The following is a 115,343-nucleotide window of genomic DNA, read 5'->3' as shown; positions in this document are numbered from 1 at the left end:
AAGAATACGAATATGGATGCAAACTTCCAGCCTGATGCTGTAATGGAAATGGGCGGCGGCGGACTGTTGTCCACGCTCGGCGATTACAGCCGGTTTGCGCAAATGCTGGCCAGCGGGGGCGAATGGGGTGGAGTCCGCATCCTGAGTGCGAACACGATCCGCCTCATGGCATCCAATCATCTTGGACCTGCGCAAATGGCCGACTTCGATATCCCGATCTTTGCAGGATACGGCTATGGGCTCGGCGTCAGAGTGATGCTCGATCCGGCGGCCGGGGGAAGCAACGGCTCCGTCGGGGAATTCGGCTGGAGCGGAGCAGCGGGAACTTACGTACTGATTGATCCAAAAGAGCAGCTTTCGGCCGTGTATATGCAGCAAATGTTTCCGAATTTCGAAACGGTTCACCACCCGCGGTTGCGGGCGGTCATTTACGGGGCGCTGTAGGCTCCCGCGCTGGTCTGCATGCTTACACAGAATGGCTGTCACCGGAAAGTAGATTTATCTACTGTCGGGGGGCGGCCTTCGGTCATTTGTACCTCGGCCTATTGTTTTCCGAGGGCATCCTTCTCACCTCTCCGCCGCCCCGATCTTGACGGAGCGGGAAGAGGAAGTCGCTCACCTGCTGCAGCAAGGGCTGACGAACGCTCAGATCGGTGCCAGATTGTTCTTGTCTGAAGTGACGGTGAAGAAATACTTGCGTTCGCTGTTTGATAAGTTTGGAGTGAAAAACCGTACCCAGCTGTTAGTGACCATGATGGAGAAGCGGCAAACGATAAGGGATAACGGGGGCTGAGCCCTCGTCAAATTCCCAAAAACTTCTTCACAGCGCTCAAAAATGGTTGAGGATTTGCCTCATGCACAAAATGCCCGCTTCCCTCGATAGTCACAAGTTCGCAGTCGGGGATGAGATCTGCGGCTTCCTTTAATTTATTTTGCGGAATGGGGCTAGTAGATCCGCCGCCGATAATAAGTGCAGGTGCAAGGATTTCAGGCATGCGTGCCCACCAAATCGGATTAGGCGCATTAAGCTGCTGGATAATGGAAGGAATGACCAGCCAGTCGAAGGGCAGCGGCTCAGAAGGCGGTTCTGAAGGAATTTCGGCAGGCAAACTTTCAAACGGAGGAGGCGTATCCTCAATAATTAAACGCTCGATTCTGTCGGGGTACGACTCGGCAAATAGAAAAGATACCGTTCCCCCCATCGAATGTCCCAGCAGTGTAAATTTCTCCAAGCCCAACGTATTCGCAAAACAGAGCAGGTCCTCACACATGAGTTCAAAAGTATAGACGCCCGGTCTTGCACTTCCGCCATGTCCTCGCTGATCCAAGGCTAACACACGATACTGATGCCCTAACTCGGCTGCAATATGGTCCCAGGACGCCGCATTCTGCCCTAACGCATGAAGTGCAAGAAGTGGAGGTGCCGTTACCTCGCCCGTTTCACGATATTGGAACAAGAGTCCGTTTAATTCTATTTGCCTGATCCGTGTTTCCATGCCTGCTCATCTCCCTTAGTCTCTTTAACCCCAAATAAAGGCTTCGTCTCGATGGTTTCCTCGAAATGGAAATCAAATTGATGTCTCCATTATATTTATGACTGAACGTACAGTCAACCGAAATCAAATTTCCGCTCATGTGGACATTCTATGGTAGAATCGTTCGCCATTGGGCACTGGGGTATTTAGGTATCCGGGCACTTGCACACGAATCGGATGAGAGCATATTGTGTAGAGATCCAATCTATCTTTTGAGGTGATGGATATGACACACAAGGTGGCCTACTTTTGCGCCGAATTCGGTATCGACGAAGCTTTGCCGATTTATTCGGGCGGACTTGGCGTATTAGCGGGAGATCACATCAAGGCAGCTAACGACTTAGATCTTCCCTTGATCGGGGTAGGGATTTTTTATAGCAGAGGGTATTTTCAGCAGCGCATTCGCGAGGACGGGGTTCAGGAGCACATGCATCCGGCGCTCGACACCTCCAAGCTTCCGATTGAATTGGTCACGGGCCTGGACGGACTTCCTTTAATCATTGAGGTGCCGATTGCCGGACGGCGCGTCTGCTTGAAAGCATGGCGTACCGATGTCGGAAAAATTCCCGTCTATCTGTTGAATTCGGACGTCGAACCTAACAGCGAGTATGACCGGAGATTGACCGACACGCTTTATGCCAGCGATCCGGATATCCGCATTAGCCAGGAAATGATTCTCGGTATCGGCGGCGTACGATTGCTGAACGCGCTCGGAATCGTTCCCGATGTATGGCATATGAATGAGGGGCATTCGGCGTTTTTGACGCTGGAACGCATTCGCGGTTACTCGGCTGAAGGCGTGCCATTCGATACGGCGCTTGAAGCCGTCAGGGCCTGTACGATATTCACGACTCATACGCCTGTGCCCGCTGGACACGATACGTTCCCAATCGCAATGATGGATCGTTTTTTCGGGGATTATTATTGGCAGTTGGGAGCCGATCGAGAGAAGATTTTGGCCTTGGGACGGATCGGGGACCGGTTTAACATGACACGTCTTGCCGTAAGCGCTTCCTCCAAGGTCAACGGGGTCAGCAAGCTCCACGCAGAAGTGACGAAGGGGCTGTTCCACCAATGGATGCCCCATATTCCTCAAGCCGACATCGCCGTCGACGCCGTCACGAACGGCATTCATATCGGAACCTGGCTGTCGTCCGGCATGAAGGAGCTGTTCGACCGGCATTTGCGATCGGATTGGGACACGAATACGTCGGAGCCGGGCACATGGGCGCCGGTTCGGGATATTCCGGAAGAACAAGTGTGGAATACTCATCTCCAGGCGAAGGAAAGCATGCTGCAGGAATTGGGGCTCCCTTCCAACCTGAAAAACATGCTGACGATCGGCTTTGCGAGACGTTTCGCGACCTACAAGAGGGCGCTGCTGGCGTTTCAGGATTTGGACCGTCTGGACAAAATCGTCAACGATCCCCATCAGCCCGTCTGCTTCGTCTTTTCGGGCAAGGCGCATCCCGCCGACGGTCCGGGCCAGTCGCTGATTCGAAGCATCGTGGAAATCGCTAAGCAGGAGCGGTTTCGGAACCGAATTTTCGTCGTGGAAAACTATGATATCGGCCGTGCGAAGAAGCTCGTGCAAGGGGTGGACGTCTGGCTGAACACGCCGGAGAAGCCGATGGAAGCGAGCGGAACGAGCGGGCAAAAAGCAGCCGTCAACGGCGTCATCAATCTCAGCGTGCGGGACGGATGGTGGGATGAAGGGTACAACGGCCGCAATGGGTGGGCGATCGACGGAGCGCAGAGCGGGGACAGCGAAGAGAGGTTTCGTTCGGACAGTTCGACGTTGTACCGGCTGCTTGAGAAGGAAATCGTCCCCCTGTTCTATCGGCGCGATGATCGAGCGGTACCGGCAGGATGGGTGGGCAGGATGAAGGAGTCGATTTGCTCGCTGGCTCCCGTTTACAATACCCATCGGATGGTGTCGGAGTATTGGAACCGTTTGTACGTCCCCATCATGGAGCGCGGGCAGCGTTTTACCGCGGCGGGGCTCGAAATAGCGGGCAAAGTCGCGGCTTATAAGGCGTTTATTCGAAACCATTGGCAGCAGGTGACAGTCCAAGACCTGCAAATGTCTTCATTCCAAGCGACCAAGATCGGATTGACGAAGACGCTGATCCAAGCGAAAGTCCACCTCGGCCCGATTTGGGTCAAGGACGTCTGTGTGGAGGCGGTAGGCTCCGACGGCAAAGGCGGCATTCGGAAGGTAGAGCTGGCTAAGAAGAAGGAGCTGGACAAGGGGCTGTACGTTTACGAAGGAGAGCTCTTGGAATCGATTGATGCGCTTTGGAAGTCGACTGCGAATGTGAGAGTGACGCCGATCAGCCGCGATTTCAGTCACGACTTCGAGATGGAGCTGGCCGCTTGGGGATGAAGATTGGACTGTATATGAACGCAATGGAGCCGTCTCCCTAGTGGGATGACGGCTCTTTGGGTGGCGGGCGCCATGTGTAGGAGCGAATGTTAGATACAAATAAAGGAAAATCATTTCCTTTGTCGTATATAGAGGAAGTACCGGCTAATCTATGTTCAAACAAAGGGGACACCTGCTTTGAGCAAAAAGGTAGATAATAAAAAAGACTATAAGCAACTCTATATGCCATAAGCAGTGCCGGAAATTGAAATTTATTTGTCGGATCCCCGTATGACCGAGCCTTCAAAGTTGAAGACAGTGTTAAAATTTCCTGTCAGCAAATTGTAGGAGGGGACTATCATAGAAAATATGTATATCATCCGTCATTGTAAAGCTATAGGACAGGCTCCTGAAGCAGAGCTAACGAGAGAAGGATTTGAACAGGCTCATGAGCTTGCTGATTTTCTGATTGATAGTGGAATCGACATAATCGTTTGCAGTCCCTACTTGAGAGCCATTCAATCCATCCAGCCTCTAGCCGAACGGCTGAATTTGGAAATCACCGTAGAAGAACGCTTGTCCGAAAGGATTCTAAGCAGGGAAAATCTCCCCGACTGGCTGGATCAGCTACGCGCTAGTTTTACTGATTTGGACCGATGTCTTCCAGGCGGCGAATCAAGCCGCGATGCTATGAAACGGATAACATCAGTTTTTGATGAGCTCAGTGCCACAAGACATAAGAATATCGCTTTAGTCACTCACGGGAATTTGATGGCTCTTCTTTTGAAGAATTTTGATAGCCATTTCGGCTTTGAACAATGGCAGGGTCTTTCGAATCCTGACGTATATCGGATTTCTGGACTAGACTATATACCAATTATTCAAAGGGTTTGGACTTTGTCTTCCTAAAAGCGATAGAAAGAATCGTAAATAAGAAGCCATATAAGGTAGAATTGTTTTGGAGCTGTATTCTTTTTTCTCTCATCATGTGGAGCATTAGCGTATCTGCATTACTTAAATAGTGTGCACCTCTCCTCAATTCCGGAAAGTCTCACTTACCGGCTGCAGGTCACTCAGACAAGATAACGAGTTAGGAGATCATAAAGAGTGGAAAAAAGTGCAGGCATGCCCAACAAAATTTACGCCATGCAGCTGGCAACCATCTTTATCGGATTTGTCATCTTCGGATTCTCGGAAAATATCAAAGGACCGGCAATACCCCGCATTCAATTTGACTTTATGTTGAATGAATCCCAGCTGGGCACTTTATTATCTTTGAATGCCCTTGGTTATTTGATAGCTTGTTCCTTTACTGCTCATTTGACCAAAATATGGGGGATCAAATCGGTCACCATTGCCGCATTCACCTCTATGGCCGTATCCGGCATCCTCATCTATTTCTCCCATTATTACTCTATGTTCTCGGGATCGTATTTTTTGATGTATATCGGCAATGGGATGCTGGAGATTGGTCTGGCTATTCTAAGCGCCCGGATTTTCGTGAGCAACACGGGGATGATGATGAATATGACGCATGGCTTTTACGGCCTCAGCTCAACTGTCGCTCCGCTTATTGCTACAGGACTGATGAAGGTAACGATTAGTGGCCACACGCTGGATTGGCGCGGGATGTACCTGGTGATGCTGCTATTGTCAGTCATTCCGATTGTGATTGCTTTGTTCAGTACGTTCCCGGGAGATGACATCTCGCATGGAGACCGTATTCCGTTAAAAGTCTTGCTGAGAGATCGGGCATTATGGCTAATAGTGCTGGTGCTGACGTTTGGAGTTGTATCTGAAATGGCCGTCGGCGGCTGGCTCGTTAACTTTCTGGAGAAAGCTTATAGCTGGGATAACGTTAATGCTTCCGGCATGTTGTCTATCTTTTTCTTATGCTTCGCACTGGCCCGGCTATTGCTGGGTCCATTAACAGATCGGATGGGGTTTGTATTTTCCCTCATTATTTTCTCGGGGTTTTCAGCTTTATGTACCATAGCTGCAATATTAGGTGGAGAAAGTGTCGCTTTCCTGTTTGCTGCTTCCGGTATAGGCATTGCGATGATTTATCCGACAGTGATGGCTTTTATCGCGAAGAGATATCCGAAGGGGAGTGATACGGCTATCACCTTCACGGTAACGTTAATGGGGCTGGGCAGTGTGATAGGCAATTACCTCATCGGGGGAGTCACGGAGCTCGTCAAACATATGGTTGGTGAGAGTTCGCCAACAAGCCTGCTTCGCGGACTTCAAGCCGGCTACGGCTTCATTGGATTATGTGCAGCATTATGCGCCATAACCGGACTGATTTTATACGTGTATTTATATAAGAGAAAGGAAGTCATCTAAATCATAATAACCTGATTAAAGCTGCATTTGAATTGGCTTTTCCTTGTGCCTCAGCTGAGGAGGTAAAAAGGCCATTCAGGAAGGGAATATCCATGAAATTTTCGCAGAGCGAGTACCCTATTAACGGAGACGATATTGAGATTTCCAGGGCAACGGCAGATGACTTAAACGCGATATTGGAGCTATGGCTGGAAGCGGCGATTGGTTGGAAGCTAAAGGAATTCGCCAATGGAGACCCAATTCCTTTACTCTAGAAGCAGTCCGGGATCATTATTCCAAGACGGAGTTGTTTGTCGGGAAACGAAAAACGCTATACATGAGGAGGAGAAGAATGTGAGCAAAATTGAACGATTTCAAAGGCTGCACAAATCGGATGAACTGTTGGTGCTTGGAAACGCATGGGATTTACCCTCCGCACGCGTTCTTGAAAAGGCGGGCTTTCAAGCGATCGGTACGACGAGCTGGGGGATAGCCGCCAGCTTAGGGTATACGGACGGGGAGGAAATCGATTTCGAGCTGCAGCTTTCCGTGATTAAACGAATTGTCGATCATGTACAGGTTCCCGTAACGGCTGACATAGAGTCGGGCTATGGACATAACGATGAGATGATTGTCAGTAACGTATTGAAGGTTGCCAATCTAGGGGCGGCCGGCATTAACATTGAAGATTCGATGAAGGGTGCAACGGGGCTTAAGCAGCTCTCGGATCAATGCCGTCTTCTCACAAAAATAAGAGAGGCCTTAGAGAATCACGGTTTCAGTGACTTTTTTATCAACGCTCGGATCGACGCTTATCTGTTAAACGTAGATCCGCTGAACGAGACGCAAACACGGACCAAGGAGTATGTGGAGAGCGGTGCCTCGGGGATCTTCGTGCCCGGACTAAAGCATGACGAAGAGATCAAAACGATTGCATCCTGCACATCGGCCGCACTCAATGTAATGGCGCTTCCCGGCCTTGCCAGCTTTGAAAGGTTGCAGGAGCTGGGAGTCCGACGTTTGAGTTTGGGCGGTACCTTGTATCGGAAAATGGCTTCATTACTGCAGCAATGTGCGGAAGAGATGCTTGGTTCTCGCGATAGCTCCATCTTATTCGAATAACGGGGTACCATCCTATTCCCGACGGAACAAGGATGTCACCGATTCATCAAAAGTTAACTTTCAATTACACAATTCACGTAGTACCATAATATCGAAAACCGATATCAGTAAGATGGAGGGAATAATCATGCAACATATTTACTTCCTCTGTTATCATAATCGTTGCCGAAGTCAAATGGCTGAAGCCTTTGCAAAACATTATACAAATGAGATTTTGGCGGTTGATAGTGCCGGTATTGAACCTCTTAGCATTCATCCCTTTACAGTCGAAGTCATGAAAGAAATAGGCATCAATATTTCCAACAACTCGTCTAAAAAACTCGATTTCAAAACCTTCACTCGCTCAAATTGTATTATTAATATTGGGAACAGAATTATAGAGAAAAGCAATGTGATATCCCTTGGACAATCATTCGGAATATATAGCGATCATTGGGATATCCACAATCCAATACCTAAGGACGGAAAAGAGGCTGACATTACAGATTTTCGAAAAGTCAGAGATTCCATTCATCGGGAAGTTCTTTCTTTGTTTCATTTATTTGGTGTGCCTTATCACAAAGATAAGGTAGTAAACGACCTTCAACTTTCATGAAACGGATAGAACGACGATGAATGACACCTTTGATATCGGAAGCCGATATCGATTTTAGTTAGGTGATGCCCAATGGAGGATCAAGTTTATCGAAGGTTATTTTTGGGTTTTATTCAGATTCATATTTTACATCATGCCCAGGAAGAACCCCTATACGGATCGCGGATGTTGGAGGAATTAAAAGAACACGGCTATTCACTAAGCGCAGGTACATTGTATCCTTTATTGCGCACGATGGAAGTAAACGGTCTGCTTGAAAGGGAGGATCGCAACATAGAGGGTAAAATACGAAAGTATTATCGGACAACGGAAAAAGGATCGGCCGTACTTTCGGAAGCAAAAAAGAAAGCGCACGAGTTGTTCAAAGAAATTAAGGATTAGACGAATAGGACATCGGAAATATGAAATGAGGTTGTGAAAACATATGCAAGAAAATGATTCAGCCATAAAAGAAGCTCCAAAAGGAACCGTTCCGGAAGTACTTGGAGCCTCATTAATGCTTGGGCTCACTTCGTTTGGCGGCCCCATTGCGCACTTAGGATACTTTCGCGAAGAATACGTAAACCGGAGAAAATGGCTTGATGAGAAAAGCTATGCTGACCTGGTTGCACTTTGCCAGTTCCTTCCCGGGCCAGCAAGCAGCCAGGTGGGCATTTCAATTGGAATCATGCGTGCTGGATTACTCGGAGGAATCGCATCTTGGATCGGATTTACTCTCCCCTCCGCGATAGCCCTGATGCTTTTCGCCTTAGTTTTGCGTGGTTATGACTTGGGGAATGCCGGTTGGCTTCATGGGCTGATGATCGTAGCGGTTGCAGTAGTCACGCAGGCTGTTTGGGGCATGGCTAGAAGTCTTGCACCTGATCGGATTCGAGGAACAGTTGCAATAGTAACGGCCATAATTACCTTATTGTGGCCTTCTGCATATGGCCAACTCTTCATTATTGTGCTTGCCGGTCTGTTTGGAGGGTTATTTTTACCCAAAGATAACGTTCCTGAGAGACCCAAAATAGCTTTTGGCATAAGCAAACGCACAGCCATAGTTTCGTGGTGTTTGTTCTTGGGCCTTTTAATTGGTTTGCCGCTATTGAGGCAAGTCAGCCAATCTGACTGGCTCGCCATATTCGACAGCTTTTATCGTGTCGGTTCGCTTGTATTTGGCGGCGGTCATGTCGTTCTTCCGATGATTCAAGCCGAAGTAGTCCCTCCTGGTTGGGTTACTGATTCACAATTCCTGGCAGGATATGGCGCCGTTCAGGCCGTACCCGGTCCATTATTTACTTTTTCTGCGTACTTAGGGGCGGTAATGAACGGTTGGTCAGGTGCTCTTGTTGCTTTACTTGCTATGTTTTTGCCATCGTTTTTGCTTGTTATTGGCTCATTGCCCTTCTGGGATGTAATTCGTAACCGGCCCAATTTTCAGTCTATACTTAAAGGGATCAACGCTGCAGTGGTCGGTATCTTACTTGCTGCCTTGTATAATCCGGTATGGACGAGTGCCATTCATAATCCATATGACTTTAGTCTCGCCATCGCTGCCTTTGGTTTGTTGATGCTATGGAAACTGCCCCCATGGGTAGTTGTATTATTTTCCGCTGTTGCGGGAGAAATCGTTTCTATGTTCAACTAAACCTGATGGGACTGGAATTCCGAAAAGCTTGAATTACATTAGTATGAATGAAGCGGCCGATAATGCAGCCGGTATGAGTATCAGCGATAAAATGAGAGAGGAGCTCGAGAGCAAAGGTCAAGGTAACTCGCTCGTGCAATCGGCGGAAGAATCCTTGAACCAATCCAAAGAATTGCTGAAGCGCCTGAGCGATCAATATCAACGGACAATCGTTCAAGCTCAAGATCAAAATCAATAATTCGGGAAAAAAGCGGCATTCCGGACGACGTCCGGGTGCCGCTTTTTTGTTGATGGTGCACTAACTTGATGATTCTCTCCAGGATCGTTTGGTTGGCCCATGCATGGTATTTATACATTTCTGCAGGATGGTTCGTCATTCGTATCGACTCTCTCATCATATGCGGATTTGAGACAGTTCTTTGACGTCGATTTATTGGCATGTGGGGACACAATCGCTTTCAGTATGAGTCATTTACAGATAATAAACCGATTTAGACACATTCCAACAAATGTCGCTATTTCAAATTAATGGGTTACATGATAGAATCCAAATTGTGAAAGGTAGGTTCAAAGATTAGCCAAAGTAGGTGTAACTTACCAGTTTTCAAGAGTTAAAAATGGGAGAGTGAAATCATGCGTTTCGGTAAAAAAATGTGGATCACAACAGCTCTTTCGGGCACAGCGGCGATCATGATTACATCCAGCGCGATGGCGGCAGCGGGTCATTCGAATGTCGCTGCGGTCGGTACGTCGAGCTCCAACAGCTTCTATGGCGTGAGCTACCAATCCACGTATTCGTTTGGCCAAACTCATACCCAAATCGGCATTCTTAAGAACAATCTGAAGGCTTGGAGAGCGTACGGCTCAAATGAAAGCTATTTTACCGGCGTTGCCCAAATTACTAGCACTACGAATTACTTCGATCAGGCGACAGTGGATAACCTGAAGGTATTTCAAAGAGTGAAGGGCTTGACGGCTGACGGCATCTACGGAGCGGCCAGCCGCAATGCGATGCATGCCGCTATCGGCTCGTCGCCGAAAGGGTATGTTCGCGTCGGCAATAGTTCCTACTATATTAACTACAACGACACAGCTACCGGACTTTCCGGAGATAGCACTTATAAGCTCGATCATAGCTATGTGACGCCTTCGACGCTGACGACAATCGGCCAGGTCGCCCAGAGCTTCTATTCCAGCTATGCCAAGAAGCTGGAAATCAATGACGCCAGCTTAATCGACGGCGCCGATACGCCGGAGCACAGCTCGCACCAGGACGGCAAGTCCGTCGATATCCGCAATGCCGGCATGACGGCGGCGCAAGAGAAGAAGTTCCTTGAAATTGCCGTAGCCAATGCCAACGTGTCCAAGGTTTTATTCTACACCAATCATGGATTGACAAGCACGAAGATTGAGGTGCGGGCGGATCACGCGGATCACTTCCATTTGTCGACTGTTCAATAATCAACATATACGATATCGCGGTACTGTCGGGGAGAAACCCCGACTTTTTTTTGAACAGGCGGTGAAAAAATTTCAAGTCGGCATATCCGACGGCGGCGGCAAGCTCCCTTGTGCTGCGGCGGCTGCCGGTCAGCAGTCTGTTAGCGGCATCCATGCGGATGCTCTGCATTTTTGATACTTTGAGATAAGCGCCAAAACAAATGGCCGGAGGGCGAATGCCTCCGGTTCTTTATTTGACCTTGAACTTGGCGGTCAGATTCAGCAGCTCCTCCGACATCGCGGACAACGCTTCGGCGGAGCCGGTGATCTCTTCCATCGTAGCCAGCTGCTCTTCAGCGGAGGCCGACAATCCTTGCGAGCCTTCCGCAGCGGCTGACGTCACCTCGGATATATCCTCGAATGCCGAGACAAGCGATTGCGTGCCGTCCGCCATCATGTTGGCCGCGGTCGATACATGCTTGATTTTCGCCTCGACGGCTTGGATCACTTGTTGAATGTGGGTGAACGAATCGCCGGCCAGTTGTACCGTCTGAATTCCGGATTGCACTTCCTGCTCGCCTCTTGCGACAATGTCGACGGTGTTGGCTGTTTCGGCTTGAATCGTGCCGATGACCTCGGCAACCTTCTTGCCGGATTGCGCGGTTTGCTCGGCCAATTTCCGCACTTCCGAAGCAACGACGGCAAACCCGCGGCCCGCTTCTCCGGCGCGTGAGGCTTCGATGGCGGCATTCAATGACAGGAGGTTGGTTTGTCTGGCGATCCCCGTAATGAAGCTGATGATCGTATCGATCTCTTTCGATTTCTCCCCCAAACTGCGGACGACACCGGAAATTTCCGAGACGTTGTACTGAATGGAAGCCATTTGCTGAATGGCCGTGTTTACCGCATCGGTACCCGCCGTCACCGTTTGAGAAGCAATCTCTGCAGCTGCCGATACGTCGGCCGCGCTTTCGGCAATAAGCCGGGATTGTTCGTTGATGCTGCCGAGCATTTGGAAGCTTTGATGAATGCTGCCGACTTGCGTTTGCGCGCCAAGCGCGAGCTGCTCGGTGATCTGGGCAATATGCTCCGACGCCTTGCTTGTCTGCGCCGCCCCGGCCGTAAGCTCCTCCGAGGACGCCGCTACTTGTTCGGCGTGCAAACCGACCTCGAAAATCAGCTTGCGCAGGTTATGGACCATCGTGTCAAACGCTTTGGCCAATTCCCCGACTTCATCCCGGTTGCGAATATCGGAACGGGTGACTGTCAGATCGCCCTCGGCGATTCTGACAGCCATGCCATGCAGCTTCATGACCGGTACGGAGATCATGCGGGAAATGAAGTATGAAGCAAGTACGCCGATCACGGCTCCGATGACGACAATGAGAATGAGCAGATTTCGTGTAGCATCGGACTGTTGAACGGTTTTGGCCACAGTATCGTTGAGCCGGTTCTGCTCGTCATTCACGAACTTTTGCGAGATTTGGCTGAACTTGGTGAAAATAATCGCTTGATCCTTCATGATCTTCGAATAGCCGGCTGTGTCGTTATTCCTTTTGGCATTGATCATTTGGTCAGCCGCGATAACGAATTGGTCCTGCATCAAATCGAGTCCTTGCAGGATTTGCCACCGGTCCGGGTCGGTCGCAAGCTGATCGAGCTTTCTTTTGTTTACGGCAAACTCCCTGCGCGCCTGATTGTAGGCTTCCAGATGCTCGGGGGCTCCGGAGATGAGAAAATCCCCTACGCTGGAGTGCTCCTTCTCGACGCTGATCGTCATGTCTTTAATCAAATTGACGATAACGGCATCCCGATTGATGACATCTACATAAGACCGGTTCAGTTTCACAATGCAGTAATAGCCGATTCCCGATATCAGCAGCATAACAGCCAGGATCGTGCCAAAACCTATATAAAGTTTGCTGCGAAGCGTCATGTTCATGGTTCGTTACTCACTTTCTCATCCGCAAAAATTTGGTTCGCCGATTCTCTGTACGTTTGGGCGGCTTGCTCCGGGGTCAGAGCATTGCTGCCGACAGCGAGAAATTGAATGTTAAAGACGTTCGAGATCGTCGTGGCGGCTCTTGGTGCCGGAGGATCGATCGGTTTCGAGCGCGTCTTGATGTAATCGACGAATGTAAACGCCTCTTTGCGGCCGTCGTCAGCTTTTTTCAGCAGCTCGTCGTAAACCTTCTTGGAGATCGGCACCCCGCGTTCGGCGTTTAAGATCGAGTTGGCTTCCAGGTCGTTGGTGATGAAATCGATAAACTTGACGGCCTCTTCCTTGTGCTTGGAGTAGGACGAGACGGAAATGAACATGGACGGCTTGATGTAATGCCCTTCCTGATTCGAATCGATCTTCGGCAAGGCGAGCATTTTCAGTTTGGCGATACCGAAGTCGTTCAGAGGCCCGACCATGTTCGAATATAAGGTCAGGAAAGCATGTTTCCCGGTCAATAGCGGATGATTCTTATCGTTGGCAACCGGTGTGCTGATCAAGAGGTCGCCGACCAAGCCTTCGCTCCGCCACTTCTGGTACGTTGCAAAATAATCGGTCATGATCCGGTCATTATCATAACCTAATGAAGTTCCGTCGGTGCTGTAAAGGGACTTTCCTTTAGCTCTCATATAATAAACCGGATCGATCATCGAGCCCAACGGGACGAATCCCGGTGTCTTGACCTTGGTTTTAAGCTCCTTCAAAGTGGCATATAAGTCATCGATCGTATAGCCTTCCTTGGGTACCTGGACTTTGTATTTCGCGAGCAGATCGGCGTTGTACATAAAGGCTTGAACATTGTTGCCGAGATTGACGGCGTAAAGCTGGCCGTCCTTGTCTTTGCCTGGAGCGAGGTACAGCGGTTCGACATCGGACAAATTCAACGTTTTGGCTTCGACATACGGGTTCAGCGGTTCTAACAGCTTTCTGTTAATGTAGTTGAAAATAAAAGAGTAATCGCCCTGGATCAGGTCGGGCATTTGCTGCTCCGCGGTGCTGATGGTCAGGTCTCGAGCCAAATCCAGATAGGACGTGTAAGCTTGAGGTTCGATTTTCACGTTAGGGTATTTCTTCTGGTACAAGTCGATCGCTTTCAACGTTGCTTCTTTGCGCTGTTCTCCGCCCCACCATACAAATCTCAAAGTTACCTGCTTGGACTCCGCATTCGGTCTCGAAGCCGGTTGGGGGCCTGCTCCCGGGCTGCAGCCCAAGACGCCTACTAGCAAAGCGGATAAAATGATGATGGATGCTGCTAACCGTACGTTCTTAATCACAAGTCTCACCTTTCTATTATTTTTGATGGAGCCGGCGGCGATTGCAGGAATACTCACCCGTCTGAATTCCCACAATATGCCACCATAATTGCGCTATTGTAATATACGACAGAAATCGAGCTATTCCTTCAAAAAACAACACATAGATGTATATCATTTACAGTGAATGGAATATGATAGGGGATCGGATACCTATTCAGGATTGCTAGCTGGAAAATATAGTATTACACTGAGAGGAAATATCACAGCAACCATGTCTGGCGAAAGCTTGTCAAGGAGGGACGCTTTCGAACGGTTTACCAAATGGTGGTCGGGAGCTACAATGGAGGAGATAAGTAAGGGGCTCCCCTAAAGGATTCGGAATACGCCCGGGAAGTTAACGTCACTTTCGGGGACTAAGTGAGTCGAGGTGCGTACATGTGAATGCGGTACAGCTCGGCCCGTTCGTGCTTCCCTTTACTTTGCTGCTATGGGCGGGAACGGCCCTGGGAGGCTTCGGGGTGCAGTGGATTCGAACCAGGGGGCATGATGACGCCGCAAACATAAGGCAGCTGCTCTGGAATGCGCTGCTTGTTTGGTTTGCAGGCTGGAAGCTGAGCCAGCTTATCTTCGATGCTTCGGTGTTTCGGGGCAGCTGGGCGGCGCTGTTGTATTTTCACGGCGGTATTCGCGGGGCCTTACTGGCGGCAGCCGGAGCTGCCCTGTATGTGTGGCTGGCGGGCAAGAAGCATGCCGTCGCTATTGAGCGTTTGGCCGACTCGCTATTGATCGCGCTGCTGGGAGGCTATACGTCGTACATCTTGCTTCTGGCCATTTGGGGAGAAGGAAACCGGATGACGCTTACGCTGCTCGTTGTGCTCGGCGCGGTTATGCTCGCGCTTTGGCTGTACCGCGGCCGCACACCCGTGAATGGAAAGGCGGGCATACAACTTGTGCTGACGTTCGTGATCGGGCATATGCTCGTATCGGCTGCAGCCGGCCAGCTGTGGGAGCGTTCGATGAGCGGTGCGGCTGGGGCGGATGTCGGCTTGCGCGTCGGGCAGAGGGCTCCGGATTTTACATTAACCGATACTGCAGGCAATCCGGTTCAGCTGTCCAAGCTGCAGGGGCAGACGGTCGTGCTGAACTTCTGGGCGACGTGGTGCCCGCCCTGCCGGGTGGAGATGCCGGCGCTGCAGCAATTTCACGACAGCCGTAAAGAGTCGGGCGTGATCGTTATCGGCGTTAACGCAACCAACACGGAAGCGGGAGCCGGCGAAGTCGGAAGGTGGCTCGAGCAGAACGGCTACACGTTTCCGGTCGTTTACGACCCGAACGGGGACGTTGTCCGGCTGTACCGCGTTTACGCTTACCCTTCTACATATATCATTGGTCCGGACGGCGTCGTGCGGGAAAAGCATCAAGGCCCGATGAACGAAGTGATGCTGGGCGATGCGGTTCGATAGGATCACATAGGAGCGGATAAGATCATGATGGAACACGGACCGGCGCAGGGCCATGAGCTGCTTCGCGAAATCGCCGAAACGATCAACGGCGCCTATGAGATGGAGCCGATGCTGGACAGCGTCCTGCAGGCGCTGCTGAAGCTGACGGAGCTGGAGGCGGGTTGGATTTTCCTGACGAAGCCGGGAGTGAAGGGGTACCGGTGTGCGGCGGATGCGCAGCTGCCTCCGGCGCTTGAGCATGACGGCAAGCGGCCGATGCGCGAAGGCTGCTGCTGGTGCCTGGACCGGTTTCAAGACGGCCGGCTGCATCATGCGGTTAATATATTGAATTGCAAGAGGCTGGAGGATGCGGTTCGATTCCGCTGGGGAGATACGCGGGGCATCAGCCATCATGCGTCGATTCCGCTTCGTTCCGGCGAGGAGCTGTTCGGAATCTTGAACGTCGCTTCGCCGGGGAAGACGCATTTTACCGCGGAGGAGCTGGCGCTGCTGCAGTCGATTGCGTACCAGATCGGTACGGCGGCGCACCGGATTCGGCTGTATCGGATGGAGCGCAAGCGCGCCGAGCTGTTCGCCCGGCTCGGTCAGGCGGCCCGGCAGATCGGGACGCTGCAGGAGAGCCGGGAGCTGGACGCGGGCATTGTGCGCAGCGTTCGGGAGCACTTGAGCTGGCCGTTCCTTTTGCTGCTGCGCAAGGAGTCTCTGGAGATTGCCGGGGTGCTGCAAGCGGCGTTGTCGGAAAATCGGACGCAGCTGTGGCGCGAAGGCTGCGCCGTCCTGGAGCGATCCGGAGAGCAGTGGCGCAGCGGTGCGGCCGTGCCGGTCGTGCTTCACGGAAAGCCGCTCGGCGTGCTGGCAGCAGGGAGCCCCGATTCCGAGGAGCTGGATGCAATCGATGCGGAGGTGCTGGAAGCGCTGGCGGCCCATGTGGCGCTTGTGTACGACAGCGTGCGGCTGAACGAGAAGAGCCGGGAGCTGGCCCGCTGGGAGGAACGCAACCGGATCGCGCGCGACCTGCATGACTCCGTCTCGCAGATGCTGTTCTCGCTAAGTTTGCATGCGAAGGGGCTTGCTCATGCGCTGCCGGATGCGCCGGAGCAGGCGAAGGAAGCGCTCGCCCAAGTGCAGCGGCTGTCGCAGGCGGCGACCGGCGAAATGCGGGCGATGATCCGGCAGCTGCGGCCGACGGGGCTCGAGGAAGGGCTCTTGACCGGGCTGAAACGCTATGGCGAGCAGATCGGGCTGCGTGTCGCCTTCCGCGCCGAAGAGCTGCGCGGCTTGCCGGAGCGGCTGGAGGACGTGCTGTGGCGCATCGGGCAGGAAGCGCTGAACAACGTTCGCAAGCATGCCGGAACGAATGCGGCGGAAATTGAACTGTCGTATACGGAATGGGAAGTGTGCATGACGGTGACGGACAGCGGCGGGGGACTTCCGCCGGCCGGCAGCGGCGATATGCCGGGGCCGGCTTCCGGCTTAGGCATGACGACGATGCGGGAGCGGGCTGAAGCCGTCGGAGGCACGCTTTCCGTAAAGAGCGGTGCGGAGTTCGGCACGCAGGTAACGGTACGGCTGCCGCTATAGCTGCATCGGATATAAGGGGGACATGGATGATGACCGTACGACCACTGCGTCTGCTGCTTGTCGACGACCATGCGATCGTGAGGCAGGGACTGCATTATTTTCTCGGCTTGCAGGCGGATTTGGAGGTGGCGGGGGAAGCGGCAAACGGGCGCGAGGCGATCGAACAGGCGCGCGAGCTGCAGCCGGACGTCGTGCTGATGGATCTGATCATGCCGGAGCTGAACGGGATTGAGGCGACGAGCATTCTGCGGCAGGAGCATCCGAATATGAAAATTATCGTCCTGACGACGTTCTCCGACCAGGACTATGTGCTGTCGGCAATCAAGGCCGGCGCGAACGGGTACTTGCTGAAGGATATGGAGCCTGAGCAGATCGCCGAGGCGATCCGCCAAGCGCAGCAGGGCTTGCCACAGCTTGACCCGAGAGTCGCGGGACAGCTCATGTCGCATATCGCGGCGCCGCCGCACGTTTCCGCTGCTTCGCCGGAGCGGCTCACCGAGCGGGAGATGGAGGTGCTCCGCCTGATAGCGCAAGGCAGGTCGAACAAAGAAATCGCCGCCGACTGCGGCATATCGGAGAAGACGGTGAAGACACACGTCAGCTCCGTGCTGGCGAAGCTTAACTTGGCCGATCGTACGCAGGCTGCACTGTTTGCGGTCAAGCACGGCTGGGCTTGAAACGGCGGCCGTTTGCGAGGGGCCGGCGGTTATACGACTAAAGTCGTACGACCGGGGGAGTTCGGATGACGGAGCGAAAGAAGGAGACCGGGCCGGACGATTCGCCGACGTCGGAGCCGCACGCAGGTGATATGCTAATAGAAGAAATCACTTAATGAAAGGAACGATGGGAAAATGAAAATCGCTTTGATCGCAGGAAGCAACCGGAGAAACGCAACATCCACGAAGCTGCTGCAGTATATGGAGGGCGTGCTGCGCGGGCGCGGCATCGCGACGACGCTGATCGATCTGTTCGAAACGCCGCTGCCGATGTATTCGCCTGACGCCGAAGTGCTGGACGGCCACACCTCCGCTATGAAACGGGCGGTTGCCGAAGCTGACGCCGTCATTCTGGGAACGCCGGAGTATCACGGCTCGATCTCCGGTGCGCTGAAAAATGCGCTGGACTTCATGGGAGCGGGGGAGTTTTCGGGTAAGCCGGTATTGTCGGTCAGCTCGTCCGGCGGCGCCGTCGGTGTCAGCTCGCTGACACAGCTTCAGGCGATGGTCCGCAATATGCACGGCATTAACAGCCCCGAATGGCTGTCCCTCGGCGGCGACGCCCGCCAGTTCGAGACGGACGGGGCACCGGCGGACGCTGCGATCCGGCAGCGGGTCGAGCGTACGCTCGATAGTCTCGTCGGGCTGGCAGCGCTGCTGCGTCCGCATGCGGGTGCGGTGAGCAAGTAAAGCTGTTATGCGTCACGGCATCATAGCCGTTGTACTCATCATCCGGGCAGACCGTTCTCCGACAAATCCGGAGGCGGTCTGCCTGCGTTTGCGCCGATACTTACCACACGACAAGGAGAACTGCGATGCTGACCTATTTGGACTCGATACTGAGCTTGGAAACCGTCATCTGGCTGCTGCCGGTGACGTTCATGCTGCATGATTTTGAAGAAATCATTTTCGTGGAAGCGTGGTTTCGCCGGAAATATGAACGAGCCGCGCCGCTGGTGCCCGCACGGTTTAGGCGAACCTTCGACGAGATGTCGCGGACGACGGCGGCCCAATTCTCGATTCCGGTGCTCATGCAGTTCATCCTGTATGCGTTAGCGTGCTGGCTGGCTGTCGATCATGAGTGGTACGGCTTGTTTGTCGGGTTCAATGCGCTGTTGCTGCTGCATGTGTTCATGCATGTCGGACAATCGGTCGTCCTTCGCACGTATGCGCTAGGCGTCGGAACGGCGCTTTGCATCACGCTGCCGTATTCGTTGTATGTCTTCTATCGGCTGCTTGACGAAGGGGCGATCCGGTACGGCGACATTGCTGCAAGCCTTCCTTACGGGCTGATCACCGTTGCGGTCGTGCTGCTCGGCCACAAGCTGGCGGCAAAAGTTGTATAATCGTCCGAGCAGCCGCTGAGGTGTGATGGACGGCCGGGCGGGTCCAATGGAGGTCGAGGGGATGGCAGGATGACAAGATCAGACAAACCAAGGTAAGCTTAGCCGGGTTATGCCAAGCTAAGCCTGCCGTATGTCAATGCCACAGCTTCGCCAGCAGACGGAGGACGCCTCTGAAGATGGGCTCCACTGCAATCTCCAGCCATACATCTGCGATTATCTATTCCTTCGTTCGGGGCTAGCGGCCGCAGCCATTGCGTTCGTTCGCTTTCATGTGCATCCACCTCTTCAAACAGGTTACGATTTCGTACGCTCTTGTGCGTGAGCGGTTGCGGATATCTCCTGAAAGACAAAATTAAAGTGAGGCCCGCATGAATAAAAACCATGAAAGCCCCACTAAGACTATTTAACCGGTTCACATCAAGACATGAACGTTTTTGGCTTCACTCACTTATCCCTATTTAATAATGATGCCGTTAAACAAGTGCACGCTGCCGAGCATCAAATTCACGACAAAGTAGCAGACCGGCGAAGCCGCCGCCGTCATGATGACGGCAAGCGGAAGCAGACCTTTAAACCGTTTTTGACTATTCATAAATAAGCACCTCACGATAGTTTAATTTACCAGGTTTTGTAGCCTGGGGAATTGACGCCGTTGTTGATGATGTCGACGACCGGAATCGTATAAGCGATAAATACGAGCACAACGGTAATGCCGATCCAGAGGCTCCAGCGCTCGAACAGCTTCGGAGGCTCTTCCGCTCCGTCCTGCTCTTCGCCGATTGGGAATTCCTCGATCTCGGCGCCCTTCGGCGACCGCAAAATCTCAATAATGATGTACATGAGCAGCAGTATGCCGACGAACAGGATCGAACCGCCAATCGCCATCGCAACATGATACGGAATCCAGCCGGCCGCTTCGACGGCGCCGCCGTAAGTCGTATAGGCTGTACGGCGCGGCGAACCGACCAAGCCGACCGTATGCATCGAGCCGGACATCAGGAACATGCCGATGATCCAGATCCATGTCTGCCATAGGCCGAGCTTGTTGATGCGCGGCGTCATCCTGCGATTCGTGACCGCCGGGATAAGCCAGTAGGCGATACCGAAGAACGTCAGCGCTACGGAGCTTGCGACCGTCAAGTGGAAGTGACCGGTGACCCAAAGCGTGTTGTGCACGACTTGGTCAAGCTGATACGAGGCGTTGATAATGCCGCCCGCGCCGGCCGGGATGAAAATGACCATGCCCATGAACGGAGCGAAGAAGCGGACGTCGCGGAACGGTAACGTCTTGACCCATCCGAACAGTCCTTTCGCCCCCTTCGTCCGTCCGGCCAGTTCAAACGTGGCGAACAGCGAGAACGCGGTCATCAGCGACGGAACGACGACCATCAGCGTCAGCACGACCTGCAGGAACTTCCAGAAGTCCGAAATGCCGGGCTCCATCAGCTGATGGTGGAAGCCGACCGGGATCGAGAAGATGAATAGGAGCAGGAACGACAGGCGGGCGAGGGAATCGCTGTAGATGCGTCCGCCGATAATTTTCGGAATGATGACATACCAGCAGATGTACGCCGGCAGCAGCCAGAAATAGACGAGCGGGTGACCGAAGTACCAGAACAGCGTGCGGCTCAGCAGGACGTTGATCGTATCCACCCAGCCGAACGACCACGGAATGAGCTGAATGAGCACTTCCGCGGCGACGCCGAGCGTGGCGACTTGCCACAGCACCATCGTGACGACGGACATGAACGAGAAGAGCGGTGATTTCCGGCCGGGATTCATTTTGCGCCACACATAATATTGATAGAAAATCCCGTATCCGCTCAGCCACGAGCCGACGACAACGAGCGCCAAAGCGACGTAAAACCACGGAGATGCTTTCATCGGCGCGTAGAACGTGTACAGCACCGTCGCTTTATTGAGCAAAATAAATACGACAGCGATCAGCGTGCCGAAGCCCATGAGCAGGAATCCGGTCCAGCCCAGAGCGAGAGTGCGCGGCAGCAGCTTGCCGGTAGACTTGGAAACCCCGGAGTACAGGAAGCCGATGATGAAGAAGGTCGTGAACACGAGCGCCATAAGCACCCCGTGGGCGGTAAGCAGCTGGTAATAGCCGATGCCGTGCGGCAGCTTCATCGTTCCCCCGCGGACGAGCCCTTGCAGCAGCCCTGCAATGCCGCCCAGCAGCAGCGCGCCGAAGGCGAATAATAGGTGAGTCAGGACGAGCTGGCCGTCATTTTCGTTAAACGGCTGTTCCTTAAGCGGTCGCAGTGATGATTGCATAGCCGGGATTCCCCTTTCTATACGACTTTGATAGTCATTTTCATAGCTTCGTGACCGGTACCGCAGTACTCGTTGCAGAGCACGAGATAGTCGCCGGCCTCGCTGAAGGTGTGAGTCATTCGCGTCACTTCGCCGGGCACCGCCATAAAGTTAACGTTCGTACCCGGAATTTCGAAGCCGTGCACGACGTCTTGGCTCGTTACGGTGAAATGAACCTTCGCCCCCCGCGGAACCTCAATCGGGTCTGGGTTGTAGCCGAATGCGAGCGCAATGACTACCGCTTCGTATTCGCCCTCCCCGATCTGCCGCAAACCCGGCATATCGAACGGCGCCGTCGTCTTCAATTGCGTCGGGACGACCTTCGTTACTTGATGCTCGCCATGTTCGTGCGAGGAATGCGAATTCGCCGGATTGACGCCGAAGGCGAACGCCGCGACACCGGTAAGGAGCAAGAAGACGAGCAGCATGGCGAGGCCGAATCCGATCCAAATTTTTTCCAGACGATGTACATGCATGTGTGTATCCCCCTTGTGAATCGTTCACGATGGTTTTATTGGCGGGCCCAAAACAGCAGGAAGACCAGGACCCAGCTCACGATAATAAATCCGCCCAGCCCCATGACGGCTGCGAACGTACCTTTCAGGGAAGGCTCTTTGTTCGGTTTCGACATCAGGTTCATCCTCCTTCTCGATTTGATCTCATTGTAGTCGCTGGACGGCCGGGTCACTGTGACGAATCTCACACAGAGGCGCGAGTAATTGTGAACCGTTTGTGTACGGCGGCGAGATAGGCCGGCAACTCATTTCGATTCCAAGCGGTTGGAAAACCCACCCGCCTAACAGGGGAAATTCATACGGTAAAAGAGTAAGGCCGATACAACAGAGAAAGGTGGCACATGCGAATGGACAATTTGGACCAATGCGTACAAATGCTCAAAAGAATCGCGTGGAGACTACAGTATCAGGAGAAGAAGCGGCGCAAGAGAGAACGCGTCACGTCTCCCGAGCATTTTCTGTTTTACGGCAATCGCACTTGTTCATTTCAGGATCCGTTATCGGATATCCGCGTGCAGGAATTATTACATCTCGTTACTTCCGACACAGCTAAAGAAATTTTGCGTAAATCGTATCTGGAGGACAAGACCGAGAAGGATATCGCGATCGAAATGCAGATCAGCCAACAGGCGGTGAACAAATGGAAAAAGAAAGGGTTAATGAGCATCCGGCGAACGCTGGCTTCGCAAAGCTCCTAATGCGGTCGAGAAACGGGGATATGGATAGTATGAAGCAGCTGCTGGACATTCTGGATGATGAGATCCGCCGCTTGGCCGACGGGATTCCGATGCCCAAGGAAGATGCGTTGCAGTCGCTCAAATTAACCTTCATGGAAGAGTTGCTCGGTAAAGCACGGAAAGAGGTTCGACAGGAACAACCGGGAAAGAGCAGGTGAGTTAAGCCCGGCGGTCATGGATCGTTATGGAAAATAAAAGTGGTGCCGGCTCTCGGCCGGCACCACTTTTATTATTCAAACCAGTCGATTCCGTATACCCGAACCATGTTGCCGATATAGCGATCGTGAGTAGGGGAACCGTACCAATAGACTTGATTGTCTCTTACGACGCGCATGGCCGTAGAGCCTGATCCGTCGAGTACAATGGAGTTTACGGGGTCCAAGCCGATATTTGTCATGTAGCTTTTGAGCTGAGGGATCGTGACAGAGTTACCATGAGTGACGATCATATACCCATAGCTGCTGTCCCATGCCAGGACCGTGCGCCAAGCCGCCAAGTCGTATGCGGTAACGAGAGTTCCCGAGCCCCAGCTATCCCGGTTATAGTCCATTCCACCGATGACAGCTTTTGCGGTCGGGTAAAGATTCAATACTTGATTCAAATTCGATGCATACATATAGGTGGCTCGAACGACGTTAGATGAATCGGTGTACGAGACAAATGTTTTCCGGGATACGGGATTTGAGCTGGTGCCATTATAAGCGTAGTACGTGGTGTCGTCTTTCCAATAGCTGATAGCCCTCAGTCCGGTAGGGGGATTGTCATAGCCATTATCCGCTGCGAAGAATCCGCCATTGATGCCGATATGCGGCTTCTGGAGCATTTGGGTGTTAATGATTTCGGGCTTTACTCTGGACAGCGCCGTCTTGATAACCGCAAAGACAGGCTTGCCGGCGGGCTGAACGGACCGGAATTCAAACGAATACGGTAATGCCATAGCAATCTCTCCTTTTCTCGTAGCAGTGGTTGTGAGAAGCCAGCGCGCTGAATGTCTTCTCATAAATAAAGGAAGTCATAAAGCGCTTCTTACAACCTGATCATGCCTATTTGCCAAATAAAGAAGATCCGTCCCCGGGAGGCACGGATCTTCTTCTATGTGAGGATTAATTCGGGAGCATCGGCGTATTCATTGCGGTAATAAACCACCACAGAAAGGCGAATGGGAGAAGGCAAGCGATAACGATGAGGAAGAGCGGCACCTTGCTGCTTCGTTTTTTTATCATAATAGGACACCTCGTTTCAATAGGATCTCTACACTATAAAGACGCAGATAAGGTGAGCAATGTTTCGTCAGCATGACCTGGGAAATGATGGAAATGGTCTGCGCCAGGGTGTAGAGAGCTGCGCATATTCCGGAGGATGAACCCGTATTCGAGTACAAGTGCGACTGGACCGTTAGAGTCCGGGAAAACAAGCTCTTGTTCGACCTCTCTGTCATCCGTGAGCTTATCGCGGGACAGAGCGAGTCTATGGAAGGCATCGATAAGCTGTTTGATTTGGAGCGCAACGCCGCCAAGTTCGCGGAACCTCCCCATGGTCTTCAGCGAAAATATAATGGATCAGCGTCCCAGGGTTGAAGGCGATGAGACCGGCGTGCGGATCGAAAGCCGGACCTTTCACCACAAAGCTTACCCAGCTTCTGTTTTCCGGATACACATATCCGTCCAGCCCGGCGTCCTGCAGCAGGGTAATGACGTCTTTCCTATTCGTTTCCGTAAATGATAGCTTGTACTAAACTCGCTCATACGGCTGTTCCTTTCGAAGGATGGATCCCAAATCTATGAATTCATCATAACATAACTCCTGTAAAAAAGAGCCCGGACACCCATCCAAGGAAGAGTGTCCGGTTCTTCGGCTTATTTCACCACGCGTCGATCCCGGCCGAACCCGATAAGTGATTGCAGGAACGGCGGCTCCAGAAGTGGGTGCGCAAGCCCGGCGAAGTGTCTGTGGGACAGTATCAGGAGAAGGCCTGCTCCGAGCAGGAAGGCCAAGCTCATGCGCAGCGGCGCGGTCCAGGATTCATAGATCCCCAAGGCAATGATAGTCTTCAGGAGCAGGCCATGAAAGAGGAACACGTACACAGTTCTTTTTCCCGCATCCGTCCAGCTTCTTGCCGCCCATGGGATGAAGCTCAGGAACGCGATGGAAACGCTCCCCTGCACGGCGTAAAGGACGATCCGTTCCAGGCAGCCCGGCCAGACCGCTGTGCCAAGCTCGCCGTAACCGGCATTTCCATACAAGTAAGCCAGCGGCATGCTGCCGCCGTACATGGCCAACACCGTGAACCATACCAGCGCAAAGCATGCTGCCGATAGTCTTTACCTGCGCAGTGATTGCTGGAAGGTCCGGTCCAAACGAATAGAATAACCGGCCAGAAAGAACGGCAGAAAGACGAAAGTTCGGGATAGGCTAAGCCATGCACCCGAAACCGGTAAGAAGCCTGCGGCGATGCCGAGTCCGACAGCGACGATAATTGGATGCTTCATGCGGATGAACAGAGGCAGCATAGCCCGCCAGCACAGATGGCTGAACAGAAACCACAGCAGCGAGTAGGGCATGAAGAACGAGTGCACGACGCCGTCCGCATGGAACAAGGCGGCATCCATCAGCGAATAGACGGTCTGGAACAGTACGTATTGCCAAGCGATTTCGACCAGGCTGTGCAGGCCGCGGTGGTCGAGGCGAAAATCCTTGGCGAGCAGTCCCATGGCAAACACAAACATCGGGATATGAAAGGTGAAGATAGCCTGATACAGCCATCTAAGGATTCCGCTTCGGTCGATGAGCGGTTCGATGACGTTCGCGATGACGACGAAGGCGATTAAGACGAATTTTACGTTTAATATGAAAGCTTCCGAAGGTTTGCTCACTTTCCCTCACTCCTTGGGACGATTCTGCATGGTTACTTTACGCTTTGCAGTTGCAGCAGGCCGTGACGAAGGTCACAATAGTGCTTATTTTGGCGTGTGATGATTTTCACAGCTGCGGCTGAAGCGCCGGTTTACAATAAGCACATGGAAGGAGGAAGGGACAATGATTTATCGACACATACTGGTCGCTTTCGACGGTTCCGAGCGTGCCAAGCTCGCGCTGGAACAGGCAGTGCACATGATAAATGAACGCCCGGTCACCCGATTGACGGTACTGCACGTTCTACACTTCCCTAAATTGTTGATCGGCGGTACGCTGTACCTGACACCGTCCGCAGCCGAGGCGGAGCAGCAAGAATTTGCCGAACATATGCTTTATGAAGCTCGGAAGATGATCGAACATTTGCCTTATGCCCGAATAGAGCTTCGTGAAGGATTTCCCGTGGACACGATTCTCGGGTTCGCCGAGGAGCGGGGCTGCGATTTCATTCTCATGGGCAGCCGCGGATTGAAAGGAATCAAGAAGCTTCTGCTGGGCAGCGTCAGCGGAGGGGTTTTAGAGAAAGCGCACATTCCCGTCCAAGTCGTTCAACATAAACAAGTTCCTGCCATTAGGGAGATGATCTTATGAAAGACCATGCGAAGAGAATAAAGGAAGAAGAAGAGCTTGAAACGTTCGCCGTTCACGTATGCCAGCGTTGCGGCGAGGAGCTACCGGTGCTTGCCGAGTGTTATCCGACAGAGTGCGGAGCATGCGGCGGCAAAACTTTTTACCCCATTGCACCGAAGCCTGAGAAGCCTCAGAAAGCGGAATTCCTTCCAAAAGTAGGAATCATCGACGATTATACCTTGTAAGTAGGGAGGGGAGCAAAAATGACGACGACCAAGGAAAAGCACGCGCTGGATCCTGAAAGTGTGGCGAGAGTGTCTCCATGGATGGAAGCGGCCGTTCGGCTGAAGGAAGAGCACCAGCTGCTCAGAGACCGCATTGTGCGGATTCAGACTTGCGCGCGTTCCATCTATGCCGAACTTGATCCGGAGCGGTCAAGAATAATTCTGGAGGTTCTTCAGCTGCGGATGGAAGACTTTATGAGCCAGCTTCATAAGCACTCCGAATGGGAGGAGAAGGAAGTGTTTCCGGTCATCGAGATTTACAATCGCCGGATGTTCAAGCCTTCCATTACACCGTCCATTTGGGTGATGGAAAAAGATCACGAGCTGGCAGATCTGTTTGTCGCCTCGTTTAATGAAACGGTCGACGCTTTGCCGATGGTTTGCTCTGTGGAGCTGGCCCGGAAGGCGGCTGCAAATCTCGACCAAGCTTGTCTGATTCTGCTCGAGCATCTTGAGTTGGAGGAGGAGCTGATCTTTCCGCTGGCGGATGAGCTGTTGACCGATATCGATTACTTTTATTCTTAACCCGGGGAGATGGAACCTATGCAAATCATCATACACGGTAAACATATTGCGGTAACGGAAGCGCTCAAGCAGTACGTGGAGCACAAGCTGCGGCGTCTCGATACGTTGGCGGCTGCTTCGGAAGCCGTCGTAACAATTGCGGTCGGCGGGCATAAGCACGAGCATAAGGTAGAAGTGACGCTTCGGTTGGACGGCGCCGTCATTAGAGCGGAAGAGCGTACCGACGATATGTACACTTCGATCGATAAGGTGGCGGATAAGCTCGAGCGGAAGCTTCGCAAGCTGAAGGAAAAGCTGCGGAGGCGTCTGCGGCGGGGGACAGGTCGGGCTGAAGAAGGCATGATGGCTGCGGATGCCGAGCTGGGGGAGGAGCAGGCTCCGTTCGAGATCGGACGGGTCAAGCGGCTCGAGCTGAAGCCCGTCGACGTGGAGGATGCCATTCTGGAGATGAATCTTCTCGATCATCAATTTCATGTGTTTATCAACCGGAAGACGCAGGCGACCGAGGTCGTGTACCGGCGTCTCGACGGAACGTATGGGCTGATTACGGCTTGAAGCGGCTGATGCAATAGATGGGTCAACTAAGGTCGTCTTCCTTGGGACGGATTTTTTGCTTTCGTAATGGGAATATACCTAAGTTTAATTCGGGTACCGGCTTCTCTACGGAGCTTTTGAAGAAGGGCTACATCGTAAATCGCTGGCAAGCGGAGGGAAATGTCTAATATTATCGTCAATTTGGAAGTACATCGTTGAGCTCTACCAACATGGCTTCATGCTGACACTGTTCGGATGGGTGTGCCATACCTGAAGGCAGAAGCCCGTAAGAGGGAACGTATAATTGGATCAAACGAATGATTCAAGCCGTTGGGTATACGATGTGTCCGCCTACGGATAAATCAAGTATACGAAGGTATGGCCGAATATTGACGTGATTGTCCGGGAGTCGAGTTCGGGAAAAATGAAGTTTCACATTGACGTAAATCCCGGTGGTAATCCGGCAGAAGCGCTGCTCAGAGTATACGGCTTAGAAAGTGCGGCTATTGATGACGTAACGAATGATCTGGTCATGAAAACGGCGGCGGGGACGATAACCGATGAGAAGCCGTTTCTTATCATGTCATAAACGGAGAAAGGAAAAGCTTGGAGACAGCCTTTCGAATTTGGCGCGATACATAAGGAAGGTGGACGTACGGCTTCGAGCTATTAAATCCGTAAAACCCCCGGTTGCCGCTAATAATCGATCCAGTGTTACGGCTGCACCTAACGTTTTTGTCACGAAGCTTAACAATATAGGTACTGGACTCATCTATTCAAGGCTGCTTGGTGGCGGATTTGACGGTGAGTGGGTATTGATGTCGATCCGCTCGGCAATGCCTATGTGTCGGCCGTACGAGCTCAACCGCTCTCAACACCATGAACGCCAATCAGCCTAAGTACGTTGGAGGAGTTCGGATGCATTCGCCGCAAAGATCGATGCGTCAGGTACCTCCCTAATCTATTCAACTTATTTAGGGGGGGCGATATTGATGCGGGCACGGGAATCGCTGCGGATTAAGATTACCTGTCCGGCTTAGGCGGAGTCACCCGCTTAAAGTTGCAGCAAATTTGATTCACAGACACTACCAGCTCTGCAGAATCACTGCCCGCCGATTGAAACGTCATGATCACACAAGCAAAGCGGCACATGTTCAAACTCCGCCAATGCCTATAATAAGCAGATTAATCACTGCCTCCCGTATGACGATAACGCTCGTCTTGGGGGCAGTTTGCGTGACGGGAATTCTATCCCTTGTCCCGAATGATATACCCCTGCTCCAGCTCCACCTGTACAAATCCTGCCATAGAGTGCGGGTCGTATAAGATCTCCCGGTTCCCTGCGACGAGCAGCAGGTTGCGCTCCTCCCGCCGGTCCGCATCCCTCCCGGGGAGTACGAACGCAGCTACATGACGAAAAGCCTCCCGAAGCGTAGCTCCGATCGCATTCATCCGTTTATCTCCAACGGGCCTCCCGGCCAGGTTCATAATGAGACATCCGTGCAGAGCGAGCTTCTCCCTTGCCAACTCGGCAAACTGCAGGCTGGTCAAGTGGACCGGCGTTCCTGCCTTCGTAAAGGCATCGACGACGATGAAGTCGTATCGGCAGGGTGTTTGCTCGCTGAGCAGCTGCCGTCCATCGCCGATCGCTATGTTGTCCCGGGTGTAGCCGAATAATGTTCGGCTGGCCGTAACGACCCGCTCATCGATTTCCGCCACAATGACGTCCCGCTCCGGATAGCGACCGGCGATCGTCCCGATTCCGTGCCCGATCATAAATAGCCTGTTGAACGACGGCAGGTTGTACTCCATCAGGTGAATGACGGCTCGCGGATACTCCAGCACGATATGAGCCGGAGCCTTCAGATTGACCGCTCCCTGAACGGCATTGCCGCCGAATTCCAGCACCCGGAACCGGCCCCGTTCGCCGAACAGTTCGCTGGTCTCGTATACGGTGATTTCGTTGTACGGGCTGCGCTCTTTAACTAACAGGTGCATGTCTGCATGCTCCTTCGATTGTTGGTATTTTTGTTTTATTGTGCACGTTCGGACAAGTCTTCGCAATCCCCCCGGATCACAATCAAGAAAGTACACATGAACCGGTCTGCTATGACATTTGTCACATTGGGATGGAGCGTTTCCGTGATGTTCCTCACAGTGGAGGCGTCCGCCGCGGTGTTTAATGAGAGGTGAGAAGCTCGTACTCCAAGGGGGGTGGATAGATGATTACTTGCGAACGTTGCGGCAGCGTGAATGGACAAGGAGCGAAGGGCACCAGCTGGATATGCGGGGATTGCCGGGTACAACCGGATACGGCGGGGAAAAAAACACCGAAGAGGGCAAGCGAGTTCACAGAACAAACATTCGCCGCGGATGAGAAAACTGCGGAAGCGTAAGCCCCAACCAGGAAGGGGAAATTCAAAATGATGACAGGAGTCATATTGGTCGGCGGCCAGAATAAGCGGATGCACGGGCAATGTAAGGCGCTTATGGAGATCGGCGGCGAGACGCTGGTCCTCCGCCAGCTGCGGCTCATGAAGCCTGTGTGCAGCGAGCAGATTGTCGTAACGAACGACCCGAAGCCGTTCTTGAAGCTGCTTGAGCCGGACATACGGATCATTACCGATTTCGCTCCGGACCGCGGGCCGCTCGGGGGAATGCACGCCGGGCTTAGTCTGGCCCGTAATCGCGACGTATGGATCGTGGGCAGCCATATGCCGCTCGTTTCCGCTCCGGCGGCCCGGCTGCTCCAGGAGAAAAAACACGACGGCTTCGAGGCTGCGCTGCCCTGGGTGCAAGGCGGCGTATACCCGCTACACGGCGTATATGACCGGTCTTGCGCCGATACGGTATGGTCCCTGCTGCAGCGCGGGAATGCAGGCTTGTCTCAGCTGCTAAAGGAGCTGTTTTGGGCGGAGCTGACGGAGACGGCGTTCCAGGAAGCGGGGATTGAACCGGGTTTCGTAGACTGCTTCCATACGCTCGAGCAGTACGATAAGCTGCTGGTAAAGGTTAGCGCACTGCAGTCTTCGCCTATTTTACCTCAAGGTGATAATTATCACTGTGAGCTGAAGTCCGGAGAGCTAGGATAAAGGAGAAGAGATAACGACCGGCCGGGGATGAAGACCGGTGCGTTAAAAGGAGGATGGAGAGCTATGGCTGTGAAGGAAAGCGAATTGTCGGGTCGGCATACGCCGAAGGACGAGGTCAATCAGCTGGCGGCAAAAGCGAAGAAAGCGCAGGAAGCGTATCTGATGCTGAACCAGGAGCAGGTTGACCGGATCGTGCAGGCGATGGCGCTGGCTGGACTTGATCAGCACATGGTGCTGGCCAAGATGGCTGTCGAAGAGACCGGGCGGGGCGTGTACGAAGACAAAATCACGAAAAATTTGTTCGCCACCGAGTACATTTATCATAGCATCAAGAACGACAAAACGGTCGGCGTCATCGAAGACAATCCTTATGAGCATGTACAGATGGTCGCCGAGCCGGTCGGCATTATCGCGGGCGTTACGCCGGTGACGAATCCGACCTCGACAACTATGTTCAAGGCGCTAATAGCGGCGAAGACGCGTAATCCGATCATATTCGCTTTCCATCCTTCCGCCCAACGCTCCTCCGCCGCGGCTGCGCAGGCGCTCCTGGAAGCGGCCGTGCGCGAGGGCGCGCCGGCCCACTGCATTCAATGGATCGAGCATCCGTCCGTCGAGGCGACGGGGCTGCTGATGAATCATCCCGAAGTGGCACTCGTACTGGCGACCGGCGGCTCTTCCATGGTTAAAGCCGCATACAGCACCGGCAAGCCGGCGCTCGGCGTCGGACCGGGCAACGTACCGTGCTTCATCGAGAAGACGGCGGATCTGCCTCAAGCGGTAACGGATTTGATTTTGTCCAAGACGTTCGACAACGGCATGATTTGCGCTTCGGAGCAGGCGGTCATTCTGGAAGAGCCGATCTACGAGCAGGCGAAAAAACTGTTGACCGAGTACGGCTGCTATTTCTTGAATCCGGAAGAGACCGCAGCGGTATCCAAGCTTGTGATCAATCCGGAGAAATGTGCCGTCAATGCGGTGATCGTCGGCCAGCCCGCCGTGAAAATCGCCGAGATGGCGGGAGTTGCGGTGCCTGCTGGGACGAAGGTGCTCGTCGCCGAGCTGAAGGGCGTTGGCGATCAGTACCCGCTGTCGGCGGAGAAGCTCAGCCCTGTACTCGCTTGCTATAAAGTGAAGACAGCGGAGCAGGGGATCGAGCGCGCCGCGGAAATCGTTCAGTTCGGCGGCATGGGCCATTCCTCCGTCATCCATTCAAAGGACCGCAATGTGATCGACGCCTTCTCCAAGCGGCTCAAGACCGGCCGCGTTATCGTCAACTCGCCGTCGACTCACGGAGCTATCGGTGATATTTATAACACGAACCTCCCGTCCCTGACGCTCGGCTGCGGCTCGTACGGCCATAACTCGACGACGGCCAATGTCAGCGCAGTCAATTTGATCAATATCAAAAGGGTTGCTTACCGGACGGTTAATATGCAGTGGTTTAAGGTGCCGCCGAAAGTATATTTTGAACGAGGCTCATCGCAGTATCTGGAGAAAATGCCGGACATCTTGCGTGTCATGATTGTCACCGACGCCATGATGGTAAAGCTTGGCTGCGTGGAAAAGCTGGAGTATTACCTCCGCAAGCGGCAGCAGCCGGTATACATCGAAGTGTTCTCCGACGTCGAGCCTGATCCCTCTGTAGAGACAGTGCGGCGCGGCACGGCGATGATGGAGGCATTTCAGCCGGATTGCATTATCGCGCTCGGCGGCGGCTCGCCGATGGATGCTGCAAAGGCGATGTGGCTGTTCTACGAATATCCAGACACAAGCTTTGACTCACTGAAGATGAAATTCCTTGACATCCGCAAACGGGTGTACAAATATCCGCGTCTCGGCCGCAAAGCGAAGTTCGTCGCCGTGCCGACGACGTCGGGTACGGGCTCCGAGGTGACGTCGTTCGCAGTCATCACCGACAAGGAGAAAGGCAATACGAAGTATCCGCTCGCCGATTACGAGCTGACGCCGGATGTGGCGATCGTCGATCCGGAGTTTGTATACAGCTTGCCGAAGACGGCCGTTGCCGACACTGGCATGGACGTGCTGACGCATGCGATCGAAGCTTACGTATCCGTAATGGCAAACGATTATACGGACGGTTTGGCGCTACAGGCGATACGCCTTGTGTTCCAGCATCTTGAGAAGTCGTATCATGAGGCCGATCCGCTCGCCCGTGAGAAAATGCATAACGCTTCGACTATCGCCGGTATGGCGTTCGCTAACGCGTTCCTCGGCATCAATCACAGCTTGGCACATAAGTGGGGCGGTCAGTATCATACGGCGCACGGCCGTACGAACGCGATCCTGATGCCGTACGTCATTCGCTATAATGCGGCGAAGCCGAGCAAATTCGCTTCGTTCCCGAAATACGATCACTATGTAGCGGATCAGCGCTACGCCGAAATCGCCCGCATGCTCAATCTGCCGGCGCGGACAACGGAGGAAGGCGTAAACAGCTTGATCGTGGCGGTTCGCAAGCTGAACAAGTCGCTCGGCATTCCGGAGTCGTTCCAAGAATTGGGCTTCGAGCCGAAGGACTTTGAAGCGAGAGTGGACGGCTTGGCGGACCGGGCGTTCGAGGATCAGTGTACGACTGCGAATCCGCGGATGCCGCTTGTCACCGAGCTGGCCGACATATACCGCAATGCTTTCTATGGACGGTTTGAATAAAAGCTTCACCGCAAAGGATAGAGGAGGGACACACCATGTCCATACTGGAAAATCAACTGAAGCACCAAGCTGCCGCTCAGGCCGGGACCGAACCGACGGTTCCCGCCAGCTGGAGGGGCTTTGCATGTGGCAAGTGGCAGAAAGAAGTCAACGTCGGCAATTTTCTCGATCGAAACTTAACTTCGTACGAAGGAGACGGCTCGTTCCTGGCCGGACCGACCGATGCGACGACCGCATTGTGGCGGCAGGTGAGCAAGCTCGTGCGCCAGGAGCGCGCGAACGGCGGCGTGCTGGACGTCGACGTCAATACGGTATCGACGATTACATCACATGCCCCGGGTTATTTGAACAAGGACCTCGAACAGATCGTCGGACTGCAGACGGACGCGCCGCTGCGCCGCTCCGTGCAGCCGTTCGGCGGCATCCGGATGGCGGCAGACGCCTGCGAGGCGTACGGCTTCAAGCTGCCGGACGAGATGATGCGGCTGTTCACCGACATTCGCAAGACGCACAATCAGGGCGTGTTCGACGCTTACACGACCGATATGCGGAACGCCCGCAAAGCCGGCATCATAACCGGGCTGCCTGACGCTTACGGCCGGGGCCGCATTATCGGGGACTATCGCCGTCTGGCACTGTACGGCGTGAACCGGCTGATCGAAGGCAAGAAAAAGGACTTGCTGCAGCTGGAATACGACGAAATGAACGAGGACGTTATCCGCGCCCGCGAAGAAATATCCGAGCAAATCCGCGCTTTGCAGGAGCTGAAGGCAATGGCGGCTGCTTACGGCTTCGACGTGTCGGAGCCGGCGGCGAACGCCCGCGAAGCGGTGCAGTGGACATACCTCGCCTACTTGGCCGCGATTAAAGAGCAGAACGGCGCCGCCATGAGCATCGGCCGCATCTCTTCGTTCCTTGACATCTACCTGGAACGGGATATATCGGAAGGGACGCTGACCGAGGAGCAGGCGCAGGAGCTGATCGACCATCTGGTCATGAAGCTGCGCATCGTGAAATTCCTCCGGACGCCGGATTACAACGAGCTGTTCAGCGGCGACCCGACGTGGGTAACGGAGTCGATCGGCGGCATGGGGCTGGACGGCAAGACGCGCGTCACGCGGACTTCGTTCCGCTTCCTCCATACGCTGTACAATCTCGGTCCGGGACCGGAGCCGAACCTTACCGTCCTCTGGTCGAATCAGCTGCCGGTAGGCTTCAAGAAGTATTGCACCAAGGTGTCAATTGAGACGAGCTCGATTCAGTACGAGAACGACGATCTGATGCGTCCGTATTACGGGGACGACTACGGTATCGCCTGCTGCGTATCGGCGATGCGGATCGGCAAGCAAATGCAATTCTTCGGCGCACGCGCCAACCTGGCGAAGGCGCTGCTGTACGCAATAAACGGCGGCGTCGACGAGAAGCTGGGCGTGCAGATCGGTCCACAGCTTGCTCCGATCACGTCTGAAGTGCTGAACTATGACGAAGTGATGACGCATTTCAATGCGGTACAGGATTGGCTAGCAAAGCTGTACATCAACACGCTCAACGTCATTCATTACATGCACGACAAGTACTGCTACGAACGGATCGAGATGGCGCTGCATGACCGCGACATTTTGCGGACAATGGCTACGGGTATCGCCGGGCTCTCGGTTGTGGCGGACAGCTTGAGCGCGATCAAATACGCCAAGGTGAAGCCGATCCGCAACGAACGAGGCATCGCCGTCGACTTTGAGATCGAAGGCGACTACCCGCAGTACGGCAACAACGACGATCGTGTCGACAGCTTGGCGGCCCAGCTGGTCGAAGGGTTCATGAACCGGCTGCGCAAGCACAAGACGTATCGCGGTTCGGTACCGACGCTGTCGGTGCTGACCATTACATCGAACGTCGTGTATGGCAAGAAGACCGGCTCGACGCCGGACGGCCGCAAAGCCGGCGAACCGTTCGCACCGGGCGCGAACCCGATGCACGGCCGCGACCGCAAGGGGGCGCTGGCGTCGCTGGCGTCAGTCGCAAAGCTGCCTTACGAGCACAGCCTGGACGGCATCTCGAATACGTTCTCGATCGTGCCGAAGGCGCTCGGGCGTGAACCGCAGACGCGCATCGACAATATGGCGGCGCTGCTTGACGGATACTTTGCACAAAATGCGCATCACTTGAACGTTAACGTGTTCGACCGCGAGCAGCTGCTCGACGCGATGGAGCATCCGGAAAATTATCCGCAGCTGACGATTCGCGTATCGGGCTATGCCGTCAACTTCATCAAGCTGACCCGCGAGCAGCAGCTCGACGTCATTAACCGGACGTTCCATGGACATATTTAAACTGATGAGAAAGAAGGGGACAGCTTGATCGGACGCATCCATTCGATAGACACCTTCGGTACCGTTGACGGTCCGGGCATTCGCTTCGTGCTGTTCCTGCAAGGCTGCGCACTGCAGTGTCAATTTTGCCATAACCCGGACACCTGGGATACGAGCACCGGCAAGCTGATGTCCGTCGAAGAGGTCGTTGCCGAAATCGGGCCCTTCGTCGAGTATTACAAGCGCTCCGGCGGCGGCCTGACCGTGACCGGAGGCGAACCGACCCTGCAGGCGCCGTTCGTCGAAGCGCTGTTCCGAGAAGTGAAGCGGCGCTTCGGCCTTCATACGGCGCTCGATTCTTCGGGCTTCTGCGAGCCGGATCACGCCGCAGGACTCCTTGAAGCGACCGATCTGGTGCTGCTCGATCTGAAGCAGCTGAACAAGGAGAAGCATGTGACGCTGACGAGCCAGCCGAACGACCGCATCCTGCGCTTCGCCCGGCGGCTGTCGGACATTGGGAAGCCGGTTTGGATCCGGCACGTCCTAATTCCCGGCATTACCGACGCGAAAGAGGATTTGTCGATGCTCGGCGAATTTATCGGCAGCTTGACGAACGTGAAGAAGCTGGAGCTGCTGCCGTATCACCGTATGGGGGTATACAAATGGGAGGTGCTCGGCCGCAAGTACCCTCTGGAGGGCGTCCCCGAGCCGACCGACAGCGACGCGGCCAGAGCATGGACGATCGTCGAGCAAGGTCGCATCTTATGTGATTAAAATCACATAAGATGCGCTCTCCTGTATGGTATGGTAGAGGAAAAATCAACAAGGTGGATTGCCTGATGAGAACATCGCTAACGATGAAAATGGCCGCCGGATTTATCCTCGTATCCGCCATCACCTACGGGACGAGCGCTTTTTTTATTTTCGAAGTGAAGCCTTGGCTTGCGCCGCATATGCAGGATTGGCTGTTTGTGTGCATGGTGCTCGGACTGGGTGTATGCTGGTCAGGGGTGCTCGGCTGGATCTCGGCGTGCATTTTGACGAGGTCTATCGTGTATCTCGCCGCTGCAGCGGAGCAAGCCGCTTCCGGCAACTTAAATATCGCCATTGCGCCCAGACGGGCCAATGACGAAATTACCCGATTGTATGATGCATTCGCTGTGATGATTGACAATTTAAAGGACATGATTAGCGAAGTTTCCTCCGGAGCGGGGGGCACCAGTCAGAACGCCGATTCGCTCAGCGAAGCGATTGCAAAGGCCGCTTTGCAGATGGAGGCGCTTGCGGAAGTATCGGATACGATTTATTCCGGTGTAAGCAAGCAGCAGCAAGAAACGGAACAAACTCTCGCGCATGCCGAGAATATGCTGGCTTCTTTCCGCGACATGAAAGGCAAATCGGACGGGATGCTGCAGCTGTCGGGGCAAATGGACGATACGGTGCAAGACACGAGAGTGCTGCTGCAGTCGTTGGCAGGCGGCATGCAGCGCTTGGCGGAGGCTAACGCAAGCTCACAGCGTATTGTAAGCGGGCTGGAAGGAGAAGCGATAGAGATTGAGGCGATAATAGGGGCTGTGAAAGAATTCGCCGAACAGACTCACCTGCTTGCGCTCAATGCGTCGATTGAAGCCGCCAGAGCGGGAGAGCAGGGAAGAGGCTTCGCCGTCGTTGCTTCCGAAATTCGCAAGCTGGCCGAGCAAAGCTCCGCCTCGGTGCTGCAAATTAGCGATATTATTGCTCGTGTCCAGGGACAGGTCGGGGAGACAGTGCTTCTCATTCATGAACAGAATGAACAGGTCGTGCGGGAGGCCGAACAGACCGCCGCTTTCATGCAGGCTCTGGATCATATGAACGGAGTCGTGGCTGAGTTCACGGACACAGTCCGGTTGATCGAGTCCGCCATTTCCGGTCAGACGAAGCGCGTCGAGGACACGTGCCGCAGCATAAGCAGCATCCGGGCGATGACCGGCGAGTTCGCTGCGGGTGCGGAGCGAATCGCCGTCACGGCGCACGGCAGCACGGCGATCATGCAGGAAATCGCTGCGTCTTCGGAAGATTTGAAGAAGGTGACGAATCATCTCTTGGCAAAGGCAAGTGCTTTTCGAGTGTGACTTGGGACTACTTCGCGATGCGCAGCGTTACGGTCGTTCCTTGCCCGGGCTTGGATTGCACCTCCAGCTGGCCATTTACGCCTTTAGCCCGCTCCTCCATGCTTGACAAGCCGACTCCCTTGCCCTTCGTTTCCCGTGTAAACCCGCGCCCCTCGTCTACAATTTGGACTTCAACGATATCGCCGCTGTCCGTTATGCGAACAGCGGCTTCGTCTGTTTGCGCATACTTGGCCACATTGGTGAGCGCTTCCTGAATGACGCGGTAGATGACGGTTTCCTTCTGCACGCCGAGCCGTTTGCGAAGCTCGTTGTCGAAGGAGACGCGGATGCCGTTATGCTTTGAGTAGTTATCGATGAACGTGCGGATGGCCGGGACGACACCGAGATCGTCGAGCACCGAAGGACGAAGCTCCCAAGCGAGACCGCGCACATCTTCAATGATGTTCGACACGTCGCCGCGCAGCTTCTGCAGATCGTCCCGCGGCTCTTCGCTAAGGATGCGGTCGAACTGAATGAGCAGCGAGAATAGACTTTGTCCGATGCCGTCATGCAGCTCCCGGGAAAAGCGGCGCCGTTCCTCCTCCTGGATGTGCATCATCTCGATCATCAGCTGCTGCAAATCTTCCTCCACCTGCTTAAGTCGAGTGACCTCATTCCGAATGGCTAAATATTGATAGGGCTTCCCTTCTGCGTCGAGAAACGGCACGATCGTCGTGTTCACCCAGTAAGGGGAGCCGTCTTTGGCTTTATTTTTAATATCGCCCCGCCATACTTGCCCGGATGAAATCGTCTGCCACAGCTCCTTCATAAAGCTTTTGTCGTGGTATCCGGAATTAATAATGCGGTGGTCTTGACCAATCAGCTCATCGCGGGAGTAACGGGAGATTTCACAAAATTTATCGTTAACATATTGGATGCGTCCTCTGCTGTCGGTCAAAACGACAATGGAGGATTCGTCCAGCGCAAATTTGACGTCGGCGAGCTGCTTCAAGGACGTCTTCAGCTCTTCGCGCAGCCGTCCGTCGATCGGCTCCTTGTCCAGCCACTGCAGCAAATGCGTGACATTATCGCCGATCAGCTTGGGCGCAGAGTTCGGCTGTATCTGCTGTGAATCGGGCAGCTGACTAGTCAAAATGCAACAGTCCTTTCTTCAGAGCGTATTTGATCAAGTCCGGACGGGTCTTAATGCCGAGTTTCTCCATCAGATTCGCTTTGTGAGTCTCAACCGTCTTCACGCTGATAACCAGATGCTCGGCAATTTCCTTATTGGAATACCCTTTGGCTGTCCAGCTCAAAATCTCCTTCTCCCGATCGGACAGCGTTTCCGCTACTGGAGCGGCGGAATCTCCGTTCTTCAAGCGGTCCAGGTACTCGCTCATCAGCCGTTTCGTTGCCGTCGGGTACAAGTAGGCATTACCCGCCGCAACGGTTTGAAGGGCAGTCAGCAGCTCATCGTGCGGTGCACTCTTGAGAATATAGCCCGAAGCGCCGGCTTGAATCGCACGGAACAAATATTCGTCGTCATCGTGCATCGTAAGAATCAGAATGTGTATGTCCGGTGCGAGCTGTTTCAGCTCCTTCGATGCTGCCATTCCATCTTTGCCGTGGGGCATACTTAGGTCCATCAGCACGATGTCGGGCTTGAGCTCCAGCGCCTTGGCTATCGCCTCGTCGCCTTCGGCCGCCTCCCCTACGACTTCGATGTCATGCTTACCGTTCAACAGCATCGCCATCCCGGAGCGAACGACCGAATGATCGTCTACAATTAACAATTTCAAAGTCATTTCCTCCGTTTCACTTAATTTCTTTAATATGAATCATATCACAAAAAAAATGAACCTCCGAGGAGATCCACTCATTTTATCGGGCTATGGGAGCCGGACATGGCGGCAAGGGCCTCCGCAGCGGCATTCAGGCGCATCATATCGTCTGCGTCATAGTCCCGCGGCTCCCGCGAGGCAATGAGCAGCAGCCCCTGCGTCACTCCCGATACGTTTACCGGCACAGCGGCCGCCGCTACGAGCCGTTCCGTCTCCAGCAGCAGAGCGTCCTCTTTGCGCAGGTCCGCTTCATTGCGGTGCCGTCCTAGGACAATTGTTCGTCCGGTTTTAATAACGGCACCGGCTATTCCTCTTCCGGGCCGAACAGCCAGCAGAGCGGTGCGTTGGCTGATGCTGCCGCTCATGCCGCGCCAACGCCATAAAGGTTCGCCTGGAATAGGGGCAGCATAAGCGGCGTAGTCGCTGGACGTTCCGCTTCGAAGCAAATCAACCTCCACCGCGATCGCACGTTCAAGCTCGCTCATCGCTGACCCTCCTTTCATTAGAAGCTTCAAGTAGACGATGTCTAGAATAAGAGGCCGGTGTAGATTTTATGTTTCTATTGTATAATGCCGGCGGGTTTTTCGCATTCGGGGAGCGCCATGATTATAGCATCAGGGAATTCCCTATTCCGCGGTGCAGGGATAATCATCACAGGCGAGCGGGGATCCCCCGATGCCTCCGTGTGAGAAACCTTACAGCCATAGGGGATTCCCTCATTCAAAAATCCGGTGTTCTCCCGATGTGAGAAGTAACACAGACACGGTATGATGAAGCCATAAGATGAACCGAAGGGGCGATGAACGATGACAAGGACAACGATGACAAGGACAACGATGACGATAAATGGGCAAGCGAAGCAAGGCTGTGGAGCAGGTACAGGGGCAGTATGGGGAGAGGCGGGGCACTGGGGAGCGGCGGCATTTTTTACGGAAGAGCATATGAAGCTGCTTGAAGGCCTGATGTACGGGCGCAAGGTGGAGGCGGGGGCGCATCTGTTATGGGAAGGCGACGAGGCTGGCAAGCTGTACTTCGTACGGTCGGGGCGCGTTAAGCTTACCAAGACGACGGAGGAAGGCCGTACGTTAAACCTGTCGATTTTGCGTGCCGGTGACTTGATCGGCGAGCTTGGCATGTCGGGTGACGGGGTGTACGGATACAGTGCGGAAGTGATCGAAAACGCGGAGTTCGGCATTATTCAGGAGAAGGACTTGGAAATTTTGCTATACCGTCACGGTGACTTTGCCGTAGCCTTCACGAAGTGGATGGCGCTGCAGCACCGGACGACGCAGTCGAAGTTCCGCGACCTGCTGCTGTTCGGCAAGCCGGGCGCGCTCGCTTCGACGCTCATTCGGCTGTGCAACTCGTATGGCATGGCGACGAAGGACGGCATTCGGATTATGACCAAGCTGACGAATACGGAGCTGGCCGATTTCATCGGGGCGACCCGGGAGAGCGTCAACCGTATGCTGAGCGATCTGAAGAAAGACGGGATTATCGATTTGAGCAGCGGGCACATTGTCGTGAGGTCGCTGAGCGAGCTGAAGGCGATCTGCCAATGTCCTACGTTCCCGGCTTGCCCGGCGGAGATTTGCCGGATATGACAAAACGAAGCCCGCAGCTTCATACTGCGTGGCTCCGTTTCGTTGTCTGCAGTTCACGATTGTTGTTGTTATGTCCTTGCTCATGCTGTTTCCAAGCTCGGGCTTGCTTCCGTTTCCGGCTCCGCCATCTTGTTCGAGGTGCGGAGCGGAATTTCCCGCAGGAAGAGCGTGAGCACAAAAGCTAAGACAACAAGCGCGGTTCCGGCGAGAAACACCGTTGTCAGAGATGAAGCGAGCGCGCTGCGCAGCGTTTCGATCATGTTGTGCAGAATCGGCTGGACATTGGCCGGCATCGTATCGAGCAGCTGCTGCAGTCTAGGCTGGTCGAGCAGCATCTCGGGATTTTGAAAGGGCGCCAGCTTCTTGGCCGTTTCCGGATCGATCTTAGATACATCGAACCCGGAGCCGGATTCCATAGCGTTCTTCATGTTGCCCACCAAAGCCGATTGCATGATCGTCCCCATGACGGCGATACCAATTGTACCGCCAAGGTTACGGAAAAGCTGCGACGAAGCTGTAGCGACGCCGAGCTCAGTCGGCTTGACGGCATTCTGGGTAGCCAGCGAGAAAATCGGCATCCCGATGCCAAGGCCGGTACCGAATACGACCATCGCCGCTACAGCCATCCAAATGCTGTCCATATAGGCCATAATCAGCATTCCGGCGATCATGATCGGCATGCCGATGACAGCGTATCGTTTGTACTTGCCCGTCTTCGTCACCAGACGGCCCGTCACGGCGCTAAGCACGACCATGGCGATGGACATCGGCATCGTGACATAGCCCGAATACGTAGGCGAAATCCCCTCAACCCCCTGTACGAAAAACGGTAAATAAATAAGCGCGCCCATCATTCCGGCATTCATTAGAAATCCGACCACATTCGAGATCGTCACAATATCGTTGCGGAACAACGACAACGGCAGCACCGGGCTCTTCGCTTTCATCTGGACGATAATGAAGATGATGGCGAACAGCAGAGCGGAGCCGAACAATCCGAGAATTTGTGCGGAACCCCAAGCATACTTGGTGCCCGCCCAAGAGAAGCCAAGCAGCAGCGGAATAATAGTCAAGCTCAGGAACAACGAGCCTGCATAGTCGATGGATTCGGATGCTTTACGCTCTACTTTAGGGAACAGCGCGACGATCATGACCAATGCGACAATGCCCAAAGGCAGGAAGATCCAGAACAGCCAGTGCCAATCAAGGTTGTCGACGAGCCAGCCGCCGAGCGTCGGGCCGATCACGCTGGAGAAGCCGAAGACGGCCATCATGACGCCGGTCCATTTGCCCCGCTCCCGCGGCGCGAACAAATCGCCGACAGCGGTGAAGGCGGATGACATAATGATACCGGCGCCGACGCCCTGAATCCCCCGATACGTAATAAGTTGAATAATGTCTTTCGAGAAACCGCACAGGAACGCACCGATGATGAAAAATACAATCCCCGCCAAGATAAATGGCTTCCGCCCGTAAATGTCAGACAGCTTCCCGACAAGAACCGTTGCGAGCGTTGAGGTAAGCATATAGATGGTGATAACCCAAGTGTAATACTCCATACCGCCAAGAATGGCGATAATCCGCGGCATCGCGGTACTGACCAGCGTCTGGTTGATCGCTGCGAAGAACATGGCCGCAATGATGGCGAACATGATCGATAATTTTCGTTTGTGGGATAGGTGTTCCACAGATTTCACCCTTTCATGATGTTTTGGTTACCATTTTCTCCAATAGGGTTGTGATGAGCTCAGCTTCTTCCGGCTTTAGCCGGGACAAATATGAGCCGACGATATGGTTGCGCACTTCGATGGCCCGATCCATGACTTCCTTGCCGGGATCGGTTATTTTCACCAAGATTGCTCTTCGATCGGCGGGATCATCGACCCGGGTAACGAACCCGGCTTTCTCCAATCGGTCGATCATAACCGTTACGGCGCTAGGTTTCACTTCGAGCTTCTCCGCCAGTTCCGACAGTCTGCACTGCTCCCGCGTACTAATGTAGTAGAGCGTGTACATTTGCGGGGCAGTTATCGTTGATTCCATTTTCTTAAACATTTCGGTCTCGACCCCGCGTCGCAGTTCCTGAAAAGCGGAGTGAAACCGCGGCGTTAAAGTATCCATTCTTTTCTCACCCCATTACTTAAGTTGTAAACATTTTAAACAACCTTATATTTAAATAGTTTAATTAAATAGTTTAAGTATGTCAATAGACGATTCTTCCTTGTATTATGACAAATCTCACTATTCCCTTGGGAGCTCAACTCTATAATAAGGTCATGCAGAACAAAAGCGAGTGGAGGAATGACATATGAATCGGAAATCTGCCGACCGCAAGCGTCTTGTTCTTGTCGGCAACGGGATGGCGGGGATCAGCGTAATTGAGCAGCTGCTGAAGCTGACGAACGATTACGACATCACCGTGATCGGGGGCGAACCGCATCCGAATTACAACCGGATTCAGCTATCCTATGTGCTCGAAGGAAGCAAGACGATTGACGATATTATTTTGAACAGCATGGAATGGTACCGGGACAACGGCATAACGCTGCATACCGGAGTTCGCGTGACGCAAGCCGATACCGAGCGCAAGCTCGTCTACACGGATCGGCTCGAGCCGTTGCCATATGATGCACTGATCTTCGCAATGGGCTCGCGGCCGTTCATCCTGCCGATCCCGGGTGCGGACAAAGAAGGCGTCGTCGGCTTCCGTGACATTCACGACTGCGAGATCATGCTGGAAGCGGCGGCGACATACCGCAAGGCGGCCGTTATCGGCGGCGGTCTGCTCGGTCTTGAGGCAGCTAAAGGACTCGTAGGAAAAGGGATGGATGTAACTGTCGTGCACTTAATGGATACGCTCATGGAGCGGCAGCTGGACGCGACCGCAGCGGAAATGCTCAAGGCGGACCTGGAGGCGCAAGGCTTGAAATTTCGGATGGGGGTCAAAACGACGGAGCTGATCGGCGGCGCGCGCGTCGAGGGACTGCGGTTCGAGAACGGCGAGGTGCTGGAGGCGCAGCTGGTCGTCATGGCCGCCGGGATCAAGGCTAACGTCGAACCGGCAGCAGCGAGCGGCATTGCCGTGCGCCGCGGCATTCTCGTGGACGACTCCCTGCGGACGAGTGCCCCGGACGTCTACGCGGTCGGTGAATGCTGCGAGCACCGCGAGACGGTATATGGTCTAGTTGCCCCTCTGTTCGAGCAGGCTGCCGTTCTGGCGAAGCGGCTGGCGGGCGATGCGGAAGCAGTGTATGAAGGCTCGACGGTCGCAACCAAGCTGAAAATATCCGGCGTCGACGTGTTCTCGGCCGGCGAGTTCCAAGAGATGGAAGAACATACGGTACTAAAGCTGCAGGACAGCTGGAAGCGCACGTACAAGAAGGTGCTTCTCCGTGACGGCGCAATTGTCGGCGGCATTCTGTACGGAAATGCGGACGATTCGCAGCAGCTCGCCAAATGGGTGAAGGCGAACACATTGATGGACGCCGATATCCATGCGGCTCTGTTCGGGGGCGGAGGCTGCTGCGGCAAGGAGAAGAAGCTCGTGTCGATCGCCGCGATGGACGACGCCGAAATCGTCTGCGGCTGCAATGGGGTAACGAAAGGTACGATTACACATGCCATAAGGGAGAATGGCTTCACGACGATCGACGAAGTGAAGATGGCGACCGGAGCGACCCGTTCCTGCGGCGGCTGCAAGCCGGTTGTCGAACAAATTCTTCAGTATGTTCTCGGCGACCGCTATCACGGCGCGGCGAAGAAGGAAGGCATCTGCCCTTGCACGGACCTGAGCCGTGACGAGATCGTTGCCGCCATCCGCGACAAGCGCCTGACGCATGTGCGCGAAGTGATGCATGTGCTGCATTGGAAGGAGGAAGAAGGCTGTTCGAAATGCCGTCCTGCAATCAACTACTACCTCGGTATGCTATGGCCGGAGCACGAAGATGAGCCGGAATCGCGGTTCGTCAACGAGCGTCTGCATGCGAACATTCAGAAAGACGGTACTTTTAGCGTCATTCCCCGCATGTACGGCGGTGTGACGTCCCCTAAAGAGCTTCGCAAGATCGCCGACATTGCCGATAAGTACCAGGTGAAAATGGTGAAGCTTACCGGCGGACAGCGGATCGACCTGCTCGGTGTGACGAAAGCGGACTTGCCGAACATTTGGGCAGAGCTCGACATGCCGTCCGGCTACGGCTACGCCAAAGCGCTGCGGACGGTGAAGACGTGCGTCGGCTCGATGTTTTGCCGATTCGGCACGCAGGACTCGATCTCCATGGGCATCGAGCTGGAGAAGCGGTTCGAGCGGCTCGATATGCCGGCCAAATTCAAGATGGCGGTTAACGGCTGTCCGCGTAACTGCGCCGAATCGGGCATCAAGGATCTTGGCATCGTCGGCAACGACGGCGGCTGGGAGCTCTATGTCGGCGGTAATGGCGGAACAAAGCTGCGCAAAGCCGACTTGTTGAGCAAGGTCAAAACGGATGAAGAGCTGATCGCCATCTCAAGCGCATTTATTCAATATTACCGGGAAAATGGAAAGTATTTGGAGCGCACAAGCGACTTCATTGAGCGGGCCGGGCTGGAGACGGTCATCCGTGCCGTCGTCGAGAATGAGGAAAACCGCAGCCAGTTGATCGCGCGCATCGAAGAGGCGCTTACTCACGTTCAAGACCCGTGGAAGAAGACCGTTCACAACGAGACGGTACGCCGCCAGTTGTTCGAGACGGTTGAGGTCGCACCCGCGGCCAAACAATAAGGAGGAGTAGACATATGGCGAAGGAGCAGCTTGTACGCATCGGCTCTGTAGACGACTTTCCTATGCTACTAGGGAAAGAGGTTCGCATTGGCGATTACGATATCGCCGTGTTCCGCACTAGCGACGGAGGATGGTATGCGCTGGACAATCATACACCGCACAAGAAGGGCGGCCCGTTAACGGAAGCGATTGTGTCGGGCCATACCATTTACTGTCCGCTGCGGGATTTGCACATCCGGCTCGTGGATGGGCGCGTCATGGGGCCGGACACCGGCGAGGTACGCACATTCCGCGTAATCGTCGACGGCGACGCGGTTGGCATTGAGCTGCCTCCGGAGGCTTGAAGGATAGCTCCCGCTACAACGGGGACCGTTCACCAACCTTGTTAACAGACAGGGTGGGGGACGGTCCTTTTTGCTGCTTTAGAAAGTAGAGACAGCCCGTTAAGGGCCGTCTTTGCCCCATGTTACCGGCTCGGCGTTTAAAGACAGCCCAAGAAGGGCTGCAATACTGCAAACGCATAATCGTACAGGAAAGGGCCTTTAACGTTTTCTTGATGTGTGACATTGTTCACTGAGACTTACACCCCGTTCCGGTACGATAGCATCATCAAAGATGCAACTGAAAGGGGAAGTTCACTATGGCAAGAATATCGGCATGGAAGCCCGAGGATGAACAATTCTGGGCAACGGAGGGCAAGCGTCATGCAAGACGAAATTTGCTCATGTCAACACCCAATCTGATGATCGCCTTCATTGTTTGGCAAATTTGGTCAGTTGTCGCCGTCAGACTGAACGACGTCGGTTTTGCCTTTACGCAAGACCAGCTCTTTACGCTGGCGGCCATTCCCGGGCTTGTCGGCGCCACGCTGCGGTTCGCGTACACATTCGCGGTGGGCATTGTGGGAGGCCGCAACTGGACGGTTATCTCAACGCTCGTCCTTCTCATTCCGGCTGTAGGCATCGGCATGGCCGTGCAAAACCCGGATACGCCGTTCTCGGTCATGCTGCTGCTGGCCGCGCTGTGCGGACTCGGCGGCGGTAACTTCTGCTCCTCGTCGGCCAACATTTCTTTCTTCTTCCCGAAGAAAGAGAAGGGCACGGCGCTCGGCATTAACGGCGGCCTCGGCAACATGGGCGTATCGGTTGTTCAGTTCGTGACGCCGATCATCCTCACCTCCGCGGCGTTCGTCCCATTGTTCGGCGAAGGGCATCCACTGAAGAACGGCACGGAAATTTGGCTGCAGAACGCTGCATTTGTGTGGATCGTGCCGATTATCCTGCTTGCCATCGCCGCCTTCTTCGGCATGGATAACCTGCCGGAGGCGAAGCAGTCGGTCAGCCAGCAATTCTCGGTGTTCAAGCTGAAGCACAACTGGATTATGACCGTTCTGTATGTCGGTACATTCGGCTCGTTCATCGGCTACTCGGCGGCGTTCCCGCTGCTGCTGAAGTCGCAATTCCCCGAGCACGTATCGCTCGCATTCTGGGGAGCGTTCCTTGCCGCTGCTGCCCGTCCGATCGGCGGCTGGATCAGCGACAAATTCGGAGGAGCGAGAATAACCTCCATCGTACTCGTCGTGATGACCCTAGGCGCGGCGGCAGCCATTTACTTCATCAACATCAAGTCGTTCGCCGGCTTTCTGCCGTCGTTCCTGATCCTATTCATCGCCGCAGGCCTCGGCTCCGGCTCGACGTTCCAGATGATTCCGTTCATCTTCCCGCAGAAGGCGGCTGCTTCCGTACTCGGCATGACGGCGGCGTTCGCGGCATACGGATCGTTCTTCATTCCGAAGCTGTTCGGCTGGTCGACCACGGCGTACGGCACACCGGTCAACGCACTGTACTATTTTATCGGCTTCTATGTGGTCTGTATTGTTCTGAACTGGTATTACTACGAACGTAAAGGAGCGGAATTCACTTCGTTCACGTTGGAACGGACTCCGAAGCCGGCCCCGGCTCCGACGCCAACGACGAAATCCCGCTTGGTGTAACGCGCCCACAGACGCCGCTCCTGCATAAGGGGCGGCGTCTTTGTGCCGCAGGGAATTCGGCGTGACATTCCTCACAATGCTCTGCAGCCCGTTCATGGTTTAATACAGCTATACCATCACACCGCAAGGGGAGATCTCTTATGGATCGCGCATTTGCTTCGAAATTTGCCAAATCCGTGTTCGTCACCGTCTGCGCGCTTATCGTGCTTATGTATATCGGTTCCCGTTTCTTTACGCATATCGACTTGGCCTTATACGGCTATATGGTCGGCACAGTCGTGTTTGTCTGCGGGTTCTTTTACCGGTTTATCGCTTGGGGGAACGGCCGCCTGCGAAAATCATTCTGAAGAAGGGGCTGCGCCTGCTCTTCCGCAAGAGCACTCCGCAAACGACGGCCGAGCATATGGTCACCTACAAGTTCATTTGGAAGCGCGGCTGGTACCGCTGGCTGCAGCATATTTTGCTCGGCTGGGGCTGCATCTTGTCCGCCTTCGTCACGTTTCCGCTCGTATTCGGTTGGATGTACTTCACGATGGAACAGAACGGCTATTATACGGTCGTCGGCTTCGGCATCGATTTGCTCCACATCCCGGCGGACGGCTTTCTCGCTTACTTGTTCTTCAACGCTCTGAACATTACGGCTTGCATGGTGATCGCCGGTGTGTGCATGGCGCTGTACCGGCGGATGCGAAATATGCAGGCCAAAGCCGAGCAAACCTTCGTTTACGATTTCATGCCGCTCTATATGCTGCTGTTCGTCAGCGTAACGGGGCTGCTGCTCACGTTTTCGAACCTGGCGCTTCACGGCTGGGGCCATCCGGTTCTGTCGCTCATCCATCAATGGTCGGTTATCGTAACGCTGATCTACCTGCCGTTCGGCAAGCTGGCGCACATTCCGTTCCGCCCGATGAGCATTCTTGCCCGCAATTACCGGGAGCATTACGGAGAGCAGGCGATGAAAACTTGCCGGGTGTGCGGTACGGAATTCGTCTCCGTCGAGCAGTCGCAGGACGTTATTCAAGTGCTCAAACAAAATCACATTCAATTCGATATGCAGGAAGGCTTCAATTTAGCCGAGCTGTGCCTGCCATGCCGCCGCAAATACCGGATGTTCCGGTTCAGCGGCAAACCGACACATCTAGTTCCGGCGAAGGAGGCCAACCAAAATGCCCGCGGATAAATTTTTCAAAGAGATTGCCAACAAGACGCATCCGAACGAACGCCTCGTAGCGACCCATTGCTCCTACTGCGGGATGCAGTGCGGGATGAACCTTCGCGTCAATACGAGCACAAATACCATTATCGGCGTGGAACCGCGCTACGACTGGCCCGTGACACTCGGCAAAATGTGCCCGAAAGGCGTCACCGCCTATCAGCAGACGAACCACCCTGACCGCCTGCTCCGTCCGCTTATCCGCGACGATGCCTCCACCAAAGGGACGAAGGACGGCTTCCGCGAGGCGAGCTGGGAGGAAGCGTACAGCCTGATCGTGCGGCGCTTTCAGGAGCTTCAAAACGAGCATGGCAAAGATTCGCTGTCCGTGTTCAGCGGCGTCTCCATGACGAACGAAAAATGCTACTTGACCGGCAAATTCGCCCGCGTCGCGCTGCAAACCCGCTATATCGATTATAACGGACGGTTCTGTATGTCCTCGGCGGCGGCCGGCTTCATGCGCACGTTCGGCGTCGACCGCGGCTCGACACTGCCTTGGACCGATCTGCACGAAACCGACTGCTTATTCATTGCCGGCAGCAACACCGCCGAATGTCACCCAACGTCGATGTTCCGTGTCTGGGAAGTGCAGAACCGCGGAGGCTATCTGATCGTTGCCGACCCGCGCGAGACGCCGCTTGCCCGCCGCGCCGACATTCATCTGGACCTGCGGCCGGGCACGGATTTGGCGCTGGCGAACTGCATGGTCAACCTGATTATCCGGAATGGCCACGCCGACCGTGAATTTGTCGCCCGGCACACGAACGGCTTCGAGGAGCTGGCCGAGCTGGTGAGCGGGTTCACGCCGGAGTACACGAGCGAGATTACAGGCGTAGCGCCGGAGAAGCTGATCCGCGCCGCCGACATTTACGGCAAAGCGCCGAACGCCGTCGTTATGTTCGCCCGCGGCATCGAGCAGCAGCATAAAGGAGCCGACAACGTCTCGGCGTACACGAACATGGCGCTCGTCACCGGCAAAATCGGGCGTCCGAAGGCGGGCGTCGCCACCTTCACCGGCCAAGGCAACGGCCAGGGCGGGCGCGAACACGGACAGAAGGCTGATGCGCTGCCGGGCTACCGGAAGATCGCCAATCCGAAGCACGTCGAGGAAGTGTGCAAAGTATGGGGGATCCAGCCGGAGGAGATGCCGCAGGCCGGGGTATCCGCTTATGAGATGTTCGAGCTGATGGAGAAGAAGACGATTTGCGGCTTGTACCTGCTCTGCTCGAACCCGGCCGTTTCGGCGCCGAACCTGAATTACGTACGAGCATGTCTGAGAGGTCTCGATTTCATGGTCTGCACCGACATTTACTTATCCGAGTCGGCGGAGTTCGCCGATGTCGTGCTGCCGACGACGACGTGGTCTGAGGACGAAGGTACGGTTACGAACCTGGAAGGCCGTATTATCAAAATCAACAAAGCGCAGGAGCCCCTCGGCGAATCGAAGCCGGACTGGCAGATTGAGGTGGAGCTGGCGGAGCGGCTCGGACGCGGCCAGTACTTCCGCCACCTGACTAGCGCAAAGGCGATATCCGACGAGTTCCGCGAAGCAACCAAGGGCGGCTACGCCGACTACTACGGCGCGACGTGGGAGAAGATCGAACAGCAGCAGGGCGTATTCTGGCCTTGCCCTTCCGAGGAGCACCCGGGAACGCCGCATATGTTCCTCGATAAGAAGTTTTACCATGCCGACGGTAAGGCGAAGCTGTGCGCCCTCCCGTACCGGCCGCCGGCGGAGGAGCCGTGCGAGAGCTACCCGCTGCGGCTGACGACGGGGCGCGTCGTGTACCATTACTTGTCCGGCAACCAGACGCGTCGCATTCCGTTCCTGCGCGATATGTGTCCGGAGCCGTATGTCGAGGTTCATCCGGAAACGGCTGCGCAGTACGGGATCGCCCACGAAGAAGTCGTGCGGCTGTACACGCGCCGCGGCGAGGCCAATTATAAGGTGAAGATTACGGAAGCGATCCGCAAAGACACGGTGTTCGTGCCTTACCATTTCGGCCATGAGGGCTCCGTCAATTTGCTTACGATTGCCGCGCTGGACCCGATGTCCCGGATGCCGGAGTTCAAAGCCTGCGCTGCGCAAATCGAGAAAATACAGGAAGGTGTGGCTCAGCGATGAAGCATCATTTGTATATCGAGATGGACAACTGCATCGGCTGCCGCAGCTGCCTTGCTGCCTGCACCCAGTGCGGCGGCCACGACGAACGCAACCGTAATTACGTCTATGACGTCAACCCGCTGGTTGACCGGCAGACGATTCCGCTGATGTGTCTGCACTGCGTGAATCCCGCCTGCGCGCGCAGCTGTCCGGCCCAGGCGATTCAAATTACGGAGGAAGGGGCCGTGCTGTCCGCGCTGGTGGAAAAATGTATCGGCTGCCAGAACTGCACGATCGCCTGTCCTTACGGCATCCCGAAGTTCGATACGGAGCAAAATTTGATGTACAAGTGCGACCTGTGCTATGACCGCAGCAAAAACGGCATTCCGCCGATGTGCGCATCCGTGTGCCCGACGAATACGCTGCAGTGGCTGACCGAGGAGGAGCTGGCCGCGAAGCAGGAGCAGCACCGCATCGGCAAGTGGACGGCCAGCCGTAATCCGGAGCCGTTCGAGCCGCTGGAGAGCGAAACGAACGTAAAAATTTCGCTGCCGGGTATTCTACAAGGCAAACAGAAATTATTTTCATAGTTCATATTAGGGAAGGGGGAGTTCGGAATGAGCACGCATGAGCATGATCGGAATGATAACTATACGCACAATATTAAGAAGTCTGGGGAACGGAAGCTGGACCGCCGCAGCTTCATGAAGCTGATGGTCGGCTCGGCCGGGGTGTTCGCCGTATCAACGCTGCCTTGGGGAGCGATTGCGGCCAAAGAGCTGGCTAGCGGCGGCAAGAAAGCGTATGAAGCGAAGAAAATCGTCGACCTGAACCGGATCGGGGTTGGGGAGGCGGTGGAGTTCGCCTATCCCGGCGAGCACGATTCCGCGCTGCTTGTCCGCGTCGGCGAGCAGGAGTTCAAGGCGTATCAGAATGCTTGCACGCATCTGAAATGTCCGGTTTTCTGGAGCAAGGAGGAGGGCGAGCTCGTCTGCCCTTGCCATCACGGTTTCTTTGATGTCCAGACAGGCAAGCCGACGGCGGGACCGCCGCAGCGTCCGCTGCCGGAAATTACGGTCAGCCATCAGAACGGAGCGATCTATGCGACTGGGGTGAAGCGGTATGAAGCGTAGCTGGCGCGGAGTGATTTTGCTGGCGATGGTGCTTGGGCTCAATATCGTATTTACACAGCAGACCGTGAACGCGTTTTTCTATGAGCGGTACGCGGCAGTGCTCGTCTATTGCGGCCTTAACGTCTTGACCGTGCCGCTAGCGTACTTGCTGTATCGAAAGGAACGTGATGCCGCATGATCGTCACGCAGGATCGTCCGCTAAGCGCCGAATTTGACCTTCGTCTGTGCTTTATCCAACCGCAGCAGTGCCGGCCGGAGTTTCATGACGAGATCCAGATAGAGATGGAGCGGTTGTTCGGCAAGGGACGGGGCAAAACAACTTGGTCCGCCGAACGCAAATTGGCGGAAGGGGTGGACATTGCGGTCGTCAATGTGAACGGACTGACGAATGCCGGCTCGGAGGAAGAGCTGCTTGTGCATTTGGAATCGGAGATGCTGTCCGGCTGCTGGGACGATTTGAACGGCTATACGATTCTCGTCACTCAGAAGATCTCCGCCGGCAGCTGCCGGCTCAAGACGAAGCGGGGGTGAAGCCGTGAATTGGGAAGAGCGGTTTGACTCATGGACGGGACGGTTTATCGAGATTCATATCGTTGATCTGGCCGGCCATGACCCGGTTGCTCCGCCGCGGGTGGAGATGCTGCATAGTGTAAAGCTTGCCGAGCAGGGAGCTGCGCTGCTGTTCTACATCAATCTGAATCAATTCGTGTGTATCCCATTGCATAACGATTCATACCTCGAGGGGAAGCGATTTGAGTCGGGCGATTCGGCATCACAATTAATATACCACGTCCAGCTGGTATAGCGGCGCTGGCGTCGGTGCGTAAAGGCGTAATGGGGCGGATAATGAAGCTGCGATCTGGTTATCCTTCGCTATAGAGGTGAAACCTGATGAACAGCGGCATCGACAAGACGAATGGAATCGACCGGCTTGAGCTGTTGAACGTGCTGGAGCAATCGCTCGCGAATGAAACGGAGCTGCTTCGAACGTATGTCATTGCCGCCGAGCGCATACACGAGAACGAAGAGCTGAAGGAGCGGCTGCAAAATTTTGCCGAGGGCAACGCCAAGCGCTCCCGTCAGCTGCAGGACGAAATTCGGTACCTGAAGGGTGAATAACGCTTTCTTGCCTTTCGCACCATAATATGAAATTCCTGTTGTTCATAAGTCGACCGGAATTGTTGTATCCTAACACGGTAGAGACGACAACAGGGAGGTTGAGCATCATGAGCAGAGCTCTGATTACCGGTCTGACCGGCATCGGCTTGGCGCAGCTGGCCAAGCTCCCGATGCGGTTCGCAGAGAAGCGATCTTTGAATTGGTCTGAATTATCCGGCACCGGGGGCATGCCGAGCTCCCATTCGGCGGGCGCAGCGGCACTGGCGACTTACGTCGCTATGAAGAAGGGCGTCTGTTCGATTGATTTTGCCATCAGCGCTTTGTTCGGTCTGATCGTTATGTATGATGCCATGGGCATTCGCCGCAGCGCCGGCGAGATGGCGGTGGAATTGAACGAGATGGATGCCGAGCTGGAGCGGCTGAACGGAAGGCATCCCGGTCTGTATCACGAACGGCGCAAAGAAGCGCTCAAGGAAAAGCTCGGTCATGAACCGGAGGAAGTTGCCGCCGGCGCCCTGCTTGGCGCCGCCACCGGCCTCGTCAGCTACTGGACGGAGACGGGAACGCTGCAGCCTTGCCGATAAAATGTTTGAATAACAGGGCAGTCCTCCGGCGTTAGGGAAGGCTGCCTTTTTACGTTCCTGTACGGATAACAAGCTTCCTCTTGGGCCGATCGGGTTCCAGGGGGCGGATGGAGTCGCCCATTTCATTAACCCATGGGTAATAACGTCGGACAGCATGCGTGTGGAGCTTGGCTTCGTGGAACGGGTGATGTATGTATTTCTGCTGTTGTATTCGATCATCGCTTTCAGCTCTGTCATCTTACATTGGCACGGGGCGGTCTACATGATCCAACAAGCACTGCCGGAGCGGTTTAACCAATCGAACCTTACACGGTCGGGGGGCTTGTTGTCATTGGTCTCGTTACTATAGCAGCAAGGTTTGGGCTGAACGATTTCAGGCTGCTGACCTATTCCCGGGTATTGGCTTCAGATCAGATTCGTGATCGAAATCTTCCTTACGTGCATAATGTGGCTGATACTGAGGAGGCGGAAGGCATGGGAGGGGTCTCTCGAACCGTCAGTTGTGTGAAGGTACTGATGGTGCTCCTGGTGCTCGCCTTGTCTGGCTGTGCCTTCAAAGACGTGGATAAAGGAACTTCGTCGTACTGGTCGGCGTCGATGTCCCCGACAACCCTGCCATGCGATATAAGGTAAGCTTGAAAATCGCGATTCCAGCGCCGCTGGAGCAGTTCGGTACGAGCAATAAATCTCTTATTGTTACGGAAGAGGCGCGGTCGATTACGGAAGCGGTGCGGCATAGGTCGACAAAGAGCTGGATTTCGGCCATGCGAAGGCGATTCTCTTCGGCGATAAGCTGGTCGATCAGACTGGTTTGTTCGGCGGCGCGATATTCAGAAGATCGCTTGGGTAGGTGTCGGCAGGCCGACCGCCAAAGCGATCCTGGATCTAGAGCCGAGAACGGAGCGCTTGCCGGCCAATGCGGTGTTCATGTTCTTCGGGCGCACCGGCACCGAGACCTCCTATGTCGTGTCGGAGTATTTGTTCAACTTCCGGAGGCGGATGGTAGACAAAGGCTTCGATGCCATGCTTCCCAATCTGGAGCCGCGCGCCGAGCAGGTTCGAATTGTCGTTCAGCTGCATGTCACCGGGGTCATTGAGGAAGCCATTACGGCGGTTGAAAACAGCCGAATGGGGGAGTACAAGCAATTTGCGGAAGAGATTCTGCGTAAAGATATGACGAAGCTGATGGAGAAAATCCAACAGCAAGGTATTGATCCGGTTGGGTCGGCTTGCGCTTCCGGGCCCGTTCCATGGGCGATCCGCAGGCATGGGAGCGCTGGAAGCAGCTGTATCCGAAGGCGAAATTTGAGGTGATCGCCAAAGTAAAGCTGCGCGGAACCGGGTCCATCCAATCGAACAGCGGACAGCAGTCCGACGGACTTTATGCCTTGACGGCCAATCCGCAATCGCTCACAATAAATGAAAATCTCAAGAAGGAAGTGAGCAGGGATGCCGCAATTGACGGTAAGAGGGATCGATGTCGAAACGATGAGACGCGTCAGCACGGCTCTCGTCCAAGAGCTTGCCGAGGTGTGCGGGTGCGGGACGGACAATTTTACGCTGGATTGTATGTCGACGTCTTCCGTGTTTGACGGGGCCGCCGCAGCAACATATCCATTCATCGAGGCGGCGTGGTTCGACCGGGGGCGGGAGGTCCGGGACCGGTTCGCTGAGGCCGTTACCCGGCACTTGCGGGAGGCGGGAGTTGCCGAATTGGAGGTTGCCTTCAAGGTATACCGGGAGGACAGCTACTACGTAAACGGGAAAGCATTCGCTAGTACGGATACGTAAATCTTCTCCCAAAATGAAGGCTCTGTCGCAAGGGATGCGGACAGAGCCTTCGTTATGTAGATTAATGCTTTGCTTCGGTATAGATCTGAAAGGTTACGCCGAACTTATCCACGAGCAAACCATATGCCGGGCTGAAGAACGTCTCTTGCAGCGGCATGGTGACTTGGCCGCCTGCTTGCAGGGCTTCAAAGATCTTCTTCGCGCGGTCAGCATCGCTGAGCGAAATACAGATCGTAACTTGAGTGCCGATCTGGTGAGGCTGACCGGCGAACGTATCGGAGAGCATCAGAACGGACTCGCCGATTTGGAGCGTGGCGTGCATAATTCGATCTTTCATTTCTTCCGGAATCGGGTACTCCGGATTGGCCGGCTGATCGCCGAACGATTGGCTTGCCAGCAGCCGGGCGTCCAGCGTGCTTACGTAAAAGTCGATAGCTTGCTTTGCATTGCCGTTCATGACCAAGTACGGAATAAGCTTCAATGTCATGTATATACAGCTCCTTCAAATGGGGTGGATGCGCTCACTAAGCTAGTCTGCCAATATATTGAATTATAATGCAGGAACATATGTTTGTAAAATTGAGAAATTATGAATTTGAACAGACACGTATGAAAGGCCCGCAAGCATGAGCTCGCGGGCCTTATTTCAGGCATTCGTTACAGTACGAATGCGCGGCTGATGATGACCAGCAGGATGAACAGCACCAAGATCGCCCCAATGGAAGTGAACCCGCCTGCGAATGACATGTTTGTTTCCTCCTTTTGAGTTGGATTGGTGATCGTTACTACACTGTATCTTATGCTGGAGCCTTCCTGAAGGGCCGGGCGGATGTCCTTATGCAAAGTGAATTGGGCGCCGTTATATGGAAAAACAGTGGCGATTATTCGTTGTCGGGATAGAGGAATGATGCTATGCTAGTCCCAATGGAAGGCACAGAACGTATCGAATCGGCGAGGTCTGACGGATGGGCAAACGTTTATACATTCCTTTGCTAATAGCATTAGTGCTCGTTGGCTTTGTCTGGCCTCTTCAGCCGGCCGCTGCAGAGCCGGCTGGTAACGGGAACGCGCCGGGGATCGCCGGCATCGATAAGTGGAACGGCGAAGGTACTTTGGAATTGAAAGGCGGCTGGGAGCTGTATTGGCAGCAACTGCTGACACCGGAGCAGATCCGTACGGGCCGCCCGCTACCTTCGGCCATCGTCGGCGTACCGGCTCAGTGGGGCAGCTACCGGCTTGGAGGATCGTTAGAGCCTCTTCCGAATCAGGGCTTCGCCACCTATCGTCTGGAGCTCGCTCTCACGCCCGAGGCTTCGGCGAGGCCGCTTGCGCTTTATGTGCGCGGAATCGCAACCGCGAATGCAATCTGGATCAACGGGGAGCGGATCGCCGGCAGCGGCACAGTCGGTACATCGCGCGAAGGGATGAAGCCCGGCAACGTTCCGAAGATCGTTATGTTTCAACCGAAGCCGGGTACGAATGAGCTGTTGATTCAAGTATCGAACTTTGTTCAGCGCAAGGGCGGCATCTGGGAAACGATGCGGCTCGGCAGCAGCGAAGCGATTTTGCGGGAACGCGTGCTGCGCGTAAGCTCGGAAGTTTTTATTATCGCTTCCCTGCTGATCATGGGACTGTACCATCTCGGCTTGTACGCGTTTCGGCGCAAGGACAAGTCTCCGCTGTATTTTGGCGGATTATGCTTGATGATAGCGCTTCGGACGATGGTGCTCGGCGAAGCGATGCTGCTGTATTGGTTTCCCGGCTTTTCGTGGGAAGCTGCGGTCAAGATTGAATACATTTCCGTGTACATTGCGGCGTTCATGCTCGTCATGTTCGTTCACCATGAATATGCCAAGCGAATCAGCACGCGTGCGATGCTGCTCGCCGGATTGCCGCAGCTGCTGTTCATCGCGCTCGTCGCTGCGGCTCCCGCCCGTATATATACGCAGTATATGCTGGTGTACCAGCTCGGTGTCGCCGTACCGATGCTGTTTTATTGCCTCATTATGTATGTTCGGGCATTCGTACATAGGAAACACGGCTCAGCCGTCAATATGGCCGGCTTCATCTCGTTCGGATTATCGGTGGCGGTCGATATTTTGTTCTACAATCAGGTTGTCGCGTACGGAACGTTCATCCCATACGGACTACTGCTGTTTTTGTTCACGCAGTCCGTCAACTTGGCGTCCCGCTTCTCCCGCACGTCCCGAATAGCAGAGGAGCTGTCGGTGCGGCTTGCCGAAATCAATGAATCGCTGGAAAGGACTGTTCAGGAGCGTACGCAGGATTTGAAGTCGGCGAACGTGACGCTGGAGCAGGCGAACGCGGAGCTGTCCCGGATGGCCGAATTCCGGCAGCGGCTTCTGTCGGATATTTCCCATGAGCTTGGTACGCCGATCACGACGATCAAAGGGTTTTCAAAGGCGATGCTGGACGGGCTGATTGCAGGCGATTATCTTCGTTATGTGTCCCGTATTTATGAGCGTACGCAGCTGATGGAACGGCTGCTTGACGATTTGACGGAGCTGACCCGTTTGGAGACGCGGCAGGTTTCGCTTCATTTTCAAGAGGTCGAAGTCGTTCCGTTTTTTAGAGAGATGTTTCGGATTTATGCTCTGGACGTAACGGAGCATACGCTTTCGTTCGTTTGTGCGGATGAAGTGAAGGCGGCCTGCTGGAAGGCGGACATCGATCCGATCCGGATCGAGCAGGTGATGGTTAATCTGCTGTCCAACGCGCGGAAATATACGCCGGAAGGCGGCTGTATAACAGTTCAATTGGCATTTCCCGAGAACGGGGGAGAGGCGGGGAATGCTTCGAAGGCATTAGGCGACTCCGTGGCCGGCGGTGCTGGCGATGATCCTGCAGGTCCTGATGCTCCGGCCGGCAGCCCGGCGTGCATGATCGAGATAAGCGTCGCCGATAACGGACCGGGCATTCCGGCAGCCGAGCAGGAGTACGTGTTTGAACGATTTTATCGGGTGAAGGGAACCGGATCGGCGGGCGGCAGCGGGCTTGGACTTGCGATCAGCAAGGCGATCGTTGAGCATCATGGCGGTTCGGTACACTTGGTCAGCGAGGTCGGGTTCGGCAGCCGGTTCGGCTTTACTATACCGGTACAGCGGGTGTAGACACCATAAAGCGGGAGGAAGAGCGGCATGGGGCAAGGGCGCATATTGTTCATAGAAGACGATGCAGACATTCGCGAGATTATGACCATCTACATGACAGGCGGCGGCCTGCAGGTCGATGCCGCGGAGAGTGCCGAAGCCGGATGGGAGCTGTTTCGGTGCGGAACGTACGACCTCGTGCTTAGCGATATTGTGCTACCTGACCGGACGGGAACGGAGCTGGCCGGGGAAATTCGGAAGCAATCGAATGTGCCGATCATTTTTATCTCCTGCAAGAAAGAGTCAAGCGACATCGTAGACGGCCTCGAGCTTGGCGCGGACGATTATATAACGAAGCCGTTCGAGCCGAGCGTCGTCGTGGCCAGGGTGAAGGCGCAGCTGCGGCGATACCAGGACAGCGGCAGGCAAGAGCTTGAAGCGGACAGTCCGCCCGCAGGGCCCATCTGGCACGATGGCCGGCTGCGCATCGATCCTGCCCGTTACGAGGTGAGCATCGACGACAAGCCGGTGACGCTGTTTGCGAAGGAGCGTCAGCTGCTGCTGTTCATGGCCGGGCATCCGAACCGGGTGTTCAGCGTCGAGCAGCTGTACGGACAAGTCTGGGGCTGGGACCGGGCAAGCGATCAGCGCACGGTTATGGTGCATATTCGCACGCTGCGCACCAAAATTGAAAAGAACCCTGCGGAACCGGCCTATTTGGTGACGGTGCGCGGGTTCGGATATAAGTTCTGCTGGGGCGGTAATTGAATGTGGAAGTGAAACGTGGGCTGTCGATGCGGTGGCGATTGCCGCAGACAAGGGTATCTTAAACGGATACGAAGACAACACGGTTAAGCCGCAAGCGAGCACGACTCATGCGGAAGCGACAACCGTTATTCTGAGAACGATTGAACTGAAATAAACTGACGACAACAACACCTACAGGGGCTTCTCGCCCTGGAGGTGTTGTTTTTTGCATGAAATTATTTCCCGAGAAATATCGATCGGAATCCTTTATTGTCGCTTAACCGGGAGATCTGACATTTCCGCACGTTCCGAGCTTTTTTACCCGTATTAGTAGCAAGTAAACGTACGGATTTGGTTCAAATCGATTCCGAAATACATCCAGTGAAATCCTGTCCAGCGGTAGCCGGCTACGGATCTGCGGCCGACGAAGACCGGATAAAACCAAAAGTTGCCGCCATGATTCAGCCAAACATAAGTAAAGCGGAACAGGCAGCCCGAGATGGCGCCGGGGTCAACGGCATAAAGCGATTGCTGTGGTGCTTGAGGCACAAAAGACGGCGGCGGAGAAGTCGGCGCTTGCTGTCCGGGCGAGCCCGGTCCGTGATGCGGCGGTGTGAAGGGCCCGGAACCGGGCCACTGTCCCTGCGGAAAGAAAGGACCGAACGGATTGCCAGGTCCTTGCGGCGGCGGCATGAATCCCATTGGTGAATCTTCACTCCTTGTTAGATAGGCTGCTATAAAATATGTCGGCCTTTCGGACTCGGGATAGATGTATGCCTATGTCCGGCAAAATAGGCTGCTTTCGGTCACTCGACATGCAAAAGCTCCCGACTTCACCCATGGGATGAACCGGGAGCTTCCAGCTACTCCGACGTATCTTCCAAGATTGCGGGATGCTGGAAAAACACCTCTTCCGCATCGTCCTCCGCTTGCAGATGATCGCGAACCTGCTTTCTGACGAGCTCGAGAATTTCGTGGCTGACGGCCATTTGTGCTTCAAGCAGCTGGTGGAGGTGCTCCAATCCGACGCCGGCACTTACGTTGACCTGCCGATGGACGGACTGGTCGGGCTGTAGGGGCTGACCAAGCTGTTCGGGCGGAACGGTCCCATAGGGAGCCGCCGTCGCCGGCCAGAAAGGAGAGTACAGGTGCGGAGCAATTTCCGGATATCTCGGATATTGCAGCTGCGGATTGTGCAAATATGGCGGATGCTGCGGATGATTGTACCAGTTGTACAATTAAAACGCCTCCTCGCTATATTTTCACGATACGGAACGTGTTTCTCAGCAGAGACCAATTTTGCGGGAACGATGAGCCGAGCACCCAGTAGGAGCCGCCCCGCAGTCCGAATTCCTTCATGAGGTTAAATTTCTGCTGCATGCTGCGTGCGTCTTCGAACCAGACGACATGCTGGGTGCCGTCAACCCAATAATTGAAAAACGGCGATTGCTGGCGAATATCGTACTGTACCGCAGCGTGCCTCTGGTAGGCCAGAGTATACGCTTGCTGCGGGCTGACGCGCTTCGCCCATCTGCCGCCCTTCACGTACGGGAGCGTCCAATCGTAGCCGTATAGGGGCAGACCCATCATGATTTTGTTGCGCGGCATGACGGATACGGCAAACTGCAGCACTTTGCGGATTTGAAACGGCGGAGCGACGGCCATCGGCGGACCTCCGGACCAGCCGTATTCGTAGGTCATCAGGATTGAAAAATCGACGATTTGGCCATGTGCGGCATAGTCGTGCGCCTCGTACAGAAGCCCTTTTTGAGCGGCGCTCGTCTTCGGCGCGAGGGCGGTCGAGACGAGGAAGCCTTCCGGTCTTGCCCGAGCCACCAGGTTACGGAGGAACTGATTGTAGCTTTCACGATCTTCAGGGAATAAGTACTCGAAATCGACATTGACGCCGCGATACTGCTTCGTTCGCATCAAATTCATCAGCTGATCGATGACGCGCCGCTGCACAGCCTGATCCCGGATGACCGCGCGAGCAATCTCCGATGAAAATTTACCGGCTTCGAAGTTGGTGATCGTCAAAAGCGGAGCAACACCGAGACGCCGCGCTTCACGGACGACGATGTCGTCCTTGGGCGCTTTGAAACTGCCGTCGGCCTTCACTTCATAGCTGAACACAGCGACGTACGTCAAGCCGGCGGCGACTTCGCGCACCATCGCCGCATCCGCTTCCGTTCCTCTCGGTTCGATGTAGGCGTTGATATGCGCTGCCGGTAAGTTAGCCGGTGGAGGCGTAGGGATGAGCAGCGTTTGTCCGACGACCAGATGACCCGGATCGGGGGGCAGCGTTGCGTTGATAATACCGGCAGGACTGACGCCATATGCTCTTGCGACGCTATAAATCGTGTCTCCGGGCCGTACGACGTGAATCATCATAAGTAATGCCACCTTCCGTTTGGAGGTTCCAAACAAACATCATCTGGTGTCATCATATTCGACGTTATGCGGCATTATGAGGGAATTCACCCGGCGTTTGTCCCGCCGGCGGCCTGCCGGCGCAGCATTCGATTGGCTGCGTATACCCCGGAGATGATCAGCACGGCGCCCAGCAGATGATACCCGTGGGGCTGTTCGCCGGTAAACGCAGCGGCAAAGATGGCGCTGAAGAGCGGAATGAAGTTCAGGAAGCCGGCGCAGCGCTGCGGCCCGATCAAGGCGATCGCCCTATTCCATGCCAGGAAGGCGGCAATCGAGGCGAAGATGCCAACGTATAGCAGTCCGAACACGAGCGAAGCGGACCACTCGATAGGAGCGTTAGTGACGGCCGTTTCAGCGGCTGCGAGCGGAATGAGCACGACCAACGCGATCGCCGTCTGTACGAGCAACAGCGGTGTAGCCGGGAAGCGACCGGCGGATTTCTTCATACCGACGGAATATAGCGCCCAGCAGGCGATTGCGGCTACCATCCACAAGTCTCCCTGATTGAAGCGCAGGCCGAGGATCGCGTCCATGCTGCCGCGGCCGATAATCCAGGCGACGCCCAGCATGGAGACGACGATGCCGGGGATGGCGGAAACGACGATGCGCTCGCTAAGAAGGAACCGGGAAAGCAGCAGCACGAAAATTGGCGTCGCGGAATTCATCAATGAAGCATTGATCGAGCCGGTATACTGAACGGCGATATAGGTCAGCGTATTGAAGCCGGCTACACCGGTCAATGCCAGAAAAATAATGGATTTATAGTGCGTCATGAATGTGCTGCGATGCCGCCAAGCCTCCCTTCCGAATAGCGGAAGGAGACATAGAAAGGCAACACTCCAGCGAATTGCCGCTAGCGTGATCGGCGGCATATGGGCGACAAGCGCCTTGCCGACGACGAAATTGCCTCCCCAGAAGCATGCGGCAAGGAGGAGCAGCAGGTAGGGAGAGTTTTTGAGCATGACAGGTTGAGCTCCTTTCTTTGGTGAAGCAGCGCGGTTAGATCAGTGTATGACCATGCCGCATCTGGCAGAAGCTTCGGATTCGTCGTACAATGGGAAGGTACGAAATACTGCGACAAGCATTCAATATGGACTGAATTCTACCATGGTCATGCAGGCGTGTGCAAAGCAATTGAGCTTGCGATGCCGACCGGAATCGAGGAATCTGCGGAATGGGCAACAGAGCGAAAGCGGCCAAATCGCCGCTAAATATCGAAGTATGGGGCAGACTGTACGAAATGGCCTCGGAGTTTAAACGTTCCCGATGCTGGGAGTGGATGGAGGACATTCATATTGTCGCCGTGAAGGACCCTGCCTCCAGTCTGACGGGCTATTGCAGCGTACTGGGGCGCGGCGGGCATATGACAGGTCTTGCCGTTTACTTGGGCGATACGGGGTTATATACGCTGCAAGGGATGCTGTCAGGGTCGCTGGATGAAGATCCGAGATATATTCAGCACAGCCTTCTGCTCTCGTTCGAAGATCGTCGTGAGCTGTATCCTGTAGAGCTTAAGCGAATCAAGGAGCTGGGGCTGTCGTATAGGGGAGCCGGAGCATGGCCGAGCTTTCGGTTGTTTGAACCGGGGTATGTGCCGTGGCCGGAGTTTTCGGATGAGCTGGCGGCGTTCCTGACCGTAGCGATCGAGCAGACGCTGCAGACAGCCTCGGCGTACCGGTCGAATCCCGACGATATGCTCGATCCGAAGGGAGCATTCGTTACCCGTGTGCCGCACCGGACCGGAACATCGCCGATTAATTGGGGCGAGGAACGGATCGTGCCGGGACCCGGCATGATCCCCGAAGATCCTGAAGCAGGCCCGCTTGACCAGCTGCAGCTTGCCAAGCTGCGCAAATCGCTCAAGCCGGCCAAGGGCGCCTTATGGGAGATGGACTGTTTTTTCCTGCCGATGCCGATCCAAGAAGGGGACAAGCCGTTCTATCCCCTGATGCTGCTCGTTGTCGATCATGAATCGGAAATGATTTTGCACACAGCCCTGTTCGAGAAGTCGAGCGCTCCGCGCGAGGTAACGGCCCGGATGCTGGAGCTGATTCAATCAGCCGGCATACTGCCGGAGGGGCTGTGGGCCGCGAATCCGAGGGTGTTCGACTATATGCACCAGCTGATTACCGGCTTGAAGCTGCAAGCGTACGTGGCATCGGAGCTGCCGGTGCTGGAACAGGCGAAGTCGGTCATGCTGCATCAATTCGGCCGGTAAACAGCAAAAATCCCGATTGCGCTTGATCGCGAACGAATCGGGATTTTTGCATATGTGCGTTTTTCCGTTACACAGTCAGGCTTACCTGGTAGCCTGCTTGATTTTTCGGGTGATTCTGATTCAGGAATACGGAGCGGTCGTTCTTCAGGACGATGACTTCGAAGAACGGCGTGAAGCGGGCTTCATCGATGCCGAAGCCTTTCATGAACTTCGCGAACAGCTCCTGCTCTTGGCGCTCCGGCTCGCCGTCAGCCAGCGAGGAGTCGACGAGGTTGACCAGGATGCACATCTTCTGAGCGTCGGTCAGAATCGGAGCGGCTTCGCTGATGAACTTGTCGACCGAATTCGAACGAATGTATTTCAATGCGCGGTCGAGCAGCTCGCGGTTGTTGGCGCCGACGCCGATGACGCCGTTCTTGTTTTCGCCGCCGAGAACGGCCAGCAGCTGGCCGACTTCTTCATGATCCATTTCGCCGTCGGATTGCATCATGTACAGCAAAGAAGTGGCAAATGCGAAGTGCGGTGTCATGCCTTCAGTGCTCTTGTCGCCTTTGAACATATCAAACAAACCCATAGTAATTCCTCCCGAATGGTAATGGTTTACTAGACAACGTCTAGGCTTTTTCTTATTACGGAGGAAGGGGGGACAAGGTTTCAATGCGAATTTGAATAAATATGTGCGGAATTATGCAGACGGTCGGATCGCCTGAAACTACAGCTATTGCTAACGAATCGATCATGGCGCAGATGCTGCAGTAAACGGTAGGGTCAGGCAGCACCCCAACAGTCGTTCTACGTTCATTACTCTGTCGGAAGTGTCAGGTATCCATCCAATCTTTTGGGGCCTTATATGGGCTTTCTGTATAATGTCCCAGCTAATCAATTCTAAAATGATTTTATTAATATGATCATTGGCCAATGGACACTTAGAAACATAACCAAGAAGATTACAAATTTATGATGAAAGCGTCTTTCATTTTCTATTGGAATAGAAATAATGGATACAAAGCATAGGAACGACCAAATGAGCCCCAGACCATAAAAATAAATTATTGGAGACCAGAAATAAAATCCGATATCCATGTTTACTAAATAAATTCCCCCAAAGATATTCAAAGCCAGTAAGATGTATTTAATATAATTCATACGATCCCATCCAATAAAATAATGCTCAAGCATCCGTTTGTTCAACAAAATATGAATAATGACAACCCGTTATTTCTCCCACAGCTCAATCAGTCTGCCTTCAGGATCTTTAATCCAAATAAACTTGCCGAATTCGCTAATCTCTTTTTCCTTTACAAGAGGCACACCAATTTGTTCAAGATGCTGAATAGTCTCGTTTAGATTATAGACTTCGAAATTTAACATGACTTGCTGTTCGGTTGGGAAGTAAGGGTCGTCTTCAGAAAAGAAAGAAAAGGTAATTTCTGTTTCCGATTGGGGTTTGAGTATAGTCCCATTCCAATGTTCAATTTCAATCTTCAGTACTTCACTGTACCATTTTTTTATCGCATCTAGATTTTTAGTCCTCCAAAATATTCCGCCGATACCTTTTATCATCATAATAAACCCGCTCCCTTCTCCAATTTGATGAATGTTTCGATAAAATTAGAAATTCAAGAAATAGAAGCAAACTCCTTCTTCAAACAATCAAAAGGAAACACATGTTCGCTGACATCCCCTCGACATGAAGAGGATGCTATGCTGTCATACAACAAGCAACAGGCTGCAAGTATCGGGCGATGGAACGAAAAATAGAAGTCTCAGGCAGGTATCGGACTTCTTTCCATGGAATAGTAAATTTAACCTGAATTACGGATCGTACATTTGATAAAGGGAATTTCAGCATCCGCCAATATATGAAAAATACGTTCTCGATCGAGCGGGGAGAGGGGCGCGATATCCGGTTTAAAGCCGCTTCCCGCCGAAGGTAGCCCGGTACATCAAGGAGGAAGAATGGTTTGTCGAGCCGAAAATGAAAGACGAAGCGGACGGCAGTCCTCTGCTGGAGGTTGTGTTGAATCATGACCGGGAGTTTCTGATGTGGGTGAATTCTTACGGTCCGGATGCGGAAATCTTGGAGCCGGCATCGTATCGGGACGCGATGAGGGAGCAGTTGGAACGCTGGCGAGAGCTGTATCGGTAATAACGCGAAAATACGACCGGGAGGTACGACGGATGACCAGTCGCCGCTTGGCCCATCTTGAAACGATATTGCAGCAGTTCCCATTGCAAAGGAAAGTGTTGATCACCCGCAGTCATGCGGCCGGACATCAATGGCTGGAACGGTTGTGCCGCACCGGCAAAGCAGTCATAAATATCGAGATCGCGACACCGCAATCGCTTATTGGGCATAGCGCCCGGCTGCCGCTTTCGGAGAAAGGTGTGGCGGAGCTGAATGCCGAGGATGCGTTCTGGGCCGTGCACCGGTTCATGCATCGGATCGCCGTGGAAGAGCCTGAGCCTTACGTACCGCTGCAGCTGCTGTCCCCCGGGGTAGTGGGCTGTTTCCTAAGCGCGATCCAAGAATTGCGCCATGCGATGATCCGCTCGGAGCACTTGCAGCCGGATTCGTTCGAGAGCATGCCGAAGGGACGTTACGTGCGGAGGCTGCTGGAGCTGTATGAGGAATACCTTGCCCGGCACCGGCTGGCCGATGCGGCGGAAATGCGCCATTATGTAGAGCCGGATCCCCGACAAACGGTTTATTTGATGGACAGACACGTCCGCCTATCGGCGGCTGAGCGGGAGGCACTGGAGACGATTACCGGCGGACGCTTGACGATGCTGGAGGCGGATGCAGCGTTTACAATGCCGGAATCAGATTTTCCCTATCAACATATGGAGTTCTTCCATGCACACGGTCCTGTCTCCGAGGTGCGTGAAGTATTTCGCCGTATGGCGGAACGCCGCATTCCGCCTGATCAGGCAGAGCTGATCGTTTCGAATGCCGGTCTGTATACATCTGCCGTTTATACGACCGCGCTCCAGTACGATATTCCTTGCATCTATTCGGGAGGCATTCCGATCGATTACAGCGTAACGGGCCAGGCCGTGCGTTTATTTCTTGCCTGGCTGGAATCGGGCTATCAATTGGATTGGATCCTGCTGGCGCTGAAGCAAGGCATACTGCGCCCACCGGCGGCGGAGGAATCGATATCGACCGGAAGCTATATCCGTGTTCTGGAAAAATCCGGCATAGGCTGGGGGCGGGACAGGTACGACATCCTTACGCAAATCGTGCCGCAGGCATTGAACGAGATAGCTCCGGATGCCGACCCTGTTGATACTACCCCGGCCAAAAGGCTTGCCGACTGGTTCCAGAACTGGTTCGCCTGTTTGCCGGAGGACGATGCGGCGTGGTCTCCTTCAGCCGTAGCGGTAGGTATTCAGCTGATGCTGCAATCGGTACCGGCGCGAGGGGAATACGAAGCGGTGGCCCAAGCGTGCATCCGGCAGATGCTCGAAACGCTCCGTTGCGCAGATACGGGAACGATGGACCGGCCGATGGCGATTCGATTCGTCCGGGACAAAATCGAGCGGCTAACCTTTGGCGGGAGCGGCATTCCGTCGGAGGGGCGGCTGCAAGTGGCCTCTCTGCAAGACGGGGGGCAGACCGGCCGGCCCTATACGTTCATCATCGGTATGGATGAGAGGAGCTGGGCTCTTGCCTCCAGTCAAGACCCGATTCTGCTCGACGAAGAACGGCAGCGGATATCGTCCCGGCTCGAAACGGCGAAAGCGCGTGCGGAGCAGGAGGAGCAAGCCAGGGCCGAGCGGCTCGGCGCCATTCGCGGGCAATGTACGATGAGCTATAGCTCGTACCGGATCGCCGATAAGCAAGAACAGAACGCGGCCTTCGAGCTGCTGCAGTGCTTCCGGCTGCAAAGCGGCCGTGAGACCGCCGGCTACGAGGATTTGCATCATGCGCTTCCGCAGGCGGCAGGCGTGTTGTCTTCCGGCGGGCGGGTCCCCATCGATGCGCAGGAGGTATGGCTGAAGACGCTGATCGGAGGTAGCCGAACGATTCGGGCGGGACTTCATGAGGTACTTGCGGCGTATCCATCGCTTCATGCAGGACAGCTGGCGCTGGAGAGCCGGATGGACGGCGAAATCGGACCGTATGACGGGGTGTTCGATCCCGGTCCTTATGAACCTGTTCCGGCAGCGACGAGCGTAAGCAAGCTGGAGCTGTTCGCGCGCTGTCCGCTGCAATATTTTTATCAAGAGATTTTGCGCGTCCGGCCGAAGGAGCCGGCGGAGTTTGACCGGTCGCGGTGGCTGGATGCCGCGCAGCGGGGAACGCTGCTGCACGAAATTTACCAGCGCTACTGGGCGGAGACGAATGAGCAGGGCGGTAGTCACGATCGAACCCGATTGGAGCGCATTACGGAGCAGGCGCTGCAGAAAGCCGTGCAGGAAATCCCGGCTCCAAGCGAGCATGTCATGCTGAAGGAATGTGAGCACATTCGCAGAGACGCGGCGATCTTTTGGAATTCGGAACAGAGCCGCACGTCGCAGCCGCGTTTCATGGAGCTGGAGCTGCACGGTGAGGATGAACCGTTCACGGTGGAGCTGGGAGAAGGGCTGACGCTGTCTTTGCGGGGATATATTGACCGCATCGATGAGCTGGAGCCGCATACGTACAAAATACTCGACTACAAGACCGGCAGCTCGCGCAAATACCGCGAGGACGGGTATTTTGCCGGCGGTACGCAGCTTCAGCACGCCGTCTATGCGGCCGCCGCCCAGCAGTGGCTGCGGCGCAGCGGATTGGACCCGGAAGCGAAGGTGGTGGAGGCGGGGTATTATTTTCCTACGTTTCGGGGACAAGGACATGAGATAACGAGAAGCCAGGACCGGGCCGAGGATACGGCGCGGCTAATCGGCCGTATGCTGGAAGCGATGCGCAGGGGGATCTTTCCCCCGACCAAGGATGCCCGGCAGTGCAGCTGGTGCGAGTATCGGGAAGTGTGCGGACCGCATGCGGAATGGATGAAGGAGAAGCGGAAGGATCCGGACCGAGCGGCGCCGCTCAATCCTCTGACGGAGGTGGAGTCGTATGCTTGATATCGAGAGAGCGAGACGGGAGGATGAGGACGCCCGCCGTAAAATTTTGCAGGAGCTTGGTGTCAGCTTCTTGGTGGAGGCGGGTGCCGGCTCGGGCAAGACGACATCGCTCGTCGGCCGGATGATCAACCTTATCAAGCAAGGAGAGGCGGAGATTGGCGAGATTGCCGCCATCACCTTCACGAACAAAGCCGCTTCCGAGCTAAGCGGAAGGTTTCGCTTGAAGCTGGAGGAGGAGCTGCAGAAGGCTGCTGCGGGCGGGAACCGGGTGGAGCGTGAGCGGCTCGAGCTTGCGGTGATGCAGTTTGGCCGAGGCTTTATCGGCACGATTCACAGCTTCTGCGGCAGGCTGCTCCGGGAGCGGCCGATTGAAGCGGGGCTCGACCCTGGGTTTCGCGAAATCGACGAGACGGAGTCGAAGGAGCTGCGCGACCGGAGCTTCGACGCCTATTTGCAGCGCTTAAGGGATGAGGGCCGGGATGTCCTGCTGCAGGAGCTGCTCGATCTCGGCGTGCAGCCGGAGGAGCTGCGCGCTGTTTATCACCGCGTAGCGCAGTACGGAGACGTCGTTATTTATACGGAGGACACGGATCGTCCCGACTTTGATGTGATTCGTCTGTCGCTGCCTGCGCTTGTACACGATGCGGCACGATTCATTCCGAGCATACCGCCGGACAAAGGCTGGGATACGCTGCAGGAGACCGTGCGTCATGCGCAGCGATTCGTACGGAATATGGACTTGGGCGACGATCGGGTTGTACTCGATTTAGCAAAGCTGTTCGACCGTACGCTTGACGTGACGCAAAACCGGTGGACGGATAAGGGCGAGGCGAAGCGAATCAAGGAAGCGTTCCTCGAATGGCAGCGCACTGTATTGGGGCCGTTCCTGGAGTCGTGGCGCGAATATTTGCATCCGAAGCTGATACGCTTCGTACTGCCGGCGGTACGTTCTGCGGCGGCGAATCGGATGGAAGGCGGGATGCTCGATTTTCAGGATTTGCTGATGAAGACAGCTGAGCTTTTGCGGGAGCATCGGGATGTGCGCCAGTATTTCGGACGCAGGTACACCCGGCTTCTTGTCGACGAATTTCAGGATACGGACCCGATTCAGGCGGAGATGATGCTGCTCCTGACCGGGGCGCTGCCGGATGAGGACCGCTGGCGGGAGCAGGTGCCAAGGCCGGGATCTTTGTTCATCGTAGGGGATCCGAAGCAGTCGATTTACCGTTTCCGCCGGGCGGATATATCGACGTACAACTTTGTCAAAGGGCGTATGGCCTCGTTTGGAGAGGTGCTGCAGTTAACGCAAAATTTTCGCTCGGTGCAGTCGATTGGCCAATACGTCAATTATGCGTTCGAGAGCAAGTTTGTTCCGGCCGGGGAGAAGGCCGATCATCAGGCTGGCTTTACGGCGATGCTGACGCGCCGTGTCAACCCGAAGGGGAAGAAGTCGGCGCATGGCGTACAGGTGCTGACCGTGCCGAAGCAGGAACGCGACCGCAAAGCGGACATCGCTCTTTGGGATGCCGAACGCATCGCGGCGTGGATCGCTTGGGCGTGCCGCGGCGGTATGCAAGTGGAAGATGTGGTGGATGGCAAAAGTGTGTCGCGTCCTGCGGATCCCGGCGACTTTATGATTTTGCTGAAGCGCAGGGAGTTTATCGGGCTGTATGCCGCCAAGCTCGAGCGCTACGGCATTCCTTCCGATACGTCCGGCGACCGCGCCGGCGGCGAGGAGCTGGAAGCGCTGCTGAAGCTTGCCGAGTTTCTGGGCGATTACACGGATGCGGTTCGGTTGCTGGCGGTACTGCGCGGACCTTTGTTCGGGCTTAGTGACGTGGCGCTGTTCCACTATGCGATGGAGATGGGCCGCGTTGCGTTGTTCCCGGCAGCGGAAGAGGAGCAATTCGCATCGGCCGAAGCGAAGCTGGTCGGAGACGCGTTGGCGAGAATACGTTCTTATTGGAGTCGAGTGCGATCCATGCCTGCTTTGGCCGCTTTCGTCGGGATCGTGGACGACCTGGGGCTCATTCCATATGCGGCGGTTCGGGACACGGGGGAGATCCGGGCAGGAACGCTGGTGAAGCTGATCGAGCTGATTCAGCAAGAGCTGCCGGCTTCTGCGGCTTGGTTCGAGCTGACGTCGTATTTACGGCGCCTGAGGGAAGCGGACGCCCTTGAGGGCACCGGCTTGTTCGCCGGCTCCGGCGATTCCGTTCGCATTATGAATCTTCATAAAGCGAAGGGGCTGGAGGCTCCGGTAGTCTTCCTTGCATGTCCGTGCGGGCATAACGATTTCGATGCGGAGGAGCACGTGGACCGAAGCGTTGAGCCGGCTCTCGGGTATTTTACAATTCGCCGCGACAAGGATGCTTATACGAAAGAGGTTGTAGCCCAGCCTGCCGGTTGGATGGAGAAGGCGGAGAAGGAACGCGTGTACCAGCATGCGGAGGAAGACCGTCTTCATTACGTTGCGGCCACCCGTGCGAAGCAGCTGCTCATCGTCAGCTTATATCCTTCGAAGCCGGCGATCGACCCATGGAGCAAGCTGGCCGTGTCGCTCCAGCGCCAGCCGGAGCTGGAGGAAGTGTCGGCGGAAGCGGCGGTTCGCGAGCCAATGACGCGTGCGCCCGATGTTGCCGCGTCGCTCGAGCCATGGCGGCAATGGCTGGCTGAGAAGGGTACGCCGTCATATGCTCGCATCAATGTGACCGCGCTGACGAAGGCCGGCGGAGACGTGGACCTGCCCCGCCCTTCGGAGGGCCGAGGCATGGCGTTCGGCTCTGTTGTGCACCGCTGCATCGACGCTCTCGGCGGCGGATTGCGGGCTGAACGGCTGGAGGCATTCGTGCGGCTGGCGGCCGAGGAGGAAGAGCTCGACGCCAAGTGGCTGCCTGAGGCGGCGGCAACCGTGCAGCGCGTGCTGGTCAGCGAGCTATGGCGGCGCAGACGGCAGGCGAAGCAGGCGTATCACGAGTTTTCGTTTATGGATATGGAGAAGACTGAGGCTGTGCCGCGACTGCTCAAGGGCGTTATCGACCTTGTGTTCGAAGAAGACGACGGCTGGGTTATCGTCGATTTCAAGACGGATCTGTTCGAGGAGGAGCATCGGGAGCAGTTCGTACGGTATTATGCGCCGCAGGTTCGGAGATACGCCGAGAAGTGGGAGTCGATGCTCGGCCTGAAGGTGAAGGAAGCAGGGCTCTATTTTACGAACCGGTGCGAATATGTCATTTGTTAGACGGGGCTCATCATGACCCAAATTATCGATTGTGACGGGAGTTGCCTGACGGTGAAGACAACGAATGAACAGCTGGCGGCTCTATTTCAAAAATATCAACAACTCCCTATGAACCGGAGCGGTTTATTTATTCCCGATGGGGACGTCGATGAAGAGCAGTGGAGCCGGCCTCAGTTCAAAATAATGGTACTGCTCAAGGAACCGTGCTGCACCATTTTCCCAGCTTTGTTGAAGTCGAGGAGCGCTACCCCCAGATTAGGGAGGAAGCGGATCGATTTTTCAAGCGGGTATACTTTGCCAATGTGAAGAAAACAGCAGGCGGGGCGGCGGCGGATGATCGCGTCATTATGCAGTATGCCAAAGATACGGCTCCGTTGCTGGTCGAGCAGCTGCGAATCCTTCAGCCTAACACCGTATTGTGCTGCGGCCAGGCGGTGTTTGAAGCGGTGCGGCAATCCCTGATTGCGGCTCATCAAGACTTCGAAGCCAAACGAAGCCCCGGTGGACTGGAGTATTTGTGGTGGGGCGCCCAGCGTACGAGCATCATTAGATACCATCATCCGAACGCTTTCTATCCGCGGGAAATGTCGTACACGTTTCTGATGGAGGAAATGCGGAAGATGATGTAGTTTGATGGAAGGGGGCCCCATATATGCAAACCATCCCGGAACTCGGAGCGGAGGGCGGCAGCCTTACTCTCTTCGGAGAGCAGGTTGACAGTGTGGCGTGGAAATTTTACAAGGAAAGCAATGAAGGGGGTATGGCAGATTTCCTGAGTGAAGATGACCGGGACTTGCTGCCGCTTCTGCAGCAAAAGCGCAAGCTGAAGGCGAACGATCCGGGTGAAGACTAGAAGCGATGAACGGTGCGGAATATCGATGAAGCGATACAATTTGCAGCGAGAGTGTACCTCGAGACAGCTTCCCCTCAATCCTATCTCCGAATTAAACAGCAGCGGGTATTGGACCGTCAGCCAAGCCGACAGGCATGTCCGATTGGCTGGTGGTCTGCGTGATTTTCATATCCGTTATCCAAGTAATCCCTTATAATATGTATTGTAAGCGCTGTTATATCCATAATGCCGAGGGTGGTTGTGATGAAAAATCGATGGCTCGGGATAGCCGCTTTGTCGGCACTCCTGTTAAGCTCCTGTCAATCCGAGCTGCAGGATTCCGCCGCCGTGCAAGCTCCTAAGCCTGTTACGCTGACTTGGATGCATCACTTTGAAGAGGATGGGGCGAGGAAATGGCTGAAGGCAGGTACGGACAAATTTAAACAAAGCCATCCTGAGGTATCGTTTGCAATCGAAGGCATTAGCGGCAGCATCTACATGAGCTCGCTGCGTTCCAAGGTCGTGACGGACGAGATGCCGGATTTGTATATGATTGACTCCATCTCGGAAACGAAGGATTTCATCGACAGCGGCTATGCGCTGAATTTGAAAGATGCCCCGTTCCTGTCCAATATCGAGGATAAGTTCTTGAACGGCGTTCGAACGCCGGACGGCTCCGTATGGGCGCTGCCGATCGATATGAATGGCGCCGGCATCATTTATAATAAAGACGCGTTCGCCAAAGCCGGTATTACGCATATCCCGGAAACTTGGGAACAATTTTTGGCCGTATGCAAGCGGCTGCAAAAGCAGGGAATTATCCCTATCGCTGCCGGATACAAGGACAGCTGGACGATTAGCTGGGATTTGAACCCGGATTTGATTGCCAATCTTCTGGCGTCGGATCCGGATTGGATGCTTCGCATTGAGCAGGGGCTGGCCGGCTTCGATGACGGGCAAGGGCGGTTCGCCCAGGTGCTGACACGATTCGGACAAAGGCTTGCGTATACGAATCCGAATCCGTTCGAGACGGACTGGAATCAAGCGCTTGGGCTGCTGGCCTCCGGGCAAGCCGCTATGATCATCAACGGAACATGGACGGTAGACGGAGTCAAATCGCTGGAGCCGGACAGCCGAATCGGCTTATTTGCTTTTCCCGGTACGGATGATCCTAAGGACGCCAAATTTGCGGTCAAATCCACCGGCGGGATCGTCGTCAACCCGAAGTCCCCGCATGTGGAGCTGGCAACGGAAATATTGGAGCTGTTCTCGACGCAAGAGGTGGGGCGTGTGTTTCAGCAGGATAAGAAAGCCATTTCCGTCATTAAGGGGCTAACTCCCGATTTAGATCCGATCTATGCGGAATTCAATCGTCTCTACTTGGAACCGTCCCGTACGGTCGATTGGTCGCATATTACCGCCGGCTTCGAAGATCAGCGTCTGAATAAGGCGTACGTCAACGCTCTGACCGAATTTATCGTCGATAAGGATCACAACGTGGAGAAATGTATCGATGCGTTGAATCAATCGTTCAATACGATCAGGAGACGTAGATGATGATAAGGCTATTGAACGAACGGATGAAGAGTCTCAGGTTCCGAACGAAAATATTTTTGTCCAATTTCATTATTATCGTATTTGTTGCGCTGACGATCGGCGGATTCGCCGTCTATGTCTCTTCGCAATACATTGTGAGCAATGCCAGAGACATGTCGAAGCAGGTCATTCATCAGGTTGCCGGCAACATCGACAATCGAGCCAAAGGGCTGTTCAACACTAGCGTATACATCATTACCGATCCCGTAATCCGCCAGATCCTGGGGGAAAATACGGTGACGGTCACACCGGATAATTATCCGGTTTTTCGCAGCCGGATGGAATTTCTGCTGGAGCCGCACGGGAACGGCAATCCGTATATCAAATCGATACTGATTCAATCCCGTTCGGGATATATATATGGATGGGGACGCATGGAAAGCGCCGGCAAAGGTCTTGATGAAGCAGCTGCGCAGCAAACGATCGAGATGGGGAAGGCCTATTTGTCGGAAATCGGCGGAAATCTAGGCTGGACCTCCTCGGAAGGGGACATCGTTCTGCTCAGGCATTTTATTAATATTGATAGAGTGAGCGAAAGTTTAGGCTTGCTCATGATCCGGGTAGACCCCCGTTATTTCCGTTCGATTGATGTAAACAGCTCAATGATGCAGTGGGAAAATATTGAGGTGATGAACAGCCGCGGCGATGTGCTGATCGGCGGAGGCCATCCGGTGTCTAGCGAAATGATGGCAGGCCGGCTTTGGGGGGGCGACCCGACGACAGCTTCGAGTAGAATCGTGCGCGACGCGAATACGAGCTATTTGCTGACGGCAGCGGTATCCGGCGATTTGGGATGGCGTGTTCTATGTTATATTCCCATGAGCAAGCTGCAGGCCACGACGCGCTTGCTCGGCTTGGTGATTGCTCTCGTATGTCTTGCGGCCATCCTGATTTCTACCGGTATTGCCGCCTTATTGTCCAAATCAACGGCCAAAAGTATCAAGAAGCTGGAGCAGACGATGCGCAAAGTCGAAGAAGGCGATTTCAGCGTGCGTGTCGTGCCGATGGGCCGGGACGAAGTCGGCATGCTGTCGGTCCGCTTCAACTATATGGTGCACCGGATCAATGAGCTGATCAATTCAGCATATAAGGAGAGAATCGCCAAGCAGCAGGCGGAATTTAAGGCGCTGCTGGCGCAAATCAACCCTCATTTTCTGTACAATACGTTAGGAACGATCCGCTGGTACTCGCATATGAAGGGGCAGCCCGATATCGAGCAAATGGTATCCTCTTTGATCCAGCTGCTCAAGACGTCGGTGCGCCGGGAGGGGGAGCTTCATCTGCTGGAGCAGGAGCTCGCCAATATCGCCAGTTATATTCACCTGCAAAAAATCGGGTACGGGGATGCATTCCGGGTGGACTACCGGATCGACGAAACGCTGCTGAACGGTTATGTTCCGTTTCTTACGCTGCAGCCTCTAGTCGAGAATGCGATCCTGCACGGACTCGAGATGTCCAAAGGGAACGGCCTCATTGAGATTTCAGCGCGGCGCGAAGGGAATGAACTGCTGCTGGTCGTGAAGGATAACGGCGTCGGTATGGACGAAAGCGTTATCAGTGACATTTTGCATCGCGAACAGCGGGGGACATCTCCACAAGGTTTATACAGCATAGGCGTCCGAAGTATCCACGAGAGAATTCAGCTGTATTTCGGGGAATGCTACGGGCTTCGCTACAACAGCAAGCCCGGCGAAGGAACGGAAGCTATCGTCCGGCTTCCTTACATGACGGAACTGGAGGCGATGCGTCGTGCCGTATCGGGCCATGATCGTGGAGGATAATGCGATTTACAGATATGCGGTCAGAACGATTCTGAATTGGGAAGATTACGGCTTCCGGATCGTTGCGGAGGCGCTTAATGGGAAGCATGCGCTGGAGCTGCTGCAGGATCAGCCGGTTGATTTGATCGTAACCGACATCAGCATGCCCGAAATGAACGGTATCGAATTGATCCAGACGGTCAAAGCAAAGGATCCGGGGGTGCTGATCGTAGCGCTCAGCTCGTTCGACGATTTTCATTTCGTCAAGCAAGCTCTGAAGCTCGGGGCTGCCGACTATGTGCTGAAGCACGATCTGGAGCCGGAAGGCCTGCAGCGGGTATTGGAGCAAATGAGGGACAAGATCGACGAGGAGAGGAAGAAGCTTAATGAATCATACTATATACAGACGAACCTGAACGAGCTGAAATCCAATCTGGCAAAGAAGTTGCTGACTGGAGAAATATCGGATTGGAGCCGTTTTGAAGACCATGCGGAGGCCCTGCGCCTTCCGATACGCAAAGGTCCGTACGCGGTGCTGCTGCTGGCGCTGTCGTCCTCTCCCGGGCATGAAGCGAACGGGCAATATGCGGAAAGACAAGCCAGTCTTCTAGCGGGCGAGACGGGAAGTATGGCGGCCATGATGTCGAAGCGGAGAATCGCCGTGCTCTTCAAGCTCGATGCGGCCAAAAGCGAAGGAGAGCTGTACGCGAATGCGCATAGGCATGCAATGTGGCTCATCTCCAAGCTGAAATCGCCCGACCGGATCGTTACGGCAGGGCTCAGCGGTACCGGAAACAAACTGATGGAAGCGAGCATGCTGTACCGGCAGGCTGAGGAGGCTTTATCCGAAGCGTTCTATGAAGGACGCGGACAGCTGTATGCTTATGTTTCCATGAATCGGCAGCCGGCAGCCGGAAAAGAGCCGTTGAAGCTGAATCCCCAGCCGTTAGCTTCGGCCATCAAACATGGGGACAGCAAACAGTTTGAGCAGCAGCTGGACGCGATCCTCCATACGGCAAACGTTCAACGGTTATCTTCGACCGAGCTGCTGCAGCTCATCAAGGATATGTTTATTTTGTTTAAGGCAAGCTCCTATGAGAAAAATCCGACCGCCGACCGCATGGATCAATGGCTGGAAGAGACGCTCCTGGCGGTAGAGGAATTAGCTCCGATCGCCAGCCTGAAAGAGCGGCTGAGCACGATGTTTAGCCGCTGTGTCAGCGGGACGTCCCTGAGGTCAGGGCGAAGAGAAATTCAAATGATCTTGGACTACATCCATACCCATTACGCCGATAACATCACGTTAGCGGATTTGTCCGAAAAGCTGAAGCTGAGCGGCAATTATATATCCAATTTGTTCAAGAGTGAAACGGGGTATCGCTTGACGGAATATATGAATCGCTATCGGATAACGATAGCCAAGCAGCTGCTTCAGGATCCGGGGGCAAAGGTGTATCAGATCGCAGAGCAAACCGGATTTCAGGAGGCTTCCTATTTCTGCAAAGTGTTTAAGGAAATGGAGGGCATTACTGTCACCGAATACCGCAGAAGACTTCCTGTACGTTCATCATCCGTTTCGTAGCCGGCCGAATGAGGCCGGTTTTTCGTTTTGTATAACGAATCTGTATTTTTTTATATCTTGGGGTCGCCGGTGTATACAGCTGCCGAGGTTTTGTATAAGAAATGGATGTTTCGTTGAATGAAAACGCTTTATTCCCCTCGTTATAATAATGCTGTCAGGAGATAGCGGTGATGGCGAGGGGAGGAACGACGATGCAATCGGGAACGGCGGCCGAATCGGTGCTGCTTACAGCGGAGTCTGTAAAACTGAATGGAGACGCCAAATTGATACTTTGTGCATCGCTTTTTTATTTCAGAATACCGAGAGCGCTATGGAAGGACCGGCTCTTGAAGGTGAAGCAATTCGGGTACAACTGCATCGATGTGTATTTTCCCTGGAATGATCATGAACGGCAGGAAGGCGTATGGGACTTTCAGGGAGAGAAGGATGCGCAGCACTTTCTGCGCCTGGCGGCCGAATGCGGCTTGCTGGTTGTCGCCAGGCCGGGGCCATATATTTGCTCCGAGTGGGATGGTGGAGCACTTCCCGCGTATTTGCTGACAAAAGAGAATCTGCGGCTGAGGGACAATAATCCCGAGTTTTTGCAGCATGTCGGGCGGTGGTATGAACGGATCATGCCGATTTTGCGGGAAGCCCAGTGGGGGCGCGGCGGTACCGTTATTGCCGTACAGCTGGACAATGAGCTGGATTTCTACGGCTGTGAGGATCCGCATGGATATATATCGGCGCTTCGCGACATGGCTCTCCGCCACGGGATATCCGTGCCGCTGATTGCCTGTGCCGGACAAGGCGGCATTTACGAGGCTTCCGGACTTGCCGATCATGTTGTGCCTACCTGCAATTTTTATCCGAACGACCGGGACCCCTGCTTTGAGGAGAAGGTGCTCGTCTATCGCAGCCTGCTTGCGGAGCGTGGACTCCCGCTGCTGGTGACGGAGACGAATCGATCCCATTTCCTGCTGCGGCGACTGCTCGGCTGCGGCGCCAAGCTGCTGGGGCCTTATTTGCAGGTGTCGGGCACGAATTTCGGCTTTACGAACGCAACGAACAATTGGGGCAAGCCGCTCGCGCTCTTGACCTCGGATTACGACTTCGGCGGCATGATCTCATCTTCGGGCGAGCCGCGTCCGGAAGCTTATGAGGGCAGACTGCTCAGCCGGGTCATCGACTGCTACGGCAAAGCCATTGCGGAAGCGCTGCCAATCGGCGGGGAGCCCGAGCGTCACGGGCTGAAGCTGAAAGGGGGAGGAGAGCTGCTGTTCTTCCCTAACGTATCGGAGGATGATCGTACGTTCCGATTCGAGCTGGGTGGGGACCCTGCGGAGAGTATGGATATAACGGCGCGTTCAGGCAGCTGCCCGATCGTGCCGGTCGGAGTGCCCCTCGAACAGTGGGGGCTTCCGGGGGCAGTGTTGTCGGCGGGGGCCGAGCTGTTTTACCGGACTCAACTGGCGAAGCGGACCGTGATCGCGTTTCATACGGACACGTCAGGCCGGATCCGCATCGATGCCGAACACCCGATCCAAGTCGAAGCTTTCAGTATGCGCCTTCTCGAGCGCAGCGGCACGCATATCGTATTCAGCTTTACCGCGGAGCAGCCCGGCAGCGCTTTGATCCGGATCGGAGACCGCCGGGCCAAGCTGATCGGCATGAGCCGTGAGCAAGCGCTGCTGGTCGAGTCCTATGAAGAAGGGGCCGGATTCATTCTAACCGCCAGCCAGACGGCTCCCCTTAAGGAAGTCGAGTTTGATATTCAATGGACATTGTCGGAGACGGCAGCCTTCGGCCTTCCATCCGGTCTCTCCAAGGAGCTCGGCGACCATGCGTCTCATTTGGAACGGAACGGCGTATACCGGGGCTATGCGTGGTACGAAGCCAGCGCAGGTTTGCCACAGCCGGACAATTGTGTAGGCGTTCTTGTGCAAAATGCCGCCGACATTATCAGCGTATATGCGGATGGGGCTTATGCCGGTACGGTCGTTCCCGGAGGAGGACACGGTTATGTTCCGCTGCAGCGCCCGCCAGCCGGTTCCGATCGCGTGAGCTTGCTGGCAAGAACGGAAATATGGGGCCATTCCAATTTTGACGATCCCCGGCTTCCGGCGCTTCGGCTGCATTCGCTCAAGGGCCTAACCGGTATGGTGGCGGTGACCGCCGTCAAGGATATTACGCAAAATTGGAGCTACGAGCCTTGGGAAAGCAGCAGCGCGCAAGGAGCCGGGCTTGGACGGGACAGAGCATGCAGCCGGCCGCTCGTCAGCTTTGGGGGCTGGCTCTCGGGCCGAAGCGTCCATGCCGCCTGTTACCGCAAGCAAGTCGTGTTATCGCCCGACTGCGACAGCTGGTTCGTGCATCTGCCGGGCTTCGCCTCGCTCGCCGAGCTATACGTGGACGGACAGCTGGTCGGCGAAGTGAACCCGCTTGATCCGTATGTGGACATCACGTCGCTGGCCAGACCGGGTACAGCGGCTGAGCTCATGGTCATTCTAACGACAGCGTATGGCTCGCCTGCAGGCAGCGTCAAGCTGTACGAAGGCGTTGCGGCGAAGCAGTGGCGCCTGACGGCCTGCGAGGAAGAAGGACTGCTGCAATGGGCGGAAGCTTCGCGAACAACAGCAAAGCCGGTGAACGGAATCGTCCGGTGCGCACCGGGACAGGTAAACTGGCTGTACGGAACGTTCGGCGATAGGCGGGCTGGCGGCGGCTGGCGGGTTCATTGCTCCGGAAGCAACGTCAAGCTGACTGTGTTCTTGGGTGAGGTGCTGATCGGAAGACTGTGGCTCGGCAGCGAACCGAACCGTCCCGCGATGCGCGGAGGCGATCCGGATTCGTTCTATATCCCGGGGCCGTGGCTGAAGGCAAATACCGAGCTTGCCATCATGATTGAAGCGGTTACGGCCGGAGAAGAGGGCGTTCTTGATACGTTCCGGTTCGTACCGGTGGAGGATGAGCTATGAAAATATCGACCCGACATGCCACAGCCGCAGCTGCCGCAAGTCTTGGCACGACGCGCCGGCCGGACCGTTTCCGCAGATGGTGGAACCAGAAAACGCTGCTGCTGATGTGCGTTCCCGCGATCGTGTTCTTTCTGATCATGTCCTACTTGCCGATGCCGGGGCTGTATCTCGCATTTATTAATTACAACTACACGGACGGCATGTTTCTCAGTCCTTTCGTCGGCATGGATAACTTCAAATTCCTGATCGAATCCGGAACGCTGTGGAAGCTGACCTTCAATACGATCGCCTACAATGCGGCGTTCATCATTTTCGGGAACGGTCTGCAAATCCTGGTCGCCATCCTGCTGAACGAGCTGCGCAACAAATGGTTCAAGAAAACAGCCCAATCGCTCATGTTTCTGCCGCATTTTATCTCCTTCGTTCTCGTCGGCTTGATCGCGTACAACATCTTGAGCTACGATTACGGACTGCTGAACGGCATCTTGAAATCGTTCGGACTCGAGGCGGTCAAGACGTATACGAATCCGGCGATATGGCCGTTCATCATTGTGATTACGTACTTGTGGCAGTCGACAGGGTACGGTTCCATAGTATATTTTGCCGCGATCATGGGGCTCGATTCGGAAATCGTGGAAGCTTCGGAGATCGACGGGGCGAACGCGCTGCAGCGGATCCGGTATATTATTTTGCCTTGGCTTAAGCCGACCTTCATTATTTTGCTGCTGTTCTCGCTCGGCGGAATTTTGCGCGGCAACTTCGGACTATTCTATAACTTGGTCGGGGCGAACAATACCGCACTGTACGATGCGACGGATATTATCGAGACGTTCGTGTTTCGCTCGCTGATGAACAATTTTAACTTCTCGCTAGGCAGTGCGGTCAGCTTGTATCAATCGGTGTTCGGCTTCTTCCTCGTGCTGTTCGCCAACTGGCTCGTCAAGAAGGCATCCCCGGACAATACTTTATTCTAGGGCGGAGGCGCAAAACTATGGAAACCAATGTGGCGCGTCATCGGGGCGCCGACCTCTCATCCATATCGGTCCGAGTGTTCGGATACGTGTTGATCAGTGTTTTGGCCATATGCTGTTTGGTGCCTTTCTTGATGGTGCTCGGAACGTCGTTTACTTCGGAGCAGTCGATTACGCTGAACGGGTACAATTTGTGGCCGCGAGAGTTCAGCTTATTCGCTAACAAGATCGTCTTCGAGAATCCGAGGTTGATCGTTGGCTCTTACATCGTGACGATCGGCATCACCGTCGTCGGCACGGCAGTCGGCTTGTTCATCGTAGCGATGACGGGTTATGCGCTGCAGCGGCCTGACTTTATGTCCCGCAACGGCATCTCGTTCTTCATCTATTTCACGACGCTGTTCCAGGGCGGGGTCGTTCCTTTCTACATTATTATGACGCAATGGTTTCAGTTGAAGGATAACTACTTGGCCGTCCTGCTGCCCGGGCTGATGAGCCCGTTCCTGATCATTATGATGAAGAGCTTCGTCAAGTCGATTCCGCATGCCATTACCGAATCGGCAAAGATGGACGGAGCGGGGGATTTTACGATATTCGTGAAGCTGATCCTGCCGATGACGGTGCCGGCGCTGGCGACGATCGGGCTGTTCATTGCTCTGGGCTACTGGAACGAGTGGTATAATGCGATGCTGTTCTTGTCGCCGGATTTGGAGTACCGCCCGCTGCAGCTGTTCTTGTATAACGTGATCACGAGCGCAGACTTTATTCGCAGCTCATCGGTATCCTCGAACATCCAGCCGCGCGATATGCCGATGGAATCGATGAAGATGGCTACCGCCGTCGTGGCGACGGGGCCCGTTATTTTACTGTATCCGCTCGTCCAGCGCTTCTTCATTCAAGGCATTACCGTCGGCGCCGTCAAAGGCTAATAACGGTGAATACGGACTGCTTCATCGGAGTCTGATCACATACGCGTTTCAAAGTCTCGCATCCATCATATAGGGAGGAACCAAGACATGCGCAAGAAGTTTCGAAAAATGTTATCGCTTTCACTGGCCGCTGCGCTTGCAGCCAGTCTCGCAGCATGCAGCAATACGGCGGGCACGGGGGGCAGCGGAGCGGACGCTTCGCAGCAGGATGCCGGCAAAACGAACCAGGCCGATGCAGCCAAGACAAATACGTCGGAGTTCGTGACGATCTCCTATGTGATGCTCGGCGACAAGCCGAAGAACGGTCAATTCGAGAAGGTCATGGAGAAAGTGAATGCGCTGCTGAAGCAGAAGGTCAACGCCCAATTGGAAGTGAAATGGGTGGAGTGGGCCGATTGGCAGACAAAGTATAACCTGCTGCTCGCTTCCGGCGAACCGCTCGATCTGATCAACGTCGCGACAGACTGGCTGGATACGTGGCCCAACGCGCAAAAGGGGGCGTTCATGCCGCTCGACAAGCTGCTGCCGACCTACGCTCCGATCACTTGGAAGGAAGTGCCGCCGGAGCATTGGGCCGAGACGAAATACAAGAATCAAATCGTGCTCATCCCGGAAAACAGCTATACGCAATGGGTAAACCATGGCTATATGTACCGCGGAGATTGGGCGAAGGAGTTCGGCATCACATCCCCGATCAAGGATTTCGAATCGTTCGGCACCTATTTGCAAGGCGTTAAGGACAAGAAGCCCGGCGTCATTCCGCTCGATTTGAACGGCGGCAACCTGGCAAGCTTCGACGGCTATATCACCACGAAGACCGATGCGATCGGTATTCCGGTCAGCACGGGACCGATGCCGATTTTCTATGCCAAATCGTACGACCAACGTTATACCGCTTTCAGCCCGATTTTTGAAGATACGTTCCTGAATTACGCCAAGCTGATGAAGGAGTGGGGCGATAAGGGCTACTGGCGCGAGGACGTTCTGAACTACAAGGGGGACAACCGCGCCGCTATGGAAGGCGGAAAATCCGGCTCCGATCAGCATCACACGCAAACATTTCTGGGCGAGAAGGTGAAGATGGAGAAGCTGCAGCCGGGGTCCGACCTGCAATTCTTCCCATTCTCGGTAACGCGGGGCAATCTCGTTTCCATGCCGATCACCCATGGCGGCACCTCCATCGGCGCTCGCAGCAAACATCCGGAGCGGGCACTGATGGTGTATGAGCTGCTGCGCAACGACCAGGAAATTTACCGCTTGTTCAACTACGGCATTGAGGGCGTTCAATATGTCGTCAAGGACGGCAAGCGCTACCGACCGGACGGCTACGATGTGCAGAAGCATGACTTTTACTCCAACTTCTGGGGAGGCCGGGTCGACAAGAACGAAATTCCGGACGGCACCCTGTGGGACGGAGCGAAGGATCTGTACGCCTCTTATGACAAGATCAAGAAGCCGTTCCCGTACGGCCGATTCGTCTTCGACAAGAACCCGGTCAACAACGAGCTGACCGCCATCACCCAAGTCGTCAGCAAATCGCTTCCGGCGATCGCCTACGGCAAAGCGGGAGACCCGGCCAAAGCGGTGGAGACGTTCCGGGCGCAGCTCAAGTCGGCCGGCCACGACAAGGTGCTGGCGGAAATTCAGAAGCAGCTGGATGCTTATAAGCAGATGGTGGAGAGCAGTAAGTAAGAGCGGATGGAAAGAGCTTGTGTCTCCGAGCGGGGCGCAGGCTCTTATTTTTTTAGTCTGGAAAATAATTCATGCGAGGGAAACGGAGCTAGAGCAGGGGACGGTATGCCTCTGGCGACCGACTATAGCAAATCTGCTGAAGGTGAGATGCGCCATCAGACGCGGTATGGTAATATAGGATAAGTGGATTAACCCTATTATGACAAGGGAGAGAGGATAGGCTGAGATGTTGCATGATCTAATAATGTCGGCGCTCCAATTTATTGAGGGGCTCGGCGTCTGGGGCATTATGTTCGGACTCATGATTGAGATCATCCCGAGTGAAATCGTACTGGCTTTCGGCGGCTATCTCGTTGCCCAAGGCAAAATCTCCTTCGTCGGAGCGGTCATCTTCGGCACCATCGGCGGGGTCATTGCCCAAATCTTCGTTTACTGGATCGGGCGCTACGGCGGCAGACCGTTTCTGGAGAGATACGGCAAGTACATTCTTATCAATAAGCACCACATCGATGTGGCGGAGAAATGGTTTAACCGCTACGGCACCGGCGTGATCTTTACGGCGAGATTCATTCCCGTCGTTCGTCACGCAATCTCGGTTCCGGCTGGCATGGCCCGCATGTCGCTGACACGATTCACCGTGCTGACTACCTTGGCAGTCATTCCTTGGTCGATCCTATTCGTCTATTTGGGACAAGCGCTCGGCGATAACTGGGAGCAGATCGATGAGATGGCGGCGCCTTATGTCAAGCCGTTTATCTTTGCCTCCATCGTGCTCACCGCCTTATACGTCCTGTATCAATTCCTGAAGCGAAATAAAACACGCGGATAATGTGACGGAGATCCATCCTATGAGAACTGCAAAGTAACCTTTATAGTTGCAAAATATGACCCAGTGCCTTGGCGGCGCTGGGTCTGTTGTCTTCGAAAGAAGAAACGGGTAATTATGGAACTGCGATTTAATATACAGGGACTGATCTGCGATCATCGCCATGTAGAAGCAATCCTTACAGATTGGGTAGCATCGCTCCACCGTCCATATAAGAAACCTCAGGAATTCATTCTGAGGCTTTCTTTTTTTGATATAATAATTAAAGAAGGTGGCGTTTGACCATGGTTTATAGGATTTGGATAATTGGTTCAATATTATTATCGTTATACAGTGTTATTAAATTTTGGCCGAATCAAGTTGACGATGAATTTCCGTTATTTAATGATATTTTAAGCATGCTGGTATTCTTACCTTCAGTATTTATTCTTGTCTATGGAGTGATTCTTCATTTTGTCCATATTTATATCCAAAACAGGAAGATAATAATATTTTCATTTATTTTTACTATATGTGGACTCCCTTTAGTCTTTTTTTCAGTACTAGGTAGTTTCCATACTTACGTTAGAATGTTTTCTTTAGTATGTTCTGGCGCACTCGGTTTAGGATACTATTTTTTTACAACATATATAATTAGAGAAAAGCTTAATCCAAAGTAATTTGCTTTGGCTACCGCGGCGAAATCTTAGCATATGACTCATTGCTTGCCAGATATTAATTATGTACGGAAAGAAAAGAGCATCTCCGGCCAATAGGCAAGGGGATGCTTTTGTGTAAGTGTTAGTATTTGATACTTACTCAATATACCAAATATAATAGTTATAGGGAATATCTGAAATACTGAGCGGCAATCATAAGGAGATGAAAGGATGAACATCGAAATTGAAGTCAGAGCATTTGGAAAAGAGGAAGTTCAAGGAACGGCAGATGCATATCGAAGTACCGAGCTCATTCGCGTACATCAGTTTTCTAAAAAAGCAACATTAGCCGAAATAGAGGCATTGTTGGTTAAATTATTTGACGAAGCGGAAAGCAGTTATCCAAATCCCGAGCAGTGTCTCGGTAAAATCACCATACGCGCAAAGAGAGAAAACGGTGAAATTGTATACTTGGGCTAGATAATTAGGGCGGTGTCCGCCGCCCCTCATCTCTACGCGGTGGTCATCGTCGAACCGGGTGCAGCCGCCGGAACCGCGTCCGTGCGCATGAACCGCCGTGACCGCCAGCGAATACCTACCAGCACTCCCCGCAGGAACTCATCTGCGATCATCGCGGTATAGATGCCGAGTAAGCCCCAGCCGAGCTGGATGCCCAAATAATACGAGCACCCTACGGCAACGGTCCACATCGAGATCGTTCCGGTGATCATCGGAAACCGTGTGTCTCCGACGGCGGTCAGGGCGTTGCCGATCGCCATGTTGACCATTTTGACCGGCTGCAGCAGAAGATTAACGGCCAGCAGCGACACACCCAGCGCAACGATGTCCCCATCCTTTGTAAAGAGGGAGATGGCCTTATCCCCGAAGGCATAGAGCAGAAAAGCATTCACAAAAACAAGCCCCAAACCGATCCACATGACCTGATAAGCCGTCCGGTAAGCCTTCTCCTTCTCGCCGGAGCCGAATAGATGCGCGATGCGAATCTGCCCGGCCAGGGCGATCGAGAAGCCGATCATGAAGCAGAACGACTCCATCGTATTCATATAGGTGCGCGCACTTAGCTCCTTCGAGCCCAGCATGGCGACAAAAGCGAAAATCACCAGCTGGGTGAAGCACCAAGCCGACATATTCACTCCCAAGGGCCAGCTGATACGCAGCGTTTCCCGGAACATGGTACGGTCGTACAGGCGCCAGTCTCTCCACTGTATTCCAGGTGAGAAGCTGCGGCGATACACCGCAAGCATGGCCGCGGCACCGAGCAGGCGGCTGATCGTGGTCGACCATGCCACGCCGGTCAGGCCCAGAGCAGGGATGCCGAACGCTCCGAAAATAGCCACATAGTTGAACAGCACATGGATCACGTTCATCCCCAAGGCGATGTACATCGGCGTACGGGTGTCGCCCGTATTGCGGATGGCGGTGCCGAACGCTCCCATGGCCGCCATGAACACCATGCCGCTGCCGACGATGGAAATGTAGGTTTCCGCCAAGGGCTGAAGCGGCCCGGGAATTTGCAGCAATTTCGCCACCGGACCGGCACCGAGGTTTAGAACAATGCTGAGCGCAAGCCCGATCCCGATACTGACCTTGGCTCCCATAATGCTGATGAGCCGGGCTTCCTGCGGTCTTCGGGCACCCAGTCTTTGGGCAATGAGAATGCCCGCTCCGCTGGCAATGGCCATAAACAAAATGTTCACGGCATTGAACAGCTGGCTTGAGATGCCGATTACCGCTACCGCATCGTCGGAAATATGGCTGACCATCAGGGTGTCGGCCGTACCGAGCAGAAACTGCAGGAACATCTCGAGAAATACCGGCCAGGTCAGCATCCAAAGCGACATTTTGCGCTCGTTATTCATGTGAAAGTAATCCTCCTTGAGTGTCGCTCATCGAATAGATATTTCACATTATAAACGCTATACTAAGGTGGATGTGACAGTTATTGAACCAAAACTTTAGTTTTACAAACCTGCTTTAGAGGTGAACAGGATGTCTGTGATCCGCTTTATCGCCCCTCCGTTACCGCACTATATCGCCAGCGGCTTCGGTTTATTTCGGCCTGGGCAGAAGCACTTGAACCGAAAAGCCTTCGGTGTGTTCGACCTGCTCGTCGTCCAATCGGGCTGCTTGTATATTGGGGAAGAGGACCGGCACTATGAGGCGCAAGCGGGACATGCCGTCCTGCTTCGGCCCGACCTGCATCACTATCCTACTCAAGGCTGCGAAACGGATACGTGGGTATTCTGGCTGCATTTTGATACGGGAGGCGAGTGGAGCGGTGAGAAAGAAGATGCGCCTGCCGCCTACGGCGACGGCGTCTTCGATGCCCTGCATGTCCAGCCGTTCGCCATGCTGCTTCCTCAGTTCGTCCGGCTGCTTCAGCCGGGCGCGATGTACGAGAAGCTGCGTCAGCTGAACGAGCTCGAACGGCACGCGCATAACGATTGGGCCAGGTGGCGTTGCCAGCTGCTATTTGCCCAGGTGCTGGAGCTGCTGAATGCTTCGCTGGATCTCGATCCCGTGCTGCCGGGAGCCAATATCGCCGACCGGGCCGCCTCTTATTTGCGCCAGCACTATCAAGAGGACATTACGGCCGAGGTACTGGGGGATGCCTTGAATTTCCACCCGGTCTATATTGCCCGGTGCATGCAGAAGGAGTTCGGCTGCTCACCGTTCGACTATCTGCTGCGGTATCGACTTGCTCAAGCCAAGCGGCTGCTTCAGCAGACCGACCTGCCGGTGGCCAGGATCGCCGAAGAGACCGGCTTTCGCCAGCCCTCGTATTTCAGCTCGATCTTTGCCAAGCATGAGGGGCTGTCTCCACGGGCCTATCGCCGCCGCTTTTCCGGGCAGTAAGCAAAACAAAAACCGCCCTGCATCCACCCAATAGGAGGACAGGACGGTTTTTGTTTAGGATTTGGCATATAGCCCCTAAGACTTCACCGCAATGTTCGAGAAAAACATCTTAAGCGCCTTATATATATGGTTAAAAACGGAAAATTTGGCAGAGAGGACCATGGTTAAAAATGAAGGGGAAAATTAAACTTGATGTTCGTTTTTGGAGGAGAATGTCGAAATTAGTCGAATTTTTCATTTGATTACGAAGAAGCTCACAACAGGAGGTTAACATGCTAAAAGGAAAGTTAAGTATTGCAGTGAAGATGAGTGCTTTGGTCGTTCTGGTCATTATTGTTTTATCGGCAACGATCGCGATCACAGCCAAACAGCAAATCACCGACAGGATGATCCGCGTATACGAAGACCGTGTGAAGGTTGTGTCTCAATTAGGGTATAGCTGGCTGGAACAGACGTACCCCGGAGAATGGTCGGTTCAGAACGGTCAGCTTTATAAAGGTGCAGTAAAGATGAACGATAACTTCGAGTTTGTAGATAGCATGTCTAGAATTACCGGAGGTGCCGTAACGATTTTTCAAGGAGACACCCGGATTGCAACAAGTATTAAGAACGGGTCCAACAGAATGACGGGCACAAAGGCTGATCCCAAGGTTGCCGAGCTTGTACTGAGATCGGGCGAGACGTATATCGGTGAGGCTGATATTGTAGGCACTACTTATCTAACCATGTACCGTCCTATTCAGAATGCTAAAGGTGAAGTGATCGGCATGTGGCTTGTCGGTCCTAAGATTGAAAAGGTGAGCCAAAATGCGAATCAAATTTTGAATTCCATTTATTTGGTTATGCTCATTATTGCACTGGTGGCCGTTGTTGGAAGTTTGCTGTGGATTCGAAGCATCATACGTCCAATCCGAGTCATCAATGCGCAGCTCAGAGATATTGCGGAGGGCGAGGGTGACTTAACGAAGGAGCTTCGTGTATATGCCAATGACGAGATCGGCGAGCTTGCTCAAACTTTTAACTTGATGATTGCGAATTTGCGCACGATGATCCGACATATCGGCTTTACCTCGGAGCAAGTGGCAGCCTCTTCGCAGGAACTAACTGCCAGCGCTGAACAGACGGCTAATGTGACTGAACATAGCTCAACAAACGCACAGCGCATCGCCGTTGCCTCCGAGCAGCAGCTTGCCGATGTGGAAAACAGTGCGACCGCCATTGTCGAAATGTCTAAGGGGATTCATCAAATATCGAGCAGCGCTCAAGTCGTCTCGACTTCTGCAATCCTGGCATCCGGCAAAGCGTCCGAAGGCATAAAAATGGTCAGCGCGCTTTCAGAGCGCATGACGTTGATCCAACACACGTTTGAGGAATTGGCGGCTTCGGTTAAAAATTTGGATGAGCGTTCGGCTGCTATCGGCAAGATCGTCGGTATGATTTCGGGCATAGCAAGCCAAACCAATTTGTTGTCGCTGAATGCCGCAATTGAAGCGGCAAGAGCCGGGGAAGAGGGCCGTGGCTTCGCGGTAGTGGCCGGGGAAGTTCGCAAGCTTGCGGAACAGTCGGCGGATTCGGCCAAAAATATTACGGATATCATTACGCTTATTCAATCGGATACATCACGACTTGTGGATTCGATGAACATATCCAAGGCTGAGGTATTGGAAGGGGCTCAGCTTGTCACAGCTACGAATGGATCTTTCCGGGAAATTCATCAATATGTCCAAGAGGTAGCCGCTCAAATACAAGAGACCTCGGCCGCATCGGAACAATTATCGGCGAGCTCGGATGAGATCTCCCACTCCATGGAAACGATCAAGGAGTCTGCCGTAAACGCTGCAGCCAGCATCCGTGAGGTGTCGAACAATGCGGAGCACCAGCTTTCTTCCATGGAAGAAATCACGGCATCCGCAAATGCTCTGTCCCACTTAGCGGAGGAGCTGCAGACGTTGGTAAATAAATTTAAAGTTTAACATTGCTAGGCAAACAAAGAAGCAGGCATCGGATTCCGAAGTCTGCTTCTTTTCGATGATGGGCAATAGCTTGGCGGTGAAAGTCCGCTACAGGCTTGGCAGTAGGAACTGTTACTCCCAGGGCAAGGGTGTCCATCGCGAGGCGGAATCTGTATAAAGAGCGGACGTTTTTTGTTTAGGATTTGGCATGTAACCGCTAAGACTTTACCGCATTTTTTGAGAAAAACGTCTTAAGCGCCTTATACACCTCGCCCTTCTCGCGGATGACGCAGTGCAGAAACTTCGGGTTTTGCACGTTCCGGTACGCCGACATCAGCGTAGAGGAACGATTGTACTGGTTCACCTCGCCGTAGCCGAACATATTGCAGCGCTCGGCGAGCTCGTTGATCAGCTTCACGCAGCGCTCGTTGTCACTTGTGAGGTTATCCCCGTCGGAAAAATGAAACGGATAAATATTATACTGCGACGGCGGATACCTTTTATCGATAATGTCCAGCGCGGCCTGATACGCCGAGGAGCAAATCGTTCCGCCGCTTTCCCCTTTGGTGAAAAACTCCTCCTCCGTCACTTCCTTCGCTTCCGTATGGTGGGCGATGAAGACGATCTCCACGTTTTCGTATTTCGTACGCAGGAAGCGGGTCATCCAGAAAAAGAAGCTGCGGGCGATATACTTCTCGAAAGAGCCCATCGAGCCCGACGTATCCATCATCGCAATAATCAGCGCATTGGAATGCGGCCGCTCGACTTCCTCCCATGTCTTGAAGCGCAGATCGTCCGGCGTAATCCGCGGCGAACCGTCCGTTGTTCCCCCGTCCCGCGCCGACCGTCGGATGCTTTCCAGCAGCGTCCGTTTCTTGTCGATGTTGGACATTATGCCTTTCTTGCGGATGTCGTTGAAGAGGATCTCTTTGGTGCTCATGTTCTTCTTGTCTTTATTTTGCAGATTCGGGAGTTCCAGCTCTTCGAACAGCAGTGCCTGCAGCTCCTCCATGTTCACTTCGGCTTCGTAATAGTCCTCGCCCGGCTGGTCGCCGGCGCCTTCGCCTTTTCCAGGACCGGCCTGTTTCGCAGAAGGATCGACGCCGAGCACGTCGCCGACCTTCGAATCGCCGCCACCCTGACCGACATGCTTTTGCTTATTGTAATTGAAGCGGAACCGGTATTCGTCTAGGGAACGGATCGGCACTTTCACGATCTGCTTGCCGTCGTTCATAATGATATTCTCTTCCGTCACGAGGTCGGGCAGGTTTTGCTTGATCGCTTCGCGGACCTTTTGCTGATGGCGGGTTTGGTCTTGGTATCCTTTGCGGTGCAGAGACCAGTCTTCGCGGGAGACGATGAACAAGGGTTCGGTCATGGTCAAGGGCACCTCCTGAGTGTACTTTCTAACCAATATATTCAACCGCCATGGGGTTCATGTGGATTGGCGAAAATACAGTCGATAATAGGTGCGAAATAACCCGGTTTGATCTGTCCGTCCCGGCTTTGAACCCCATAACCATCAACTAGGCGCTCTTACTACTTGAAGTAGGAACGGATTTGGCCATAAGTTCCTTGCTGCTTGTGAACAGCCTTGCTCTCGTTATGTTCATTTGACTTTCATGCTCAAGCTTCGGCAGCGTCAAGAAGAAGCAGCTCCGAGCAAATTCGACTGATATCGCCTTCGAAGCTTTGAAGTGTAAAAGCCTCCGACAGGGGACTGTCCGATAGCGAATGGACTGCCGCCAGTAAACGCTGCTCATACCGGACGACGAATTCGTCGATGGTCGGGCAAGGCACACCGGCTGCTTGAGCGATGCCTTGGATGATTTTGATGCGATAATAATCTTCTTTCGGCATCCTGGGGATATCCCAGGCTCCTTCATGATTGATGAATACGGGACGGAGCGGCACGGCGGAGAAGTCAAAGTACCGGCCGTCCCGGTCCGGCTCCGAGTAGGGATCAATCAGCAGGGAGGCGTAACGAACGTAAAGTAAGTACTGTTGATGCACGGGGTCCAGCTCCGGGAAACGCTCTATATCGCAGCGGGCAAGGCTCTCCGGCCTAACCGGATAATTGTCGTCGACCATGAACCGGAGTAAATTTACCCCCTTCAGATTCAGCTTAAGTACAAGCGCAGTGATCTCTTTCCACTGCTCCAGCATCTCCCGCATGAGGGTTTGCGTAATAGGGCCTTCCGGGAATAGCTTGTAAATGAACTTCGGAACGGCCGGCCGGTTAAAAATGATGCCGAGTGAGAAATCGTTCATAAATAAAGGCGGATGCACATACAGGGAAATGTTGCGCGTTTCGGCCTCAAGCGCCGAATCCGTCGCTTCCAGTGTGATGCCCGCTTCCTCAAACAACTGCCGGAACGTCTCCACGGACTCGGAAGGAAGTCCCATCGCTCCTGCATACACTTTGCGCTTCACGGCTGTTGTCAGAACATAGGTTGGCGGCTTGTCGGCCGTCCGGCGCGTGTCTCCAAGGTAGGTAGAGAAGCTGATTACCTCGGCGTCGCCGCCCTTCTCCTTGAGATAACGGCGGATGAGTGCGCTGGAGCCGAATGTCGGTGAGAGGAGCGCCACACAACGCAAGCTTCGCAGAAGATCAGTCGGGAGCTGCGCAAGCACCGGCACATAGGCATCCGCCGTTACCGACAGAATCAGTGTATCCCATTGTCCTTCGATGCTCCCGTATTCGTGAAATGACGCGTCAACGAAGCATTCGCCTTGAAGTGCTCCCAGCTTTGGATGACTTATGTCGACTGCAACCGTCCCGCCGCTTTCGCGAAGCGCGTCAAAGAATGGCGCGGAGCGAACGGACCGTCGTCCTGCAATGCCGACTCGACCGCTTCGCCAGCGTTTGAGCAGCACGGCGAGCTGAACGGCAGCGGGACCGGTTCCCGCTATGAGGACTCTGCGAAGAAGGCTCATCTCCATGCCTCCCCTGCGCGAGACAGCTTCAATGCTTTGCGGTACAAGGCCACATCAAATACATGTCCCGGCCGTACCGCCGTTTCGGCGAGCTGCCATTTGCGTTCGTCTACTTTCTCCATAGGGTAGTTGAAGAGTGCCTTCAAGCCGTCCCCATACCGCATGGCGACAACGACATCGGGAAGAGCCGACTCATGCAGCCAGTCGAGCAGCGAGTATTTGACGGAGACGGTGGAACTGATAATGATGTGGGTAATCCGATCGATGTCATGGAAACGCTCCAGTGGAAGGTTCTCCAGCCGGATAGGCAGATCAGGCCCTAACCGTTTAACTACTCTTCTGCCTAATTCCACAGCTTCGCGGTCTATGTCTATCCCCATCACATCCGCGCCCGTGCGTCTCGCGATGAGCAGCGGCGTCATCGGAAACGCACCGGAGCCGATCAGCAGGACTTTGGAATCAGACGTAACCGTGAAGCTCCCGAACTCCTTGTCGATGGAAGCTTCGATATTATGGAAGTAATCATGTCTGTCATCGCCGCCTTGCAGCAGCTTTAGAGCGCGATACTTCTCCATAATGGCGACGCAATGGGCCGATGAGTCCCGCAGCTGCATCACAAGCGGATGGAGCTCTTTGATTTCGCTGTCCTTAAGCTCCGCCCACAAACGTTGATTATCTTCATCGGTAATGAAGACTGAATAGTCGTCTATGGTCTGCTGGAGCTCCGGATTGTGAACGGAGATGCCGTCATATTGTGCAGAAGCTTGCGAAAATTTGTCGCGAAATCGAAGGAGTGATCGATATAGTTGTTCCCTGGTCATGAGAGTCCCCCTTGTACTGAAGATTGGACGCAATCGTCTACATAAGCTTTGCCTCGAGCGACGATGTTAACAGCGGATCTAATGATGACTTCGGTAATCTCCCCGCCGCTCCAGCTTACTCTTGCATGAATGGTGCCCCCGGGCTGCCGCACGGGCACATCAATGGAGCAGCGGTCGTTCCAGGCGAGATAACAGCCAAGCGAAGCCGTTCCTGAACCGCAGCCTTGCTCCCAAATCAAGCTAGCGAGCGCGGGGACGAAGATAAGCGGAGCGAGCTCGCGAGTGGACGGACGGTAGAGCATGACGCCGACCAGTTGATCTCCCGATGTGACGCCAAGCAGCTTCGCCAGACGTTCGGCAGCCGCTAGTTCAACTTTGAAACGCTCGCAGTCAATTACAAGATGGAAGAAACCGGCGTAACGGACAATGCCCAGCTCCAGCATCATGCCTTCGAAAGGGATGACGACTTGCTCCACCGCTTTAGGAATCGGCATAACGGCCTCGCACCAATAACCGTTTTCCATTTTCTCCACTCGGCAAAATACGGGGCGCTCCGTACCGGAAGCCTCCAACCACAGCTCCAGTGACTCACCGGGCTCTTGCGACTGCTCTGACGCTAGGCAGGCAGCCAGCGCTAAACAAGCATTGCCGCAGAACTCTCCTCCAGCCATCCGGAGCTTGGCAGCGTGGCCGTGGCGAGCGGGCTTCTCGACGAAGCCGACCTGCTCCGCGTAAAGATGGCCGTAGTCCATCATTTGTGAGGCGATGCGGGGATGGTGCTCGACGGGGAACTCGCCCATGACGAGTATCGTCACATTGTTGGCGGGACTGCATTTGACGAAATCCATTTCCTGTTTCATGCGGCTAACCCTCCGATACCGTGAATGCGAGTAGCGTTGTACTAAGCAGAATCAAATAGTAATAATTACGAATAAACCCGATACCATCATAGTAAGATAATGTCAATTCGTCAATGCTTTTTTCGGGAAGCACACGAAGAAAAAAAATGGGTTGACAGCTGATAATGGTAATCATTACAATTAGGGGGTCAATTGATAGTAATTATTACGATTACGTGGAAGGGGCGTCAATAAAATGAAAACAAGCAAAGCAGCCGTGCTGCTGGCATCCTTACTGGTCATAGTGCTGTTGGCAGGATGCACCGGGGGCAGCAACAAAAACACGGGGGCGGAGAAACTATCGCGAGAGTTGGTTTATGCGACTGCTAAAGACATTAACGACATGAATCCGCACCTGTATACGGGCTCGATGGCTGCGCAAGGCATCCTATACGAATCGCTTGTGGAGAACACAAAGGAGGGCATCAAGCCTCTGCTTGCCGAATCCTGGGACATATCGGAAGACGGTAAGGTGTATACCTTCCATCTGCGAAAGAACGTGAAGTTCCATGACGGCGAGCCTTTTAATGCGGATGCAGTTAAGCTGAACGTGGAAGCGGTCCAACGCAATGCAGCCAAGCATGCCTGGATCAAGCTCTCTGCTATGCTTGATAGCGTCACCGTTATCGATGAGCATACGGTTCAATTAAAGCTGAAAGAGATTTATTATCCGACGCTGCTTGAATTGTCGATGACACGTCCATTCGTCTTCCTCTCACCCAAGAGCTTCCTGAATGGAGAAACGAAGGACGGTGTGGCGGGATATAGCGGCACAGGCCCTTATAAGCTTGTTGAGCACGTGACCGATCAATACGCCCGATTTGCGGCGAACGAAGATTACTGGGGAGGCGCTCCCCAAGTGAAAACAATTACGGCTAAGGTGCTGCCGTCCGGCGAAACTACGCTGTTAGCTCTGCAGAAGGGCGAGGTCAACTTCGCGTTCACCGATGACCGCGGTACCGACAGTATCGACGTAGAAGCCATGAAACGACTCGCCGATTCCGGCAAATATAAGATCGTTCGAAGCGAGCCGATGAATACGAAGATGATCGTGGCGAACAGCAGCAATACTGCAAGCCCCGTCAGCGAGAAAGCCGTTCGCGAGGCCATCTGGCAGTCCATCGACCGGGAGCTGATCAGCCGTTCCATATTCAACGGAACGGAATCCCCGGCGGAGACGTTGTTCGCCTCCAACGTCAATTATGCCGATGTCGGGCTAAAGAAGCGGGACTATAATCCTGATGCGGCCGCTAAACTGCTGGAGCAGGCAGGATGGACGAATAGCGGCGCAGGCGCTGGGGTTCGAACGAAAAACGGACGGCCTTTATCGATGAAGCTGTATTACGATGTCAATTCTTCTTCACAGAAAACCGAGGCGGAGCTGCTTCAAAGCGTGGTGCAAAACATTGGCATGAAGCTGGAGCTCGTCGGTGAGGAATCGCCCGCAATCGCGAATCGGCGAGCGAAGGGCGACTATGATCTGTTGTTCAACCAAACTTGGGGATTGGCATACGATCCGCAAAGCACGGTCACTGCGTTTGCCGCCGGTTCTTCCTACCGCTTCTCGACAAGCGGCATTCCTCAGGCGGAGGAGCTGTACCGTAAAATCAATGAAGTGATGGTATCTACAAACGAAGAGACAAGAAAGGCGCGATATAAGGATATTCTTACCATCGTGCATGACGAAGCCGTCTTTATTCCGCTGACGAACGGCAGTGTTACGGTAGTTGCTCCCGCTGATCTGCAAGGCATTTCGTTCAAGCAGACGCAATATGAGCTGCCATTCGAGAAGATGAGCTTTAAATAGTACGAATATAAACCTACATTTACATTCGGCAAAAGTGAGGTGCGAGTAAAGGAGATATGGTCGGTTACGCGGTTAAACGGGTTAGCATTGCTGTTCCGCTGCTTGTCGTCATTTCGTTTTTGACCTTTATATTGAACGGGCTGTCGCCAATGGACCCGGCCGAGGTCGTTCTGCACGCGCAAGGAGTGCCCGCCATCACGGAAGAGCTGATTGCGAAGACACGGGCCGAGCTTGGCATGGATCGTCCGCTGCTCGTGCGATACGGGGAGTGGCTGATGTCTTGTCTCCAGCTTGATTTCGGAAGCTCCTACATAACGGGTAAGCCGGTATGGTCGCTGCTTGGCCCTGCCTTGCTGAACACGCTGAAGCTGACTTTGGTATCCTCACTGTTCATTATTGTGTTATCGATTGTCTTAGGTGTCGTTTGTGCTGCGAGGGAGGGGAAGTGGCTCGACCTTTCGGTAAGGGGGTTCTCCTTCTTGCTCACGTCAATGCCCTCCTACTGGCTGGCTGCGCTTAAGGTGTGGTACTTCTCCGTCAAGCTTGACTTGCTGCCAACAAGCGGCATGGATTCGTATGGCAGCTATGTGCTTCCGGTTGCGGTTATCGCGATCGGGTATGCCGGCATTTATTTCCGTATCATTCGAAGCTCCATGCTGAGCAATCTGAACGAGGATTATGTATTTTACGGCAGAGCCTGCGGATTGTCGGAAGGAAGCTTGACGCTGAAGGTGTTACGCAATTCCTTGCAAGTCGCCGTGTCGGTGTTCGGTCTTGCCATACCGGTCATCTTGGGAAGCACGGTTGTCGTGGAAAATATATTCGCATGGCCGGGCCTCGGTACGCTTACCGTGAATTCGATTCTGGGCCGGGATTTCCCCATTATACAAGCCTACGTACTGGTGCTGTCCGTCGCGTTCGTCCTGTTTAACACAATGTCCGACATGTTGAATGCGGCACTGAACCCGAAGCTAAGGAAGGAGTTCTAGATGAACCTGCTTGAGCGACTATTCAAGGACAAACTGGCTGCGGCATCTCTGGCTGTCATCGCAGCAACGCTGCTGATCGGGTTATGTGCTCCTCTGCTTGCCCCTCATCCTCCGAACGAAGCCAACATGGAGCTGCGGTTCGCGGGTGCATCCTGGAAGCATTGGCTAGGCAACGATCATCTGGGGCGCTGCATCCTGTCGCGGCTGATCTACGGAATCCGTCCAAGCGTGCTTTGGGTGCTCGCAGCCCTGGGCGCGTCCGCTTCGGTCGGAGCCGTATTCGGCTTTATTGCAGGCTATTTCCGGGGGAAGACAGATGCCGTGCTGATGCGTATTTGTGATATTATGCTGTCGTTTCCCGGCTACGTCATGACACTGGCTATTGTCGGTATGATGGGGGCTGGGCTGACCAATATTCTCATAGCGTTCGTCGTGATGAAATGGGCTTGGTTCGCCCGCGTTATACGCACGGCGGTCATGCAATTTGCGGATGCCGACTACGTTAAGTTCGCCAAGGTGCTGGGAATCGGTCACTTCGGTATTATGGCACGGCATATCGCCCCTGTGGCGCTGCCGGAGTTGGCGATCGTCGCCAGCAGCGCGTTTGGCTCGATGATTTTGCAAATATCCGGTTTGTCCTTCCTCGGTCTTGGCATTCAAGCTCCCCATGCCGAGTGGGGGATGATGATGAACGAGGCGAGAGCGGTCATGTTCACTCGCCCCGAGCTCATGCTCGCTCCCGGTCTGGCCATTATTATTGTCGTTTCGGCTGTCAATTTTCTATCGGATGCACTGCAGAAGGCCATTGATCCCAAGCTGATGATCGCCGGTAAGCGCGCGGAAGCGAGCGCAGACGGAAACGCGCAGGAACTGCGTAGAAAGGAGGTGGCTTCACCAGGATGAGCATGCTTGAGGTCGACCAATTGAAAATTTGGGAGGAGCGCTCCGGTCGAGTCTTGGTGCACGGCAGCTCCTTCCGGCTGTCAAGAGGGGAGTGCCTGGCCGTTGTCGGAGAAAGCGGCAGCGGTAAGTCACTGACTTGCCGATCGCTTGTGCGGCTGAATCGGAAGGGCATTCGTCAAACGGGCCTGATAGCTCTGAACGGATTGGATTTGTCGATGCTTTCCGACAAGGAGATGCGGCGGTACAGAGGGCGGCGGCTTTGCATGATCATGCAGAACGGCATGAGTGCGTTCGATCCGTCACGACCGATCGGATCTCATCTGCAAGCGACGCTGAGCGTCCATTACGATTGGAGCCGCAGCGAGATGGAGGCCAAACTGACCGCGGCCATGTCCGCCGTAGGCTTGAGGGAGCCGGCTTCGGTGATGCGTCGTTATCCCCATGAACTGTCGGGGGGGATGCTGCAACGTGTCATGATCTCACTGGCCATTGTGCTGGAGCCCGATGTTATCATCGCCGACGAACCGACCACGGCGTTGGATGCCGTCACAGCGTATGAGGTGGTGGAGCAGTTTGAGGGGGTGCGTAATCGACTGGGGAGCGCGATCATTTTTGTATCGCATGATTTGGGAGTGGTGAGACGCATTGCGGACAATGTGCTTGTCATGAAGGACGGGGAAATCGTCGAGCGCGGCGCGACCCGAGACATCTTCGCCTGCGCAAGCCATCCGTATACCCGCTATCTGGTTTCCTCCAAGGAGGCGCTAACCCGCCATTACAAGCAGTTAATGGGAGGCGCTAACGATGTTGAAGGTTGAAGATGTCAACAAATCCTATCGGCAGAACGGCTGGTTTAGTCAAGTTCGCCGACAAGTGCTGCGTCATATTGGGTTCGAATGGAGGAAGGGCGAAAGCCTCGGCATTATCGGCGAAAGCGGCAGCGGCAAATCGACGCTGGGGAGATTGCTGCTTGGCATTGAGAAGCCCGACAGCGGCGTAATTGCCTTCGACGGGAAACCCGTCTCGGATCGAAGCTCACGTCGAGGAGCTATCAGCGCGGTCTTTCAGGATTATACGTCATCCATCAATCCGTTCTTTACGGTTCGTCAGGCCATTCTCGAACCTCTAAGATTTGCGGGGAAAGCGAGCGAATCGTTCGATATCGGCAAGCTGCTGCGGCAGGTCGGACTGGACGAATCCTATCTTCCGAGGTATCCGCACGAGCTGTCCGGAGGCGAGGCGCAGCGGGTATGCATCGCTAGGGCGGTATCCGTGGAGCCTCAATGCATCTTGCTCGACGAAGCCACCAGCTCGCTCGACGGTTCGGTTCAAATGCAAGTGCTGGAGCTGCTGAAGCGATTGAGAACGGCATATGGCATGGGATATATTTTCATTACTCATGATATCCAGGCTGCTGCATATCTGTGCGACCGGATGATGATCCTTCGTCACGGGGAAATCGTGGAGATCATCAAGACCGCGGAGCTGAAGCATGTGCAGTCTCCATATGCAAGAGAACTGCTGCGTAAGGTCATATGGTAACAGCAGCCGAGGGCTATGCCCGAGGGGGAGGAAAGGAGAGAATGCGGTGAAAGGTGCGTTATCCTGGCCGTATCTTCGGCTCTATTTGCTTACACTGCTCTATTTCAGCGCCAATTCGATTCTGAATGTCATCATTCCTTTAAAGGGAGAGGCGCTGGGGGCGTCCAATACGACGATTGGCGTCATTATGGGAGCTTATTTGCTGACTACGATGGTTTTCCGGCCGTGGGCCGGCGGCTTCATACAGCGTTACGGTCCGATCCGGGTGCTGCGCATTCTGCTTACTGTCCATGCTTTTGCGCTCCTGCTGTACACGTTTACCGGCCTTGAGGGGTATTTCCTGGCTCGCGTGCTTCAGGGCATTTGCACCGCATTTTTCTCGATGGCACTGCAGCTTGGCATTATCGATACACTGCCTGATGAGGACCGTTCGCAAGGAATTTCCATGTATTCCCTGTGTTCCTATTTGCCGGGCATATTTGGACCGTTACTAGCTATAGGGATGTGGCAGACGGGAGAGATAAGCGTATTCGTCATTTCGATGATTTCCATCGCGATATTGACCGGAGCCGTAGGATTTACAGCGCGTATCGAGCAGAAGCCGGGGGAAGAGGCAAGCGGTAATGAAGGGGCGAAACCGGGGGCGGCCATGATGAGGGCAATGGGTCAGCTGATGAGTAATTCCCACTTGCTCCGATGCGGCGTGCTGATGCTGAGCGCTTCGGTGGTGTTCGGAGCGGTGACGGCGTTTGTGCCGTTGTACGTGTCGGAGATCAAGGGCGGCAGCGCAGCCGTCTACCTCACGATTCAGGCGACGGTCGTAGTAGCCGCGAGATTCCTTCTCAAATCCCGGCTTCCGTCAGACGGCCAATGGCGTGCTTCCCTCGTTGGAGGCATGATGCTGCTCCTGATCTCGGCTTCGCTTGCCGTCGGTTTGTCTGCGAGTGCAGGTGCGGCGCTGTTCTACGCAGGTGCGTTTATGCTCGGCATCGCTCAGGCTCTGCTGTATCCGACGCTGACTACGTACTTGAGCTTTGTACTGCCTAAAGCGGAGAGAGGCGTCTTAATCGGATTGTTTATCGCGACGGCCGACCTCGGCGTATCCTTGGGAGGCATCGTCATGGGGCCGATCGCCGACCTGACCTCCTATTCCTTCATGTATGGATTATGCGCCGTAATCGGAGCTGCGGCAGCGGCGTTCGCTGTTAGGGGAAGTAAAATGATTAATTCGAAATGAAGGTGCTCGTCCCGAGCTTCTCTCGCGGCTTCAGCTCCCCGAACAGCGGCGACTGCGGCTCCACCATGTAGAGAGAAAAACGCTTGATTACCCGATCGTAAACCGTTCTTATCCGTGACCGGGAAACGCGATGAATCCTGTCCAACTAATACGGATTGGGAATGTCACGTTGCCCAACTTCCATATAACCCGTATCAATCCAGTTCGTACTAGGTATTTTGTTGTGTGCCGCGAGCAGCTGCTCGATAATTTTGTCTCCCCACAGATGTTCATTAGCGGAGATAACGGAATGAATTTGACCGTTCAGCAGGGCTTCCTTCACATCGGGTGTCAAGCCGAAGGTGACCGCATAGCGCTTCAAGCCTTGAGATTTCCACACAAGTATGGAGCTGGTGCTGGAAATCATGTCTAAAGAAACTAAAGCGTCGAAGTGCGGATGGGCATCGATCATGTGCTGCATGTCGGCGATGGCAAGTTCACTGTTACCGTTATGATACCGTATGTCCAGCACCTGGATTTCGGTTTGCTTTCTCATATATTGCAGGATTCCTTCGAGACGCTGACTCTGTTGGGGGGAGCCGGATAAGCTTCCTTCGATCATCATCATGCCCTTCCCGTTAAGCTCGCGATCAATGACTTGCCCCATTAACGTGCCTTCCTTAAGCGGATCGCTTCCGATATACGAATAGCGTTCACTGCCGGGAACGTCCGATTCGAAGCAAACGACGGGGATTCCGGATTGCACCGCCTTATTAATGAACGGGGCCAGCGCCTCGGGATCGATAGGATCAATCGCAATGCCATGCACCTTCTGTTTCATCAACGTTTCCATCATTCGAATTTGCTGCTCCAGGTTGATTTCATCCGGGGCCTTGACGATTAGTTGAATGGGGTAAGGCTCGCTGGCCGCTTCAATGGACTCGGTAATTTTTTCGTAGAACGGATGCGCCATAGGATAAATAATGCCGAATACTAAAGGATCGGAACGCTTCATAGCAGCGGCGTCGGAATAGGAGGTATCGGCAGCACGATGGCCCCATTCGGATTGGATTGGCGCCGCCCCGCTGCAGCTGCATAGCGTGAACAGCAGCAGCATCCACAACATACAAAACTTCTTATGCCTCCTCATGAAGCGGTTCCCCTTTCAGCATATCTAGCGAACCTTCCATCGTTCCGGTTTTTCTAAATTCCTTAGGCGTCATGCCTGTAATCCGTTTGAATAGGTTCGAAAAATAATGCGGATCATTATAGCCGACGAGAAAAGCGATTTCATACGATTTGGATGCGGTGCCTTTCAGAAGCTCCATCGCTTTGCGGATCCGGACTTGGGTTAAGTGTTCAATGAAGGTTTGCCCGGTTTCCTGGCTGAATAATCGGCTTAAGTAGTTTGGACTCAAATTGACATAATCGGCCGCATCCTGTAAAGACATCGTGTCCTTATTAAAGTTCGCTTGAACGTAATCTTTCACTTTAGCGATCAAATCGCTATATTTATCGTAAATTCGGGCTCGCCATGACCAAAATTGTTCAATCAGCTTGATGAAATACGAGCAGGCTTCTTCCCAGGAACGGATATTTCCGATCATTTGTTGAAACCGGTGCAGTGACTTCTCCGGCTCCGGAACGTGCCGGTACATATCTTTATTGGATCGGAACGCTTCAATCGTCAGATCATTCAAGATGTAAAAGCCGACCGAGGAGCTATTCCAATGGATGTGGCGTAAGGCGGCAGCGTATTCGGCAACAAATGCCTCCAGTTTGTGCGGCGTACCGACCTTAATAAAATCAATGAATGCGCCGCGTTCCAAAAATAATGCCGGTTCTAACGTCTCCGAGTAATTTTCGTGGAGCGCAATCCGATTTTGACGGGACAGCCTTCTCCAATACACATCCTCCATGGCGTCTAAGAAGGAGAGATGAACATTGTGCAGCCGATCTTGAACACTGCCGATGCCAATAGAAATATGAAGGGTATTCGCTTCTTCCGGGATCGCTTTCTGCACATCTCTAAAAACCCGGATTTCATCATGTAATTGCTCCAGCGTATCGCCCTTGATGATGAAGACGGTTTCGGAGCGGCTGCGCTGGAACTTCAGATGCTTGCTAGTTTGCCTGAGTTCGAGACACCGGTCCAGAAGCGAAAGCTCGCTTCCTTGGAACAGCTCGGTTTCTTCCGGCTTGAACGCTTCCGAGCCGCGAAGGTCCAGCACCGTGACTACGTAGTAGCGGGCAACAATAGGCAGATGCAGAGATGAGCTGAGGTGCATGACCTCGGTGGTCGTTACGAAACCGCTGCACAAGTCGTTTAACAGCTTGGATTGCGTCAGCTCCGTACGGTTTCGTTCCTTTGCTTTCGCTTCCCGTTCTTTATCGATGATTCCGCTGACATGGTGAAGAACCTTGACCAGTTCGTCGGCGCTGATGGGCTTCAGGCAGTATTCTTGAACTCCGATTTGCATGGCTTTCCTGGCATATTCAAATTCCGCGTGGCCGCTAATGATGATAATTTTCATATCGGGGTACTTTTGCCGCATAATGATGCTTAATTCAAGACCGTTCATGAAAGGCATTAATATATCTGTAATTAATATGTCCGGCTGAAGTTGATCGATGAGGGGAAGAGCGACTTCGCCGTCCGATGCGTCCCCGCAGTAAATCAGCCCTTCCTTCTCCCAATCGATACATTCTCTAATCGTTTCTCGAATTAAGATTTCGTCATCGACCAGGAATACCTTTTTCAATCCGTTTCACTCCAATCGCAGGGGATTCTTATGGTCACCGTGGTTTGTTCATTTTCGATGCTGTCCACTTGAACGCCATAAGCTTCTCCATAAAATAACCGTATGCGCCTATGTACATTGTGCAGGCCGAACCCGCCGGAAACCTCGTTGCCTGTCTGCTCGGGTAAATGAGGAGCCATTAAGTCTTTGCGCAGCTGCTCGAGCCGCTCCGAAGAGATGCCTTTTCCATTATCCTCCACAAGCAGTTCAATCGTACGGGTATTTCCATCCAACCTGCCTGAAATTCGGATCATCCCTTTGCCGCGCTTGTTCTTTAGTCCGTGATATAAAGCGTTCTCAACGATCGGCTGCAGCGTCATCTTCAGAATGGGGAACGAATACAGATTGGCATCAATATTGATTTGGTAGTCCAATATGTCGCGATACCGAAATTGCTGAATCGTCAAATAGCTTTCCAAATGTTCCATTTCTTTGTCCAGCGTAATCCAGTCTCTTCCCTTGCTCAAGCTGATCCGGAACAGCTTCGACAGAGCTAAGACGAGCTGCACGACCTGTTCTTTCTTGCCGGATTGGGCAAGCCATACAATGGAATCCAAAGTGTTGTATAGAAAGTGGGGATTAATTTGTGCCTGCAGCGTGCGCAGCTCCGATTTTTTAATTTCCTGCTGCTCCTTGATGCTCTGGTCGAGCAGGTTGCGGATCTTTTGCAGCATAATATTGAAGCTGTTGCCCAGATCGGCGATTTCATCCCTGCCCGCTAGCGTCACTTTGGCTTCAAGGAATCCGGAAGCGGCGAGCTGCATTTTATTTTTCAAGACGCGAACGGGCCGGGTTAAGCGCGTAGAGACGAAGAAGTACAATGTAATAGCAAAAATAATACTAAGAATGACACTAACAATAATGAGCTGCCGTATCGAGTTGGCTTCCCGAACAATTTCCTGCAGCGGAACGACGCCTACGATCATCCAGCCGGTTGACTTGGAGAGAGAAGAGAATATGAACGAAGGCTTTCCTTCCGACCTGTCGATATATTGTTTGTTCTCTGTATCGAGAATGGCATGGATGCTGCCGCTTTGAAACCACTTGGCCGTATGAACATCCTTCGACGGCTTGAAGATGGCATTGCCGGCACGATCCGCGACGAAGAAAAAGCCGCTTTTCCCGATAATGACGTTATCGCAAAAGTCCTTCACCATCCGATCGTCCACATCAATAATAATGAAACCGATGACTTCGTGGGTGACACGCTGTTTGACCGTGGAAACGATCGAGATGATGCTTCTTTTTTTGTATTGAAAGCCGTCCAAAGGCCGGATGGCCGATGCGTCATTAGGAGGAATATGCAGCACGGCGTCAGGATTTTGAATGAGATAGTCGAAATGCGGATTCCGTAAAGCGTTATGCTCCAGCTGGAATACGCCTTTCCGTTCGCTGATGCCGCGGCCGTACATATTGATCATCGTGATATTGAGAACGTTGTCATACTTATACGTTTGTCTATACGAGGACATCGTTTGCAAGATGGAGGCGGCATCCTGATAGGTGTCGTTCTGTGAAAATAAGAAGTGAAGAACATTCGGGTTCTTTTCCAGCTCAAGCAGCTTTCTTGTGTCGGTAAACACATTGTCGATATCCCGGGCCAATTGCTCGGCCAGCATCATCGTGGAAGCTTTACTATTGGAAAATACCGTATTATACGATTTATGGTAAGAAATAAGCCCGACAACGATTAACGGAAGACACGTGAAGATCACGAACATCGTGAGAAGCTTGGCCCGCAGGCTTGACGTTATTTTACGATAAATTCCCATCATGATCTATGCCCTTCAACTGGATGAGACATGTTGAAACCTTCATCTAAATTATGAATCAACCATTATGAAAACGCAATCATAAGGCAAAAAACTACACTTTGATGATAAATAAACAAACGAATTTTTCTCGTGCCGACGAAAGTGCATAAATATTTATAAATTGTGCCGAAGAAACTCCGTATACCCCTCCGTTACAGGTGTCCTATACTTTAGTCACACCAACCAATCAGGTGAACATAAAGGGAGGAAACATTAAATGAAATCGACAAAGACACTCGGAGTCATTCTGGCTTCAGCCATGATGTTGTTCACGGCAGCCTGCGCAAGCGGAGGACAAGGCGGCACGAATGCAGGGAATAAAGCGGCGGCTCCACAGACGAATGCCGGCACGTCAACGGCACCGGCTGCCGCACCGGCGAACAAAAAAATTACGCTCGGCTTCGCTCAAGTCGGTGCCGAGAGCGGTTGGCGAACAGCGAACACCAAGTCGATTCAAGACTCCGCCAAAGCAGCCGGCTTCGAACTGAAATTTTCCGACGCACAGCAAAAGCAGGAAAATCAAATCAAAGCGATCCGTACGTACATTCAGCAAAAGGTAGACGTCATCGCCTTCTCTCCGGTCGTAGAATCCGGCTGGGATACGGTCCTGAAAGAAGCGAAGGATGCGAACATTCCGGTTATTTTGACTGACCGTGCTGTTGATTCGAAGGATACGTCCCTGTACCGGACCTTCATTGGCTCCGACTTCGTGGAGGAAGGCCGTAAAGCGGGCAAGTGGCTTGTCGATAAGTACAAGGATTCGAAGGATACCGTAAACATTGTAGAGCTTCAGGGTACGACAGGCTCGGCGCCGGCGAACGACCGCAAGGCCGGCTTCGAAGAAGTGATCAAGTCAAGCCCGAACCTGAAGGTGATTGCTTCGCAAACGGGCGACTTCACTCGTGCCAAGGGCAAAGAAGTTATGCAAGCGTTCCTGAAGGCTCACAAGAACATTAACGTACTGTACGCTCATAACGACGATATGGCTCTCGGGGCGATTCAAGCAATCGAAGAAGCGGGTCTCAAGCCGGGTAAAGATATTACGATCATTTCGGTCGACGGTGTGAAGGACGGCTTCGTTGCGGCAAGTGAAGGCAAAATCAACTTCATCGTGGAATGCAACCCGCTGCTTGGCGAACAGCTGATGCAAGCTGTGAACGACGTCCTTGCCGGCAAAGAAATTCCGAAGCGTATCGTTACCAAAGAAGGCGTATTCACTTCCGAAGACGCGAAGCGGGAGCTGCCGAACCGCCAGTACTAAGATCGGATCATAAATAAAAAGAGAAGAGCTGCTCCGCATCGGCTGAATGGAGTAGCTCTCCTCATTATTAGAGAGGAGAGGCTGTATGAAGCATCATGGGCCGGTGCTGCAAATGACCGGAATTCATAAGCAATTTCCGGGCGTTAAGGCATTAACTAACGTAAACTTCAGATTGTTCCCGGGCGAGGTTCATGCCTTGATGGGGGAGAACGGCGCCGGAAAGTCTACATTGATTAAAGTGCTTACGGGCGTTCATTCGATTGATAAGGGGACCGTAGAATTAAATCATCAGCAGGTGAAAATTACTAGCCCGCAGGACGCGCAGCATGCCGGGATCAGCACGGTGTACCAGGAGGTTAACCTTTGTCCCAATTTGTCCGTGGCCGAGAATATTTACATTGGGCGTGAGCCGCGCCGGTTCGGAAGTATTTTATGGAAAGAAATGAATCGGAATGCCCAAGAGCTATTGAAGAAAAGAATGAACCTGGACATTGACGTTACGCAGCCTTTGCATGCGTATTCGGTCGCCGTTCAACAGCTTGTAGCCATTGCAAGGGCACTTAACATTTCCGCCAAAGTATTGATATTGGATGAACCAACCTCCAGCTTGGATCGAGGCGAAGTCGTCCAGCTCTTCTCAGTCATGACCCGATTGAAAAGCGAAGGACTTGCGATCCTGTTCGTCACTCACTTCTTAGATCAGGTTTATGAAATTTCAGATCGAATAACCATTCTCCGGGGCGGAGAGTTTATTGGGGAATATATGGCGAAGGACCTTCCCCGTATAGAACTCGTATCGAAGATGATCGGCAAGGATCTGCATGTGCTTGAGGAGCTTCCGAAAGAGGAAGCGGAACGTCACGTGAATCATGAGGTCATGGTTCAAGCAACCGGTATAGGGAGAAAGGGCACAATCGAGCCTGTTGATCTGACGATTCATAAGGGTGAAATTGTCGGTCTTGCCGGGCTGTTAGGCTCCGGAAGAACCGAGCTCGCAAGGCTGTTCTTCGCAGCGGACAAAGCGGATACCGGGGAAATGACGATAGAGGGGGCCAAGGTGGCGCTCCACACACCGAGACAAGCTATTGATCACGGCATCGCGTTCTGCTCCGAGAATCGGAAAGCCGAGGGCATTATTGATGATTTAACGGTGCGTGAGAATATGATCTTGGCTCTTCAAGCATCGCAAGGGTGGTTCAAGACGATATCCAGGAAGCGTCAGGATGAAATTGCCGATGAATATATTCGTGCACTGAATATTAATCCGCCGAAGCCGGAGCATTTGATCAAAAATTTGAGCGGCGGCAATCAGCAAAAAGTGCTGCTCGCCCGATGGCTCTTGACTCAGCCCAAGCTGCTGATCCTGGATGAGCCGACGAGGGGAATCGATATTGGAGCCAAAGCGGAAATTCAGAAGCTGGTCTTGTCCTTAGCGCAGAAGGGCATGTCCGTATTGTTTATTTCCTCGGAGCTGGAGGAGGTTCTGCGTGTAAGCCATAAAATCGTAGTGCTGCGCGACAGACATAAGGTTCAAGAGATGGCAGGCGACGAAATGAGCCAGAAAAATGTCATGAAGGCAATTGCGGGGGGATGAAAGGCATGGGGAATATGATGAAGCACCGGTTATTTTGGCCGTTAACTTTTTTAGGCGCGTTGCTGTTATTTAATTTGCTGTATTCGCCGGATTTCTTCTCGATCAAGATGCGGGACGGACATCTGTACGGCAGTTTAATCGATATTTTAAATTTCGGTTCCCCACTGATTATCGTGGCCATTGGGATGACGCTCGTCATCGCAGGTTCCAAAGGGGTCGATCTGTCCGTAGGCTCTGTGGTGGCCATCTCGGGCGCTATATCGTGTTTGAGCATTAGCACCGGCGGAGGCCAAATCGTGGATGTGCTTGCAGCCGTGGGCATCTCCTTGCTGGTTGCGGTTGTGCTCGGATTGTGGAACGGCTTCCTTGTCGCCAGCGTGGGGATTCAGCCTATTATTGCTACACTGATTTTGATGGTCTCCGGCCGCGGAGTAGCTCAGCTAATTACTAACGGTCAGATCATTACGGTATCGAATGACCATTACAAATTCATTGGGGCAGGCTCGCTGGCAACACTGCCGTTCTCCATCTTTATTGTAGCAGCGGTATTTGCCATCGCGTATTTGCTGACCAGAAAGACAGCTCTCGGCCTATTTATCGAATCCGTCGGATGCAAGCCGACGGCGAGCCAGCTTGCCGGCGTCAAATCCAAAACGGTAATCTTGTTTGTTTACATGTTCTGCAGCTTATGTGCTGCCATCGCCGGATTGATTCTCAGCTCTAACGTATCCAGTGCGGACGGTAACAACGCCGGCCTCTGGGTTGAGCTTGATGCCATTCTGGCTGTCGTTATCGGCGGAACCTCCCTTAATGGAGGACGCTTTTATTTAGCAGGTACATTAATCGGAGCGTTGATCATCCAAACTCTTACGACGACCATCTATATGATCGGCGTTCCGCCGGAAATTACGTTAGTCGTGAAAGCGTTCGTCGTATTGATCGTATGCTTGATTCAATCCGAAGCGTTCCGCAAATCCATTGCGTTCCGGTGGAAAACCCGGCATTATCCGGCCGAAAGAGAGGTAAAGCAGCATGCTTAAGAAGCAGCATATTCCCATCATGGTCACGATCGGTTTGTTTTTGCTCATGTTTGCGATCGGTTCCTTCCGGTATACGGGGTTTTTCTCCAGCCAAGTACTCATGAATTTGCTGATCGATAATGCTTTCTTATTGATAGCGGCGGTCGGGATGACCTTCGTCATCATATCGGGCGGGATCGATTTATCCGTAGGCTCGGTCATTGCATTAACGACGATGATTTCAGCGAGCTTATTGCAAGCCGGCTGGCCGCCGATGGTTGTCATTCCGTTCGTGTTGATCATTGGAGCCGTATTCGGCTGGGGAATGGGGGCCATTATTCATTATTTCAAAGTCGAGCCGTTCATTGTCACCTTATCGGGAATGTTTCTGGCGAGAGGCCTGTGCTATATTATCGACATTAATACGATCACGATCGATAACGCATTCTATACCAGCGTTGCCCAGACGAAGCTTCAGCTGCCGGGCGGCAGCTTTATTTCGATCAGCGTGATCATCGCTTTACTCGTTGTTTTCTCAGGTTTTTATTTTGCACACTATACACGGTTCGGCAGAAACACCTACGCATTAGGCGGCAGCGAGCAATCCGCTCTGCTCATGGGTTTGCCGGTCGGGCGCACCAAAATGCTGATCTATGCGTTTAGCGGCTTATGCTCTTCCCTGGCCGGTGTCGTCTTCACCTTCTACATGCTGTCGGGTTATGGCCTGCATGCTATGGGCATGGAGCTGGACGCGATTGCCGCGGTCGTGATCGGCGGCACGCTGCTGACCGGCGGTGTAGGGTATATCGTAGGAACATTCTTCGGCGTGATGATCCAAGGCGTTATTCAAACGATCATCAGCTTTGAAGGAACGCTCAGCTCCTGGTGGACGAAGATCGTAATCGGCATATTGCTGTTTATGTTTATTCTTCTGCAGCGATTGCTAAGTGAACGAAGCTGGTTGCAGAGAAGGTAGTCAAAGAATGAAAGAGCATGATTGACAAAAATACAACTTTGTCGAGCAATGCTCTTTTTTTATTCCTATGCAGCGCTTTCAAAAACATCTTGATCAGGGGGGGACTAGCATGCAAAATATACATAGAATGCTGCGAATGCTTGCAAGAAAGCCGCGTCAACCCTTAGGTGCGAACGGCGAAGACGGCTCTCCTCGATCAAATGAAGTCATCGATACGAGAGCCCGTGTCAACGACTAGCGGCCGGAGGCTGACCGTCGCCGTGTGACCGGTACCGCGGGCCGGGAGAAGGAGGAGCATGCATCCCATGCAGCTTAGTAAAGCGATGAAGCCGCTGGCTGTGCTATCGGGTCTTGTTGTTACGATGTGCATACTCGTATTATCTACAAGCTGTGAGCAGGCACCGATGAATCATGAAGCCGGGACTCCAACTAAAGCAGGACATCAAGAGCTGCCCCAGGAAACCATTGTACGTAAGGTACCTGTCCTGGGATTTTCACAGCTTGGCTCGGAGAGTGCTTGGCGCTTAGCGAATACGTCGTCAATCATGGAATCCGCAGCGGAGTCCGATGTGAAAATCATGATGGAGAATGCCGAGCAATCGCAGGACAAACAATTCGAGGCGATACGAGAGTTTGTCAAGCAAAAGGTTGACGTTATCGCCGTTGCGCCTGTTGTAGAGACCGGCTGGGAGCCTGTCCTGAGGGAAGTAGAGAAGGCCGGCATCCCTGTCGTTATTATTGATCGTTATGTGGATGTTTCGGATACGTCTCTTTATGTCACCCACATCGGTTCCGATTTTTATGAGGAGGGGCGTAAAGCCGGTAAATATTTATTGGACAAATTTTCGGATCAGCGTGAACCGATTGGAATTGTCGAGTTGAAGGGGACGGAAGGTTCGACGCCATCTATCGCAAGAGGCAAAGGCTTTCGCGATGTTATTGCGAATCATAGTCAATTCCGGATTATTGAAAGCGATCATGCCGATTTCACGACGGATAAGGGTAAAGAGGTGATGAAGAAGTTTTTGCACGAGCGAAAAGGTCAAATTCGGGTGCTGTTTTCCCATAACGACGATATGACTTTGGGGGCCATTGAAGCTATTGAACAACTCGGCTTGGTTCCGGGAAAGGACATTGTGATCGTGACGGTGGACGGCACGAGGAGAGCGCTCGAGAAGCTCAGTGAGGGGAAGATCAATCTGGTCGTCGAATGCAATCCGCTGCTAGGTCCGAATCTCATTCAGGCGGTCAAGGAGATCGTGAAGGGGAACACGATTCCGAAGCGGATCGTTACGACGGAAAACGTGTTTACTCAGGTAACCGCGGCCGGCGAGATAGTTAACAGAAGCTATTAGCGAGTCCGCCGAGACGAAAAACAAAAGGTGGTAACGGCATGGCATCCTGTACCGGAGAGCTTCGCGATAACGACGAGTGGACGTTGTCGCTGCTCACGAACCGTGAGGTACGCATATGCGCCGCTTTAGCTCCGGTGCCCGCAGGCCGAAGGTCCGGATGGCGTGCGCTACGCTGCGCTGTTTAATGCCGCTGAGGAGCCGGACGTTATCGCCATACCGCTAGCCGAATTAGGCGTAAGCGGTGCCGCGCGGGCCAAGGAGCTGTGGACCGGCCAGCAGCTCGGCTCACTGGATCGTGAGCTCACAGCCGAGGTTCCGCCGCACGGAGCGGCACTTTCATCCTGACGGAGGAAGCCCGGTAGGCCGTAGCCCGCTGCTCCAGAGACTTCGTTTGATGATAGAACGTAGAATAGTTAACCATCGAAAGTCTGCCAGCTCCCGTACGTAATGGAGATTGAGCAGACTTTTTCATTTTGTTAGATTTACGATTTGGATGATGGAATTTGCGGAGAGAACTGAGAAGTTTATTCGAATCTGTCGCCATCAGTCGCTTGATGACGCTGAATGTAGTCACACGTGAAACATGTTTGCGATATGCCATTACATGGATAATCCCTCGTTGGAGAAGCGGCGGGCAGATTTTACGGGCTGATATCGATTTTTGGTGCCCGAAATGCTAAGCTAGACTTGGAGCATCTAAAGGCTTAATAAAGGATATCGGTGACTGAAGTGAGAAAGACGAAGAGCAGCTTACGTGAAAAAGCAAATGAATTCCCATTGCCGGAACAAGATGAGCATTTTTACTTCATTGCCGGATATACCGACTGTGGATATCCCTACGGGATCACGTGGGAGGAGCATGAAGCGGAACAAAAACGGGTATCCAAGTCGACAATGGAGGTACCGATGAAAGAGCTTAAGTTGACCGACCAGCAGTTGAAAGAGCTTATAGAAACTTATGATATATATGTCGAAGGAATCGATTTTTTTCTGCATATCGACACCGGGGAGATCATTCCAATAAGAACTTTCGACAGTGATGAGGAAGACGAAGAGCTTAGCGAAATGATAGAGGAAGGGTATAACGAAACCTATTTTCGTGTCCCGCATAGGGAATCTGACGAAGGCTACACAGATATGGAGGATTTTACAACAACCGTATCGAATGAGCGTTTGAAAAACAAACTAAATGATGTGTTGTTAGGCGGTCGTAAAATTTTTCGCAGATATAAAGATACATTGGCGGCAGATCCCGGCGAGCTGCAGAGGTATTATGCGTTTTGTGAAAGCCGGAATCGTGAACGGGTTTTGGAGTGGCTGGAGGGTTGCGGATTCCGCGTACAGCTGCAAATTGATGAAGGCCATGATAAAAATAAATGAAGAAGAGGAAGGGTTCCATGTCCACTTTAAAGATCGATGACGCAGCGGCACGTTGGCTGAAACAAGAAATGTCGCTGAAAGACGGCGATAACGTCCGAATTTTTGTCCGTATGGGCGGATGTGAGAGCGTCAAGCCCGGATACTCTCTGGGTATGATGAAGGACAGTCCTGTGAACGCGGCGCTGACCCATCAAATCGATAGCGTTACGTTCTATATGGAGGAAAGTAACACCTGGGTGCTGGATGGTCTTGATCTTCATGTAAGGTACAACGAGAAATTTGACGATATTGAGTTTATTGTCGTTCAACCTTAGAGCGCCGTTGCGCCTGTTCCATTAACGCTTTAGCTTAGTCACTGCGTTAAGCAAAGTGTCCAACGGATCGCCTTCCTTAACCGATGCAAGCTTTGTGTTTTGTAAGGCGAAGCCGATTTGGGTGCATATCCAATGCCATAATTGAGGCTGTAAAATTCTTTGTGTAAACTCTCAAACCTATTAAAATGGAATTAATAGAAAGG

General features: G+C 53.8%; 110 protein-coding genes and 2 pseudogenes (1 of these 112 running past the window's edge). 79 read left to right on the top strand and 33 right to left on the bottom strand.

Going from position 1 to position 115,343, the window contains the following annotated elements; all coding sequences use genetic code 11:
* Positions 1–444, top strand: the final stretch of a protein-coding gene (locus ACFFK0_RS07190) for a serine hydrolase domain-containing protein (protein WP_377469364.1). The gene continues 747 nt to the left of window position 1, outside the view; 444 of the gene's 1,191 nt are visible here — the last part of the coding sequence; its start codon lies beyond the left edge, outside the window; its stop codon occupies positions 442–444.
* A gap of 145 nt (positions 445–589) precedes the next feature.
* The gene (locus ACFFK0_RS07185) at positions 590–793 is read left to right on the top strand and encodes a response regulator transcription factor (RefSeq protein ID WP_377469363.1); all 204 of its coding nucleotides are present in this window, start codon (positions 590–592) and stop codon (positions 791–793) included.
* A 7-nt stretch (positions 794–800) separates the two neighbouring features.
* Here the strand turns inward: ACFFK0_RS07185 and ACFFK0_RS07180 are convergent, their stop codons facing one another.
* Positions 801–1,496: an alpha/beta fold hydrolase gene (locus tag ACFFK0_RS07180; RefSeq protein WP_377469362.1), complete on the bottom strand. Its 696-nt coding sequence runs from the start codon at positions 1,494–1,496 to the stop codon at positions 801–803.
* 265 nt (positions 1,497–1,761) lie between these two features.
* Between ACFFK0_RS07180 and glgP the strand changes: the two genes are divergently transcribed.
* The 10 genes from glgP (at position 1,762) to ACFFK0_RS07130 (ending at position 11,033) form a co-directional block, all read left to right on the top strand.
* Entirely contained in the window at positions 1,762–3,921 is a 2,160-nt protein-coding gene (gene glgP, locus ACFFK0_RS07175) for an alpha-glucan family phosphorylase (RefSeq protein WP_377469361.1), read from the top strand.
* Between the two features lie 348 nt (positions 3,922–4,269).
* Positions 4,270–4,809, top strand: coding sequence for a histidine phosphatase family protein (locus tag ACFFK0_RS07170; protein ID WP_377469360.1), 540 nt, complete (start codon positions 4,270–4,272; stop codon positions 4,807–4,809).
* A gap of 216 nt (positions 4,810–5,025) precedes the next feature.
* On the top strand, positions 5,026–6,246 hold the full coding sequence (locus tag ACFFK0_RS07165; RefSeq protein WP_377469480.1) for an MFS transporter: 1,221 nt from the start codon (positions 5,026–5,028) through the stop codon (positions 6,244–6,246).
* A gap of 92 nt (positions 6,247–6,338) precedes the next feature.
* Complete coding sequence (locus ACFFK0_RS07160; protein WP_377469359.1) at positions 6,339–6,500, top strand: hypothetical protein; 162 nt, start codon at positions 6,339–6,341, stop codon at positions 6,498–6,500.
* Positions 6,501–6,579: 79 nt separating this feature from the next.
* Positions 6,580–7,347 carry an isocitrate lyase/PEP mutase family protein gene (locus tag ACFFK0_RS07155; RefSeq protein WP_377469357.1) on the top strand — a complete coding sequence of 256 codons (768 nt, stop codon included), beginning with the start codon at positions 6,580–6,582 and terminating at the stop codon, positions 7,345–7,347.
* Positions 7,348–7,474: 127 nt separating this feature from the next.
* Complete coding sequence (locus ACFFK0_RS07150) at positions 7,475–7,942, top strand: arsenate reductase/protein-tyrosine-phosphatase family protein (RefSeq protein WP_377469355.1); 468 nt, start codon at positions 7,475–7,477, stop codon at positions 7,940–7,942.
* 72 nt (positions 7,943–8,014) lie between these two features.
* Positions 8,015–8,323 carry a PadR family transcriptional regulator gene (locus ACFFK0_RS07145; RefSeq protein WP_377469354.1) on the top strand — a complete coding sequence of 103 codons (309 nt, stop codon included), beginning with the start codon at positions 8,015–8,017 and terminating at the stop codon, positions 8,321–8,323.
* 43 nt (positions 8,324–8,366) lie between these two features.
* On the top strand, positions 8,367–9,572 hold the full coding sequence (locus tag ACFFK0_RS07140) for a chromate transporter (protein WP_377469353.1): 1,206 nt from the start codon (positions 8,367–8,369) through the stop codon (positions 9,570–9,572).
* Between the two features lie 28 nt (positions 9,573–9,600).
* Positions 9,601–9,810 (top strand): hypothetical protein, encoded by a 210-nt coding sequence (locus tag ACFFK0_RS07135; protein WP_377469352.1) that lies wholly within the window; start codon positions 9,601–9,603, stop codon positions 9,808–9,810.
* 395 nt (positions 9,811–10,205) lie between these two features.
* Positions 10,206–11,033, top strand: a complete 828-nt coding sequence (locus tag ACFFK0_RS07130; RefSeq protein WP_377469351.1) for a peptidoglycan-binding domain-containing protein — start codon at positions 10,206–10,208, stop codon at positions 11,031–11,033.
* A gap of 229 nt (positions 11,034–11,262) precedes the next feature.
* Here ACFFK0_RS07130 and ACFFK0_RS07125 read toward each other — a convergent pair whose 3' ends face one another.
* On the bottom strand, positions 11,263–12,954 hold the full coding sequence (locus ACFFK0_RS07125) for a methyl-accepting chemotaxis protein (protein ID WP_377469350.1): 1,692 nt from the start codon (positions 12,952–12,954) through the stop codon (positions 11,263–11,265).
* Positions 12,951–14,285, bottom strand: coding sequence for an ABC transporter substrate-binding protein (locus tag ACFFK0_RS07120; RefSeq protein WP_377469348.1), 1,335 nt, complete (start codon positions 14,283–14,285; stop codon positions 12,951–12,953). Before ACFFK0_RS07120 ends, ACFFK0_RS07125 begins: the two co-directional genes overlap by 4 nt.
* 419 nt (positions 14,286–14,704) lie before the next feature.
* Here ACFFK0_RS07120 and ACFFK0_RS07115 point away from each other — a divergent pair, with 419 nt between their 5' ends.
* The 5 genes from ACFFK0_RS07115 to ACFFK0_RS07095 all read left to right on the top strand — a co-directional run bounded on the left by ACFFK0_RS07115 (position 14,705) and on the right by ACFFK0_RS07095 (position 19,373).
* Positions 14,705–15,730 carry a peroxiredoxin family protein gene (locus ACFFK0_RS07115; RefSeq protein ID WP_377469347.1) on the top strand — a complete coding sequence of 342 codons (1,026 nt, stop codon included), beginning with the start codon at positions 14,705–14,707 and terminating at the stop codon, positions 15,728–15,730.
* 24 nt (positions 15,731–15,754) lie between these two features.
* Positions 15,755–17,311 carry a GAF domain-containing sensor histidine kinase gene (locus ACFFK0_RS07110; protein ID WP_377469346.1) on the top strand — a complete coding sequence of 519 codons (1,557 nt, stop codon included), beginning with the start codon at positions 15,755–15,757 and terminating at the stop codon, positions 17,309–17,311.
* A 29-nt stretch (positions 17,312–17,340) separates the two neighbouring features.
* Positions 17,341–17,988, top strand: a complete 648-nt coding sequence (locus tag ACFFK0_RS07105; protein WP_377469345.1) for a response regulator — start codon at positions 17,341–17,343, stop codon at positions 17,986–17,988.
* Positions 17,989–18,162: 174 nt separating this feature from the next.
* Positions 18,163–18,717: an NADPH-dependent FMN reductase gene (locus tag ACFFK0_RS07100; protein WP_377469344.1), complete on the top strand. Its 555-nt coding sequence runs from the start codon at positions 18,163–18,165 to the stop codon at positions 18,715–18,717.
* A gap of 125 nt (positions 18,718–18,842) precedes the next feature.
* Positions 18,843–19,373, top strand: a complete 531-nt coding sequence (locus ACFFK0_RS07095; RefSeq protein ID WP_377469343.1) for an HXXEE domain-containing protein — start codon at positions 18,843–18,845, stop codon at positions 19,371–19,373.
* 454 nt (positions 19,374–19,827) lie between these two features.
* Here ACFFK0_RS07095 and ACFFK0_RS07090 read toward each other — a convergent pair whose 3' ends face one another.
* From ACFFK0_RS07090 to ACFFK0_RS07075, 4 genes are read right to left on the bottom strand one after another with little or no spacing between them, the layout of a single operon-like run.
* On the bottom strand, positions 19,828–19,965 hold the full coding sequence (locus ACFFK0_RS07090; protein WP_377469342.1) for a hypothetical protein: 138 nt from the start codon (positions 19,963–19,965) through the stop codon (positions 19,828–19,830).
* A gap of 26 nt (positions 19,966–19,991) precedes the next feature.
* Positions 19,992–21,656 (bottom strand): b(o/a)3-type cytochrome-c oxidase subunit 1, encoded by a 1,665-nt coding sequence (locus tag ACFFK0_RS07085; RefSeq protein WP_377469341.1) that lies wholly within the window; start codon positions 21,654–21,656, stop codon positions 19,992–19,994.
* Between the two features lie 17 nt (positions 21,657–21,673).
* Positions 21,674–22,171: a cytochrome c oxidase subunit II gene (locus ACFFK0_RS07080; protein ID WP_377469339.1), complete on the bottom strand. Its 498-nt coding sequence runs from the start codon at positions 22,169–22,171 to the stop codon at positions 21,674–21,676.
* Between the two features lie 35 nt (positions 22,172–22,206).
* Complete coding sequence (locus tag ACFFK0_RS07075) at positions 22,207–22,326, bottom strand: cytochrome c oxidase subunit 2A (RefSeq protein WP_377469337.1); 120 nt, start codon at positions 22,324–22,326, stop codon at positions 22,207–22,209.
* 231 nt (positions 22,327–22,557) lie between these two features.
* Here ACFFK0_RS07075 and ACFFK0_RS07070 point away from each other — a divergent pair, with 231 nt between their 5' ends.
* Positions 22,558–22,908 (top strand): RNA polymerase sigma factor, encoded by a 351-nt coding sequence (locus ACFFK0_RS07070; protein WP_377469336.1) that lies wholly within the window; start codon positions 22,558–22,560, stop codon positions 22,906–22,908.
* 29 nt (positions 22,909–22,937) lie between these two features.
* Positions 22,938–23,105, top strand: coding sequence for a hypothetical protein (locus tag ACFFK0_RS07065; protein WP_377469334.1), 168 nt, complete (start codon positions 22,938–22,940; stop codon positions 23,103–23,105).
* Between the two features lie 71 nt (positions 23,106–23,176).
* Here ACFFK0_RS07065 and ACFFK0_RS07060 read toward each other — a convergent pair whose 3' ends face one another.
* The 3 genes from ACFFK0_RS07060 to ACFFK0_RS07050 all read right to left on the bottom strand — a co-directional run bounded on the left by ACFFK0_RS07060 (position 23,177) and on the right by ACFFK0_RS07050 (position 25,820).
* The gene (locus ACFFK0_RS07060; RefSeq protein WP_377469333.1) at positions 23,177–23,884 is read right to left on the bottom strand and encodes a phosphodiester glycosidase family protein; all 708 of its coding nucleotides are present in this window, start codon (positions 23,882–23,884) and stop codon (positions 23,177–23,179) included.
* 919 nt (positions 23,885–24,803) lie between these two features.
* A complete protein-coding gene (locus tag ACFFK0_RS07055) occupies positions 24,804–25,220 on the bottom strand; it encodes a hypothetical protein (RefSeq protein WP_377469332.1) in 417 nt (138 codons plus the stop codon).
* A 48-nt stretch (positions 25,221–25,268) separates the two neighbouring features.
* Positions 25,269–25,820 (bottom strand): acyltransferase family protein, encoded by a 552-nt coding sequence (locus ACFFK0_RS07050; protein ID WP_377469331.1) that lies wholly within the window; start codon positions 25,818–25,820, stop codon positions 25,269–25,271.
* A 163-nt stretch (positions 25,821–25,983) separates the two neighbouring features.
* Between ACFFK0_RS07050 and ACFFK0_RS07045 the strand changes: the two genes are divergently transcribed.
* The 5 genes from ACFFK0_RS07045 (at position 25,984) to ACFFK0_RS07025 (ending at position 28,362) form a co-directional block, all read left to right on the top strand.
* On the top strand, positions 25,984–26,451 hold the full coding sequence (locus tag ACFFK0_RS07045; RefSeq protein ID WP_377469330.1) for a universal stress protein: 468 nt from the start codon (positions 25,984–25,986) through the stop codon (positions 26,449–26,451).
* Positions 26,448–26,675, top strand: coding sequence for a hypothetical protein (locus ACFFK0_RS07040; protein WP_377469328.1), 228 nt, complete (start codon positions 26,448–26,450; stop codon positions 26,673–26,675). Before ACFFK0_RS07045 ends, ACFFK0_RS07040 begins: the two co-directional genes overlap by 4 nt.
* A gap of 18 nt (positions 26,676–26,693) precedes the next feature.
* Positions 26,694–27,239: a hemerythrin domain-containing protein gene (locus tag ACFFK0_RS07035; RefSeq protein ID WP_377469327.1), complete on the top strand. Its 546-nt coding sequence runs from the start codon at positions 26,694–26,696 to the stop codon at positions 27,237–27,239.
* Positions 27,240–27,257: 18 nt separating this feature from the next.
* A complete protein-coding gene (hpf, locus tag ACFFK0_RS07030) occupies positions 27,258–27,794 on the top strand; it encodes a ribosome hibernation-promoting factor, HPF/YfiA family (protein WP_377469326.1) in 537 nt (178 codons plus the stop codon).
* A 340-nt stretch (positions 27,795–28,134) separates the two neighbouring features.
* The gene (locus ACFFK0_RS07025) at positions 28,135–28,362 is read left to right on the top strand and encodes a DUF7948 domain-containing protein (RefSeq protein WP_446686271.1); all 228 of its coding nucleotides are present in this window, start codon (positions 28,135–28,137) and stop codon (positions 28,360–28,362) included.
* A 659-nt stretch (positions 28,363–29,021) separates the two neighbouring features.
* On the opposite strand, the gene ACFFK0_RS07020 is transcribed toward ACFFK0_RS07025, so the two are convergent.
* Entirely contained in the window at positions 29,022–29,771 is a 750-nt protein-coding gene (locus tag ACFFK0_RS07020; protein WP_377469324.1) for a spermidine synthase, read from the bottom strand.
* Positions 29,772–29,995: 224 nt separating this feature from the next.
* Between ACFFK0_RS07020 and ACFFK0_RS07015 the strand changes: the two genes are divergently transcribed.
* The 6 genes from ACFFK0_RS07015 (at position 29,996) to ACFFK0_RS06990 (ending at position 37,958) form a co-directional block, all read left to right on the top strand.
* Positions 29,996–30,169: a hypothetical protein gene (locus ACFFK0_RS07015; protein WP_377469323.1), complete on the top strand. Its 174-nt coding sequence runs from the start codon at positions 29,996–29,998 to the stop codon at positions 30,167–30,169.
* 27 nt (positions 30,170–30,196) lie between these two features.
* On the top strand, positions 30,197–30,865 hold the full coding sequence (gene mobA, locus ACFFK0_RS07010) for a molybdenum cofactor guanylyltransferase (RefSeq protein ID WP_377469322.1): 669 nt from the start codon (positions 30,197–30,199) through the stop codon (positions 30,863–30,865).
* A gap of 63 nt (positions 30,866–30,928) precedes the next feature.
* On the top strand, positions 30,929–33,538 hold the full coding sequence (gene adhE / locus ACFFK0_RS07005; protein ID WP_377469321.1) for a bifunctional acetaldehyde-CoA/alcohol dehydrogenase: 2,610 nt from the start codon (positions 30,929–30,931) through the stop codon (positions 33,536–33,538).
* 35 nt (positions 33,539–33,573) lie between these two features.
* Complete coding sequence (gene pflB, locus ACFFK0_RS07000; protein ID WP_377469320.1) at positions 33,574–35,868, top strand: formate C-acetyltransferase; 2,295 nt, start codon at positions 33,574–33,576, stop codon at positions 35,866–35,868.
* A gap of 24 nt (positions 35,869–35,892) precedes the next feature.
* A complete protein-coding gene (gene pflA / locus ACFFK0_RS06995) occupies positions 35,893–36,621 on the top strand; it encodes a pyruvate formate-lyase-activating protein (RefSeq protein ID WP_377469319.1) in 729 nt (242 codons plus the stop codon).
* A gap of 65 nt (positions 36,622–36,686) precedes the next feature.
* A complete protein-coding gene (locus tag ACFFK0_RS06990; protein ID WP_377469318.1) occupies positions 36,687–37,958 on the top strand; it encodes a methyl-accepting chemotaxis protein in 1,272 nt (423 codons plus the stop codon).
* A gap of 7 nt (positions 37,959–37,965) precedes the next feature.
* On the opposite strand, the gene ACFFK0_RS06985 is transcribed toward ACFFK0_RS06990, so the two are convergent.
* From ACFFK0_RS06985 to ACFFK0_RS06975, 3 genes are all read right to left on the bottom strand, one after another.
* Positions 37,966–39,090 (bottom strand): PAS domain-containing sensor histidine kinase, encoded by a 1,125-nt coding sequence (locus ACFFK0_RS06985; protein WP_377469317.1) that lies wholly within the window; start codon positions 39,088–39,090, stop codon positions 37,966–37,968.
* Positions 39,083–39,742: a response regulator gene (locus ACFFK0_RS06980; protein WP_377469316.1), complete on the bottom strand. Its 660-nt coding sequence runs from the start codon at positions 39,740–39,742 to the stop codon at positions 39,083–39,085. The genes ACFFK0_RS06985 and ACFFK0_RS06980 overlap by 8 nt, the downstream gene beginning before the upstream one ends.
* 71 nt (positions 39,743–39,813) lie before the next feature.
* Positions 39,814–40,263 (bottom strand): GAF domain-containing protein, encoded by a 450-nt coding sequence (locus ACFFK0_RS06975; RefSeq protein ID WP_377469315.1) that lies wholly within the window; start codon positions 40,261–40,263, stop codon positions 39,814–39,816.
* 321 nt (positions 40,264–40,584) lie between these two features.
* On the opposite strand from ACFFK0_RS06975, the gene ACFFK0_RS06970 reads away from it, so the two are divergent.
* Positions 40,585–41,382 carry a Crp/Fnr family transcriptional regulator gene (locus tag ACFFK0_RS06970; RefSeq protein ID WP_377469313.1) on the top strand — a complete coding sequence of 266 codons (798 nt, stop codon included), beginning with the start codon at positions 40,585–40,587 and terminating at the stop codon, positions 41,380–41,382.
* Positions 41,383–41,462: 80 nt separating this feature from the next.
* Here ACFFK0_RS06970 and ACFFK0_RS06965 read toward each other — a convergent pair whose 3' ends face one another.
* Both ACFFK0_RS06965 and ACFFK0_RS06960 read right to left on the bottom strand, forming a co-directional pair.
* Positions 41,463–43,070, bottom strand: coding sequence for an MDR family MFS transporter (locus ACFFK0_RS06965; protein WP_377469311.1), 1,608 nt, complete (start codon positions 43,068–43,070; stop codon positions 41,463–41,465).
* 13 nt (positions 43,071–43,083) lie between these two features.
* Positions 43,084–43,503 (bottom strand): MarR family winged helix-turn-helix transcriptional regulator, encoded by a 420-nt coding sequence (locus ACFFK0_RS06960; RefSeq protein ID WP_377469310.1) that lies wholly within the window; start codon positions 43,501–43,503, stop codon positions 43,084–43,086.
* Positions 43,504–43,690: 187 nt separating this feature from the next.
* On the opposite strand from ACFFK0_RS06960, the gene nirB reads away from it, so the two are divergent.
* The 12 genes and pseudogenes from nirB (at position 43,691) to ACFFK0_RS06900 (ending at position 54,287) form a co-directional block, all read left to right on the top strand.
* Positions 43,691–46,141, top strand: coding sequence for a nitrite reductase large subunit NirB (nirB, locus tag ACFFK0_RS06955; protein WP_377469309.1), 2,451 nt, complete (start codon positions 43,691–43,693; stop codon positions 46,139–46,141).
* Positions 46,142–46,155: 14 nt separating this feature from the next.
* On the top strand, positions 46,156–46,485 hold the full coding sequence (gene nirD / locus ACFFK0_RS06950; protein WP_377469308.1) for a nitrite reductase small subunit NirD: 330 nt from the start codon (positions 46,156–46,158) through the stop codon (positions 46,483–46,485).
* Positions 46,486–46,781: 296 nt separating this feature from the next.
* Positions 46,782–48,134, top strand: coding sequence for an MFS transporter (locus ACFFK0_RS06945; protein ID WP_377469307.1), 1,353 nt, complete (start codon positions 46,782–46,784; stop codon positions 48,132–48,134).
* Positions 48,135–48,274: 140 nt separating this feature from the next.
* A pseudogene (locus tag ACFFK0_RS06940) lies at positions 48,275–49,314 on the top strand (hypothetical protein).
* The gene (locus ACFFK0_RS06935; RefSeq protein ID WP_377469306.1) at positions 49,301–51,472 is read left to right on the top strand and encodes a molybdopterin oxidoreductase family protein; all 2,172 of its coding nucleotides are present in this window, start codon (positions 49,301–49,303) and stop codon (positions 51,470–51,472) included. Before ACFFK0_RS06940 ends, ACFFK0_RS06935 begins: the two are co-directional and overlap by 14 nt.
* Positions 51,469–52,041, top strand: a complete 573-nt coding sequence (locus ACFFK0_RS06930) for a 4Fe-4S dicluster domain-containing protein (RefSeq protein ID WP_377469305.1) — start codon at positions 51,469–51,471, stop codon at positions 52,039–52,041. The genes ACFFK0_RS06935 and ACFFK0_RS06930 overlap by 4 nt, the downstream gene beginning before the upstream one ends.
* Before the next feature lie 27 nt (positions 52,042–52,068).
* Entirely contained in the window at positions 52,069–52,584 is a 516-nt protein-coding gene (locus ACFFK0_RS06925; RefSeq protein WP_377469304.1) for a Rieske (2Fe-2S) protein, read from the top strand.
* Positions 52,574–52,762 (top strand): hypothetical protein, encoded by a 189-nt coding sequence (locus ACFFK0_RS06920; protein WP_377469302.1) that lies wholly within the window; start codon positions 52,574–52,576, stop codon positions 52,760–52,762. The genes ACFFK0_RS06925 and ACFFK0_RS06920 overlap by 11 nt, the downstream gene beginning before the upstream one ends.
* Positions 52,759–53,115: a hypothetical protein gene (locus ACFFK0_RS06915; protein ID WP_377469300.1), complete on the top strand. Its 357-nt coding sequence runs from the start codon at positions 52,759–52,761 to the stop codon at positions 53,113–53,115. Before ACFFK0_RS06920 ends, ACFFK0_RS06915 begins: the two co-directional genes overlap by 4 nt.
* A gap of 4 nt (positions 53,116–53,119) precedes the next feature.
* Positions 53,120–53,389: a hypothetical protein gene (locus ACFFK0_RS06910; protein WP_377469299.1), complete on the top strand. Its 270-nt coding sequence runs from the start codon at positions 53,120–53,122 to the stop codon at positions 53,387–53,389.
* A gap of 86 nt (positions 53,390–53,475) precedes the next feature.
* Positions 53,476–53,703, top strand: a complete 228-nt coding sequence (locus tag ACFFK0_RS06905) for a hypothetical protein (RefSeq protein WP_377469296.1) — start codon at positions 53,476–53,478, stop codon at positions 53,701–53,703.
* A 107-nt stretch (positions 53,704–53,810) separates the two neighbouring features.
* Positions 53,811–54,287: a divergent PAP2 family protein gene (locus ACFFK0_RS06900; RefSeq protein ID WP_377469295.1), complete on the top strand. Its 477-nt coding sequence runs from the start codon at positions 53,811–53,813 to the stop codon at positions 54,285–54,287.
* 553 nt (positions 54,288–54,840) lie between these two features.
* On the opposite strand, the gene ACFFK0_RS06895 is transcribed toward ACFFK0_RS06900, so the two are convergent.
* Complete coding sequence (locus ACFFK0_RS06895; RefSeq protein ID WP_377469293.1) at positions 54,841–55,053, bottom strand: hypothetical protein; 213 nt, start codon at positions 55,051–55,053, stop codon at positions 54,841–54,843.
* A gap of 50 nt (positions 55,054–55,103) precedes the next feature.
* Between ACFFK0_RS06895 and ACFFK0_RS06890 the strand changes: the two are divergent.
* Both ACFFK0_RS06890 and ACFFK0_RS06885 read left to right on the top strand, forming a co-directional pair.
* Positions 55,104–55,601: pseudogene (locus ACFFK0_RS06890) on the top strand (Ger(x)C family spore germination protein); the annotation flags it as partial.
* Positions 55,602–55,736: 135 nt separating this feature from the next.
* Complete coding sequence (locus ACFFK0_RS06885; protein ID WP_377469289.1) at positions 55,737–56,078, top strand: DUF1904 family protein; 342 nt, start codon at positions 55,737–55,739, stop codon at positions 56,076–56,078.
* A gap of 61 nt (positions 56,079–56,139) precedes the next feature.
* Here ACFFK0_RS06885 and ACFFK0_RS06880 read toward each other — a convergent pair whose 3' ends face one another.
* Positions 56,140–56,565 carry a VOC family protein gene (locus tag ACFFK0_RS06880; protein WP_377469288.1) on the bottom strand — a complete coding sequence of 142 codons (426 nt, stop codon included), beginning with the start codon at positions 56,563–56,565 and terminating at the stop codon, positions 56,140–56,142.
* Between the two features lie 170 nt (positions 56,566–56,735).
* Positions 56,736–56,825 (bottom strand): YjcZ family sporulation protein, encoded by a 90-nt coding sequence (locus ACFFK0_RS06875; protein WP_377469286.1) that lies wholly within the window; start codon positions 56,823–56,825, stop codon positions 56,736–56,738.
* Positions 56,826–57,043: 218 nt separating this feature from the next.
* Here ACFFK0_RS06875 and ACFFK0_RS06870 point away from each other — a divergent pair, with 218 nt between their 5' ends.
* From ACFFK0_RS06870 to ACFFK0_RS06860, 3 genes are read left to right on the top strand one after another with little or no spacing between them, the layout of a single operon-like run.
* Positions 57,044–59,209, top strand: coding sequence for a sensor histidine kinase (locus ACFFK0_RS06870; protein WP_377469285.1), 2,166 nt, complete (start codon positions 57,044–57,046; stop codon positions 59,207–59,209).
* 27 nt (positions 59,210–59,236) lie between these two features.
* Entirely contained in the window at positions 59,237–59,956 is a 720-nt protein-coding gene (locus ACFFK0_RS06865; RefSeq protein WP_377469284.1) for a response regulator transcription factor, read from the top strand.
* On the top strand, positions 59,931–60,110 hold the full coding sequence (locus ACFFK0_RS06860) for an S-layer homology domain-containing protein (protein WP_377469479.1): 180 nt from the start codon (positions 59,931–59,933) through the stop codon (positions 60,108–60,110). Before ACFFK0_RS06865 ends, ACFFK0_RS06860 begins: the two co-directional genes overlap by 26 nt.
* A gap of 152 nt (positions 60,111–60,262) precedes the next feature.
* On the opposite strand, the gene ACFFK0_RS06855 is transcribed toward ACFFK0_RS06860, so the two are convergent.
* The 4 genes from ACFFK0_RS06855 to ACFFK0_RS06840 form a co-directional block, all read right to left on the bottom strand.
* On the bottom strand, positions 60,263–60,637 hold the full coding sequence (locus ACFFK0_RS06855) for a collagen-like protein (protein ID WP_377469282.1): 375 nt from the start codon (positions 60,635–60,637) through the stop codon (positions 60,263–60,265).
* 161 nt (positions 60,638–60,798) lie between these two features.
* Positions 60,799–61,173: a hypothetical protein gene (locus ACFFK0_RS06850; protein ID WP_377469280.1), complete on the bottom strand. Its 375-nt coding sequence runs from the start codon at positions 61,171–61,173 to the stop codon at positions 60,799–60,801.
* A 16-nt stretch (positions 61,174–61,189) separates the two neighbouring features.
* On the bottom strand, positions 61,190–62,326 hold the full coding sequence (locus ACFFK0_RS06845; RefSeq protein ID WP_377469279.1) for a glycosyl hydrolase family 18 protein: 1,137 nt from the start codon (positions 62,324–62,326) through the stop codon (positions 61,190–61,192).
* Between the two features lie 86 nt (positions 62,327–62,412).
* Positions 62,413–63,330, bottom strand: a complete 918-nt coding sequence (locus tag ACFFK0_RS06840; protein WP_377469277.1) for a DMT family transporter — start codon at positions 63,328–63,330, stop codon at positions 62,413–62,415.
* 212 nt (positions 63,331–63,542) lie between these two features.
* On the opposite strand from ACFFK0_RS06840, the gene ACFFK0_RS06835 reads away from it, so the two are divergent.
* Complete coding sequence (locus ACFFK0_RS06835; RefSeq protein WP_377469276.1) at positions 63,543–64,586, top strand: DUF7309 domain-containing protein; 1,044 nt, start codon at positions 63,543–63,545, stop codon at positions 64,584–64,586.
* Between the two features lie 67 nt (positions 64,587–64,653).
* Here ACFFK0_RS06835 and ACFFK0_RS06830 read toward each other — a convergent pair whose 3' ends face one another.
* The gene (locus ACFFK0_RS06830) at positions 64,654–65,160 is read right to left on the bottom strand and encodes a tellurite resistance TerB family protein (protein WP_377469275.1); all 507 of its coding nucleotides are present in this window, start codon (positions 65,158–65,160) and stop codon (positions 64,654–64,656) included.
* A 641-nt stretch (positions 65,161–65,801) separates the two neighbouring features.
* Entirely contained in the window at positions 65,802–66,149 is a 348-nt protein-coding gene (locus ACFFK0_RS06825) for a VOC family protein (RefSeq protein WP_377469478.1), read from the bottom strand.
* A 415-nt stretch (positions 66,150–66,564) separates the two neighbouring features.
* On the opposite strand from ACFFK0_RS06825, the gene ACFFK0_RS06820 reads away from it, so the two are divergent.
* The 14 genes from ACFFK0_RS06820 (at position 66,565) to ACFFK0_RS06755 (ending at position 87,163) form a co-directional block, all read left to right on the top strand.
* The gene (locus ACFFK0_RS06820; protein WP_377469274.1) at positions 66,565–66,735 is read left to right on the top strand and encodes a WCX domain-containing protein; all 171 of its coding nucleotides are present in this window, start codon (positions 66,565–66,567) and stop codon (positions 66,733–66,735) included.
* Between the two features lie 32 nt (positions 66,736–66,767).
* Complete coding sequence (locus ACFFK0_RS06815; RefSeq protein ID WP_377469273.1) at positions 66,768–69,659, top strand: PD-(D/E)XK nuclease family protein; 2,892 nt, start codon at positions 66,768–66,770, stop codon at positions 69,657–69,659.
* Positions 69,652–72,900, top strand: coding sequence for a UvrD-helicase domain-containing protein (locus tag ACFFK0_RS06810; RefSeq protein ID WP_377469272.1), 3,249 nt, complete (start codon positions 69,652–69,654; stop codon positions 72,898–72,900). Before ACFFK0_RS06815 ends, ACFFK0_RS06810 begins: the two co-directional genes overlap by 8 nt.
* A gap of 158 nt (positions 72,901–73,058) precedes the next feature.
* Positions 73,059–73,529 carry a hypothetical protein gene (locus tag ACFFK0_RS06805; protein ID WP_377469271.1) on the top strand — a complete coding sequence of 157 codons (471 nt, stop codon included), beginning with the start codon at positions 73,059–73,061 and terminating at the stop codon, positions 73,527–73,529.
* Positions 73,530–73,552: 23 nt separating this feature from the next.
* Entirely contained in the window at positions 73,553–73,753 is a 201-nt protein-coding gene (locus tag ACFFK0_RS06800; RefSeq protein WP_377469270.1) for a hypothetical protein, read from the top strand.
* A gap of 243 nt (positions 73,754–73,996) precedes the next feature.
* Positions 73,997–75,289: an ABC transporter substrate-binding protein gene (locus ACFFK0_RS06795; RefSeq protein ID WP_377469268.1), complete on the top strand. Its 1,293-nt coding sequence runs from the start codon at positions 73,997–73,999 to the stop codon at positions 75,287–75,289.
* On the top strand, positions 75,286–77,109 hold the full coding sequence (locus ACFFK0_RS06790) for a sensor histidine kinase (protein WP_377469267.1): 1,824 nt from the start codon (positions 75,286–75,288) through the stop codon (positions 77,107–77,109). The genes ACFFK0_RS06795 and ACFFK0_RS06790 overlap by 4 nt, the downstream gene beginning before the upstream one ends.
* Positions 77,078–78,670 (top strand): response regulator, encoded by a 1,593-nt coding sequence (locus ACFFK0_RS06785; protein WP_377469266.1) that lies wholly within the window; start codon positions 77,078–77,080, stop codon positions 78,668–78,670. Before ACFFK0_RS06790 ends, ACFFK0_RS06785 begins: the two co-directional genes overlap by 32 nt.
* A 170-nt stretch (positions 78,671–78,840) precedes the next feature.
* Complete coding sequence (locus tag ACFFK0_RS06780; protein WP_377469265.1) at positions 78,841–81,627, top strand: beta-galactosidase; 2,787 nt, start codon at positions 78,841–78,843, stop codon at positions 81,625–81,627.
* Between the two features lie 104 nt (positions 81,628–81,731).
* Entirely contained in the window at positions 81,732–82,601 is an 870-nt protein-coding gene (locus ACFFK0_RS06775) for an ABC transporter permease (protein ID WP_377469477.1), read from the top strand.
* A 17-nt stretch (positions 82,602–82,618) separates the two neighbouring features.
* On the top strand, positions 82,619–83,527 hold the full coding sequence (locus ACFFK0_RS06770; RefSeq protein WP_377469264.1) for a carbohydrate ABC transporter permease: 909 nt from the start codon (positions 82,619–82,621) through the stop codon (positions 83,525–83,527).
* 87 nt (positions 83,528–83,614) lie between these two features.
* On the top strand, positions 83,615–85,219 hold the full coding sequence (locus ACFFK0_RS06765; RefSeq protein ID WP_377469263.1) for an ABC transporter substrate-binding protein: 1,605 nt from the start codon (positions 83,615–83,617) through the stop codon (positions 85,217–85,219).
* Positions 85,220–85,445: 226 nt separating this feature from the next.
* Entirely contained in the window at positions 85,446–86,048 is a 603-nt protein-coding gene (gene uptA / locus ACFFK0_RS06760; RefSeq protein WP_377469261.1) for an undecaprenyl phosphate transporter UptA, read from the top strand.
* Positions 86,049–86,914: 866 nt separating this feature from the next.
* A complete protein-coding gene (locus tag ACFFK0_RS06755) occupies positions 86,915–87,163 on the top strand; it encodes a hypothetical protein (RefSeq protein ID WP_377469260.1) in 249 nt (82 codons plus the stop codon).
* A 32-nt stretch (positions 87,164–87,195) separates the two neighbouring features.
* Here the strand turns inward: ACFFK0_RS06755 and ACFFK0_RS06750 are convergent, their stop codons facing one another.
* Positions 87,196–88,563 carry an MATE family efflux transporter gene (locus ACFFK0_RS06750; RefSeq protein ID WP_377469259.1) on the bottom strand — a complete coding sequence of 456 codons (1,368 nt, stop codon included), beginning with the start codon at positions 88,561–88,563 and terminating at the stop codon, positions 87,196–87,198.
* Positions 88,564–88,693: 130 nt separating this feature from the next.
* Here ACFFK0_RS06750 and ACFFK0_RS06745 point away from each other — a divergent pair, with 130 nt between their 5' ends.
* The gene (locus tag ACFFK0_RS06745) at positions 88,694–89,560 is read left to right on the top strand and encodes a helix-turn-helix transcriptional regulator (protein ID WP_377469258.1); all 867 of its coding nucleotides are present in this window, start codon (positions 88,694–88,696) and stop codon (positions 89,558–89,560) included.
* A gap of 272 nt (positions 89,561–89,832) precedes the next feature.
* A complete protein-coding gene (locus tag ACFFK0_RS06740) occupies positions 89,833–91,533 on the top strand; it encodes a methyl-accepting chemotaxis protein (protein ID WP_377469257.1) in 1,701 nt (566 codons plus the stop codon).
* Between the two features lie 196 nt (positions 91,534–91,729).
* Here ACFFK0_RS06740 and yhbH read toward each other — a convergent pair whose 3' ends face one another.
* The 4 genes from yhbH to ACFFK0_RS06720 all read right to left on the bottom strand — a co-directional run bounded on the left by yhbH (position 91,730) and on the right by ACFFK0_RS06720 (position 96,130).
* Positions 91,730–92,890, bottom strand: a complete 1,161-nt coding sequence (gene yhbH / locus ACFFK0_RS06735) for a sporulation protein YhbH (RefSeq protein ID WP_377469255.1) — start codon at positions 92,888–92,890, stop codon at positions 91,730–91,732.
* Positions 92,891–93,138: 248 nt separating this feature from the next.
* On the bottom strand, positions 93,139–94,449 hold the full coding sequence (locus ACFFK0_RS06730) for an opine metallophore biosynthesis dehydrogenase (RefSeq protein ID WP_377469254.1): 1,311 nt from the start codon (positions 94,447–94,449) through the stop codon (positions 93,139–93,141).
* Positions 94,446–95,270, bottom strand: a complete 825-nt coding sequence (locus ACFFK0_RS06725; RefSeq protein WP_377469253.1) for a class I SAM-dependent methyltransferase — start codon at positions 95,268–95,270, stop codon at positions 94,446–94,448. Before ACFFK0_RS06725 ends, ACFFK0_RS06730 begins: the two co-directional genes overlap by 4 nt.
* Complete coding sequence (locus ACFFK0_RS06720; protein ID WP_377469252.1) at positions 95,267–96,130, bottom strand: histidine racemase CntK family protein; 864 nt, start codon at positions 96,128–96,130, stop codon at positions 95,267–95,269. Before ACFFK0_RS06720 ends, ACFFK0_RS06725 begins: the two co-directional genes overlap by 4 nt.
* Before the next feature lie 235 nt (positions 96,131–96,365).
* On the opposite strand from ACFFK0_RS06720, the gene cntA reads away from it, so the two are divergent.
* Genes cntA through cntE form a run of 6 tightly spaced genes read left to right on the top strand, consistent with a single transcriptional unit; the run spans position 96,366 to position 102,647 of the window.
* The gene (gene cntA / locus ACFFK0_RS06715) at positions 96,366–97,976 is read left to right on the top strand and encodes a staphylopine-dependent metal ABC transporter substrate-binding lipoprotein (protein ID WP_377469250.1); all 1,611 of its coding nucleotides are present in this window, start codon (positions 96,366–96,368) and stop codon (positions 97,974–97,976) included.
* 56 nt (positions 97,977–98,032) lie between these two features.
* On the top strand, positions 98,033–98,965 hold the full coding sequence (opp1B, locus tag ACFFK0_RS06710) for a nickel/cobalt ABC transporter permease (RefSeq protein WP_377469249.1): 933 nt from the start codon (positions 98,033–98,035) through the stop codon (positions 98,963–98,965).
* Positions 98,966–99,868 (top strand): staphylopine uptake ABC transporter permease subunit CntC, encoded by a 903-nt coding sequence (gene cntC / locus ACFFK0_RS06705; RefSeq protein ID WP_377469248.1) that lies wholly within the window; start codon positions 98,966–98,968, stop codon positions 99,866–99,868.
* Positions 99,865–100,686 (top strand): staphylopine uptake ABC transporter ATP-binding protein CntD, encoded by an 822-nt coding sequence (gene cntD, locus ACFFK0_RS06700; RefSeq protein WP_377469247.1) that lies wholly within the window; start codon positions 99,865–99,867, stop codon positions 100,684–100,686. Before cntC ends, cntD begins: the two co-directional genes overlap by 4 nt.
* Complete coding sequence (locus ACFFK0_RS06695) at positions 100,673–101,410, top strand: ABC transporter ATP-binding protein (protein WP_377469245.1); 738 nt, start codon at positions 100,673–100,675, stop codon at positions 101,408–101,410. Before cntD ends, ACFFK0_RS06695 begins: the two co-directional genes overlap by 14 nt.
* 46 nt (positions 101,411–101,456) lie before the next feature.
* Complete coding sequence (cntE, locus tag ACFFK0_RS06690) at positions 101,457–102,647, top strand: staphylopine family metallophore export MFS transporter CntE (protein WP_377469244.1); 1,191 nt, start codon at positions 101,457–101,459, stop codon at positions 102,645–102,647.
* Positions 102,648–102,792: 145 nt separating this feature from the next.
* On the opposite strand, the gene ACFFK0_RS06685 is transcribed toward cntE, so the two are convergent.
* Genes ACFFK0_RS06685 through ACFFK0_RS06675 form a run of 3 tightly spaced genes read right to left on the bottom strand, consistent with a single transcriptional unit; the run spans position 102,793 to position 107,202 of the window.
* Positions 102,793–103,776, bottom strand: a complete 984-nt coding sequence (locus tag ACFFK0_RS06685; RefSeq protein ID WP_377469243.1) for a sugar ABC transporter substrate-binding protein — start codon at positions 103,774–103,776, stop codon at positions 102,793–102,795.
* The gene (locus ACFFK0_RS06680) at positions 103,763–105,388 is read right to left on the bottom strand and encodes a response regulator (protein WP_377469242.1); all 1,626 of its coding nucleotides are present in this window, start codon (positions 105,386–105,388) and stop codon (positions 103,763–103,765) included. Before ACFFK0_RS06680 ends, ACFFK0_RS06685 begins: the two co-directional genes overlap by 14 nt.
* Positions 105,385–107,202, bottom strand: coding sequence for a cache domain-containing sensor histidine kinase (locus ACFFK0_RS06675; protein WP_377469241.1), 1,818 nt, complete (start codon positions 107,200–107,202; stop codon positions 105,385–105,387). The genes ACFFK0_RS06680 and ACFFK0_RS06675 overlap by 4 nt, the downstream gene beginning before the upstream one ends.
* Before the next feature lie 256 nt (positions 107,203–107,458).
* On the opposite strand from ACFFK0_RS06675, the gene ACFFK0_RS06670 reads away from it, so the two are divergent.
* The 8 genes from ACFFK0_RS06670 to ACFFK0_RS06635 all read left to right on the top strand — a co-directional run bounded on the left by ACFFK0_RS06670 (position 107,459) and on the right by ACFFK0_RS06635 (position 115,140).
* Positions 107,459–108,502 (top strand): ABC transporter substrate-binding protein, encoded by a 1,044-nt coding sequence (locus ACFFK0_RS06670; protein ID WP_377469239.1) that lies wholly within the window; start codon positions 107,459–107,461, stop codon positions 108,500–108,502.
* 85 nt (positions 108,503–108,587) lie between these two features.
* A complete protein-coding gene (locus ACFFK0_RS06665) occupies positions 108,588–110,096 on the top strand; it encodes a sugar ABC transporter ATP-binding protein (RefSeq protein ID WP_377469237.1) in 1,509 nt (502 codons plus the stop codon).
* Between the two features lie 5 nt (positions 110,097–110,101).
* Complete coding sequence (locus tag ACFFK0_RS06660) at positions 110,102–111,136, top strand: ABC transporter permease (protein WP_377469236.1); 1,035 nt, start codon at positions 110,102–110,104, stop codon at positions 111,134–111,136.
* Entirely contained in the window at positions 111,129–112,091 is a 963-nt protein-coding gene (gene yjfF / locus ACFFK0_RS06655; RefSeq protein ID WP_377469235.1) for a galactofuranose ABC transporter, permease protein YjfF, read from the top strand. The genes ACFFK0_RS06660 and yjfF overlap by 8 nt, the downstream gene beginning before the upstream one ends.
* Before the next feature lie 305 nt (positions 112,092–112,396).
* Positions 112,397–113,446 carry an ABC transporter substrate-binding protein gene (locus tag ACFFK0_RS06650; RefSeq protein WP_377469234.1) on the top strand — a complete coding sequence of 350 codons (1,050 nt, stop codon included), beginning with the start codon at positions 112,397–112,399 and terminating at the stop codon, positions 113,444–113,446.
* Positions 113,447–113,608: 162 nt separating this feature from the next.
* Entirely contained in the window at positions 113,609–113,791 is a 183-nt protein-coding gene (locus tag ACFFK0_RS06645; protein WP_377469231.1) for a hypothetical protein, read from the top strand.
* A 384-nt stretch (positions 113,792–114,175) separates the two neighbouring features.
* On the top strand, positions 114,176–114,826 hold the full coding sequence (locus ACFFK0_RS06640) for a UPF0158 family protein (RefSeq protein ID WP_377469230.1): 651 nt from the start codon (positions 114,176–114,178) through the stop codon (positions 114,824–114,826).
* Between the two features lie 17 nt (positions 114,827–114,843).
* On the top strand, positions 114,844–115,140 hold the full coding sequence (locus ACFFK0_RS06635) for a HesB/YadR/YfhF family protein (RefSeq protein WP_377469228.1): 297 nt from the start codon (positions 114,844–114,846) through the stop codon (positions 115,138–115,140).
* Positions 115,141–115,343 lie beyond the last annotated feature (203 nt).

The organism is Paenibacillus chartarius (genome assembly GCF_042432825.1).
Lineage (GTDB): Bacteria > Bacillota > Bacilli > Paenibacillales > NBRC-103111 > Gordoniibacillus > Gordoniibacillus chartarius.
This window is presented reverse-complemented; position numbering and strand designations above follow the sequence as displayed.

Bases quoted from the DNA above. Each gene is read 5' to 3' on its own strand.
- ACFFK0_RS07180 (WP_377469362.1), bottom strand. From the start codon at position 1,496: ATGGAAACACGGATCAGGCAAATAGAATTAAACGGACTCTTGTTCCAA.
- glgP (WP_377469361.1), top strand. From the start codon at position 1,762: ATGACACACAAGGTGGCCTACTTTTGCGCCGAATTCGGTATCGACGAA.
- ACFFK0_RS07170 (WP_377469360.1), top strand. From the start codon at position 4,270: ATGTATATCATCCGTCATTGTAAAGCTATAGGACAGGCTCCTGAAGCA.
- ACFFK0_RS07165 (WP_377469480.1), top strand. From the start codon at position 5,026: ATGCCCAACAAAATTTACGCCATGCAGCTGGCAACCATCTTTATCGGA.
- ACFFK0_RS07160 (WP_377469359.1), top strand. From the start codon at position 6,339: ATGAAATTTTCGCAGAGCGAGTACCCTATTAACGGAGACGATATTGAG.
- ACFFK0_RS07150 (WP_377469355.1), top strand. From the start codon at position 7,475: ATGCAACATATTTACTTCCTCTGTTATCATAATCGTTGCCGAAGTCAA.
- ACFFK0_RS07145 (WP_377469354.1), top strand. From the start codon at position 8,015: ATGGAGGATCAAGTTTATCGAAGGTTATTTTTGGGTTTTATTCAGATT.
- ACFFK0_RS07140 (WP_377469353.1), top strand. From the start codon at position 8,367: ATGCAAGAAAATGATTCAGCCATAAAAGAAGCTCCAAAAGGAACCGTT.
- ACFFK0_RS07130 (WP_377469351.1), top strand. From the start codon at position 10,206: ATGCGTTTCGGTAAAAAAATGTGGATCACAACAGCTCTTTCGGGCACA.
- ACFFK0_RS07125 (WP_377469350.1), bottom strand. From the start codon at position 12,954: ATGAACATGACGCTTCGCAGCAAACTTTATATAGGTTTTGGCACGATC.
- ACFFK0_RS07110 (WP_377469346.1), top strand. From the start codon at position 15,755: ATGATGGAACACGGACCGGCGCAGGGCCATGAGCTGCTTCGCGAAATC.
- ACFFK0_RS07105 (WP_377469345.1), top strand. From the start codon at position 17,341: ATGACCGTACGACCACTGCGTCTGCTGCTTGTCGACGACCATGCGATC.
- ACFFK0_RS07100 (WP_377469344.1), top strand. From the start codon at position 18,163: ATGAAAATCGCTTTGATCGCAGGAAGCAACCGGAGAAACGCAACATCC.
- ACFFK0_RS07095 (WP_377469343.1), top strand. From the start codon at position 18,843: ATGCTGACCTATTTGGACTCGATACTGAGCTTGGAAACCGTCATCTGG.
- ACFFK0_RS07090 (WP_377469342.1), bottom strand. From the start codon at position 19,965: ATGAATAGTCAAAAACGGTTTAAAGGTCTGCTTCCGCTTGCCGTCATC.
- ACFFK0_RS07085 (WP_377469341.1), bottom strand. From the start codon at position 21,656: ATGCAATCATCACTGCGACCGCTTAAGGAACAGCCGTTTAACGAAAAT.
- ACFFK0_RS07080 (WP_377469339.1), bottom strand. From the start codon at position 22,171: ATGCATGTACATCGTCTGGAAAAAATTTGGATCGGATTCGGCCTCGCC.
- ACFFK0_RS07075 (WP_377469337.1), bottom strand. From the start codon at position 22,326: ATGTCGAAACCGAACAAAGAGCCTTCCCTGAAAGGTACGTTCGCAGCC.
- ACFFK0_RS07070 (WP_377469336.1), top strand. From the start codon at position 22,558: ATGGACAATTTGGACCAATGCGTACAAATGCTCAAAAGAATCGCGTGG.
- ACFFK0_RS07065 (WP_377469334.1), top strand. From the start codon at position 22,938: ATGAAGCAGCTGCTGGACATTCTGGATGATGAGATCCGCCGCTTGGCC.
- ACFFK0_RS07060 (WP_377469333.1), bottom strand. From the start codon at position 23,884: ATGGCATTACCGTATTCGTTTGAATTCCGGTCCGTTCAGCCCGCCGGC.
- ACFFK0_RS07055 (WP_377469332.1), bottom strand. From the start codon at position 25,220: ATGTACGGCGGCAGCATGCCGCTGGCTTACTTGTATGGAAATGCCGGT.
- ACFFK0_RS07045 (WP_377469330.1), top strand. From the start codon at position 25,984: ATGATTTATCGACACATACTGGTCGCTTTCGACGGTTCCGAGCGTGCC.
- ACFFK0_RS07040 (WP_377469328.1), top strand. From the start codon at position 26,448: ATGAAAGACCATGCGAAGAGAATAAAGGAAGAAGAAGAGCTTGAAACG.
- ACFFK0_RS07035 (WP_377469327.1), top strand. From the start codon at position 26,694: ATGACGACGACCAAGGAAAAGCACGCGCTGGATCCTGAAAGTGTGGCG.
- hpf (WP_377469326.1), top strand. From the start codon at position 27,258: ATGCAAATCATCATACACGGTAAACATATTGCGGTAACGGAAGCGCTC.
- ACFFK0_RS07020 (WP_377469324.1), bottom strand. From the start codon at position 29,771: ATGCACCTGTTAGTTAAAGAGCGCAGCCCGTACAACGAAATCACCGTA.
- ACFFK0_RS07015 (WP_377469323.1), top strand. From the start codon at position 29,996: ATGATTACTTGCGAACGTTGCGGCAGCGTGAATGGACAAGGAGCGAAG.
- mobA (WP_377469322.1), top strand. From the start codon at position 30,197: ATGATGACAGGAGTCATATTGGTCGGCGGCCAGAATAAGCGGATGCAC.
- adhE (WP_377469321.1), top strand. From the start codon at position 30,929: ATGGCTGTGAAGGAAAGCGAATTGTCGGGTCGGCATACGCCGAAGGAC.
- pflB (WP_377469320.1), top strand. From the start codon at position 33,574: ATGTCCATACTGGAAAATCAACTGAAGCACCAAGCTGCCGCTCAGGCC.
- ACFFK0_RS06990 (WP_377469318.1), top strand. From the start codon at position 36,687: ATGAGAACATCGCTAACGATGAAAATGGCCGCCGGATTTATCCTCGTA.
- ACFFK0_RS06980 (WP_377469316.1), bottom strand. From the start codon at position 39,742: ATGACTTTGAAATTGTTAATTGTAGACGATCATTCGGTCGTTCGCTCC.
- ACFFK0_RS06975 (WP_377469315.1), bottom strand. From the start codon at position 40,263: ATGAGCGAGCTTGAACGTGCGATCGCGGTGGAGGTTGATTTGCTTCGA.
- ACFFK0_RS06970 (WP_377469313.1), top strand. From the start codon at position 40,585: ATGACAAGGACAACGATGACAAGGACAACGATGACGATAAATGGGCAA.
- ACFFK0_RS06960 (WP_377469310.1), bottom strand. From the start codon at position 43,503: ATGGATACTTTAACGCCGCGGTTTCACTCCGCTTTTCAGGAACTGCGA.
- nirB (WP_377469309.1), top strand. From the start codon at position 43,691: ATGAATCGGAAATCTGCCGACCGCAAGCGTCTTGTTCTTGTCGGCAAC.
- nirD (WP_377469308.1), top strand. From the start codon at position 46,156: ATGGCGAAGGAGCAGCTTGTACGCATCGGCTCTGTAGACGACTTTCCT.
- ACFFK0_RS06945 (WP_377469307.1), top strand. From the start codon at position 46,782: ATGGCAAGAATATCGGCATGGAAGCCCGAGGATGAACAATTCTGGGCA.
- ACFFK0_RS06935 (WP_377469306.1), top strand. From the start codon at position 49,301: ATGCCCGCGGATAAATTTTTCAAAGAGATTGCCAACAAGACGCATCCG.
- ACFFK0_RS06930 (WP_377469305.1), top strand. From the start codon at position 51,469: ATGAAGCATCATTTGTATATCGAGATGGACAACTGCATCGGCTGCCGC.
- ACFFK0_RS06925 (WP_377469304.1), top strand. From the start codon at position 52,069: ATGAGCACGCATGAGCATGATCGGAATGATAACTATACGCACAATATT.
- ACFFK0_RS06920 (WP_377469302.1), top strand. From the start codon at position 52,574: ATGAAGCGTAGCTGGCGCGGAGTGATTTTGCTGGCGATGGTGCTTGGG.
- ACFFK0_RS06915 (WP_377469300.1), top strand. From the start codon at position 52,759: ATGATCGTCACGCAGGATCGTCCGCTAAGCGCCGAATTTGACCTTCGT.
- ACFFK0_RS06905 (WP_377469296.1), top strand. From the start codon at position 53,476: ATGAACAGCGGCATCGACAAGACGAATGGAATCGACCGGCTTGAGCTG.
- ACFFK0_RS06900 (WP_377469295.1), top strand. From the start codon at position 53,811: ATGAGCAGAGCTCTGATTACCGGTCTGACCGGCATCGGCTTGGCGCAG.
- ACFFK0_RS06895 (WP_377469293.1), bottom strand. From the start codon at position 55,053: ATGGCCGAAATCCAGCTCTTTGTCGACCTATGCCGCACCGCTTCCGTA.
- ACFFK0_RS06885 (WP_377469289.1), top strand. From the start codon at position 55,737: ATGCCGCAATTGACGGTAAGAGGGATCGATGTCGAAACGATGAGACGC.
- ACFFK0_RS06880 (WP_377469288.1), bottom strand. From the start codon at position 56,565: ATGACATTGAAGCTTATTCCGTACTTGGTCATGAACGGCAATGCAAAG.
- ACFFK0_RS06875 (WP_377469286.1), bottom strand. From the start codon at position 56,825: ATGTCATTCGCAGGCGGGTTCACTTCCATTGGGGCGATCTTGGTGCTG.
- ACFFK0_RS06870 (WP_377469285.1), top strand. From the start codon at position 57,044: ATGGGCAAACGTTTATACATTCCTTTGCTAATAGCATTAGTGCTCGTT.
- ACFFK0_RS06865 (WP_377469284.1), top strand. From the start codon at position 59,237: ATGGGGCAAGGGCGCATATTGTTCATAGAAGACGATGCAGACATTCGC.
- ACFFK0_RS06855 (WP_377469282.1), bottom strand. From the start codon at position 60,637: ATGGGATTCATGCCGCCGCCGCAAGGACCTGGCAATCCGTTCGGTCCT.
- ACFFK0_RS06845 (WP_377469279.1), bottom strand. From the start codon at position 62,326: ATGATGATTCACGTCGTACGGCCCGGAGACACGATTTATAGCGTCGCA.
- ACFFK0_RS06840 (WP_377469277.1), bottom strand. From the start codon at position 63,330: ATGCTCAAAAACTCTCCCTACCTGCTGCTCCTCCTTGCCGCATGCTTC.
- ACFFK0_RS06835 (WP_377469276.1), top strand. From the start codon at position 63,543: ATGGGCAACAGAGCGAAAGCGGCCAAATCGCCGCTAAATATCGAAGTA.
- ACFFK0_RS06830 (WP_377469275.1), bottom strand. From the start codon at position 65,160: ATGGGTTTGTTTGATATGTTCAAAGGCGACAAGAGCACTGAAGGCATG.
- ACFFK0_RS06825 (WP_377469478.1), bottom strand. From the start codon at position 66,149: ATGATAAAAGGTATCGGCGGAATATTTTGGAGGACTAAAAATCTAGAT.
- ACFFK0_RS06820 (WP_377469274.1), top strand. From the start codon at position 66,565: ATGAAAGACGAAGCGGACGGCAGTCCTCTGCTGGAGGTTGTGTTGAAT.
- ACFFK0_RS06815 (WP_377469273.1), top strand. From the start codon at position 66,768: ATGACCAGTCGCCGCTTGGCCCATCTTGAAACGATATTGCAGCAGTTC.
- ACFFK0_RS06810 (WP_377469272.1), top strand. From the start codon at position 69,652: ATGCTTGATATCGAGAGAGCGAGACGGGAGGATGAGGACGCCCGCCGT.
- ACFFK0_RS06800 (WP_377469270.1), top strand. From the start codon at position 73,553: ATGCAAACCATCCCGGAACTCGGAGCGGAGGGCGGCAGCCTTACTCTC.
- ACFFK0_RS06795 (WP_377469268.1), top strand. From the start codon at position 73,997: ATGAAAAATCGATGGCTCGGGATAGCCGCTTTGTCGGCACTCCTGTTA.
- ACFFK0_RS06790 (WP_377469267.1), top strand. From the start codon at position 75,286: ATGATGATAAGGCTATTGAACGAACGGATGAAGAGTCTCAGGTTCCGA.
- ACFFK0_RS06780 (WP_377469265.1), top strand. From the start codon at position 78,841: ATGGCGAGGGGAGGAACGACGATGCAATCGGGAACGGCGGCCGAATCG.
- ACFFK0_RS06775 (WP_377469477.1), top strand. From the start codon at position 81,732: ATGTGCGTTCCCGCGATCGTGTTCTTTCTGATCATGTCCTACTTGCCG.
- ACFFK0_RS06770 (WP_377469264.1), top strand. From the start codon at position 82,619: ATGGAAACCAATGTGGCGCGTCATCGGGGCGCCGACCTCTCATCCATA.
- ACFFK0_RS06765 (WP_377469263.1), top strand. From the start codon at position 83,615: ATGCGCAAGAAGTTTCGAAAAATGTTATCGCTTTCACTGGCCGCTGCG.
- uptA (WP_377469261.1), top strand. From the start codon at position 85,446: ATGTTGCATGATCTAATAATGTCGGCGCTCCAATTTATTGAGGGGCTC.
- ACFFK0_RS06755 (WP_377469260.1), top strand. From the start codon at position 86,915: ATGAACATCGAAATTGAAGTCAGAGCATTTGGAAAAGAGGAAGTTCAA.
- ACFFK0_RS06750 (WP_377469259.1), bottom strand. From the start codon at position 88,563: ATGAATAACGAGCGCAAAATGTCGCTTTGGATGCTGACCTGGCCGGTA.
- ACFFK0_RS06745 (WP_377469258.1), top strand. From the start codon at position 88,694: ATGTCTGTGATCCGCTTTATCGCCCCTCCGTTACCGCACTATATCGCC.
- ACFFK0_RS06740 (WP_377469257.1), top strand. From the start codon at position 89,833: ATGCTAAAAGGAAAGTTAAGTATTGCAGTGAAGATGAGTGCTTTGGTC.
- yhbH (WP_377469255.1), bottom strand. From the start codon at position 92,890: ATGACCGAACCCTTGTTCATCGTCTCCCGCGAAGACTGGTCTCTGCAC.
- ACFFK0_RS06730 (WP_377469254.1), bottom strand. From the start codon at position 94,449: ATGAGCCTTCTTCGCAGAGTCCTCATAGCGGGAACCGGTCCCGCTGCC.
- ACFFK0_RS06725 (WP_377469253.1), bottom strand. From the start codon at position 95,270: ATGACCAGGGAACAACTATATCGATCACTCCTTCGATTTCGCGACAAA.
- ACFFK0_RS06720 (WP_377469252.1), bottom strand. From the start codon at position 96,130: ATGAAACAGGAAATGGATTTCGTCAAATGCAGTCCCGCCAACAATGTG.
- cntA (WP_377469250.1), top strand. From the start codon at position 96,366: ATGAAAACAAGCAAAGCAGCCGTGCTGCTGGCATCCTTACTGGTCATA.
- opp1B (WP_377469249.1), top strand. From the start codon at position 98,033: ATGGTCGGTTACGCGGTTAAACGGGTTAGCATTGCTGTTCCGCTGCTT.
- cntC (WP_377469248.1), top strand. From the start codon at position 98,966: ATGAACCTGCTTGAGCGACTATTCAAGGACAAACTGGCTGCGGCATCT.
- cntD (WP_377469247.1), top strand. From the start codon at position 99,865: ATGAGCATGCTTGAGGTCGACCAATTGAAAATTTGGGAGGAGCGCTCC.
- ACFFK0_RS06695 (WP_377469245.1), top strand. From the start codon at position 100,673: ATGTTGAAGGTTGAAGATGTCAACAAATCCTATCGGCAGAACGGCTGG.
- ACFFK0_RS06685 (WP_377469243.1), bottom strand. From the start codon at position 103,776: ATGAGGAGGCATAAGAAGTTTTGTATGTTGTGGATGCTGCTGCTGTTC.
- ACFFK0_RS06675 (WP_377469241.1), bottom strand. From the start codon at position 107,202: ATGATGGGAATTTATCGTAAAATAACGTCAAGCCTGCGGGCCAAGCTT.
- ACFFK0_RS06670 (WP_377469239.1), top strand. From the start codon at position 107,459: ATGAAATCGACAAAGACACTCGGAGTCATTCTGGCTTCAGCCATGATG.
- ACFFK0_RS06665 (WP_377469237.1), top strand. From the start codon at position 108,588: ATGAAGCATCATGGGCCGGTGCTGCAAATGACCGGAATTCATAAGCAA.
- ACFFK0_RS06660 (WP_377469236.1), top strand. From the start codon at position 110,102: ATGGGGAATATGATGAAGCACCGGTTATTTTGGCCGTTAACTTTTTTA.
- yjfF (WP_377469235.1), top strand. From the start codon at position 111,129: ATGCTTAAGAAGCAGCATATTCCCATCATGGTCACGATCGGTTTGTTT.
- ACFFK0_RS06650 (WP_377469234.1), top strand. From the start codon at position 112,397: ATGCAGCTTAGTAAAGCGATGAAGCCGCTGGCTGTGCTATCGGGTCTT.
- ACFFK0_RS06635 (WP_377469228.1), top strand. From the start codon at position 114,844: ATGTCCACTTTAAAGATCGATGACGCAGCGGCACGTTGGCTGAAACAA.